Origin of the sequence: Klebsiella sp. M5al (assembly GCF_002090195.1) — a bacterium.
Lineage (GTDB): Bacteria > Pseudomonadota > Gammaproteobacteria > Enterobacterales > Enterobacteriaceae > Klebsiella > Klebsiella grimontii.
The window spans coordinates 2,927,725-3,043,067 of record NZ_CP020657.1 but is presented as its reverse complement, the minus strand read 5'-3'; the positions used below and the strand labels follow the sequence as shown (position 1 = coordinate 3,043,067).

General features: G+C 53.5%; 92 protein-coding genes, 10 pseudogenes and 1 riboswitch (2 of these 103 only partly in view). Of the genes and pseudogenes, 58 read left to right on the top strand and 44 right to left on the bottom strand.

Features of this window, described 5'->3' with window-relative positions; genetic code table 11:
• From irp1 to ybtA, 3 genes are all read right to left on the bottom strand, one after another.
• Positions 1-865, bottom strand: partial view of a yersiniabactin polyketide synthase HMWP1 gene (irp1, locus tag BWI76_RS14535; RefSeq protein ID WP_064371767.1) — the beginning only. Its footprint begins 8,612 nt before the window's first position; the window shows 865 of its 9,477 coding nt (coding positions 1-865); its start codon is at positions 863-865; its stop codon lies beyond the left edge, outside the window.
• Between the two features lie 86 nt (positions 866-951).
• Positions 952-7,050, bottom strand: coding sequence for a non-ribosomal peptide synthetase (locus BWI76_RS14530; protein WP_064371766.1), 6,099 nt, complete (start codon positions 7,048-7,050; stop codon positions 952-954).
• A 182-nt stretch (positions 7,051-7,232) separates the two neighbouring features.
• Entirely contained in the window at positions 7,233-8,192 is a 960-nt protein-coding gene (gene ybtA / locus BWI76_RS14525; RefSeq protein ID WP_004137009.1) for a yersiniabactin transcriptional regulator YbtA, read from the bottom strand.
• Between the two features lie 255 nt (positions 8,193-8,447).
• Between ybtA and ybtP the strand changes: the two genes are divergently transcribed.
• Genes ybtP through BWI76_RS14505 form a run of 4 tightly spaced genes read left to right on the top strand, consistent with a single transcriptional unit; the run spans position 8,448 to position 14,560 of the window.
• Complete coding sequence (gene ybtP, locus BWI76_RS14520) at positions 8,448-10,160, top strand: yersiniabactin ABC transporter ATP-binding/permease protein YbtP (RefSeq protein WP_049250625.1); 1,713 nt, start codon at positions 8,448-8,450, stop codon at positions 10,158-10,160.
• Entirely contained in the window at positions 10,147-11,949 is a 1,803-nt protein-coding gene (ybtQ, locus tag BWI76_RS14515; RefSeq protein WP_004137013.1) for a yersiniabactin ABC transporter ATP-binding/permease protein YbtQ, read from the top strand. The genes ybtP and ybtQ overlap by 14 nt, the downstream gene beginning before the upstream one ends.
• Entirely contained in the window at positions 11,942-13,222 is a 1,281-nt protein-coding gene (gene ybtX, locus BWI76_RS14510) for a yersiniabactin-associated zinc MFS transporter YbtX (RefSeq protein WP_004137014.1), read from the top strand. The genes ybtQ and ybtX overlap by 8 nt, the downstream gene beginning before the upstream one ends.
• Positions 13,223-13,249: 27 nt before the next feature.
• Positions 13,250-14,560 carry a salicylate synthase gene (locus BWI76_RS14505; protein WP_049085603.1) on the top strand — a complete coding sequence of 437 codons (1,311 nt, stop codon included), beginning with the start codon at positions 13,250-13,252 and terminating at the stop codon, positions 14,558-14,560.
• A gap of 69 nt (positions 14,561-14,629) precedes the next feature.
• Here the strand turns inward: BWI76_RS14505 and pgtP are convergent, their stop codons facing one another.
• A complete protein-coding gene (gene pgtP / locus BWI76_RS14500) occupies positions 14,630-16,021 on the bottom strand; it encodes a phosphoglycerate transporter PgtP (protein WP_004137017.1) in 1,392 nt (463 codons plus the stop codon).
• A gap of 394 nt (positions 16,022-16,415) precedes the next feature.
• Between pgtP and pgtC the strand changes: the two genes are divergently transcribed.
• From pgtC to BWI76_RS14470, 5 genes are all read left to right on the top strand, one after another.
• Positions 16,416-17,648: a phosphoglycerate transport regulator PgtC gene (gene pgtC, locus BWI76_RS14490; protein WP_004137020.1), complete on the top strand. Its 1,233-nt coding sequence runs from the start codon at positions 16,416-16,418 to the stop codon at positions 17,646-17,648.
• The gene (pgtB, locus tag BWI76_RS14485) at positions 17,645-19,654 is read left to right on the top strand and encodes a two-component system sensor histidine kinase PgtB (RefSeq protein WP_004137022.1); all 2,010 of its coding nucleotides are present in this window, start codon (positions 17,645-17,647) and stop codon (positions 19,652-19,654) included. The genes pgtC and pgtB overlap by 4 nt, the downstream gene beginning before the upstream one ends.
• Entirely contained in the window at positions 19,644-20,894 is a 1,251-nt protein-coding gene (gene pgtA, locus BWI76_RS14480; protein ID WP_004137024.1) for a two-component system response regulator PgtA, read from the top strand. The genes pgtB and pgtA overlap by 11 nt, the downstream gene beginning before the upstream one ends.
• Before the next feature lie 350 nt (positions 20,895-21,244).
• Positions 21,245-22,528, top strand: a complete 1,284-nt coding sequence (locus BWI76_RS14475) for an HAAAP family serine/threonine permease (protein ID WP_004120369.1) — start codon at positions 21,245-21,247, stop codon at positions 22,526-22,528.
• A gap of 62 nt (positions 22,529-22,590) precedes the next feature.
• Positions 22,591-23,958 (top strand): L-serine ammonia-lyase, encoded by a 1,368-nt coding sequence (locus tag BWI76_RS14470; protein WP_004137026.1) that lies wholly within the window; start codon positions 22,591-22,593, stop codon positions 23,956-23,958.
• Between the two features lie 67 nt (positions 23,959-24,025).
• Here the strand turns inward: BWI76_RS14470 and BWI76_RS14465 are convergent, their stop codons facing one another.
• Complete coding sequence (locus BWI76_RS14465; RefSeq protein WP_004137028.1) at positions 24,026-24,469, bottom strand: helix-turn-helix domain-containing protein; 444 nt, start codon at positions 24,467-24,469, stop codon at positions 24,026-24,028.
• A gap of 329 nt (positions 24,470-24,798) precedes the next feature.
• On the opposite strand from BWI76_RS14465, the gene BWI76_RS14460 reads away from it, so the two are divergent.
• The 8 genes from BWI76_RS14460 to BWI76_RS14420 all read left to right on the top strand — a co-directional run bounded on the left by BWI76_RS14460 (position 24,799) and on the right by BWI76_RS14420 (position 32,368).
• Positions 24,799-25,656, top strand: a complete 858-nt coding sequence (locus BWI76_RS14460) for a MurR/RpiR family transcriptional regulator (RefSeq protein WP_004137030.1) — start codon at positions 24,799-24,801, stop codon at positions 25,654-25,656.
• 132 nt (positions 25,657-25,788) lie between these two features.
• Entirely contained in the window at positions 25,789-27,132 is a 1,344-nt protein-coding gene (locus tag BWI76_RS14455; protein ID WP_004137032.1) for an aspartate aminotransferase family protein, read from the top strand.
• Positions 27,129-27,680 (top strand): carboxymuconolactone decarboxylase family protein, encoded by a 552-nt coding sequence (locus BWI76_RS14450; RefSeq protein ID WP_004137034.1) that lies wholly within the window; start codon positions 27,129-27,131, stop codon positions 27,678-27,680. Before BWI76_RS14455 ends, BWI76_RS14450 begins: the two co-directional genes overlap by 4 nt.
• A 132-nt stretch (positions 27,681-27,812) precedes the next feature.
• Positions 27,813-28,565 carry a glutamine ABC transporter substrate-binding protein GlnH gene (gene glnH / locus BWI76_RS14445; protein ID WP_004137036.1) on the top strand — a complete coding sequence of 251 codons (753 nt, stop codon included), beginning with the start codon at positions 27,813-27,815 and terminating at the stop codon, positions 28,563-28,565.
• 52 nt (positions 28,566-28,617) lie between these two features.
• Positions 28,618-29,274 carry a glutamine ABC transporter permease GlnP gene (gene glnP, locus BWI76_RS14440; RefSeq protein ID WP_004137039.1) on the top strand — a complete coding sequence of 219 codons (657 nt, stop codon included), beginning with the start codon at positions 28,618-28,620 and terminating at the stop codon, positions 29,272-29,274.
• A 2-nt stretch (positions 29,275-29,276) separates the two neighbouring features.
• Positions 29,277-29,999, top strand: coding sequence for a glutamine ABC transporter ATP-binding protein GlnQ (gene glnQ / locus BWI76_RS14435; RefSeq protein ID WP_004137041.1), 723 nt, complete (start codon positions 29,277-29,279; stop codon positions 29,997-29,999).
• A gap of 19 nt (positions 30,000-30,018) precedes the next feature.
• Positions 30,019-31,041 carry a C45 family autoproteolytic acyltransferase/hydolase gene (locus BWI76_RS14430; RefSeq protein WP_004137043.1) on the top strand — a complete coding sequence of 341 codons (1,023 nt, stop codon included), beginning with the start codon at positions 30,019-30,021 and terminating at the stop codon, positions 31,039-31,041.
• A 544-nt stretch (positions 31,042-31,585) separates the two neighbouring features.
• Positions 31,586-32,368, top strand: a complete 783-nt coding sequence (locus BWI76_RS14420; RefSeq protein WP_064371837.1) for a BPL-N domain-containing protein — start codon at positions 31,586-31,588, stop codon at positions 32,366-32,368.
• 17 nt (positions 32,369-32,385) lie between these two features.
• Here BWI76_RS14420 and BWI76_RS14415 read toward each other — a convergent pair whose 3' ends face one another.
• Both BWI76_RS14415 and BWI76_RS28700 read right to left on the bottom strand, forming a co-directional pair.
• Positions 32,386-32,982, bottom strand: coding sequence for a TetR/AcrR family transcriptional regulator (locus BWI76_RS14415; protein ID WP_004137047.1), 597 nt, complete (start codon positions 32,980-32,982; stop codon positions 32,386-32,388).
• 238 nt (positions 32,983-33,220) lie between these two features.
• Positions 33,221-33,319: pseudogene (locus tag BWI76_RS28700) on the bottom strand (amino acid ABC transporter substrate-binding protein); the annotation flags it as partial.
• A gap of 76 nt (positions 33,320-33,395) precedes the next feature.
• Here BWI76_RS28700 and BWI76_RS14405 point away from each other — a divergent pair.
• Complete coding sequence (locus BWI76_RS14405) at positions 33,396-33,749, top strand: nuclear transport factor 2 family protein (RefSeq protein ID WP_004137050.1); 354 nt, start codon at positions 33,396-33,398, stop codon at positions 33,747-33,749.
• A 120-nt stretch (positions 33,750-33,869) separates the two neighbouring features.
• Here BWI76_RS14405 and BWI76_RS14400 read toward each other — a convergent pair.
• Positions 33,870-34,440 (bottom strand): annotated as a pseudogene (locus BWI76_RS14400) (ISNCY family transposase); the annotation flags it as partial.
• Positions 34,441-34,680: 240 nt separating this feature from the next.
• On the opposite strand from BWI76_RS14400, the gene BWI76_RS28330 reads away from it, so the two are divergent.
• From BWI76_RS28330 to BWI76_RS14375, 4 genes are read left to right on the top strand one after another with little or no spacing between them, the layout of a single operon-like run.
• A complete protein-coding gene (locus BWI76_RS28330; protein WP_001409388.1) occupies positions 34,681-36,081 on the top strand; it encodes a site-specific integrase in 1,401 nt (466 codons plus the stop codon).
• Positions 36,065-37,615 carry a site-specific integrase gene (locus BWI76_RS14385; protein WP_000086931.1) on the top strand — a complete coding sequence of 517 codons (1,551 nt, stop codon included), beginning with the start codon at positions 36,065-36,067 and terminating at the stop codon, positions 37,613-37,615. Before BWI76_RS28330 ends, BWI76_RS14385 begins: the two co-directional genes overlap by 17 nt.
• On the top strand, positions 37,612-39,978 hold the full coding sequence (locus BWI76_RS14380; RefSeq protein ID WP_004137056.1) for a hypothetical protein: 2,367 nt from the start codon (positions 37,612-37,614) through the stop codon (positions 39,976-39,978). Before BWI76_RS14385 ends, BWI76_RS14380 begins: the two co-directional genes overlap by 4 nt.
• Positions 39,978-40,412: a hypothetical protein gene (locus tag BWI76_RS14375; protein WP_001214165.1), complete on the top strand. Its 435-nt coding sequence runs from the start codon at positions 39,978-39,980 to the stop codon at positions 40,410-40,412. Before BWI76_RS14380 ends, BWI76_RS14375 begins: the two co-directional genes overlap by 1 nt.
• 116 nt (positions 40,413-40,528) lie before the next feature.
• Here BWI76_RS14375 and BWI76_RS14370 read toward each other — a convergent pair whose 3' ends face one another.
• Positions 40,529-40,723 (bottom strand): MbcA/ParS/Xre antitoxin family protein, encoded by a 195-nt coding sequence (locus tag BWI76_RS14370; RefSeq protein WP_004137057.1) that lies wholly within the window; start codon positions 40,721-40,723, stop codon positions 40,529-40,531.
• On the bottom strand, positions 40,707-41,039 hold the full coding sequence (locus BWI76_RS14365; protein WP_001300511.1) for a helix-turn-helix domain-containing protein: 333 nt from the start codon (positions 41,037-41,039) through the stop codon (positions 40,707-40,709). The genes BWI76_RS14370 and BWI76_RS14365 overlap by 17 nt, the downstream gene beginning before the upstream one ends.
• A gap of 96 nt (positions 41,040-41,135) precedes the next feature.
• Between BWI76_RS14365 and BWI76_RS14360 the strand changes: the two genes are divergently transcribed.
• Positions 41,136-41,696, top strand: coding sequence for a hypothetical protein (locus tag BWI76_RS14360; protein ID WP_001088752.1), 561 nt, complete (start codon positions 41,136-41,138; stop codon positions 41,694-41,696).
• A gap of 1,196 nt (positions 41,697-42,892) precedes the next feature.
• Positions 42,893-45,691, top strand: coding sequence for an ATP-binding protein (locus BWI76_RS14345; RefSeq protein WP_004137060.1), 2,799 nt, complete (start codon positions 42,893-42,895; stop codon positions 45,689-45,691).
• Between the two features lie 285 nt (positions 45,692-45,976).
• Here BWI76_RS14345 and BWI76_RS14340 read toward each other — a convergent pair whose 3' ends face one another.
• The 3 genes from BWI76_RS14340 to BWI76_RS28535 form a co-directional block, all read right to left on the bottom strand.
• Entirely contained in the window at positions 45,977-47,119 is a 1,143-nt protein-coding gene (locus BWI76_RS14340) for a helix-turn-helix domain-containing protein (RefSeq protein WP_004137061.1), read from the bottom strand.
• Positions 47,120-47,254: 135 nt separating this feature from the next.
• On the bottom strand, positions 47,255-48,445 hold the full coding sequence (locus BWI76_RS14335) for a hypothetical protein (RefSeq protein ID WP_227493323.1): 1,191 nt from the start codon (positions 48,443-48,445) through the stop codon (positions 47,255-47,257).
• Positions 48,346-49,209, bottom strand: a complete 864-nt coding sequence (locus tag BWI76_RS28535) for a hypothetical protein (protein ID WP_170984686.1) — start codon at positions 49,207-49,209, stop codon at positions 48,346-48,348. The genes BWI76_RS14335 and BWI76_RS28535 overlap by 100 nt, the downstream gene beginning before the upstream one ends.
• A gap of 67 nt (positions 49,210-49,276) precedes the next feature.
• Here BWI76_RS28535 and BWI76_RS14330 point away from each other — a divergent pair.
• Positions 49,277-50,092 (top strand): annotated as a pseudogene (locus BWI76_RS14330) (IS3 family transposase); the annotation flags it as partial.
• Here the strand turns inward: BWI76_RS14330 and BWI76_RS28530 are convergent.
• The 5 genes and pseudogenes from BWI76_RS28530 to BWI76_RS14305 all read right to left on the bottom strand — a co-directional run.
• Positions 50,087-50,231, bottom strand: a pseudogene (locus BWI76_RS28530) (hypothetical protein); the annotation flags it as partial. The pseudogenes BWI76_RS14330 and BWI76_RS28530 overlap by 6 nt on opposite strands.
• 7 nt (positions 50,232-50,238) lie before the next feature.
• Positions 50,239-51,174, bottom strand: a complete 936-nt coding sequence (locus BWI76_RS14320; RefSeq protein WP_016247208.1) for a thymidylate synthase — start codon at positions 51,172-51,174, stop codon at positions 50,239-50,241.
• Position 51,175: 1 nt separating this feature from the next.
• Positions 51,176-51,514: a MazG nucleotide pyrophosphohydrolase domain-containing protein gene (locus BWI76_RS14315; RefSeq protein ID WP_004137078.1), complete on the bottom strand. Its 339-nt coding sequence runs from the start codon at positions 51,512-51,514 to the stop codon at positions 51,176-51,178.
• Positions 51,514-52,395 (bottom strand): hypothetical protein, encoded by an 882-nt coding sequence (locus BWI76_RS14310; protein WP_004137080.1) that lies wholly within the window; start codon positions 52,393-52,395, stop codon positions 51,514-51,516. Before BWI76_RS14310 ends, BWI76_RS14315 begins: the two co-directional genes overlap by 1 nt.
• Before the next feature lie 4 nt (positions 52,396-52,399).
• Entirely contained in the window at positions 52,400-53,185 is a 786-nt protein-coding gene (locus tag BWI76_RS14305) for a metallophosphoesterase family protein (RefSeq protein ID WP_004137081.1), read from the bottom strand.
• Positions 53,186-53,387: 202 nt separating this feature from the next.
• Here BWI76_RS14305 and BWI76_RS14295 point away from each other — a divergent pair.
• The 3 pseudogenes from BWI76_RS14295 to BWI76_RS14285 all read left to right on the top strand — a co-directional run.
• Positions 53,388-54,408: pseudogene (locus BWI76_RS14295) on the top strand (IS630 family transposase).
• Between the two features lie 282 nt (positions 54,409-54,690).
• Positions 54,691-55,303: pseudogene (gene istB, locus BWI76_RS14290) on the top strand (IS21-like element helper ATPase IstB); the annotation flags it as partial.
• A gap of 42 nt (positions 55,304-55,345) precedes the next feature.
• A pseudogene (locus tag BWI76_RS14285) lies at positions 55,346-55,636 on the top strand (DDE-type integrase/transposase/recombinase); the annotation flags it as partial.
• 310 nt (positions 55,637-55,946) lie between these two features.
• On the opposite strand, the gene BWI76_RS14280 reads toward BWI76_RS14285, so the two are convergent.
• From BWI76_RS14280 to BWI76_RS14215, 14 genes and pseudogenes are all read right to left on the bottom strand, one after another.
• A complete protein-coding gene (locus BWI76_RS14280) occupies positions 55,947-56,204 on the bottom strand; it encodes a hypothetical protein (protein WP_064371764.1) in 258 nt (85 codons plus the stop codon).
• A 74-nt stretch (positions 56,205-56,278) separates the two neighbouring features.
• The gene (locus tag BWI76_RS14275; protein WP_004137090.1) at positions 56,279-57,475 is read right to left on the bottom strand and encodes a hypothetical protein; all 1,197 of its coding nucleotides are present in this window, start codon (positions 57,473-57,475) and stop codon (positions 56,279-56,281) included.
• 303 nt (positions 57,476-57,778) lie between these two features.
• Positions 57,779-58,675 (bottom strand): hypothetical protein, encoded by an 897-nt coding sequence (locus tag BWI76_RS14270; RefSeq protein ID WP_004137092.1) that lies wholly within the window; start codon positions 58,673-58,675, stop codon positions 57,779-57,781.
• A 365-nt stretch (positions 58,676-59,040) separates the two neighbouring features.
• Positions 59,041-59,979 (bottom strand): LysR family transcriptional regulator, encoded by a 939-nt coding sequence (locus tag BWI76_RS14265; protein WP_004137094.1) that lies wholly within the window; start codon positions 59,977-59,979, stop codon positions 59,041-59,043.
• A gap of 158 nt (positions 59,980-60,137) precedes the next feature.
• The gene (locus BWI76_RS14260) at positions 60,138-60,251 is read right to left on the bottom strand and encodes a DUF2474 domain-containing protein (protein ID WP_075262121.1); all 114 of its coding nucleotides are present in this window, start codon (positions 60,249-60,251) and stop codon (positions 60,138-60,140) included.
• A 38-nt stretch (positions 60,252-60,289) separates the two neighbouring features.
• Positions 60,290-61,294: a cytochrome d ubiquinol oxidase subunit II gene (gene cydB, locus BWI76_RS14255; protein WP_004137097.1), complete on the bottom strand. Its 1,005-nt coding sequence runs from the start codon at positions 61,292-61,294 to the stop codon at positions 60,290-60,292.
• Positions 61,287-62,705, bottom strand: a complete 1,419-nt coding sequence (locus tag BWI76_RS14250) for a cytochrome ubiquinol oxidase subunit I (protein ID WP_004137099.1) — start codon at positions 62,703-62,705, stop codon at positions 61,287-61,289. Before BWI76_RS14250 ends, cydB begins: the two co-directional genes overlap by 8 nt.
• Before the next feature lie 111 nt (positions 62,706-62,816).
• Positions 62,817-63,338 carry a carboxymuconolactone decarboxylase family protein gene (locus tag BWI76_RS14245; protein ID WP_004137101.1) on the bottom strand — a complete coding sequence of 174 codons (522 nt, stop codon included), beginning with the start codon at positions 63,336-63,338 and terminating at the stop codon, positions 62,817-62,819.
• A 35-nt stretch (positions 63,339-63,373) separates the two neighbouring features.
• Complete coding sequence (gene trxA / locus BWI76_RS14240) at positions 63,374-63,697, bottom strand: thioredoxin (protein ID WP_004137102.1); 324 nt, start codon at positions 63,695-63,697, stop codon at positions 63,374-63,376.
• A 43-nt stretch (positions 63,698-63,740) separates the two neighbouring features.
• Positions 63,741-64,765, bottom strand: a pseudogene (locus BWI76_RS28695) (alcohol dehydrogenase).
• 84 nt (positions 64,766-64,849) lie between these two features.
• Complete coding sequence (locus BWI76_RS14230; protein WP_319804318.1) at positions 64,850-65,842, bottom strand: flavin monoamine oxidase family protein; 993 nt, start codon at positions 65,840-65,842, stop codon at positions 64,850-64,852.
• Complete coding sequence (locus tag BWI76_RS14225) at positions 65,839-66,510, bottom strand: cupin domain-containing protein (RefSeq protein WP_004137104.1); 672 nt, start codon at positions 66,508-66,510, stop codon at positions 65,839-65,841. Before BWI76_RS14225 ends, BWI76_RS14230 begins: the two co-directional genes overlap by 4 nt.
• Positions 66,511-66,563: 53 nt before the next feature.
• The gene (locus BWI76_RS14220; RefSeq protein ID WP_004137105.1) at positions 66,564-66,905 is read right to left on the bottom strand and encodes a carboxymuconolactone decarboxylase family protein; all 342 of its coding nucleotides are present in this window, start codon (positions 66,903-66,905) and stop codon (positions 66,564-66,566) included.
• A gap of 21 nt (positions 66,906-66,926) precedes the next feature.
• Entirely contained in the window at positions 66,927-67,208 is a 282-nt protein-coding gene (locus BWI76_RS14215; protein ID WP_004137106.1) for a hypothetical protein, read from the bottom strand.
• Between the two features lie 235 nt (positions 67,209-67,443).
• Here BWI76_RS14215 and gcvA point away from each other — a divergent pair, with 235 nt between their 5' ends.
• The 3 genes and pseudogenes from gcvA (at position 67,444) to BWI76_RS14200 (ending at position 71,233) form a co-directional block, all read left to right on the top strand.
• On the top strand, positions 67,444-68,406 hold the full coding sequence (gcvA, locus tag BWI76_RS14210; RefSeq protein ID WP_064371835.1) for a transcriptional regulator GcvA: 963 nt from the start codon (positions 67,444-67,446) through the stop codon (positions 68,404-68,406).
• Between the two features lie 181 nt (positions 68,407-68,587).
• Positions 68,588-69,957 (top strand): annotated as a pseudogene (locus BWI76_RS14205) (MFS transporter).
• Positions 69,958-69,970: 13 nt separating this feature from the next.
• Positions 69,971-71,233, top strand: a complete 1,263-nt coding sequence (locus BWI76_RS14200; RefSeq protein ID WP_004137111.1) for a gallate dioxygenase — start codon at positions 69,971-69,973, stop codon at positions 71,231-71,233.
• Here BWI76_RS14200 and BWI76_RS14195 read toward each other — a convergent pair.
• Entirely contained in the window at positions 71,230-72,453 is a 1,224-nt protein-coding gene (locus BWI76_RS14195) for a LysR substrate-binding domain-containing protein (RefSeq protein WP_064371763.1), read from the bottom strand. The two genes, BWI76_RS14200 and BWI76_RS14195, sit on opposite strands and share 4 nt — an antisense overlap.
• A gap of 128 nt (positions 72,454-72,581) precedes the next feature.
• Here BWI76_RS14195 and galB point away from each other — a divergent pair, with 128 nt between their 5' ends.
• The 5 genes from galB (at position 72,582) to BWI76_RS14170 (ending at position 76,510) form a co-directional block, all read left to right on the top strand.
• Positions 72,582-73,322: a 4-oxalmesaconate hydratase gene (galB, locus tag BWI76_RS14190; RefSeq protein ID WP_004137116.1), complete on the top strand. Its 741-nt coding sequence runs from the start codon at positions 72,582-72,584 to the stop codon at positions 73,320-73,322.
• Positions 73,319-74,032 (top strand): 4-carboxy-4-hydroxy-2-oxoadipate aldolase/oxaloacetate decarboxylase, encoded by a 714-nt coding sequence (locus BWI76_RS14185; RefSeq protein ID WP_004137119.1) that lies wholly within the window; start codon positions 73,319-73,321, stop codon positions 74,030-74,032. The genes galB and BWI76_RS14185 overlap by 4 nt, the downstream gene beginning before the upstream one ends.
• Before the next feature lies 1 nt (position 74,033).
• A complete protein-coding gene (locus BWI76_RS14180) occupies positions 74,034-75,119 on the top strand; it encodes a 4-oxalomesaconate tautomerase (protein ID WP_004137121.1) in 1,086 nt (361 codons plus the stop codon).
• On the top strand, positions 75,116-75,991 hold the full coding sequence (locus BWI76_RS14175; RefSeq protein WP_004137124.1) for an NAD(P)-dependent oxidoreductase: 876 nt from the start codon (positions 75,116-75,118) through the stop codon (positions 75,989-75,991). The genes BWI76_RS14180 and BWI76_RS14175 overlap by 4 nt, the downstream gene beginning before the upstream one ends.
• 135 nt (positions 75,992-76,126) lie before the next feature.
• Positions 76,127-76,510, top strand: coding sequence for a hypothetical protein (locus tag BWI76_RS14170; RefSeq protein ID WP_004137126.1), 384 nt, complete (start codon positions 76,127-76,129; stop codon positions 76,508-76,510).
• Between the two features lie 48 nt (positions 76,511-76,558).
• On the opposite strand, the gene BWI76_RS14165 is transcribed toward BWI76_RS14170, so the two are convergent.
• Positions 76,559-79,312, bottom strand: coding sequence for a LuxR C-terminal-related transcriptional regulator (locus tag BWI76_RS14165; RefSeq protein ID WP_004137128.1), 2,754 nt, complete (start codon positions 79,310-79,312; stop codon positions 76,559-76,561).
• A gap of 246 nt (positions 79,313-79,558) precedes the next feature.
• On the opposite strand from BWI76_RS14165, the gene BWI76_RS14160 reads away from it, so the two are divergent.
• The 4 genes from BWI76_RS14160 to lpdA are packed head-to-tail and all read left to right on the top strand — an operon-like array spanning position 79,559 to position 84,463.
• On the top strand, positions 79,559-80,518 hold the full coding sequence (locus BWI76_RS14160) for a thiamine pyrophosphate-dependent dehydrogenase E1 component subunit alpha (protein WP_004137130.1): 960 nt from the start codon (positions 79,559-79,561) through the stop codon (positions 80,516-80,518).
• 11 nt (positions 80,519-80,529) lie between these two features.
• Positions 80,530-81,549: an alpha-ketoacid dehydrogenase subunit beta gene (locus tag BWI76_RS14155; protein WP_004137131.1), complete on the top strand. Its 1,020-nt coding sequence runs from the start codon at positions 80,530-80,532 to the stop codon at positions 81,547-81,549.
• Between the two features lie 3 nt (positions 81,550-81,552).
• Complete coding sequence (locus BWI76_RS14150) at positions 81,553-83,082, top strand: 2-oxo acid dehydrogenase subunit E2 (RefSeq protein WP_004137133.1); 1,530 nt, start codon at positions 81,553-81,555, stop codon at positions 83,080-83,082.
• Complete coding sequence (lpdA, locus tag BWI76_RS14145) at positions 83,066-84,463, top strand: dihydrolipoyl dehydrogenase (protein WP_004137135.1); 1,398 nt, start codon at positions 83,066-83,068, stop codon at positions 84,461-84,463. Before BWI76_RS14150 ends, lpdA begins: the two co-directional genes overlap by 17 nt.
• A gap of 43 nt (positions 84,464-84,506) precedes the next feature.
• Here the strand turns inward: lpdA and glgX are convergent, their stop codons facing one another.
• Genes glgX through treZ form a run of 3 tightly spaced genes read right to left on the bottom strand, consistent with a single transcriptional unit; the run spans position 84,507 to position 90,909 of the window.
• A complete protein-coding gene (gene glgX / locus BWI76_RS14140) occupies positions 84,507-86,582 on the bottom strand; it encodes a glycogen debranching protein GlgX (RefSeq protein WP_049085290.1) in 2,076 nt (691 codons plus the stop codon).
• 2 nt (positions 86,583-86,584) lie between these two features.
• A complete protein-coding gene (gene treY, locus BWI76_RS14135; protein ID WP_049085289.1) occupies positions 86,585-89,125 on the bottom strand; it encodes a malto-oligosyltrehalose synthase in 2,541 nt (846 codons plus the stop codon).
• Positions 89,122-90,909 (bottom strand): malto-oligosyltrehalose trehalohydrolase, encoded by a 1,788-nt coding sequence (gene treZ / locus BWI76_RS14130; RefSeq protein ID WP_049103081.1) that lies wholly within the window; start codon positions 90,907-90,909, stop codon positions 89,122-89,124. Before treZ ends, treY begins: the two co-directional genes overlap by 4 nt.
• A gap of 247 nt (positions 90,910-91,156) precedes the next feature.
• On the opposite strand from treZ, the gene BWI76_RS14125 reads away from it, so the two are divergent.
• Positions 91,157-92,041 carry an SDR family oxidoreductase gene (locus tag BWI76_RS14125; RefSeq protein ID WP_004137139.1) on the top strand — a complete coding sequence of 295 codons (885 nt, stop codon included), beginning with the start codon at positions 91,157-91,159 and terminating at the stop codon, positions 92,039-92,041.
• A gap of 50 nt (positions 92,042-92,091) precedes the next feature.
• Here BWI76_RS14125 and BWI76_RS14120 read toward each other — a convergent pair whose 3' ends face one another.
• Positions 92,092-92,322, bottom strand: a complete 231-nt coding sequence (locus BWI76_RS14120) for a hypothetical protein (RefSeq protein WP_004137141.1) — start codon at positions 92,320-92,322, stop codon at positions 92,092-92,094.
• Positions 92,323-92,639: 317 nt separating this feature from the next.
• Here BWI76_RS14120 and BWI76_RS14115 point away from each other — a divergent pair, with 317 nt between their 5' ends.
• Together BWI76_RS14115 and ivy are read left to right on the top strand one after the other, a co-directional pair.
• Positions 92,640-92,801 (top strand): YqaE/Pmp3 family membrane protein, encoded by a 162-nt coding sequence (locus BWI76_RS14115; RefSeq protein ID WP_004120471.1) that lies wholly within the window; start codon positions 92,640-92,642, stop codon positions 92,799-92,801.
• A 79-nt stretch (positions 92,802-92,880) separates the two neighbouring features.
• Positions 92,881-93,324 carry an Ivy family C-type lysozyme inhibitor gene (gene ivy / locus BWI76_RS14110; RefSeq protein WP_049085756.1) on the top strand — a complete coding sequence of 148 codons (444 nt, stop codon included), beginning with the start codon at positions 92,881-92,883 and terminating at the stop codon, positions 93,322-93,324.
• 104 nt (positions 93,325-93,428) lie between these two features.
• Here ivy and nqrE read toward each other — a convergent pair whose 3' ends face one another.
• Both nqrE and BWI76_RS14100 read right to left on the bottom strand, forming a co-directional pair.
• Positions 93,429-94,040, bottom strand: coding sequence for an NADH:ubiquinone reductase (Na(+)-transporting) subunit E (gene nqrE, locus BWI76_RS14105; RefSeq protein ID WP_032711060.1), 612 nt, complete (start codon positions 94,038-94,040; stop codon positions 93,429-93,431).
• 120 nt (positions 94,041-94,160) lie between these two features.
• Positions 94,161-95,699, bottom strand: coding sequence for a cyclic diguanylate phosphodiesterase (locus tag BWI76_RS14100; RefSeq protein ID WP_004137148.1), 1,539 nt, complete (start codon positions 95,697-95,699; stop codon positions 94,161-94,163).
• 272 nt (positions 95,700-95,971) lie between these two features.
• Between BWI76_RS14100 and BWI76_RS14095 the strand changes: the two genes are divergently transcribed.
• The 5 genes and pseudogenes from BWI76_RS14095 (at position 95,972) to BWI76_RS14075 (ending at position 102,098) form a co-directional block, all read left to right on the top strand.
• Positions 95,972-97,297, top strand: a complete 1,326-nt coding sequence (locus BWI76_RS14095; protein ID WP_004137150.1) for a glycoside hydrolase family 10 protein — start codon at positions 95,972-95,974, stop codon at positions 97,295-97,297.
• A 30-nt stretch (positions 97,298-97,327) separates the two neighbouring features.
• A pseudogene (locus BWI76_RS14090) lies at positions 97,328-97,781 on the top strand (nuclear transport factor 2 family protein).
• 123 nt (positions 97,782-97,904) lie between these two features.
• Positions 97,905-98,327, top strand: coding sequence for a hypothetical protein (locus tag BWI76_RS14085; RefSeq protein ID WP_004137156.1), 423 nt, complete (start codon positions 97,905-97,907; stop codon positions 98,325-98,327).
• A gap of 16 nt (positions 98,328-98,343) precedes the next feature.
• Positions 98,344-101,451, top strand: a complete 3,108-nt coding sequence (locus BWI76_RS14080) for a multidrug efflux RND transporter permease subunit (RefSeq protein ID WP_064371762.1) — start codon at positions 98,344-98,346, stop codon at positions 101,449-101,451.
• Positions 101,452-101,462: 11 nt separating this feature from the next.
• A complete protein-coding gene (locus tag BWI76_RS14075; protein ID WP_004137157.1) occupies positions 101,463-102,098 on the top strand; it encodes a TetR/AcrR family transcriptional regulator in 636 nt (211 codons plus the stop codon).
• 17 nt (positions 102,099-102,115) lie between these two features.
• Here the strand turns inward: BWI76_RS14075 and BWI76_RS14070 are convergent, their stop codons facing one another.
• Both BWI76_RS14070 and BWI76_RS14065 read right to left on the bottom strand, forming a co-directional pair.
• Entirely contained in the window at positions 102,116-102,676 is a 561-nt protein-coding gene (locus BWI76_RS14070; RefSeq protein WP_004137158.1) for an RNA polymerase sigma factor, read from the bottom strand.
• A 5-nt stretch (positions 102,677-102,681) separates the two neighbouring features.
• Positions 102,682-103,107: a hypothetical protein gene (locus BWI76_RS14065; RefSeq protein WP_004120488.1), complete on the bottom strand. Its 426-nt coding sequence runs from the start codon at positions 103,105-103,107 to the stop codon at positions 102,682-102,684.
• Between the two features lie 198 nt (positions 103,108-103,305).
• Between BWI76_RS14065 and ykgR the strand changes: the two genes are divergently transcribed.
• A complete protein-coding gene (gene ykgR, locus BWI76_RS28690; protein WP_004137159.1) occupies positions 103,306-103,407 on the top strand; it encodes a small membrane protein YkgR in 102 nt (33 codons plus the stop codon).
• Between the two features lie 38 nt (positions 103,408-103,445).
• Here the strand turns inward: ykgR and BWI76_RS14060 are convergent, their stop codons facing one another.
• Positions 103,446-104,588 (bottom strand): alpha/beta hydrolase, encoded by a 1,143-nt coding sequence (locus tag BWI76_RS14060; protein ID WP_004137160.1) that lies wholly within the window; start codon positions 104,586-104,588, stop codon positions 103,446-103,448.
• A 168-nt stretch (positions 104,589-104,756) separates the two neighbouring features.
• Between BWI76_RS14060 and BWI76_RS14055 the strand changes: the two genes are divergently transcribed.
• The 9 genes from BWI76_RS14055 (at position 104,757) to BWI76_RS14015 (ending at position 114,712) form a co-directional block, all read left to right on the top strand.
• A complete protein-coding gene (locus BWI76_RS14055; RefSeq protein ID WP_024358184.1) occupies positions 104,757-105,791 on the top strand; it encodes a LacI family DNA-binding transcriptional regulator in 1,035 nt (344 codons plus the stop codon).
• A gap of 184 nt (positions 105,792-105,975) precedes the next feature.
• Positions 105,976-106,899, top strand: a complete 924-nt coding sequence (locus tag BWI76_RS14050) for a sugar phosphate isomerase/epimerase family protein (RefSeq protein ID WP_004137162.1) — start codon at positions 105,976-105,978, stop codon at positions 106,897-106,899.
• A gap of 14 nt (positions 106,900-106,913) precedes the next feature.
• Positions 106,914-108,086 (top strand): Gfo/Idh/MocA family protein, encoded by a 1,173-nt coding sequence (locus tag BWI76_RS14045; RefSeq protein ID WP_004137164.1) that lies wholly within the window; start codon positions 106,914-106,916, stop codon positions 108,084-108,086.
• A 153-nt stretch (positions 108,087-108,239) separates the two neighbouring features.
• Positions 108,240-108,341: riboswitch (TPP riboswitch) on the top strand.
• A gap of 69 nt (positions 108,342-108,410) precedes the next feature.
• Positions 108,411-109,106 (top strand): TenA family protein, encoded by a 696-nt coding sequence (locus tag BWI76_RS14040; protein ID WP_024358187.1) that lies wholly within the window; start codon positions 108,411-108,413, stop codon positions 109,104-109,106.
• Positions 109,103-109,831, top strand: a complete 729-nt coding sequence (locus tag BWI76_RS14035) for an ABC transporter ATP-binding protein (protein WP_024358188.1) — start codon at positions 109,103-109,105, stop codon at positions 109,829-109,831. The genes BWI76_RS14040 and BWI76_RS14035 overlap by 4 nt, the downstream gene beginning before the upstream one ends.
• Positions 109,828-110,568 (top strand): ABC transporter permease, encoded by a 741-nt coding sequence (locus BWI76_RS14030; RefSeq protein ID WP_004137174.1) that lies wholly within the window; start codon positions 109,828-109,830, stop codon positions 110,566-110,568. The genes BWI76_RS14035 and BWI76_RS14030 overlap by 4 nt, the downstream gene beginning before the upstream one ends.
• A gap of 24 nt (positions 110,569-110,592) precedes the next feature.
• Positions 110,593-111,528 carry an ABC transporter substrate-binding protein gene (locus BWI76_RS14025; RefSeq protein ID WP_004137175.1) on the top strand — a complete coding sequence of 312 codons (936 nt, stop codon included), beginning with the start codon at positions 110,593-110,595 and terminating at the stop codon, positions 111,526-111,528.
• 307 nt (positions 111,529-111,835) lie between these two features.
• Positions 111,836-113,221 carry a diaminobutyrate--2-oxoglutarate transaminase gene (locus BWI76_RS14020; protein WP_024358191.1) on the top strand — a complete coding sequence of 462 codons (1,386 nt, stop codon included), beginning with the start codon at positions 111,836-111,838 and terminating at the stop codon, positions 113,219-113,221.
• A 9-nt stretch (positions 113,222-113,230) separates the two neighbouring features.
• Entirely contained in the window at positions 113,231-114,712 is a 1,482-nt protein-coding gene (locus tag BWI76_RS14015) for a pyridoxal phosphate-dependent decarboxylase family protein (protein ID WP_162626001.1), read from the top strand.
• Between the two features lie 265 nt (positions 114,713-114,977).
• On the opposite strand, the gene BWI76_RS14010 is transcribed toward BWI76_RS14015, so the two are convergent.
• Positions 114,978-115,343, bottom strand: the 3' end of a protein-coding gene (locus BWI76_RS14010; RefSeq protein WP_004137997.1) for an SDR family NAD(P)-dependent oxidoreductase. 417 nt of this gene lie beyond the right edge of the window; 366 of the gene's 783 nt are visible here — the last part of the coding sequence; its start codon lies beyond the right edge, outside the window; the stop codon is at positions 114,978-114,980.

The following is a 115,343-nucleotide window of genomic DNA, read 5'->3' as shown; positions in this document are numbered from 1 at the left end:
AGAGGATCACCGCGATAATCGGATCGCCTGACAGCAGCGCGTCCTTCAGGCGACGCAGCACCACGCAGCCGAGACCGTTGCCGGCCCAGGTGCCCTCTGCCGAGGCGTCAAAAGGGCGACAGTGGCCATCGGGAGAGAAAATCATCCCGGGCTGGTAGCGGTAACCCGCCTGCTGGGGGAAGGAGAGCGCCACGCCGCCGGCTACCGCCATATCGGATTCGCCTGCGCGCAGGCTTTCGCAGGCCAGATGGACCGCAACCAGCGAACTGGAGCAGGCGGTCTGTACCGATAACGCCGGGCCGTGCAGATTGAGTTTGTAGGCAGCTCGGGTGGCTATATAGTCCTTGTCATTGCCCATCAGAGACTGCAGGCCCTTGACCTGAGCGACCTCTGTCACGTTCAGGGCTTCGCGGCCGGGATAGGTGCTCATCCGCGAAGAGGCGAAAACCCCGGTCTTATGGGGGACGGCGCCCGGGGCGTAACCTGCATGCTCCAGCGCATGCCAGACCGCCTGTAAAAACAGGCGCTGCTGGGGATCTATCGACTCCGCTTCCTGCCGCGAATAGCCAAACAGGGTGGCATCGAAGCAGTCAGCGTTGTCTAAAACCGTTCCAATATTGACGTAACAAGGATCGTCAATAATGGCGGTATCCAGCCCGGCGGCCAGAAGCGCTTCGCGCGTAAAGCGTCGGCTGCATTCGCGGCCTTCCAGCAGATTTCGCCAGTAGGTTTCGCCATCCGGCGCTTCAGGAAAATGGCAGGCGTAGCCGATGACTGCGACAGGTTCGCAGTCCGGGTAGCGTTGAGCGATCGATGCATCAATGGAATCTGCTGTTGGCGCAGAAGAGAAGCGCAAGTTATCCATAATCGGTCCCGTTTCCTAAAATTGACAAAGTCAGTGGCGCGCCATGCGTTGGCGATGGCGTCCGGGAAAAGTCAGTTTGTTTCGCGTCAAATGCGCCGCTGACGACGGCGAACCGGACGCACGCGTTTGGTTTGCTCCTCCAGGGCTACGCCGGCCAGATAATTGGCCAGCGCGACAGGAGAAGGGTGAGTGAACAGGTCAAGCAGCGTCAGGGCGGCAAATTCGTGACGTTGTAACAAAACGTGCAGCTGCACCAGATTCAGCGACGTGGCGCCCGCCTCAAAAAAGTTCTCAGTGGGTGCGACAGGTTCGCCAACCACCTCGCGAAAGGCGTCGCAAATCAGGCTGACGCTGCTCTCGTCCGCCGCGATCCGCGGCTGAGCGCGCTCAGGGCGCAGCCGGTGGGCGCATTGCTCCGTGACCTTAAGCGGGGGAACCAGCTCGGCGAGCGGCAGCTGCCAGCTGCTGTCATCCTCCGCCATTCGGTTAAGCAACGCGCAATACTGTGCAAACTGGCGCTCCACCTGCCCGTCAGGAAACAGGGCGGCGACAAAATCCCAGTTAAAGCGCAGTTCGCCTTCGGATTCATAAACCTGGTGATCGAGCCAGACCTGCGGCGTCTGGGATATACCCCACACCGGTTTGAGCAGATTGCGCCGGGCAAGGAAGTTATCCTGCTCAAAGCCCAGCGCGCTGGTAAAGACGACGGGCATTGGGACAGCCGGTACGTTTTGCCGCCGCGCCAGTTGCCGCATCACGCGTATTGCCGACACATCGCGGTGGTTGAGGCTCTCGCTTAGTCGCTGCTGTAATAACCGCGCACTTTGCAGCCAGCTCTCGTCGGGATGCCAGCTCAGCAGCATCAGCGAAGTAAAGTCGCCCAGGATCTGGTTGATTTGCGGGTGCAGCGGGCGTCTGTCGAAAAGCGTAAGGTTAAGCGTGAAATCGGGCTGTGCGCTCCATGCAGCAAGAACCGTTGACCACACGGATAACAGTACGGCCGACGGGGTGAGATGAGCGTCAGCCGCCCGCTGTTTCAGGCGACGCCAGCGCGCGCTGTCCATTGCCCCACTGAGCCGGGCGAAGCGCGGCGTCTCAACGTCCTGAGGCAAGCAGCGTAGCGGTAACGCAGGCGCCGGAGGAATATCATCAAGCTGCGTTTGCCACCATGTCAGAGAGTCGGGATTGGGCGTCCGCAGCGCGGGTTGCTGCAGGTAATCCCTGAAGGTAACGGGAAGCGGCGGCGGCAGCTGCTGCGGATAGCGATAGCCGTGTTCCAGCTCCGACAACAAGATCTGCATGCTCAACCCGTCAAGCAACAGGTTATCCAGACACAGCCACAGTCGGGCGGGCATCCCGTCGATGAACCCGACCTGGAGATCGAATACCGGCCAGACTCCAGGGTTGAGAACCTGATGCGCCAGTCTGTCGCGTACCTGTAGCGCCTCTTCGGGGTTGTGCAGAATGTGCGCGGGTATCACCCATGGGGGAGTCTGTTCGAGAACCCGCTGTTGTCCATCCCGCACCACGGCGCGCAGCATATCGTGGCGGGCGATTAACCGGTTCCAGACCTTCTCCAGCCGGTGAATATCCAGATCGGCAATTTCAAATTCAACAAAGAAGTGTGAGCCTACGCCGCCAAGGGCAAAGCCCGGCTGACGCCCGACCAGGTAAGCCTGCTGCACGTCAGTCAGCGCGAAAGGCCGGTAGCGTTCTTCAGGGGAGTGGACAAAGGGTTGTTCAACAGGGAGGTCGGTTTTACGCAGCGTGGCGGCAAAATCAGCCAGCCGGGGGTGATTAAACAGGTCGCTTAATCGTGCTGCATAACCCGCCTGGTGGAGCTGTCCGATCAGCCTGGTGGCTAGCAGGCTATCACCGCCATGCTGGAAGAAGTCGGTTTCTCTGCTGACGGCGCCCATCGACAAGAGCGGCTGCCAGATGACGGCAACCTGCATCTCTATATCGCCCAGGGGTAAATCCGCTTCAGTCCGGTTTTCAGCTTCCGGGGTATGACAGCGCTTTAGCGTCTGATAGTCAATTTTGCCGTTCGCCGTCAGCGGTAAGGCGTCAAGTAAGACGATCCGTTTCGGTACCATCCACCCCGGCAGACGTTCGGCGAGAGCGGACTGCAGCTGACGAGGATCGCGGCGCACCTGGCTAACCGGGCATTGTACGAGGAAGCGCTGCAATCCCTCGACTTCATCGCCGTGCTGGCAGTTGAAAGCGGCGGCGGTAAATATCGCCCCCCAGTCAGCGCTATTGTGAAGCAAGGCTTCGGGCTGACCATCGGTTAACAGAAGCGTGCTGAGCAGGGCGGAGGGCGTTAACTGACGAAACTCCAACACGTAGAGCAGCGCGCCTGGAACGGCCAGCTGCTGTAATGCCGCGAGGAGCCCGGGCTCTTCCGGCAGCAGACGATGCAGGGCGTTATTCAGCCAGATAATGTCCGCCGAATGAGCATGCGCCGCCAGCGTGTCTGCACTCCAGAGGGCCAGACGGGCGTCAGACCACGGTGTAAGCCGCTGTCGGGCGCTCAGCAGCAGCTCCTGGCTGTGCTCGAGCCCGACATACTCAATCTCGTCAGCGCTAAGCCGGGTTAGCAGGCACTCTGCGGCGCGGGCGGTGCGGACACCCACCTCTAGCAGGCGTACCGGGCGCTGTAAACGCCGGGAAAGCTGTTGACAGATTTTCGCCAGTTCCTCGATATACAGGGCGCTGGCCGGATGGTCGAATGCCAGACTTTCCGGCGACCACCGCGCATCGTTCAGTAATGACAGTTCGTGGCGAGCGCCGCGAAGGATCTGCGTTAAGGTGAGGTCATGCCCGCTGAAAGAAGGAGGGTTATTCTCCGGCGCTTCCCCCGCACAAACCTGATAACCCTCAGCGGCGGGCCGCAGCCGCTGTTGGGTCACGAGAAAAGCTAACCAGCTTTCCACCACGGCCCGCCAGCGAGGCTGGATAGCGAGAGCATTCATCAGGGGAAGCGGATCGGCGCCAGGAGTTTGACCCGGTTTCAGTTTTAACAGGCGATGCTGAAGAAAATCAGCGACCTGGCCGGCGGAGATTTCTGGGGGGCAGACACAGCAGGACAGCGTTCCGGCAAGCCCGCGCCACTCCTGGGGCAGCGCCGGGTCCCGATGATGGGTAACACAGAAAGCCGAACCCTGAGGCACAACCCAGGCCGCCAGGTTCTTTTCTTTTTCGCCGATCGCCACAACGGTTGACTGTTTCACTCCCGCCAGCTGGCTGAGCGCACTTTCGATTTCACCCAGCTCGATGCGATATCCCCCGACTTTGACCTGCTTATCGCGACGACCGAGGAACTCTAACGTACCGTCCGGCCAGTAGCACCCGAGATCGCCGGTGCGATACCAGCGCGCGTTCGATTGCGTCACAAACTGCTGCTCGCTGCGTACAGGATCGTTAAAGTAGCCTTCCGCGACTCCGATACCGCCAATCCACAATTCGCCCGGAACCCAGTCCGGGCAGTCCCGGCCCAGTTCATCCACCACCCGGTAACGTTGGTTGGCCAGCGGAAAACCATAAGGGATGGCGCGCCAGTGGTCAGGGACCCGGTTAATTTCACAGGCGTTAGACCAGATAGACGCCTCGGTGGCGCCGCCCATGGCGATAAACTGTCCCTGAGGGCGGAAGGCGTGATAGCGGGCAGGGAGATCGAGGCCGATCCAGTCGCCGGAAAGCATGACCGCCCGCAGTTTCTCCGGCGCGGCATCGGCGAAACCTTCACACCAGGTCAGCAGCATATCGAACAGCGCCGGGACGCTGTTCCAGAGCGTAACCTGATGACGCTGGATCAATTCGCACCATGCGTGAGGATCGCGCCGTTGATTTTCCATAACGATAACCAGCGCGCCGCCGGCGCTCAGAACGCCAAAAATGTCGTAAACCGATAAATCAAAATGCAGGGCGGAGAGGGCCAGCACTCTGTCTCCGGGACCCACCTGGTAACGAGTATTGATATCGCAGCAGGTATTCAGCGCTGCACGGTGAGAAATAACCACGCCTTTCGGCGTGCCGGTCGAGCCGGAGGTATAGATAATGTAGGCCGGCTGCGTCGGCGCGCGCGCCGCCTGGTCGGCTAGCGGCTCCGCCTCAATGGCCTGCTGCCAGGTCAGTTGGGGAATATCGTCTGACCAGGCGCTGGCGTCGTGCTGGCAGGTGAGCACCAGCCGAACGTTGGCGTCGGCGTAGATTTTCCTGCGCCGCGCGGCGGGCTGGTCGAGCGAAACCGGAACGTACACCGCCCCGGACAGCAGAACGGCGAGGACCGCAACCAGCTGTCCCGCGCCTTTCGACATTGTAATAGCGACATTGTCGCCGGGCTGAACCCCGCACGCGATTAACCTGCCAGCGCAGCGGCGCGCATTCTCGGTCAGCTCACGATAATTCCACTGATAATGCGCGTCCGTTACCGCCAGCGCCTGCGGCTGCCGGAGGGCGATGCGGAAAATGCCTTCATGCAGCAAGCCCTGAGGAACGGGAGCGTCGGTTGCGTTAACCCGTTGACGTATCTCCCGCTGGCTTTGGGGCATCCTGTCCGCGAACGGCTTCTTCCATGCGCTTTCATCATCGCAGAGTTGGTTAATCAGCTGGCAGTAGGCGTTGAACAACGTCTCGACCAGCGCCGGAGGGAACAACGCGTCATTGCTATCCCATTGTAGCCAGATCTCGCCCCGATGCTCGAACGCCAGATGATCTATCCAGACCTGCGGCGTCTGCGAGATGCCCCATTCCGGTTCGCCCAGCGGCGACTCGGCGCGGCTGCTGTACAGGGAGCGCCCCAGATTGCTGGTAAATACCACCGGGGCGCCGTGGGGATGGCTTTGCTGGCGTTTGAGTTCACGAAGGAGCTCGACGCCGGACCAGTGGCGATGCTCCCAGTCCTCAGTAAACGTGAGCTGGTTTTTACGCGCCAGGTTGCTGACGGTATCGCCATCACAGGCGGTATCCAGCAGAAGAATATTGGTGAAGTCGGCAAGCATTTCGTCAACCGCCGGGTGCAGCGGCTGGCGGTCAAATAACGTGATATTGAGCAGCAGCCGCGTCAGGCCGCCCCAGCGCCCCAGAACGGCAGCAAAACAGGTCGCCAGCGCCATTGTCGGCGTCACGCCATTCTCACCGGCCCGTTGGCTAAAGGCGTTCCAGCGTGTTGTCGGGACAATCATGCGGCGTCGGGTATTACGGACTTCACGCAGCGTGGCGGGTTCGCAGGCTAGCGGTAAAACCGGCGCGGGCGGCAGCATCGATGCTTTCGCCAGCCAGTAAACGCGCGCTTTGTCGAGCAGCGGCTGATTGATCTTCTGCTGGTGCAGCAAATAAGCGCGGAAATCATAGCGGGGGTCGCCGGGCGGCAGCGACTCTCCGGCCAGCAGGGCGTTAAGTTCATCGAAAAACAGCGTAAAGCTGGAAGCATCCATAATCAGCAGGTCGATATTGACATGGAGGCGGTGGCGATTGTCCGGCAAGAGTGTCAACTGGAAATCGAAGGTTTCGCCCATTTCCACGCGTAAAAGACGGTGGCTCAGGCGCTGGCGCAATGTTTCCAGATAGGCCTGGCGGCTTGCCTCGTCGGTCTGGCGTAAATCATGAACGGTGACGCCGTTCCAGTATGGCTGCGGTAGCCAGACCTGCTGCCCGTCGGCGCGAAAGGCGATATGCAGCATCGGGTGGCGTTGCAGTAAGATCGTGATGGCCTGCTCCAGCTGTGGCGCCGTGAGATAATGGCCGGCAAACTCCTGATACAGATGACAACCGACGCCGCCCAGCGTCTGTCCGGGCATTCGGCCCGTCAGATAGGCATGCTGTACCGGCGTCAGCGGGAAGGGGGTACCCTCGCTCATGACTGGCCACGCCGCGTCCGCCGGGGAGCTTGCATCATCCGGTTTTTCACCCGAACGGCTGCGCATCAGCTGGCGCCATGCTGCCAACGTGGGGGCGGCATACAGCTCGCGAAGGGTGAGGCGGTAGCCCTTTTTACGAAACCAGTGTAACCATCTCATTAATCTTATGGAGTCCAGGCCCGCCTGGATCAGATTGCTTTCTTCTTGTAACTGCTGCGGCGCTAAATTCAGTTCCTGTATTAACAGTTCGCGTAATTGTTGATAATCAGCCGCTTCGCCGTTGTCCGATAACAGCGGATCCTGAGAGGGTGCGCCAGAAATCATTCTTCCTCCTGATGGCACGTCATACCAAAAGCATTGCGTATATGAGAATAATTATTATTAACAATTGAGCGCTACCCGAATCGGGTTTATTTGTGCCCGTTTCGGTTTCACGGTCGGCAAAAAAAGGCCCGGATGGCGAATCCGGGCCTTGTTAACGGAGGGGTTTCTGGGGTAAGTCCAGGTTAGATCACACGTTTGAAGGTCGACGGGGTGACGCCAAACTGCTTCTGAAATGCGGCGGAGAAATGGCTGGCGTTGGCATAGCCTAGATCCGCCGCCACCGTCATAACGGAAGTATTGCCATTAGCCAGCCGTCTTCTTGCCTCCTGCATGCGTTCGGCCTGAAAAAGTCCATAGACGCTGTTGTTGAACAGAACGCGAAATCCCCGCTTAATTTTAAGCACGCTTAAACCGGACTCTCTGGCGAGTTCGGTGACCCCCGGCGCCTGCGTCAAATCGGCCAGCAGCAGATCCTTTGCCCGCAGCAGTTTCTGGCGTTCCATCGGATTGAAGTGGCAGGAGGAACAGCTGGCGTCCTCGCGATGTTCATCCAGCACCAGGCTGAGCATCACCAGACTTTGTCCCTGTAGCCATAACGTCGACGGTTTTTGTTCATGAGTGAAGCCGCCGTGCATCCGCATCAGCGCGTGACGCAGGGCCTGAGCCGTTAGGTGGGTTTCGGCGTTACAACGCTGCTGCTGGCAACAGCAGTGGGAGTCGATCTTATTTTTAATGACCGAGCTAATATCCGGCACCCACAGCGCGAGTGCTTCAGGGCTGAAAGAGAGCGTAATGCTCTCGAACCGGCCGCAGTAGGAGGCGCTGCCGCGGCAGTCTGGCGTATGAGTAATGTAATGACGATCGCGCGCGAGTTCCCAGTCGGTGTGGCGGCTGAGTCCCTGGATCGCAAAGCGCGATGTGCCTTCCAGAATGCAAGAGAAGTTAATCCTGCCCAGATCGTCGTGCAGCTGCAACGTCTCGGGCTGAGCAAAGTGGCCCCGCCAGAGCAAAATATCCATACCTTCCTGCAACGAGCAGCGCAGCAGCTCACACTGGGCAGGAATAGCGCCGTCGTTGGCGGGTTTTCCAACCACTAGCTGGTGAATAGAGATGGCAGATTGCGTTTGTGGTGACTCCGTCATGACCGGGTTATCTCCCTGTGGCTTAGACCAATGCGGGTATAAATAGAACCGAATGGGGTAGATGAGTAATTGATAATGGTTATTATTCACATTAATTCCCGGAACGCCACCTTGAAATAGTGTTTTTGGCGTCCATAAAAATTCATCAGGAAAATCAGCCACTCCATGTCATCTCACTCATCCAACACTGAATCGCTGTCCCGATTTCCTCTTTGGCAGGTGATTACCCCGGTTCGCGGGAAGGTGCTCCTGGCTATGGCGCTGGCGGGGCTGGCGGCCTTCACCAGCCTGGGGGCGCTGCTTTTTCTGGCATGGTGCCTGCGCGATCTGCGCGGGGCACCTGACTTCATCCCCGTCTGGCCGCTGAGCGGCGTAGTTGGCTGCGTGATAGCGACCTTTATCCTGCGCCTGCAGGCGTTCAATACCTCTCATTATGCGGCTTTCCATCTGGAGAATATTCTGCGCAGCAGATTAGCCCACAAGACCCTACAGCTTGCGCCGGGCGCGTTACAGCAGATGGGCAGCGGATCGGTGGCGAAAGTGATGCTGGATGATGTGAAGTCGTTACATATTTTTGTTGCTGACAGTACGCCGCTTTATGCCCGCGCCATAATCATGCCGCTGGCGACTGTTGTTCTCGTATTCTGGCTGGACTGGCGACTGGCCATCGCGACGCTGGGGGTACTGGCGTTTGGTTCGGTGGTGCTGTTACTCGCCCGTCAGCGCTCGGAAAACATGGCTCAGCGTTATCATCAGGCGCGTGAACGGGTCAGCGCCGCGGTGATTGAGTTCGTACAGGCCATGCCGGTGGTGAGGACCTTTGATAGCGGCAGTACCAGCTTTTTGCGCTATCAACATGCCCTCGAAGAGTGGGTCGATGTGCTCAAAAGCTGGTATCGACAGGCCGGATTTTCAGCGCGTTTTTCATTCTCGATTCTGAACCCGCTGCCGACCTTATTCGTTCTTATCTGGTGCGGATACGGCCTGCTGCACGCTGGCAGTCTCGATTTTATCGCCTGGGTAGCCGTATTACTGATAGCCAGCGGAATGGCCGAAGCGGTAATGCCGATGATGATGCTTAATAACCTGGTCGCGCAAACGCGTTTAAGCGTGCAGCGTATCTATCAGGTTCTCGCGATGCCGGAACTTTCGCGCCCGCGAGCCGATCGACAGCCGAAAGAGGCGAGTATCACCTTTGAGCAGGTAAGCTTTCATTATCCGCAAGCGCGGACTGGCGCCGCGTTGCAGGAGGTGAGCTTTCACGTGCCTGTCGGGCAAATTGTGGCGCTGGTAGGGCCAAGCGGCGCCGGGAAAAGCACCGTGGCGCGGCTGCTGCTACGTTACGCCGATCCCGACAAAGGCCATATTCGTATTGGCGGCGTGGATCTGCGCGATATGCGGATAGAGACCCTGATGAAGCAAATCTCGTTTGTGTTTCAGGACAACTTTCTTTTTGCCGACACGATCGCCAATAACATCCGTTTGGGCGCGCCGGATACGCCGCTGGAATCCGTGATAGCGGCGGCCAGAGTGGCGCAGGCGCATGAGTTTATTAGCGCGTTGCCGGAGGGTTACAGCACGCGAGTCGGGGAACGAGGGGTATTCCTCTCCGGCGGGCAGCGGCAGCGCATCACCATCGCCCGGGCGCTTTTGCAGGATCGTCCCATTCTGGTGCTTGATGAAGCGACGGCGTTTGCCGATCCGGAAGGTGAAGCGGCGCTTATCAACGCCCTCGCGGCGGCCATGCGCGGCCGGACGGTCATCATGGTCGCGCATCGTCTCTCCATGGTGACTCAGGCCGATGTGATATTGCTGTTTTCCGACGGTCAGCTCCGGGAAATCGGGAGCCACGGGCAGCTGTTGGCGCAGGGTGGCCTGTATCAACGGCTATGGCAACGCTATCAGCAGGCGCAGCAGTGGGTGCCGGGTGGAACGCAGGAAGAGGCGGTGCAAAATGAAAGACACTAACCCGGCGGATAATCTGGCCTGGCGCGCGATCTGGCGCCAGCTTATCTCCAGCGTGGGCAGTCAGGCGGGAACGCTGCGGCGCAGTCTGGTTGCTCTGCTGCTGGCGGCATTGATGCAGGGGATCGCCTTCGCCTGCCTCTATCCGATCGTTGATGCGCTGCTACGGAATGAGGCATCGCGGCTTCTTCACTGGGCTTTGGCCTTCAGCATTGCGGCGTTGGTGACGCTGGCTCTCCGCTGGTATGGGCTGGGCTTTGAATACCGCGGTCATCTGGCGCAGGCCACCCATGAGCTGCGCCTGCGCCTGGGCGAACAATTACGCCGCGTGCCGCTGGAGAGGCTCCAGCGCGGCAGAGCGGGCGAAACGAACGCCTTGTTGCTGGGCTCCGTGGATGAAAACCTCAATTATGTGATTGCGATAGCCAATATTTTACTGCTGACCATCGTCACGCCGCTGACGGCATCGTTGGCGACATTGTGGATCGACTGGCGGCTGGGGCTGGTGATGCTGCTGATCTTCCCCTTGCTGGCGCCGTTTTATTACTGGCGCCGCCCGGCGATGCGGCGACAAATGCAGACCCTGGGCGAAGCGCACCAGCGGCTGAGCGGGGATATTGTTGAATTTGCGCAGGGGATGATGGTATTGCGTACCTGCGGTAGCGATACCGATAAAAGCCGGGCGCTGCGGGATCATTTTAACGCTCTGGAAAACTTACAGACCCGCACTCACCGCCAGAGCGCGGGCGCGACGATGCTGATCGCCGGCGTTGTGGAGCTGGGACTACAGGTGGTGGTGTTGTGCGGAATTATCTGGGTGGTCACGGGCACATTGAACCTCGCCTTTCTGATTGCCGCCGCCGCGATGATTATGCGTTTCGCTGAACCGATGGCCATGTTTATCAGCTACACCTCGGTGGTGGAACTGATTGCCAGCGCCTTACAGCGTATTGAGCAGTTTATGGCGATCGCGCCGCTTCCCGTTGCCGAACGCGGGGAGATGCCGGAACGTTACGATATCCGCTTTGACAATATTCATTACCGCTATGACGACAGCGGCGATCCCGCGCTCAATGACCTCTCTTTGACCTTTCCTGCGGCCAGTATGAGCGCGCTGGTGGGCGCTTCCGGCGCAGGTAAAACCACGGTCAGCAAACTGTTAATGCGCTATGCCGATCCGCAGCAAGGGCGGATTTCTATCGGCGGCGTCGATATTCGTCGCCTGACGGCGGAGCAGCTCAACAGCCTGATTTCCGTCGTATTCCAGGATGTCTGGCTGTTTGATGACACATTGCTGGCGAATATCCTGATTGCGCGCCCGCAGGCGACCCAGCAGGAAGTAGAAGAGGCCGCCCGCGCGGCGCAGTGTCTTGAATTCATTACCCGCCTTCCTCAAGGCTGGCTGACGCCAATGGGCGAGATGGGCGGACAGCTATCGGGCGGCGAGCGCCAGCGGATTTCCATTGCCAGGGCCTTATTGAAAGATGCGCCGATCGTCATTCTTGATGAGCCGACCGCCGCGCTGGATATTGATAGCGAGCTGGCGGTACAGAAAGCTATCGATAACCTGGTTCACAACCGGACGGTGATTATTATCGCCCATCGCCTGTCTACCATCGTCGGGGCCGGAAATATCCTGGTGATGGAGGAGGGCAAAGTGGTTGAACAGGGCACCCATGCGCAGTTGCTCTCTCTTCATGGGCGTTACCAGGCGCTGTGGCACGCGCAAATGGCCGCCCGCGTCTGGCGCGCCGAAGGGGTTTCCACGTCAGAGGAGGTGGCGCATGAGTGACGTTCCGTCGAATGTGAAACCGCTGACGTTAACCACCGGGCGGGTGATTTTCGCCATTGCCGGCATCTATGTGACACAGAGTCTGGTATCGGCGCTCTCGATGCAGTCCTTGCCAGCGCTGGTGCGCGCTGCCGGCGGATCGCTTGCGCTTGCCGGGGCCACAACCCTGTTCATGCTGCCCTGGGCGCTGAAGTTTATTTGGGCGCCGTGGGTCGAGCGCTGGCGGCTACCTCCTGGCAGCCCGCAGCGCCGTTCCCGCATGCTGATCCTGCGCGGGCAGGCTGCGCTCGCGGCGATCCTGGCGATTGCCGCCGCGATTGGCGGGACAGGGCGAGAAGGCGGATTGCCCGAAACGCTAGTCGCCGCGCTATTTGCGCTGTTTATGGTGGCGGGTACGGTCGCCTCCACTATTGATATCGCCAGCGACGGTTTTTGCGTCGATCAGCTGACCCGCGCAGGGTACGGTTGGGGAAACAGCGTGCAGGTCGGCGGCAGCTATCTGGGAATGATGTGCGGCGGTGGGGTGTTTCTGATGCTGTCGGCGACCGTCGGCTGGCCTGCGGCCATGCTGATGATGGCGGCTCTGATCCTGGTCTTATCCGTACCCCTGTGGCGCATTGCCGAACCAACGCGCACGGCATCTGTTCCGCATGTTCCGGCATTGGGTTATGCGCTTAGAAGGCGACAGGCTCGTCTGGGCTTAATGTTGGTATTGATGCTGAATTCCGGCATGCGGTTTGTGCTGCCTCTACTGGCGCCGCTGCTGTTGGATCATGGTCTGAGCATGTCAGCGCTCGGCGCGCTGTTCAGCGGCGGTAATATTGCGGCGGGCATAGCCGGAACGCTGGCGGGTGGATTGCTGATGAAATACCTCTCACCCGGCAGAGCGCTGTTTGCGGCTTATGGCGCGCAGGGCATCGCGCTGCTGGCGGTAGTGATGACGCTGAAGATAGCGCCGGGTCCTCTACTGCTGCCGATTCTCCAGGTATTGATCGTTGTTCAATCTGTTTCGCTGGCCTGCGCGTTGGTCTGTCTTTACGCCACGCTGATGGCGCTTTCTTCGCCTTTGCAGGCCGGTGTCGATTTTACGCTCTTTCAATGTACTGACGCCGCCATCGCCATTCTGGCCGGCGTAGTCGGCGGCGTTGTCGCGCAGCGCTTTGGCTATGCGGCCTGCTTCCTGTTTGCCGGCGTATTCACGTTACTGGCGGCGTGGATTGTTTCTATCCGACTGCGTTCGGCAAAAGAACTGATGACAAGCTCAATTGATTGATCCGGGAATAACATAGAGAGGTAAGGGATGAAAATCAGTGAATTTTTACACCTGGCGTTACCAGAGGAGCAATGGCTGCCGATGATTTCTGGCGTCTTACGTCAGTTCGGAGATGAAGAGTGCTATGTCTATGAGCGCCAACCTTGCTGGTACATAGGTAAAGGATGCCAGGCGCAACTGCAGATTAATGCCGACGGCACCCAGGCGATATTCATTGATGATGCCGGGGAACAAAAGTGGGCGGTAGATTCAATTACCGACTGCGCGCGTCGTTTTATGACGCATCCGCGGGTGAGAGGATGCCGGGTATATGGTCAGGTTGGGTTCAACTTTGCGGCCCATGCGCGGGGAATGGCCTTTGATGCCGGCGAGTGGCCGCTGCTAACGTTAACCGCTCCCCGTGAAGAACTTATTTTTGAGAAGGGAAATGTCACCGTTTACGCGGACTCCGCCGACGGATGCCGCCGTCTGTGCGAGTGGGTAAAAGAGGTCGATACGGCGACACCATGCGGGCCAATGGTTGTGGATACCGCCCTGGACGGTGAAGCCTATAAACAGCAGGTTGCGCGCGCCGTTTCGGCGATCCACCGCGGCGATTACGTTAAAGTCATCGTCTCACGCGCGATTCCTCTGCCTGCGCGAATTGATATGCCCGCTACGCTGCTATATGGACGGCAGGCCAACACGCCCACCCGTTCGTTTATGTTTCGCCAGCAAGGACGAGAAGCGCTGGGTTTTAGTCCGGAACTGGTGATGTCGGTGACGGGAAATAAAGTGGTCACTGAACCGCTGGCGGGCACCCGCGATCGCATGGGCGATACGGCGCATAATCAGGCAAATGAGAGGGAGCTGCTGCACGACGGTAAAGAGGTGCTTGAGCATATCCTCTCGGTCAAAGAGGCCATTGCCGAACTGGAGGCGGTTTGCCAGCCCGGCAGCGTAGTGGTCGAGGATTTGATGTCGGTTCGCCAGCGCGGCAGCGTCCAGCATCTGGGGTCTGGCGTCAGCGGCCAGCTCGCGGAAGATAAGGATGCCTGGGATGCATTTACCGTGCTGTTTCCGTCAATTACCGCGTCAGGTATCCCTAAAAAAGCGGCCCTCAACGCGATCATGCAAATTGAAAAAACGCCGCGGGAGCTCTATTCAGGCGCAATCCTGCTGCTGGAAGATACGCGCTTCGATGCGGCGTTAGTGCTGCGTTCCGTGTTTCAGGATAGCCAGCGCTGCTGGATACAGGCGGGGGCGGGTATCATCGCGCAATCTACGCCGGAACGAGAACTGACGGAAACCCGGGAGAAATTAGCGAGCATTGCGCCCTATCTAAAGGTGCCCGCGTGACGGTTATCGACTCTGTTTAAGGTTAAAAGTGCCAGCAAGCTGGCACTTTGTTTTCCCGGTTTCAGGCGCTTATCGTGCGTCGGCCAGCGCCAGCTCAGCCTCTTGCTGCAGGGTGTTCTTCCGCTGTTGCTCCAGCTCCAGCGCGCCGCGATGAGAAAGGTAGCAGAACAGAATGCAGCAGACGATCCCGCCCATCAGCAGATAGAACCCGCCGTGCCAGCCCATTTTATCCACCATCACGCCAAACAGGCTGGTGCCTAAGGATGCGCCAAAGATGTAGCTCATAAATCCGCGCAGGCCAACGGCTGAACCGACGGCAAAGCTGGGCACAATTTCCATAGTCTGGACGGAGGCCAGAAACTGCGGCACGTAAATCAGGCAGCCCACTATCGCCGCGAACACCGTCACCATCAGCAGAGATTCGCTTTTCCAGTAGCCGATCAGGCAGATGAAAATCAGCGCCATACAGATCATGGCTAACGGCATCCGACGTCCTTTGAACAGTTTGTCGGAGAGCCAACCGGCCAGCAGGGTGGACGGAATCGCCGCCCATTCAAAAAACAGAAACGCGACGCTCATCTGTTCTTTGGAAAAATGTTTCACCGTCAGCAGATAGATGGGCAGCCAGCTGATCATGCCGAAACGCACCATATAGACGAACACATCCACAAAGGAGACATACCAGGCGTTTTTATTGCGCAGAACGTAGGTGCAGAAGATCTGCAATGCGCTCATGTTTTCCGGCGCTTTTACCGCGTGTTTAGCGTTAAGCACCACCTTTTCTTCCGGCATCATCTCTTCCAGCGCAGGCAGGCCTTCTTCACGCGGCGAGCCTTTACCCAGCGCCAGTACGCTCAGAGCGAACACCACCGCCACGCAGGCCGGGACGATGTAGCTGGCGCTCTGCCAGTGCTCACTGCCGAGGATAGCGAACGCGGCGCCGACGATCGGGGCGACAATCCCGCCGCCGACATTGTGGGAAATGTTCCAGAACGCCCCCACGCGACCGCGCTCCCGACGCGGGAACCAGTTAGCGATAGTGATAAAAGAGGGGCCGACGCCCATCCCCTGAAACAGGCCGTTGAGGACCACCAACGCAGCGAAGATCCAGAATGCGGTGCTGAACCCCAGGCCAACGTTGACGATAGCGCACAACACCAGGCCGCAGGTCATAAAGACTTTCGGACTGGCTTTATCCGCCAGGCTGCTCATGATGCCTTTGCTTATCCCATACGCAATGAGCATACAGCTGCTGAGCAAACCGATTTGCGTGGCGCTAAGATCTAACTGTTCTTTCAGATAAGGCGTGGATAACGTGAAGTTGTTGCGCACAATATAGTACGCCAGATAGCCCAGAAATACGCTTAGCAGCGCCTGAATACGGTATCGGCCATAAGTTGCCTGCACTTTTTCAGCAGGCACTTTATTCGCCGACGGCCCTTTTTTTAATATTGATAACATGTCGTCACCTGTATTTTATATTGCTATGAAGATCAGGAGTGGTCGGCATGCAGAGTGAAATAAGCGGGTATAAAATTCAAATCATCAAAATGGGTCAAAACTGACTCAAATTGATGAATTAAGGCGTTATTTTTGACACGTTGAGCATTAATGAAATTGCGGGTAATTAATTTTACGCGGATTTTATGTCAGGCTTGTGCGGATATTAACAAATTCCACATTCATTATCTGGTAATCTTTCCTGAGGTTTCCGGTTGCCAAAACAACTATTTTTCCGCTGGCGATGATTAATCCGCCAGGCGTCATAAACGGGTAAGTTTTGTCTCAACGCTATTTTTTCGGTATTTCAATATTTATGAACGGGATCACAAACAGGTTTTTTCGTCGGGGCGGGATGCTCAGCAAAACGTGGGCGCTGTGGCTGCTGGCCGCCGGGTTTAGTCCCTGTACGGCGCAAAGCGAAGAACTGGTGATGGCGACAACGTTTTCTCCCGGCGCCACCGCGTGGATTATCGCGCGCTGGCAAACGGAGCCGGGGTCGGTGATGATTCGTACGCTCAACCGCACCAGCGCCTCGCTGGAACAGCTGCTTGATACGGCAAATGCGGAAAACGTTGATCTGGTTCTGACTTCATCACCGATGCTGCTGCAGCATCTTCAGGAACATCAAAAGCTGGCGCCGTTCAACGGCGCGCCGGCAGGTAGCCAACATCTGGTGCCGGAATCCATCCGTTCAACGTCCGTTGCCGTGGCGATGTCGGGGTTCGGTTTACTGATTAACCGCTCGGCGTTGACGACGCGGCATCTGCCCGCGCCAGCGGACTGGGACGATCTCACCGACCCTCGCTATCAGGGGGCGCTGCTGATGAGCAGCCCGTCGCGCTCGGACACCAATCATCTGATGGTAGAGTCGCTGTTGCAGCAACAAGGCTGGGTTAAAGGATGGCAGACGTTGTTGGCAAGCGCGGGAAATCTGGTCACGATTTCATCGCGCAGCTTTGGCGTGGCGGATAAAATTAAAAGCGGGCTGGGCGTAGCCGGTCCGGTAATTGATAACTATGCCAATCTGCTGTTGAACGATCCGCATTTGACCTTTACCTACTTTCCGCAGTCCGCCGTTTCGCCAACCTATGTCGCGGTGCTCAAAAACAGCCAGCACGCCAGCGAAGCGCGGCGCTTTATTCGCTATCTGCTCAGCCCGGAAGGGCAGCGGATCCTCGCCGATGCCAATACCGGAAAATACCCGGTGACGCCGCTGGCGGCGGGCAATCCGCGGTCGGCGCAGCAGGCGCGGCTGATGAATCAACCGCCGTTGGACTATCGCCTGATCCTCAAGCGTCAACGTCTGGTTCAGCGGATGTTTGATACGGCCATTAGCTTTCGTCTCGCCCAACTGAAAGATGCCTGGCGGGCGCTGCACAGCGCGGAAGCCCGTCTTAAGCGTCCGCTGCCCGAGATACGCGCGCTGTTAACCGGTGTCCCTGTCGACCCGGCGAGCAGTGAGGATGAAGCCTGGCTGGCGCAGTTCGACAATAAGAGCTTTGCCGAGCAGCAAATGATGGAGTGGCAGCTCTGGTTTCTCAATAACCAGCGTCAGGCGATCGCAAAACTGGAAGAACTCAAATGATGGGCCGGTCCATGCTGCAACGTTTGCGACAAATCAGCATCAGCACCAGCCTGCGCGGGGCTTTTCTGATGGGCGCGCTGCTGACGCTGATTGTCAGCGGCGTCAGCCTCTATTCATGGCATGAGCAAAGCTCGCAGATACGCTATTCGCTGGACGAGTATTTTCCCCGCATCCATTCTGCTTTTCTGATTGAAGGCAATCTCAATCTGGTGGTCGATCAGCTCAATGAATTTTTGCTGGCGCCGAATACCACGGTGCGCCTGCAGCTGCGTAACCAGATTATTCAGCATCTGGATAAAATAGAGCGGCTGAGCCAGGGCTTGTCACCCGCGGAACGCCAGCAGCTGGCGGTGATTTTACAGGACAGCCGCGCGCTGCTGTCGGAGCTGGATCGCGTGCTCTACAACATGTTTCTGGTACGCGAAAAGGTGGGGGAACTCTCGGCGCGTATCGACTGGCTGCACGATGATTTTACCACTGAGCTGAATTCACTGGTGCAGGACTTTACCTGGCAGCAGGGAACGCTGCTCGATCAGATAGAAGCCCGCCAGGGCGACGCGGCGCAGTACCTGAAGCGTTCCAGAGAAGTCCAGAACGAACAGCAGCAGGTCTATACGCTGGCCCGCATTGAGAATCAAATCGTTGACGACCTGCGCGACAGGCTTAATGAACTGAAATCCGGAAATGATGACGGCATGCTGGTGGAGACGCATATCCGCTATCTCGAAAACCTGAAGAAAACGTCGGATGAAAATATTCGCGCGCTGGACGACTGGCCGAGCACGATCACGCTGCGACAAACGATTGATGAGCTGCTGGAAATCGGCATGGTGAAAAATAAGATGCCGGATACCATGCGCGACTACGTTACAGCGCAAAAAGCGTTAGTGGACGCCAGTCGCGCCAGAGAAGCCACGCTGGGGCGCTTCAGGACGCTGCTTGAAGCCCAGCTTGGCAGCAGTCATCAGCAAATGCAGATGTTTAATCAGCGTATGGGACAGATTGTCCGCGTGAGCGGCGGGTTGATTCTGGTGGCGACGCTGCTGGCGCTGCTGCTGGCGTGGGTGCTGAATCATTATTTCATCCGATCGCGGCTGGTGAAACGCTTTACCGCGCTGAACCAGGCGGTGGTGCAGATTGGTTTAGGCCGGACGGATGCCACCATTCCGGTTTATGGCCGGGATGAGCTGGGGCGTATTGCCGGTTTGCTTCGCCATACGCTGGGTCAGCTTAACGCGCAAAAACAGCAGCTTGAACAGGAGATTGGCGAGCGAAAAACGATTGAGGCCGATCTTCGCGCCACCCAGGACGAGCTGATCCAGACCGCTAAACTGGCGGTGGTGGGGCAGACGATGACCACCCTGGCGCATGAGATCAACCAGCCGCTGAACGCGCTGTCGATGTATCTGTTTACGGCAGGACGGGCGATTGAGCAGGGACAGACGGCGCAGGCGCGGGCGACGTTAAGTAAAGCGGAAGGGTTGATTAACCGCATTGACGCGATTATCCGCTCGCTGCGCCAGTTCACCCGCCGCGCTGAACTGGAAACGCCGCTGCATCCGGTCGATCTGCGGCAGACGTTTATGGTGGCGTGGGAACTGCTGGCGATGCGCCATAGGCCGCAGCAGGGAACGCTGGTGGTACCGGATGAAACCGTCTGGATCCGCGGCGATGAAGTGCGGGTCCATCAGGTACTGGTGAACGTGCTGTCGAATGCGCTCGACGCCTGCCCGAACGCGGCGAAAATTACGGTGAGCTGGCAAATGAACGGCGACACGCTGAGCGTGTTGATTGCCGACAACGGCCCCGGCTGGCCTGCGGCCTTGCTGCCGTCACTGCTGAAGCCGTTCACTACCAGTAAAGATGTGGGGCTGGGGATTGGGCTGTCGATTTGTGTTTCTCTGATGACGCAAATGGAAGGGACGCTGCGCCTGGCGTCGACGTTAACGCGCAACGCCTGCGTGGTGCTGCAATTCAATTTAACGGATGCAAAAGATGTTGAGTAATGAGTGTTCGATTCTGCTGATTGATGATGATGCCGATGTGCTGGATGCCTATACACAGCTGCTTGAGCAGGCGGGTTATCACGTCCATGCCTGCGATAATCCCTTTGCGGCGCGGGAGTGGGTGCAGAAGGACTGGCCCGGTATTGTGCTGAGCGATGTCTGCATGCCCGGCTGTTCCGGCATCGACTTGATGACGCTGTTTCATCAGGATGATGAGCAGCTGCCGATTGTGCTTATCACCGGGCATGGCGACGTGCCGATGGCGGTGGACGCGGTGAAAAAAGGGGCCTGGGATTTTTTGCAAAAGCCGGTCGATCCGGGAAAGCTGCTCTCGCTGGTGGACGCCGCGTTACGTCAGCGGCAATCGGTGATCGCGCGTCGCCAGTATGGCCAGCAGACATTGCGGGTTGAGCTGGTTGGGCGCAGTCAGTGGCTGGAACAGTATCGCCAACGCTTACAGCAGCTGGCGGAGACGGATATTGCGGTCTGGCTTTACGGCGAACCGGGAACCGGCCGTATGACCGGCGCGCGCTATCTGCACCAGTTGGGGCACAACGCCGATGGTCCGTTTATCTACTGCGAACTGACCCCGGCCAATGCCCATAAGCTTAATGAACCGATCGCGCAAGCGCAGGGCGGGACCCTGGTATTAAGTCACCCGGAGCACCTGACCCACGAGCAGCAGCATCAACTGGTGCAGTCGCAGAGTCTTGAACGGCGGCCTTTTCGCCTGATTGGCATCGGCAACGCTTCGCTGGTGGAGCTGGCGGCCAGCGGCCGGATTGTGGCGGAGCTCTATTACTGCTTCGCGATGACGCAAATTGCCTGCCTGCCGCTGTCTAAGCGGCCTGATGATATCGAGCCGCTGTTCCATCACTATTTGCAGAAAACCTGCCAGCGGCTGAATCATCCTGTCCCGGAGGTGGATAGCCATCTGTTGAAAGGAATGATGCGCCGGGTGTGGCTAAACAATGTCCGTGAGTTGGCGAACGCAGCCGAACTGTTTGCAGTGGGGGTGTTACCGCTTGCGGACACGGTGAATCCGCAGATGCACGTTGGAGAGCCCACGCCGCTCGATCGCCGGGTCGAGGACGTTGAACGGCAAATCATTACCGAAGCGCTGAATATCCATCAGGGGCGGATTAATGAAGTGGCGGAGTATCTGCTCATCCCGCGTAAAAAACTGTATCTCAGAATGAAGAAATATGGCCTGAGTAAAGAACACTACAAGGGGTTTTAGGGGCCACAGAGGAGGAGGGGAGTCATATTCGGTTACTTCCCCAACTTTGATTTTATTAATCGTATGACAAATAATGTTTGTTATCTCCGGGTTCGCCAGATATAAATATTCAGGAGATTAACCACCCGCATTAAAATAATAACGTATTAAAAATGATACTTTAAAAAATAATGAAATTTCAGTATTAATTTTGATGCGTTAAAAGTCACTGCTATCAATCAGGTTATGTGATCGCTGTTAGCGAATTAGCATAGTCGCATTTAATAAAATAGCCAAATAAACACAGCGTTTTTATTACCTGCATCAGAGTCAATAAATTCTGACCCTATTTTTATTACTGAGGCCATATTATGGAAACCGTTCAAAATACCCTCGTCGCTCGCGAGAGCAGCGGCTGGAGAAAGAGTGATACCGTCTGGATGCTGGGCCTGTACGGTACCGCGATTGGCGCAGGGGTGCTTTTCCTGCCGATTAACGCCGGTGTTGGCGGCTTAATTCCATTAATCATCATGGCAATTCTTGCCTTTCCAATGACCTTTTTCGCCCACCGTGGTTTGACCCGTTTTGTGTTGTCAGGAAAAAATCCGGGGGAAGATATTACCGAAGTGGTTGAAGAGCATTTCGGTACCGGGGCAGGTAAACTCATTACGCTGCTCTATTTCTTTGCTATTTATCCGATTCTGCTGGTCTATAGCGTCGCCATTACCAACACGGTCGATAGCTTTATTACTCACCAGCTGGGTCTGGTGTCTCCGCCGCGCGCCATTTTATCGCTGATTTTAATTGTCGGTATGATGGGTATTGTCCGCTTTGGCGAAAAAATGATTGTTAAGGCCATGAGCGTGCTGGTATTTCCGTTTGTGTTTGCGTTGATGATACTGGCGCTGTATTTGATACCGCAATGGAATGGCGCGGTACTGGATACCCTGTCGCTGAGCGGCGCTTCGGCTACGGGAAATGGGCTGTGGATGACCCTGTGGCTGGCTATCCCGGTAATGGTTTTCTCCTTCAACCACTCGCCGATTATCTCCTCTTTTGCGGTGGCGAAGCGTGAAGAATACGGCGAGGACGCCGAGCGCAAATGCTCCCGTATCCTGGGCTTTGCCCACATCATGATGGTCCTTACCGTGATGTTCTTCGTCTTCAGCTGCGTGCTGAGCCTCTCCCCGGAAAACCTGGCGGAAGCGAAAGCGCAGAACATCTCCATTCTCTCTTATCTGGCGAACCACTTTAACGCGCCGGTGATTGCCTGGATGGCGCCGATCATCGCGATGATCGCCATCACCAAATCCTTCCTCGGCCACTACCTTGGTGCTCGCGAAGGCTTTAACGGCATGGTGATTAAGTCTCTGCGCGGTAAAGGCAAATCGATCGAAATCAACAAACTGAACAAGATCACCGCGCTGTTCATGCTGGTGACCACCTGGATTGTCGCGACCCTGAACCCGAGCATTCTGGGCATGATTGAAACGCTGGGTGGCCCGGTCATCGCGATGATCCTGTTCCTGATGCCGATGTATGCCATCAACAAAGTACCGGCTATGCGCAAATATAGCGGTCACATCAGCAACGCGTTTGTGGTTGTGATGGGACTGATTGCCATCTCTGCCATTTTCTTCTCGCTGTTCAGCTAAGTTTCAGCGCCGCCGCTCACCGGCGGCGCATCCGTTTTGCTATGTAACCGCATGGGTGCCACATGATTAGCGTTTTCGATATTTTCAAAATCAGCATCGGGCCGTCCAGTTCCCATACCGTTGGGCCGATGAAAGCAGGAAAACATTTTGTTGATACCCTGCAGGAAAAAGGCCTGCTGCATAAAGTGACCCGTCTGGTGGTGGACGTGTATGGTTCTCTTTCATTAACGGGTAAAGGCCACCATACCGATATCGCCATTATTCTTGGGCTGTCCGGGTATTTACCGGATACCGTTGATATCGACGCCATTCCCGACATCATTCGCGATGTCAACGTCATGCATCGTCTGTTTATTGAAGAAGGCCAGCGCGAAATTGAGTTCCCGGTGGCGGAATGCATGCGCTTTCACAATGAGTTTCTTCCCCTGCATGAAAACGGCATGAGCATTACCGCGTTTTGCGACGGCAAAATCGCCCATTTCCAGACTTATTATTCCATCGGCGGCGGTTTTATCGTGACCGAGGAAAACTTTGGCAAGAGTCAGGGCGCGGAGGTCGATATTCCGTTCCCGTTCTATTCCGCCCGCAACCTGTTGGCACACTGCCAGGACAACTGCCTGTCGATTTCCGCGGTGATGATGAAAAACGAGATCGCCCGCCACGGCAGGGAGAGCGTTGAGCAAAATATGGCGAAAATATGGGAGACCATGAGAAACGCCATTAACCGGGGGATGAATACGGAAGGTATTTTACCGGGGCCGCTGAAGGTGCCGCGCCGTGCTTCTGCGCTGCACCGTGTGCTGGCGCCGCAGAGCCAGTCGATTACGCCGCTGAGCGCGATGGATTGGGTCAATATGTTCGCCATGGCGGTCGGAGAAGAGAACGCGGCGGGTGGGCGAGTCGTGACCGCGCCGACCAACGGCGCCTGCGGTATTGTCCCGGCGGTACTGGCCTATTACGATCGGTTTATCAAAGAGGTGACGCCGGAAATCTCTATGCGCTATTTCCTGACGGCAGGCGCGATCGGCATTCTTTATAAGATGAACGCCTCCATTTCCGGGGCTGAGGTCGGTTGCCAGGGCGAAGTGGGTGTGGCCTGCTCGATGGCGTCCGCCGGTCTGGCCGAGCTATTGGGGGGTAGTCCGGAGAAGGTGTGCATCGCCGCGGAGATCGGTATGGAGCATAACCTTGGCCTGACCTGCGATCCGGTGGCCGGCCAGGTGCAGGTGCCGTGCATCGAGCGTAACGCGATTGCGGCGGTGAAGGCGATAAACTCGGCCAGTATGGCGATGTACCGTACCAGCGATCCGAAAGTCTCACTGGATAAAGTTATCGAAACGATGTTTGAGACGGGCAAAGACATGAACGCCAAATACCGTGAAACCGCCCGCGGCGGTCTGGCGATTAAAGTCGCGGTGTGTGAATCCTGAGTCCCATAAAAAACGCCTGTTTAACGACAGGCGTTTTTTCTTTCCCCGGCGGTGCAGGCCCTACAGTTTAGGGCTTTTTTTTCTCTCCGTCAGGCGGCTGGAAAGACCATACCACGCTGTTAGAAGCCGATGAGGTGTACCATTCGTTAATGGTGGCGTTTGACTCGCTGGTCTGCGTCGCGGCGGCCTGCTTCTCTTTTGGCTGATGCGTTTTTTTCCGAATGCGGATACGGGAAGGGGCCCCGGAATTGATCTGCGCTTTAAAGGTGCGCATATGTGAATCGAATAAAATCGACTCCAGTTGATGTAGTCGGTCGAGGCCGCGCAAAATACCAATCAGCGTACTGAGAGTGACGGACTCACCTAGTTCAACGCGTTTAATGGTTGCCGCGCCGACCTGCGCGCGTTCGGCAAGCTCAATCTGTGATAGCCCCAGTTGTATACGCGTTTCTTTAATTCTTCGGCACAGTTCAGAAATAATTTCACTGTCAGGCATAGTACTGAAACGCATCTTAATTCCTCTACTGCGTAATAAATCCTGACTAATTATTTAGCAAGCCAATTTATAAATAAAGCGAATAATTTCTCTTTTGCGATAGCGGCGACAATGTTTTTTGCCAATGCCATCAAAGAGTTGGGTAGACGCTCGTTCCTGAGAATCCCACGGTTTCAGGCGCCAAATAAAGAGACTTCGGATCAATCGCCTGGGGCGATGCTCCGTGGCGCAGGGATGAGTCTCCGTCTCTGCCATAATGCAATTACGGCGAATTATGGTTATATATATCCCTTTCTGCGGCCCGGTTTCGCCGCAGCCACTCTTACGGATGATAACGATACGCCATGAATCTTCGTGAAAATATTGTGAGCCAATTCAGCCTGCTGTCGCCCGAACTCCAGCGCGCGGCGGAATTTTCCCTGCAAAATGCCAACCAACTGGTGGTGCAATCAATGCGCGCCTTCGCCGCGGAAGCCGGCGTTAAGCCTGCCACGCTGCTACGCCTGGCGCAGCGTCTGGGCTATAACGGTTGGCGGGAGCTGAAAAGTGCATTTATCGACGATCTCGGCTTAGGAAATGATACATATGTATCTAAGGCTGAAAAATTGATCGCGAAAGGAACGCAGCCCGCGCTGTACGAAGAGGTGTTCCTCGCGCATCAGGCCAATCTGGCATTCACTCAGGCAGAGAATCAACACGCTATGCAGCAAGCGGTTAGGTTGCTGGATGAAGCGAAGCAGGTCTATATTTGCGGCTTCCGCGCCAGCTTTCCTATCGCCTGGTCGTTGTTTTATGTCTATCGATTGTTCAATCGCCAGGTGTCGCTGATTGACGGGCTGGCAAGCAATATCGAAGTCTTCACCCGTGAGATCAACGCGGAAGACTGCCTGCTATTGACCAGCTTTTCTCCCTATTCCCGCGAATCTCTCGACGTTCTCAATGCTGCCAGGCAGGCCGGGGCACGGATTATCGCCATCACCGACTCACCGGTTTCGCCGCTGGCGCAAACGGCGGACTGCACGCTGCTGTTTTCCCTCAGCAGCCCGTCTTTTTTCCCTTCGATAGTGTCCGGTATGGGCGTCGCCGAGTGTTTGCTGGCGATGCTGGTTGCCCGCCACGGTAGGGAGGCGGTGAATAAAATTGAGAGCGCAGAACGTTATCTGCAACGCTCCGGGGCGTATGTGATGCCCGATAAATCCTGATAAATGATTCATTTGCTTTTATCATAAGAAAATTAAATACATTTGAATCATTATTGAATTGACGAGATTCAAATGGATCCTGCATGATGCTTTCAACTTACGCGAAAGCGATTTCTAAAGCAGGATAAAAGCATGAGTCAAATCATTCACCGCAGCCTACGTACCACCCCGGCAGTGGCAGTCAGTGCCCAGGGCGCTTACATCACCGATGCCAGTGGTCAACGCTATCTGGACGCCTGCGGCGGGGCGGCGGTTTCTTGTCTGGGTCACGCCCATCCGGATGTGCTGGCGGCGATGCACCGGCAGATCGATCGGTTGGCCTATGCCCACACCAGTTTTTTCACCAGCGATACGGTGGAACAACTGGCAGAGCAGCTTGTCCGCACCGCGCCCGGTTCCCTGAACTATGCCTATTTCGTCTCCGGCGGATCGGAAGCGGTTGAAACGGCGCTGAAGCTGGCGCGCCAGTATTTTGTGGAGATCGGGCAGCCGGATCGCACGCTATTTATTGCCCGTAAACAAAGCTACCACGGCAATACGCTGGGTGCGCTGGCAGTTGGCGGTAACGAGTGGCGCCGCCGCCAGTTCGCGCCGCTGCTGATGGATGTGGTGCGCGTGTCGGCCTGTAATGAGTACCGCGACCGTGAGGCGGGTGAAAGCCAGCAGCAATATACCGAGCGCTTACTTGGCGAACTCGAAGCGGCAATTCTGGACGCCGGGCCGGAAAAAATTATCGGCTTTATCGCCGAAACGGTGGTTGGCGCAACCACCGGCGCAATGCCGCCTACACCGGGTTATCTGCAAGGCGTTCGTCGGCTGTGTGATAAATACGGCATTCTGTATATCGCCGATGAGGTGATGTGCGGCATGGGCCGTACCGGCACGTTGCACGCCTTTGAACAGGATGGCGTTGTCCCTGACATCGTGACCATCGCAAAAGGTTTAGGCGGGGGTTATCAGCCTATTGGCGCAGTGCTGGCCAGTGAGCAAATCGTCGCCGCGCTGCAAGCCGGTAGCGGAATGTTCCAGCATGGTCACACCTACATCTGTCACCCGACCGCCGCAGCGGCTGCGCTGGCCGTACAGCAGGTTATCGAGCGAGATCGTTTGCTCGAGCAGGTGCAGCAGCAGGGCGCGTATTTGCAGCAGGCGCTGCATGATGTGCTGGGCGGATTACCGTATGTTGGTGATACGCGCGGCCGCGGTTTATTCGCCGGCGTGGAGCTGGTATGCGATAAAGAGCGCAAAACGGCATTCGATCCGCTGCTGAAGCTACATGCCGCTATTAAAGCGCAGTGCATGGGGCACGGGCTGCTGGTCTATCCGATGGGCGGAACCATTGATGGCCAGCGGGGCGATCATATCCTGATTGCGCCGCCGTTTATTGTCAGCCGGTCCGAACTCGATTTTGTAGTAGATACCCTGCACAAAGTCATCAGCGAAGAGACGCATAAACTGATGAGACATCAGCCATGAATCGTTTACCTGCGCTGACAGAACAGCAGTGGAGCGATGAACAACGCCAGCTTGCGGAGGAGATTATCAACGGGCCGCGCGGCGCGCTGCTGCCGCCGTTTGAACCGTTGTTGCGCAGCCCGGAACTGATGGCTCATGCGCAGCGAATGGGGGAGTATCTGCGCTACCGTAGCGCGCTGGGGCAGCGGTTGTCGGAACTGACCATCCTGCTGACCGCGCGTCACTGGTCGCAGCCGGTTGAATGGGCCATTCATGCGCCAATAGCCAGGGAAAAAGGGATCCCGGCACAGGCGGTGCAGGCAATTAATGAACAGCGTCAACCAGAGTCGCTGGAGGCTGATGAATGGGTGGTTTACCATTTTTGCCAGCAGCTGCATCAGCATAAAAAAGTCAGCGATGATATCTGGCAACAGGCAATCGATCTCTGGGGGGAAAAGGGCGTTGTCGATCTGATAGGCATCAACGGTTATTACAGCTTTCTTTCAATGATTATGAACGGCGCGCAGACGCCAGTACCCGACACCAGGGATTTTATTCTTCCCGCATAAATAATTCGCACGCCTTGATTTTTATATTGCGTGCGAATGTAGGGATACTGTTTTTATTCTCAATGCCAATATCAGTTTTAGGGTATTGCGCGAAAACTTCTGTCTGCTGTCTTAATTACGCTGAGGATTATTATGTCTGCATTATTGAAAAAATTAAAGATTACCCTGGCACTGGTTGCCTGTTCGGCGAGTTTTGCCGTCATGGCACAAGATAAAATATTAGTCGGTGTGGATACCGCCTTCGTACCCTTTGAATTTAAGCAAGGCAATAAATATGTTGGTTTTGATATCGATTTATGGCAAGCCATTGCGAAGAAAATGAATGTCAGTTACGAATTACGCCCTATGGATTTCAGCGGTTTAATTCCTGGGCTGCAGTCGCGTAATTTAGATGTGGCAATGGCCGGGATCACCATTACCGATGCCCGCAAACAGGTCGTTGATTTCAGCGACGGTTACTACGATGCGGATCTCTTAATGGCGGTGAAAAGTGGTGATGATTCCATCACCAAATTCAGCGAGCTGGCCGGTAAAAAAGTGGGGCTGAAGCAGGGCACCGCCGCGGCCATTTTTATGAAATCCAAATATAAAGCCAACTATGTCGAATTCCCTAATATTGATAACGCCTATCTCGACCTGCAGGCCGGCAACCTGGACGCGGTCGTTCACGACTCCCCAAACGTGCTCTACTATGTGAAAACCGCAGGTGGCGGTAAGGTAAAATCGACCGGGGAAACGGACAGCATTCTGCCGCAGAAATACGGTTTTGCCCTGCAGAAAAACAGCAGCCTGACGCCGAAGGTCGATGCCGCGTTAAACGCATTACGCGCGGATGGCACCTACGACAAGATTTATTTCAAATGGTTTAACAAGCAACCTAAATAACCCCCGCCGGGCCGGGTATCCCCGGCCAGAACCGAGAGTAATAGACCGCATTATGAATTTCGAAACGAAATATATATGGGAATCGCTGCCGCTATTATTACAGGGGCTGCAGCTGACAATATTGATCTCTATGGTCGGTTTGGCGGGCGGCTTTATCATCGGTCTGCTGGCGGGAGTTTGTCGTGCACTGGGAGGCGGCATCGCGAAAACGTTATCATTAATTTTTGTCGAACTTATTCGCGGTACGCCAATTATGGTACAGGTGATGTTTATCTATTTTGCCTTGCCAATGATTCTGCCTGTTCGTATCGACCCCATCACGGCCGCGATGGTCACCATTATTATTAACTCCGGCGCGTATATTGCGGAAATTACGCGCGGCGCAATTTTGTCCATCAATAGAGGATTTAAAGAAGCCAGTCTGGCGATGGGATTATCGCAGCGCGCAACGCTATGGCACGTGATTATGCCGCTGGCCCTGCGCCGCATGATCCCGGCGTTGGGCAACCAGTGGATTATCAGCATTAAAGACACCTCGCTGTTCATTGTTATCGGCGTCGCGGAATTAACGCGCCAGGGGCAGGAGATCATCGCCGGGAACTTCCGTGCCCTTGAGGTCTGGACAGCGGTTGCCCTGATTTATCTTGCCGTCACCCTGTGCCTGAGCTTCCTGCTGAAGCAACTGGAGAAAAGGATCCATATTTTATGAGCATGGTTGAATTTAGCGCGGTTGCTAAACATTTCGGCACCACCCAGGTGCTGCACGATATCAATCTGAAAATTGATGCCGGTGAAGTGGTCGTGATTATCGGTCCTTCAGGTTCAGGTAAATCGACGCTGCTGCGTTGTATCAACAAGCTGGAAGCGATCTCCTCCGGCACCTTGCTGGTTGCCGGGATGCACTTGACCGATCCCCACGTCAACGAGTGCGAAATCCGCCGCGAAGCGGGGATGGTATTCCAGCAATTTCATCTGTTTCCGCATCTGACGGCGCTGGAAAATGTGATGTTTGGGCCTATTCGCGTACGCAAAATGAGTCAAGCGGCAGCCCGCGAACAGGCGCTGGCGCTGCTGGAACGTGTCGGCCTACGCGAACGGGCCGAGCACTATCCGTCGGAGCTTTCTGGCGGCCAGCAGCAGCGCGTGGCTATCGCCCGCGCGCTGGCGGTGAAACCGAAAATGATGCTGTTTGATGAGCCAACCTCTGCGCTCGATCCGGAGTTGCGCCATGAAGTATTAAAAGTGATGCGTTCACTGGCGGATGAAGGGATGACCATGATTATAGTGACGCACGAGATTGGCTTTGCACGCGATGTGGCCTCTCGATTGATGTTTATCGATGGTGGAACCATTGCTGAAGATGGCCCACCTGATATCCTGCTGAATGCCAGTAGCAATCCGCGCCTGAAAGAATTTTTACAGCACGTTTCCTGAACATAAGTGAATCCATCACATGAAGAAAATCGACATCAGTGGTTCCCCGTTTGAGATTGGCCTGCGCCTTGGCGAGCTTGGCCGTGAAGCATGGCATCAGAAACTGAGGCTCACGTCATTGTGGCAAACGGTGATGGCCCTGCAGGCATCCCCTGAGACCCGGTTAATGCGCGCCGAGGTGCAGCGGCATTACCCGCACATCTGGCAGGAGTTGGAGGGGTTGGCGCAGGGGCTGGAGGCCACTGTTGATCAGGTCTTTGCCTGGAACTGCCGTGGCGATCTGGTGCGCTCAACGTCGGATGGCTGTACGACGGTGGCCGGGGTAAACGCCGCAGGCGAGCGGATTATTGCGCACAATGAAGACGGTTTTCCTCAGTTACGGGATGAATGCTTGCTGGCTACCATTACTCCGAGTCGCGGACTGAGCTTTACGAGTTTTGCCTATCCGGGGTCGATTTGCGGCCACACCTTTGCGGTGAATGAAAAAGGTATCGTTAACACGGTGAATAACATCCGTGCAGTGCATCGTCCGCAGGGATTACCGCGTCAGATCCTGGCTCGCGCCTCTCTGAATGCGAACACCCTCGACGAGGCAATCACTATACTTACCGGCCAGCCGCGATCCGGGGCGTTTCACCATACGCTCGGGCAACTGGGCGATGCGCGGCTGTTCAGCGTTGAGGCCACCGGTCAAGGCTGTTCCGTTCTACCCCTGACGACGGTAACCGGGCATGCCAACCATCTGGTGCATGCGGCACTGGCTGGCGTTGAGCAGATCGTTACCGACAGCTCAGCGTCGCGGCAGTTACGCCTCGTGCAGTGGCGGGAAACACAACCTCCGTTTGACGCCGCGGCGGCAAAAGCCATTCTCTCAGATACCCATGACGCCAAACTGCCAATTTACCGGCTGGCTGCCGACGATCCGGATGAGGAGAACACCCTCGCCACGGCAGTCTTCACCCTCGATGCCAACCACGTCAGGTGGCAAATTTTCGACATTAACCGCGACGATGTTAAATTTCAGGGAGAAGTGCGTGGGTGAGATAGCCGGTCGTCAGTCATAAAGGGCAGGGTAGTACCGTTGCCCCGGCGTTCAATAGTACCGTCCGGATACTGCCCGCTATCGGCGTCTTGAGCGATGTCCTGAAGCGCGGTGTCCGGAGTATTCAGGTTTGCGTCTCTATACGATTCGGGCCATCGCCGTTTCTCATCTGCCTCGTGCGCGCCGATGCATACTCTCGCGGACATACCACGAAAAACAAAATGTCTTGTTCAGTTAAGTATGGCTTTCAGGACAGCGCCTGTTAATTAGCCCTTATACCTTAGTTGATGATTTCAAGGATACTGCTGTTTCTGCTTTTTTATCCTTTCGTATGTCGCCTGCATCTCACTAAAAAATTTATACAACTTTGTCAGAGTTACACTTTTTTACGTATTAACTTTTTTTTGCTGTGCTTAAAAACGCTTGACAAAATCAACGCCAAAGTTAAATTTGAGCGACCGCTCTAGTTTTATGTCATGCATTTAGAATGGTAAAATGGTTCTGAATGATTTACAAAACACTCTATGACAAGGGGAATAGCGTAATGCCAATTTTTTTCCAGGAAACTCAGTTGAAGAGAGCAAATATAATTACCCTTGCTCTGGCTTTTACTTTCTCTATTCTTTCCACACCAACCTTAGCAAATGCCTCACCATCAAAAACTTATCGTATCGCTGTTTATAGGGGAGACGCCGGGTGCGCGGGGTGTTCAGAAATGGTGGTGAAATCGCTCGTCGGTACTGGCCTGCCGCTGAACATCGCTTATGTGGGTGAAAAAGAAACGCTGAAAGTGAATGAGCAAACGCTTAAAAAATTCGATATCTACATTCAACCCGGCGGCGGTCAGGATATACCCGGTTCTTATGACGTCATTGGTGATGATGGCGCTGAGGCTATCCGTCAATTTGTGAAAAGCGGCAAAGATTTTATTGGCATTTGCATGGGGGCGTATCTTGCCGATAAAGACTGGATTGGGCTCATTGATGCACCCCTTGAGTCAGAAGTGGGAAGACCTGGTTCACGCGCCTATGATGAGGGGGATTACACCTTGCAAGTGAAATGGAATAATAAACAGGAACCTTTTTACTATCAGGATGGCCCCTATCTGAATAACACAACCTCAAACGCTGGGTTCCAGGCGATAGCTTATTACGACAATGGGGATGTCGCTATCGCCAGATATAAATATGGGGAAGGGCATGTCCTATTATCAGGCCCTCACCCTGAAGCCGATGAGACATGGATAGATGCCCGAGTTGCGGGTAACACCACAGCGGAAAGTAAAATGAAACGCATTTTAAGCTATCTGGACATAAACAAGCGCTAATTTCTACTGCGGGTTTTTCATGTGCTTCGGAAGGGTTTGCCAAGGATTTTAAAAGAAATCTCATATATTTCATTAAGAAAAGCGGTTCTTTTTTCTTTTGAATAATCGAGGATCAGCAAACTTGAGTATCCATCTATTAATGCATTTATTTGTCTGGCGGATACCGAAGCGTTTATCGAGGAAAACTCGCCCTCATTAATTCCGGAGCCGATGATTTCTTCGAGTATATTGATCCATTGCAGTGATTGATTATGAACCAAATTAGCATAATCATCGTCGCGCGCGGCCATCGGCCAGAGTTCAAGGTAGAGCAGCCAGTGCGCTGATGGCGCATCAGGTAACAGCGTTTTGATATACAGCCTGACCCTGTCAGTTGGGCTCATACTTTCCGAGGCCTTAAATGTTGCATGACATTCCTCGATGTCATTATCAAACATATATTTTATGGCCGATTTTTTTAATGTTTCCCAGTTACTATAATAATGATAGATGTGGCTCCTGGAAATATTAAGCTTTTGTGTAAGATCGCGGGTGGAGACATTGTTGAATCCTTTTTCTCTAAAAAGCTGCAGAGCGGCTATCTTTATTAATTCCGAAAAATTTGATGCTTTCAAAATTTAACCTTCATAGTGCGTAAAATTATCGTGTCGCAGAAAACGCTCTATCATTGCTCTGCACCTAATCAACAGCCAAATTTACTACACAGTCATGGCCAGATGCAATGACTGGGTTTTACACAGGACGGTGAACGTTACTATCATGGCGTGGCGGTTTCTTACATCTGCGATTGTTCCCTGAACGATTTCCGAGAGGCGTTCGTAGGTAGAGCAGGGAAGCCAGCATGGTCAATAGCGCGTCGAAAGAAGGGATATTCGCCGCCGTGACCAGCCTGAAGCGGGTTGCATAATCTTTGGCCGCTTCGTAGTCGAGGAACATGGCATCGAGCGTGCCAATAAATTTTTAGCTTGATAGGATTTTGATGTTATGCTATGGAAAAGAATTATTTACAGGTCTGGAGGTAATTTATATGACGCCAAAAGAAATACTTTGCCAATGGGTTGACGCATTTAATAATGCAGATGTAGAAATTATTTCAGAATTATATGATGATAATGCAATAAACCATCAGGTAGCCAATGAGCCAGTTATTGGGAAAGAGGCTATAAAGAAAATGTTTGAACAAGATTTTTCTATTCCAGAAATGGTTTGTATCGTTGAAAACATTTTCGAAGATGGACAATGGGCAATTTTAGAGTGGCGTGCCCCATCAGGTTTAAGAGGTTGCGGTTTTTTTCAAATAGTAAATAATAAAATTATATTTCAAAGAGGCTATTGGGATAAGCTATCTTTCTTAAAACTGCACAATTTACCTATTGAATAAAATTCATATATACTTTTTATGAGTAGTTTGCAAATTGCTTAAAGTGTGCATTAAGGGAAGCATAATAACTTCCCTTAACCAATCTGTGGAATCTTTACGCCATCGTATAATGTGATACTGCTTTTCCAGGTAGCCCCGGATGGCCTCAAAATAGGTGAATGTCGATTCCGATTTTACAAATCGAAGCTGCATCAGGTGGCTCGTCGCGTTGTCGACGTAGACCAGTGCGATACAGGCGGGTGCACGGTTCTCGAACCAGTGATGGTCGCAGCCACCAATCTGGATCAACTCGCCACAACAGGCAAGACGATAGCGTGGCTGCTGAATTTTCGGCGCACGTTGTTTGCGAGGGATACAGAGACCGGCTTTGACAATGAGTGAACGGACAGTTTCTTGGGACAGGTGAACATCGTGCAGTTCTGCGAGTTTCACGCATGTAAGCGTCGGCACAAAGTCGGTATGGCGATCTCGGATGTAATGTGCAAGACCATCAGGCAGTTGGTTATTGCTGGGGTTTCCTCGACGGCGGTCAGCCATACCAGGCGGGCCAGATTCGCGGTAACGCGACAGAAGACGTCGGCACTGACGAGCGAAGATACCCAGGCGCTGCGCGGCCATCTGCGTTGTCAGGTGCCGGTCGACAACATGGGTTAATTTCATCCAAAGTAAAAAACTGCGCTGAATGGGCCATGAGCAGAATCCCGGGATGGTTAACTGAGTTCTGATCAAAATCGCGTAATCTTGCTTCCTCTATCTTGGTGCGCATAATGTATATTATGTTAAATTTAGTCCGTCGTTCATTTAGTTCATAACCAGCCACAGACTACGATCAATCATACACTTACCTATCCCTCTATCTTCTTCTTGCATGACGTTATGTTTGTCGGTTACTTTGTTCATACCCACACCATTTACGATGGTTAAATGCCGCATGTTCATACTCACACAACTCAATATCAACCAACGGCAGCGTTTATGGGCACTGATGGATACTCACACGCGCCAGCCGCTTTTATATCCGTTAATATATCTTATAGACCATCTTGCTTTGCGTTCATCAGCCACGCAATCCTCTTCACTTCAAGCGCTCAAGTTTTTCTATGAATTCTGGCACCAGAAACATGGCGTGACTTTTTGCTTCAGTTTCTATTCCTCGAACCACAATCCATTGATTGCCATTGATGAACTTACAGCCTTTTTTCATTATCTGGAAAATACGCATTTATATGTACCAGCGTTAACCATAAGGTCTACGACGCAGACCACGCCTCAACGTCGTACAAATATCAGGCATGTACATTCGGTTATTCGTTTTATCAGATATTTGATTAACACGTATATCTCGCCGAGATATATAGATGGCTCACCTAAAGAGCTCACACGACTTGCCACGCAGTTAACGGGACGGTTATCGATACATAAAGCAGAATTCCGTACTCTTACCCATTCTCGTCAGATGAACAATGGCACGACCCATAAGCGCTTTCGAAGTCTGACTGCTGAGATGGTCATGGCTTTTTACCAAATCATTACACCCGGTTCAATTTCAAAGAAAAACCCACTTAATCCCTTCCCCGCTGGTGAAATCCAGCTACGTAATTTTCTGATTTGCAGATTGCTTTTAAATTACGGATTGCGTGTCAGTGAATTACTGCTTTTGGAGTGTCATTCGATCAAACCAAATCTCCGAGGGGATCAGTTCAGCCTGATTGTGACCACAGTAGATGACGACGTTTCGGATCAGCGAAAAAGATTGCCTTCATTAAAAAATGTCTATGCAAACCGGGTGCTGGCATTAGATAAACTGGACTTTCATTTTCTAAATATATATATCAATAAAATTCGCCCTCAAGCCTCCCATAGTTTTCTGTTCACTTCCACCCAAAAACCACACCCGCCACTGTCATACCATGCAGTTTATGATATCTTTACCCGGATTGATGACATTATGAGTGTGCGGTATCCTGAATATAAAACAGATGAATATTATGATGCCATTGAAAGCATCTCGCCTCATATAACCCGGCATACCTGGGCTTATTTGACACTTCAACGCATTTATCGTGAAAAACTTCAAAAAACTAAGGCCGACTCACTCCAGGCTGTCATGGATTTTTCTATCGTTGGATTGATGGATGAAGCCAAGGATGAATTACGACTGCTTGGCGGCTGGAGTCACAATAGCCATATGCCTGATGTTTATGCCAAAAGATTTCTATCACAGCAGGCTAATACGGCCAATCTTCACCGAATCGCTATGGATAACGAGGCCCTGAGAGCAACCTTTTCTCATGTATGTGACGAATGGAGTGCATATGAGTCGAATCAATAAACAGTTAAATGAGTCGAATAGTACCATTTATACACCTGCATTTGTTGAAAGTATTTCAAAAGTTGATATACCTGCTGGCATTTATCTCAAGTCGGCAGATTATTTCGATGATAAATATATTAATTCAACAAGTGACAGTTGGGTATTCGATTATTCAGGCAGCCGCTGCTATGCCCACTTCCGACGGGATAAAATCAGCAACCAATTAACCAAATATATTTGCTTCCGTTATGCATCTGCCAAGTGTCCAGCCCAGATTCCTGGTGTACTCCATGCCTGGTCTTTGGCAACTGATCATTGCATAACCCAATCTGCTTTCACGTTTACGGTGTTGAAAGATTACCTTGAAACTCAGGAAATTGATCCTCGATATTTCTACTACATCATTTTCGGCCTAAAAATCCTCTGTGCCGAAGCATTCCCCGGTTTCACCCTCGACGATTACGAAGACCTCGAATTTATCCCTCGCCCGCATTCCCACGACTGGGACATCTATCAGGAAATCGACCATGTTCTGGATCCGCTCGAAAAAAGCATGATCAGTAAAGGCTTGTTTGAAATGGCTACGTCGATTCGCTATGGCGAAAACTACAGTTTGAACACCATTCGAGATGCAGCAATTCTGGGGCTGACTTATGTCACCGGAGCCCGCCCGGCACAACTGGCCAAGCTGGCAACAAAAGATTTGCGCATTGATACCCGAAACCCCGAAACCGGGTTAATACGCTATAGCTTACTTCTGCCCTACGCCAAACAGCGGCGCGTAACGACTGAACGTCTGTTTTTGGCGATTCCAGCGGAAATCGGCGCGTTGATTAGGCACTATATCGAGCGAGCGCAACTAAAACCTGATGGCAAGTTATTTGAATTTAGTCACTCTGCACCATTTTATGTGTCCAAAGCGATTAGCAAGGCCATCCTCAGATTCAGTCCTCCAGATTATCAGGCTGCCGTAGCGCGTGGCGAAGCGGCTTTGCCAACCATTACGCCGACCGACTTGCGCCACAACGTGGGCCATTCACTGGCTATGCAAGGGGGCAGCGCCGAAGAAATTGCGCATATTCTGGGACATACCTCACTTACTGTTGCCAAGTATTACATCCTGGCGACGCCTGCGCTGGCACTGATTCGAGCCAAAGCATTGGGTACCAATCCGGTATGGCAAAACATGGTAGCTATGATGTTGACAGGTGAACTGACCTCTTCAACGGAATGGCAAGGCCAGCGCGTGGTCGGCATAGTCGGTGATCAGTTGCATGATGGGATTGGTGGTTGCTCCAGAGATGATGGCGAATGTCCGTTCTGTGAAGTACGCTGCTGCTACGGTTGCCTGTATTACCGCCCCTTTACTGATGGTGACCACCAGGCGGTGCTGGAGAGTGTAGTTAAAGAAGTCGATGAATTGATTTCCATTTCAGACAGTGTTGGCAACGCCCGCAATCCACTTATTTCCATCCATGAAACCACACAATTTGAAATTCAATCCGTGATTGCCCGTTGCCGTTTTCATCAAGAAAAAGGCGGTGTGCGATGAAAAAACATTTTGCGCAGTTTCACGCCTTTATCACCGAGCAGCAAAGCTGGTTTGAACAGCATCTGGCGGCAGACTTCGATCAGTCATGGGATGACCCTGTTTGGGTCTGCGGCAGCAATGGTAGTGGCTGGTTACGTGGTAATGGCAAAAATAAATTACGCTTTGATGAAATCAGCCGTACCAAAGGTATTGAGGGGCGTCATGCCGTGGAAGAAGACTATGCCCGGTTTATGAAAGCCCTGCTGGTACTGGTGTATCGGAGGAGAAATCGAAGTATATCCCCAGCGGTGGCAGTGGCAACACTGATGATTTTGAAGCGCTGGTACCACTCACTATTTGAGTTGACCGGGCAAACCCACCCAGTGTATCTAACCACAGGGGTAATTCAACGGTCGATGGATAACCTCAGCACAGCTTCATCTCTAGGGGATCCCAATACCGCCAATTACAAAGGACGTTGTGTCAGTCTGCAAAAACTGGTTAATCACCAGTCATTCACACTGGTGACATTGCAATATGTGTCCGATGGGCAATATACCAATCAAACCAACCTCACCCGCAAAGCCCGGGAAACCATGGCGCTGAAACAGCAGTACACGCTGGCTGATACCACTACCGATGGTGAAGATGCGTTGATTACCATTCGTGGTTTTCTGAACATAGTTGCATTAATCCAGCGGGTGGAAAGTGATGCTGAGAAAATTGCGTTAAATTGCCTGTTGTTATTGGTTATCACCGGCTTTCGCTCCATTGAAGCGTTTAATCTCAGACAGGATGCGCTGTTTAAACGCCAGATTGATGATCCGGCAATCCGCAAGCGGTTTCAGGACAAGGGATTACCCGATTATTTCCTTGGTATCCGTTATGTTGGTGTCAAAGGTGCAGGGGAGCGAACGCATTGGGTAGAACCGCTGGCAGCACCTCTGGTCGAGAGTATATTCAGTTCCGTTAAAATATTGACCGCACCAATACGCAGTCATCTGACCTATCTACGGGCGAAATCTTTTACTGATTACCTGCCACAGGCCATCAGCGCCCTGCCCGGTGAACGAGTCGAACTGGATGATGTGGTGACGTACATCACACAAACCACCTCAAGCTTTCGTGGCCGGGCAGGACAACGAGACAAAACATCCAAAGCCCTCAGCAAACGAGGTGTGCTGCCCGTTCAAGAAATGCCAGGGCCAAAAAACAGCAAATCTATCTATTATTCCAAGACTGACCTTAATCATTACATCAAGACCGAATTTGGCCTGACGAATGCCAACGAACCCTGTACGCACGCCTGGATGGAAAATGGCAAACGCTACGAAGTTAACTACGAAGACCTGTTATTTCTACATGAGAAGGGTTCGCTGGCATTAAAGCGCACACTGGCTTTGCTGGCTATACCGATACCCTTCACTAACACACTTATGAATAAATTTTTAGGCAATGTTGAGCCTGATGGATCAGTATTCAGCAAATATCAATTACTGGAAGAGAATGGTACCCCCACCCGGATGCGTACCCACATTCCCCGGCACAACATCAATACCTTTCTTGCCATTGCGGATATCGCTGACCACTTACAGGCAATGCTGATGGGGAGAGTGGACATCACGCAGAATCAGCACTATCAGCATCTGGCGCTTGCAGAACGGCGAAAAGCAGCCTCGTTGGTGCCCTTGCAGCCGATATCGACAGCACTAACTGCCGCGCCCTCTTCGTCCTCCGTTGCTACGCCACTGGAAATCGTCAAACGGACCGGCCAACTGGCGGTCACGGAACACATGACTTTGGACAATACCATCAAAGCCAACCTGCATACTTTTGACGATCGGGATGATGTAGCTAGGTTTGTCGAGGCGTCATTTGCTGACGGCCTCTTTGAAGATGTTGCTGCCGCCTTTGAAGAAATCCGCGACGCAGAAGGACCAGAGCAAGCCTCTGCCATGGTGGCAAGACATGCCGTGATGTATCCGCTGAAATTTGGCTCCTGTATGCGGGAAGTTAACCTCTGGGGATGTCCTTATCGACTGAAATGCCAGAGTGCTGCCTTTTGTGAACATTTCACGCTGACAGGCCGGATAGATGAGCTACCCAATCTGATTGCCAAAAAACAGGCGTTACAGCAAGCACATTCGAAGTTGACCCAACTTACACAACATCAGCCTGACTACCAGACCAGACTGGCCGACATCGAACGACGGTTACAGCAACTCGAGGCAATACAAGCACAATGGCAGCGTCGTGCCAAGACTCAACAACTGGTTGCTACGGAGAGTGTGTTGTCTGGTGGAGTAATCACCGAGGGCAAAGTCCGTACACTGGCCCAGCTTTTTGCACTTGAATACCAACAATTGATGCAGGAGAACGACTGATGCGCGGCAAGGAACTGGATACACTGATCGAGCACGAATTACAACTGATGCTGGTTGAAGGCTTTGACAAGTCCCCTATTTCCGCCAAGGCCCTGCATATTCGGCTCAAGGCAAAAGGTATCGTTAACGGTGGTTTAAGTACGCTGAGCAGCCTTGAGCGAAAACGCCTAATTGCTGCCTATGTTGATCAGCAACTTGGCCCATTGAATTTACGCCCAAAAGAAAAACAGCAATACGTCAACCGCAAAACCCGTCAGGCCTTGCTGGCCAGAAACCAGCAGTTGCAGGCGGAAGTCAGTGAGCTGCGAGACCAACTGGCGCAGAATACCCTGTCGTTGATAGAAATTGTCAAAGCGGTAAAAATCAATACGGTTATTCCGGTGGAAAGTCTGTTGGCCAAACATGTAATTCGGGAGTTACACAAGTCGTCATAATGCTGGTTGTAATTTTTCGGCAAAGGGCATGGACGATTTCTTTCCGTCATTCTGTATATTGCTTACCTTCCCAAATTTCTCCAACCGTTAGTTGGAGAAATAAGATGGGTCGTAAATCATGAATAAACGCCTTGCTCTATTCGAAAAATGAGCATGGCAACTTTCAACGCCCCCTCTTCTGAGTCCATTAACTCAGAGGGCGTTTTCCACTGTAATGCTCTGTTTGGTTCATTGCACCAGTCTAATGCTGCACTTTCGTTACCTTCAAAAAGATCAATAGCCTTTTGTATAACATTATTTTTTGTCAGCATATTTTACACCTGAAGACGTTTTTAGTGCTTCGATAAGGTTACTTCGCTCTTCCTCTGTCATTCGGGAGATGAGTAATGCAAGTTCTGCTGTTGTCTGATCATCACAAAAAAAATAGTTCAACGGTACGTTTAACTCTGCCGCCATTCGTCGAAGCGTATCAATATCGGGGACATGGCGTCCTTTCTCATAATGATTCATACGACTGCTAGCCGATGCGGGATCAAAGCCAACAAGGAGACCCAGAGAGCGCTGTGATAAACCCGCCCTGCATCTCGCTTCCTTAAGTCGTTCTGGTATTGGATTTTTTTCAGACACTGATTCATCTTCATTGGCCTCGAATGCTTAGATTGTCTAAGTATCTGTCATTGTTGTATACTTAGCAATCCTAAGTTAACAGCCTTGTTTTGTCATATGAATAGTCGAGTAACCAACCCTGAGTCGTACATATTTTCTGCAATCATCTTAATTGGCAAAGATAACTTCACCAGTAACGAAGTAGCAAAAATTCTTATCGAGCGATTTTCACTTCCGAAAAATTATTTAAAGGCAAAAGCTTTTGCTTATAACCAAATTCAATCCCTGGTTAGAAAAGGATTATTAAACAAAGTAAGAAAAACAGGCGTGTATCAATATTTATACTCAGTCACATCAGAATTTAATATCGCAACAGAATGCGTGGAATTAATTGAGGCAACCCCAAAGTCTTCCTGTCAACTTGTTTCAAGTGCTACCAACCATGAACACAGAAATGTAAATATCCAAATAAAGTCTCTTATTGAAAAATACAGCAGTGAGTTGGCGAAAGTATCAGGAGCAAAGGAGATTTATGAAGAATTGATAGTTGCTGTGCCGAGCAGGGAAAATGAATTCAGGAAGCTTTCTCTTGAACAAGAGAAAAAACACATCAAGATAAATGAAAAAATAAATACATTAATTGGAATTATTAATCAATCCCTTGCAGTAACGCAATGAATTTTAACAAGTATTTGAAGCTAAATGGAGTCATGAAAAAAAGAGGGCAAAGCCGAACTCCGCCCTCTCCCTTCAAGCACTGCTATATCTCATTAAAATGAGATTAACAGCGCGCACTCCTATATGCTAGACGTATATGAATATAATGTCAGCCAGTCCCGGATGCAACTCTTTAATGAAGTTCAGTACTCTCTGTTTTTTAGTTATCGAAATGATAGTTGGTACAAGGGAACACACGAAGAGGAAAATCGCGATGACTTTGACGCAGAGCATGTTGAGTCTGTTATTGCGACCCTCGAAGCTCTGGATGCGTTAGATTTACGCCACGGAAGATAGCACTCAAATTAAGAGGGAAAGAGTAGATTCGAGTGCAAGTGATATCGAGACAATGGCAGTAAATCCGGTGAACACGTTTATGGTTCCAGATATTACCCTGCATGTGCAGCAGTTGGAACATCTTCTTAAAACATCAGGGAGTTCTCACATTACAAATCACAGCAGCGGGCTCCGAGCCCCAGCGCCGAAACCTTTGCGACTCGCTACTGGAAAAACTTAGAAGTGCTGCTACTTCCCTGCATGCCAATAAAGAGCCATTAATGGACTGACCCCATCCCGGTGATAGGCAACGCAGCCAATTTATCGTCACTGCATTACGAACATTGAATTCGTTGTGCAGTTCCATAACCAAGTTGTTCAACCGAGCAATCAACGGGCCTGGTAATTCTGAACGGTAACGCCATAGCAAATTCAAGAATTTATGCTAGTGGGCCGTCAATATCGGAGTCAACGAGCACATAATCAGCCGCGAAGATCCCCGCGTCATAGCGACATAGAGGTGTCGTGCATCCATCTCTTCCGGGGATGTGATGACTGCCACCTCCCCTTCCAGTCCCTTTAGCAACAAATGCGCAGCCAGTGCACCGACACGTATAAAAGTAACGCTCCCGAATTTCTTACTCAATGATATATAGCCTGTTTTACTGACATATCTGACAGCGGGTGGACTTCCTTCAATTTATTGATGTAACACCATACGAACTACATCTGCCTCTCTCAGAATATGAGGTGAAATTGTTGCGCACCGATCAATCAATCCGGGTGTTCTGGTCAAACTTTTGGTAGCCATACTTAAGTTCCATTGCGCACGCTGATAGGTAAATCTTGGATACTTCTGACAAGTAACTTGAGGAACAAAAATGAGGGGAAGCAAAGAAAAATCTATGCCGGATGTTCTGGACTCTGCCCAGTTGGTACGTATTGAAGCCGTACACCGGGGATTCCTTTATCAGCACTTGTATGCCGTTGGCTGCTTGCTGCTGGCACAGAAAGCCAGCGTGGAGACAGTAACCGTTGAGCTGGATGAGGATATTGAACTCAACTCCAGGCAGGAGCGCATTTACGTTCAGGTTAAAACCCGCCTGAAACCCATCATTCTCAGCGATGTGTCTGGCGCGCTCGCGCGGTTTGCGGAGCTGCGTAACGAGCACACTGATGGGCGCCGCCAGGGAAGCGCTTCTTTCGTTATCGTCGCCAACCAGGCGCCAGGTCCACATCTGCAGAAGATGATTGAGGATAAGACGCTTCCTGCGGATGTCCGTTTTATCTGGCCCCAGTCAACCGCTGAGCGCTATCCCGCACTTCCCCCTGCCTGGGACACCGTGGCTGATGCGGCCGCGTGGTGCATCGCGCAAGCAGAGCAACTGAATTTTTCGTTATTGTCGCCAGAATCCCTGATCTGGAAGCTGGCCGGTCTGGTCCAGCTCGCCGCCACCGGAGGTGATGCCGACGGACGGCATGCGTTTTATACCCGGGATCTTCCTACCCTGTTCGAACAGCTCATCGTTCAGTTACAGGACTTCCCTGCACCGCCGACACTCTACCGGCCACAAAGAGAGGAACCCTCTTTTGTGTCGGATGAGCGGATACGCATCATTTGCGGCTTGTCTGGTGCAGGTAAAACAGCATGGGCAGCACAGGCCGCCCAGCACAGTACCCAGGTGTGTGCGTATTACGACGCTGGCGACCTTCCGGGTCCTGCACTTGCCAGTACGCTGGTTCGTGAGCTGGCAGCCCGGTTTGCGACTCAGGAGCAAGGTGGCCTGCGAAGAATACTGCTCCCTGGTGCCAGTGGCGTTGAAGCGCTGAGAACGTTCGACACCTTCTTGCAGCAACGGAACGACAATCTGCTGCTGGTTCTGGATAATGCGCATCGTATCCCTGTGGAGAACTTGCGGGATGTTCTACACGCCACAACCCGTATCCATTTTGTGCTGCTGTGCCAGCCCCATGACAATGTCCGTCAACTGGAGGCGATGACTGGACTTCAGCGTGAATCGTTACAGGGATGGGATATCGACACAGTGGCTGCCGCAGTGGCCGACCTCGGTGGGCACGCCAGTGCGCTGGGATATGAGCAGCTACGAAGCTACACCGGAGGGTTGCCGCTGTATGTCGAAAGCGCGGCGAGAGTTGCCGCAGAGGAATACAAAGGGGATATAGACACGCTGTGTGCTGAACTGCGGCAACAGGAAAACAGCACGGAAACCGCGCAGGAAGTCATTCTCAGCCGTGTCTATCAGGGGTTTGAGCCACTGGTCCAGAACGCTCTGGCGTTGTTCAGTCTGTCCGATGTGGGGCTAAGCCGTGATGAAGTTTCAGGGTATCTTGCCCGCTCATTGAATATCCCTTCAAACGGGGCAGCCACATTAATAAAAAAAATGCGAGCCACCGGAACCATTGAAAACTATGGAAACCAGACGTTAAAGGTACACGATGCTGTCAGGGCACTGGGGCTGCAACACCTGACCATGATGGACGTGGATATCGTAAATAACGCGTTACTGGCGTTAAAAGATCTTTTGATTGAGAGCCTTCAGCAAGAACGCGACACTTCGCGATTTTCTCTTCTAACGCAGATTTACATCAAGCTTAACGATGTCATGACGCTCATCGCTCTATCTGGTGAAGAGCTGTTTTATGAGATGGGCATTACTGTCGACATTATGGAAAGCCTGAAACAGGCGACAGCTTCGGACTCTCTGGCGCCTTTACAAAAGTTCTGGGCACTCGATGGGCTCGTTTTTTCCGAGCTTAAAGACGGTGTTTCTGAGCAAATTGCACAATGGCTGGAAGCGATGGGAGCTTTGCTTACAGAACATGAGTTTGGTTACCGGGAACGCACAGCCTACACCATGAAACGGATGCTTTTCTTATCCGAAAAGGGAAACCTTAGTGAAGTGCAAACGCTGGCTGAAGATGCCCGCCCCAGCCTTCCGGATGAGGAGCATGCGCGTATATTTGACTATAACCATGCTATCGCGCTCTGGAGACTGAAAAGATACAAACAAGCAGAAACACTGTGTCTGAGCGTAGTGTATCGCTACTACGCGTTATTTGGTATTACCCCACAGGATGTCATGGGTAAAAACTCGGATGTGCTGTGGGCAATCATCAACCAGCCTGAAAATGTTCACGAGCACATCAAACATCTGGCCGATGCCCTAGAGTTGCTTGCCAGAATTAGTGACGCGCAGGGAAAGGTGTCAGCGTTTCTGCGCATTCACGCGATGAAATTTTACAACATGACCGCAGCCCCCGAATCTCTGGTCCGGGTAGGACAGGATCTAGCTGATGAGTTTGTCGCAATAAAGGACTATGTCGGTGCCAGAGAGGTGATGGAGCAATACGTCCTGCCAGTCGTCAATGAAGCCGGTCTTGTACAGCGACTGGTTCAGGTCCGAAGCCAGTACGCCGTTATACTGGCACTTGCAGGCGAACATGAGCAGGCAGAAGCGGAGATGTGTCGGCTAGCCCCTTTTTTTGAAGGGTTAACAGGTGAGCAGCGACAGGAGGTTGAAAATCAGTCGAACTACATCGCGCAGCTTGCTTACAAGGCGGCTAAATCCGAAGTAACGCGATTTTTCGGGGCGGTAGGCAGAAATGAACCTTGTCCCTGCGGGTCGGGAGTAAAGTATAAAAAATGTCATGGAGCCTGAGTGCTGGCTTCACTATGTTGGACGCGGCTGGGGGGGGAAGTCCATGGGAGCCATATCAGGATGCTTTCCACATCGTGCAACCGAGCGCTTTTTATTGGTATTGCCGTTGACTCTCTTAAAGCACATCGTCGTGCGTGGGGGCAGTATATGGCCTGCGAAAGCAGGCCAAATTCACCCAAGAGGGAGAAAATACGCGAGTGCGCACTAAAACACGCTATCGTAGCGCTGACCTTTAGTTGCAACGTCAAAAATGAACAACTCCCAGGCAGGGTTACTGGCTTCGGCTCAACGCATATGGTTAAAAACCCACCATGAAAATTGTCTCTCTGCTTCCATTCTTAGTTCTGGGTCAGTTTTCATCGATGCCGTATCAGGCATACCATCCGGACAAAAATCAGCAAGCTGACTTTTAATAAACTTTAGCTTTTCTTCTTTTTCCCCTGCGTTCTCAAACACCATGAATGGCAGCTCGATAATCGGCGGTTTGGTCTGGGTGGTTAACGGCATGGTTATGCCTGAATTATGGCCAGGCAGTGAGTGTAATTCTCTGATATGACTCAACAGATTGTAGGGTAAGGTGTTTTTTACGAAGTAAAAAACGTCTGCATAATAATCAGTTACGAATTCATCCCTTTTTCCTGGATAAGCCAGCGTATCCATCTCTGGAAAGGGAAACTGTAAACCCTCATTTCTGTAATGTACGATTGTCACTCGTTCAAGTACACGCCCACGGTATTTGAGGATGTATTCATAGTGACAAGGTTGCTCAATGCTAATCGTTGACCACCAGTGATGTCCTCCTATATCTTTTTCTGTGTTGCCAATATGAATGGCATAATCCGGATCCAACCGATAATAGGCCTCGCTGATACCGTCATATTCCCAATTGTCGTAATCCAGAAGCAGTCTGACTATGCGGTCAGCGGGTGCCAGGTCCAGGTTAAAGCGCTCTCTCCACATTGCCATGACATCTCCAGGGCTGGCACAGCTAGTTACGGGCGTATTGGCATCTTGTTGACGGGTGTAAACGACACCGGCTCTGACAGTTTTTCCCTCTTTTATATAGTCCTGGGTCAGATAGTAGGGTTTCATTCTGACGTTACGAATTTGTAGAATAGCCAGCACCTTATGCTGGAGTGTGATGTGGTGCAGCTGAATATCCGGACAATGGTGCTCTGCAAAACTGACTTTTCTTAACAGATCGATTAAGTTTGCCTGGTTAAGTTGCTTACCATCTTCCGGCACGCCAGTAATCAACCCTTCATCATTCACGCCAAAAATCAGATACCGGTCACCGTCATGCAGGACGTTTGCCATGCAGAGGATATCGTGAACAAGGGCTGCATTGTTTTGGTGGTAGGTTTGTTTAAAGTCCCACCATGGCCCTTCCTTTCCACTGGCAATCAGTTTTTCGATGGTTTCGTTCATAGTCCTCTCTATCCGATATGGCGTGCGTTTGCTTGTACCAAGTATTCCTTCAGTCTACTTAAATTGGTAGTGTGAACTGGCTGCCCAGGCATTCGATGCCAGGGCAGCCAGTTGATTACATAATAAGTATCGTTGTCAGCAGTTAAACGGCAGTTCCTCTTCTCGTAAAACTACTGGCGCCTTGTCTGCCCGGTACTGGAGCCAAGTCTTCAGGTCTATTTGCGAGCCGTTACGGCCAGCTAAATCAAAATATCCCCTGTTAGCAAAACGGCGATATATAAGTTCTTCACCTGTTATGGACAGGTAGGCGTTCAACGCCGAACGATGAATGAAAAGTCCGCTTTGTCTTACACCTTTATGATGGAAGGCGATAAGTTTGCCAGAACGATCAACCCAACCGCTTTGACAATCCCATAAAAGTTCGAGTTTTTGAATGATTCCCTGGCATGGCGCAATGAGGTTATCTTGGCGCTCGGGCGTGGTATATGAGTAGTCATATTCCCATTCGCTTCCGCGTAGTAAACTGACTTCTGTAAAATTAAATGCTTCACTATCTTCCTCATTATTAAGAAGTTGTTTGTACACTGGGCTGTCAGGATATTCAGCAAGATAACCGCGATAACAGCAATTTCCCTGGTTATATTGGAAAATATCGCGCGCACTTTTCTGTTTAAAGTTCTGGATGCTTTCATTTATGAGTGCGCTTGAATAATAAGCACGCACTGCCAGGTAAGGTGAATTCCAGCTATTTTCATTCGGCGCTTTATCCTCGTCCCAATAGCTGTGTGAAAGCGCTACCCACTGTTCCCCTTCCTTGTCAGTTCGAATCAGACAAGCTTCATAAGGTGACAAATCATCGGTCCGAACCCAACCTTTGATATCTGAATTGCGGTCAGGGAATGCATAATTTGTTTCTTCCATCAGTACTGGATAGACACTTTCTGCGGTGATGTCGCGTACATCGGTCAGGTCGACTTTACGAACGTCGACTGACCATAGATGATCACTTGTAGGTTCGTAGTCGGAATATGGGTCTTCCAGTGCGGGGACATTGCTGGCCAGAATGCCCAGTAGTCGATGTAAGGCGATCCAGTAATATTTTTTACCGAGTCGGTCAGCATATCCTTTTCTACCCCGTCCCGCGCCATACAGACTTCCGATATGGCGATCATAATTGAGCGCGCAGTGGTTATAACCGGGATATCCTAAATTAAGTGCTTCTCGCATTAACCAACAGGCAATGTTTTCATGGCTGATATTGGCGCTCTCCAAGTCAAAGCCGGAAATCTTCGATTCCACCTGATAACGCCAGAAATCCGGGGCCATGGACTCTCCCCAGAGCACCATGTTTGGCAGTTTTCCGGGTAGTTTGCCAGGATTCTGCTTAGCCCTTTTGAGGATAAATCCCTGATTCGGCGGTCAGCACACGAAGTGAGCCAGGCAAGTGTTAGACTGGCCAGCCTCCGGCTTTCAGCAGGCCAATGGGTTATGTCAGCAAATAGTGCTGCATGGATGAGTGAATAGACAGCAGTCTTGTTATCAAATGATCCCAGCGCAGCTAATGACAAGTAGGTGTCACGTTCAGCTAAGGATGACTGCCGTAAAAATGGCCCCAGCCAGTTAGTTGCGTTTAGACGATGGTCAGGAACCAGACTAAGTGAAAACAGCGGTTCATAAACCGACTCCCATAATCCAGGTGTATGCAGTGCTGCATGGATGTGTTCATCAATTTCTTCCACTACACTTTGTCGGGAGCGCCAAACCAATGACTGGATGAACAGCTTATGGGCTTGTTCGGATGGTAATCCTACTTCTTCAGCAGTAATTTCAAGAGCAGTTTTCTCTGGCAGCACGGCGGCAAGAGCTTCCAGCAATCCAGCATCTTCTTCTGTTAACGCTGCAATTTTCTCCGCTAGTTTTGCTGTATCCGAATCAAGAGCTTCCACAAGGCTGATAGCACAGAGTATGTCACCGTAGCGTTGATAACCCAGACGGATCAGGAAGGTCTCCTCATCTACAACAGAAAGGATAATGAGGCCTTCATGTGCCAATGCATTTAAAAAGGATTCAGGAGTGGTCTCAGTTCCCACTATTTTGCTCAGTGCTTCGCAACAGGTTTCCCAGGTTCGGTTCTGCGGCAACTCATGTGTCAGGGGGGAGCTGGTCAGCTATCTGACCGCGCAGTTTGCCATGAGCTTACGTCAGGCCTGCAGGACGTTGTCGCTGAGCAGGACGGTATTTCGTTATCAGCCGGATACGCGACGTGATGAGCCGGTCATTATGGCACTGACCGTGGCGGCTGAACGCTATCCGCGATACGGATTTAAAAAGCTTTTTCAGGTACTTCGCAGGCAGGGCAATAGCTGGAACCATAAGCGCGTTCACCGTATTTACTGCCTGTTGAAACTGAATTTTCGCCGTAAGGGAAAACAGCGCCTGCCGGTACGTAATCCGGCTCCGCTGGCGACGCCAGAAGCGATGAACCAGAGCTGGTCCATCGATTCGCTGATGTGCGGCAGACGCTTCCGGACCTTCAACGTGGTGGATGATTTTAACCGCGAGGCCCTCGCAATAGAAATCGACCTGAATATCCCAGCTCAGCGTGTCGTCCGGGTTCTGGACAGAATAGTGGCAAACCGCGGATACCCGCTGAAGATGCGGATGGACAATGGACCGGAATTAGTCTCACTGGCTCTGGCGCAATGGGCTGAAGAGCATGGGGTGATGATGGAGTTTATTAAACCGGGTAAACCAACGCAGAATACCTTTATCGAACGTTTTAACCGGACCTACCGGACAGAGATACTGGATTTTTATCTGTTCAGGACTCAGAATGAAGCGCGGGAAATTACAGAGCGCTGGCTGACAGAATATAACAGCGAGCGGCCTCATGAATCCCTGAATAACCTGACGCCGGAAGAGTACCGGCTGATGGCAGAAAAACCGGAACTCTCAAAAAGTGCGTGGAACTAAAACGGGTGCGCTTACATCGAAGCTTCTAGCCTTCTCCTTCGGGATTGTCGAGCTCTCCCTGCATATCGCCGTAACGGCAGTGTTTGCGGATGATCCTGTGGCTCAGAAAGATAAAACCGTCATTGACATGGGTGATTCTGTTATACTCAACAAATAGAATTTCCAATATACTTACGTGACCAATCTGACACCAAAAAATCAAGAGTAGTGTTGTTTGTTGTTTCATTTAAAGCAAAGAGATCACCTTCCGATTTATATTTACTATAATTACTTAGCAATCTATTGATATGCGTATTTGTGACATGTGTAAAATTTCTTTGGTTTATAGCAGTAATGTTATTTAAAATTCCGTCAATGAGTTCAATATTCATGCTTTGAGTTAAAGTCACCCCTGCATTATTGTTATTTATGATAGACTTAATGTTGCTTATGTCTTTTTCATATAGATGCAACGAGTCAGTGAAATGACGTTGGGTCCCAACTTTTATATCTATTCTAGATGCTATGTAATAATGCAAAACTTGAAAAACAAAAAAGTTATATGGAACCCCCCAGTATATGTCATTTGATCTGTTTATTACAGTAAGGTCTAACTCCCCATTTCTTATTTTTAACATTACCGATGTGTTACATGGAATATCTTTTGATTTTGTATTTATCAAATCGCTCGGGGAGTACATACTCAAGACACATCGACGTGACTGAGGGTTGGTTTTTAATTCTTCAATCGCAAAATCGATCTGGTCAAATCCATATTGTTGTCGAAGTCTGTATCCATAAGCCCCATTAAGTGTTTTTCCATCATCTGAAAAATCACCATATGTCTTGATATAGTAATCCAGATATGCAAGATCATTAAAACCGCCGATCACCCAAGCCGCTTCAGCGATAGCAAAAAAAGGATTTAGCGCTCTTCTATTTAGAGTTATCAAATTCAACTTATCAGAAGGAAGTTGAAATACAGCTGGTCCAAGATCGTAAACTATTCCAGAACGTGACGAATTAGGACTGCTAATTTTTAAAGAATCTGACAATGCCTCTAAATACAAACAATTAAGGTCATTTCCATCATATATTTTCATTCTAATCTTTAAACCTTTTTTTATTTTTTTCTAACTTTGCCATAAATCCGCTTTCGAGATCAACATCAAATTGATTAGCTATCTTAATAAGATAGATAAAGGTGTCAACTAATTCTTCGTCAAGTTCAGCTTTTACTTCATTTAATACCTTATCACCTCTAACAATTTTTTTTGTTATATTTGAAAACTCACCTAACTCACCTAGCAAGCATACAATAAGATGTTCTAATTCATGTAAATTACTTCCATTAATTTTTTTGTAAAACCCACGACCTTTTATGGCGGTTTTTTTATCGAAATCCTCTTGTTTCTCACAGATTTCTTTTAATGTTAGATTCATTATTTAAACTCCCTCGCTATATTATTAAGTTTTTTAGAGATAGATGAGTTCAAGGCACTAACCCGTTCATGATGAGAGTGTTGCTTACGAATTGCATGAAGCTCTTCAATTTCTTCAATAGTATTGCCCAGTAAAGATAACAGAAGTTGTTTATTACTTTCGCTCCACTCACCGTTAACTATTTCATAAAGATCGCATAATGACTTACTCTTGATGACGGTCTGCACTCCAGCCATTTGTTCTAATGCACGTGCTAACTCACTTCTGTCATGTTTGAGCATTGTGAGCATTTGGTACTGAGATAGCAAATCTAACTTTGGTTTTTCGAGAGGGTTGAAATTAGGAACATGGTGGGCCCTACATGCAAAGATTACCAATCTAACAGAATCAAAACTCAATGATGAATTGGATATCTTCTCAATGTTGATTCGAATTTCCTCGAGATTTATTCTCAAAAACTTGCTAACTTCCAACGCTCTTAAATAAACATTGCAGTATAATACCCTATGTTCAAGAACACATTGAAATAACATGAATGATGGTATTGGATCATCACCAGAGTTCATTATTGTCTCTTGATTTATTAAAGAATAAAGAGCCCTGTTACTCGAAGGTTTTTCTTTAAGCTCATTAATAATATTATCGACCCCACCCACTTTATATTGGCCATGATTAAAGTACAAGTTTTTCGGACACTCATCCGCACTCCATTGCTCTGCCAGTTGATGAACATCCGATAGAACATTTTCAATAAGAGATGTCGTACTTATTTCGTAGGCAAGAATCAAATTAATTTTATATTCATCAGGTTTGATGCTTGAGCAAGCATCACTAGCAATACTTTCAAGAGAAGAAATTTTCTTATATTCTATGTTAAACATCACGCTACCTTGATAGTTTGATTATATTGATTTCATGATTGTTATTTTCAAAAGCAAAACTATCTATACTTAATGTCTCATTCGAAAAATTATAGTGATTAAATGCATTTAGATAGCCTCTTTGATTAAAGTTACCACTTCTGGCTGATATGACCGGAACCTTGCATTTCCCCAAGTGGTAAAGTTGTTCACTATGTTGATGTCCATGCAAAATCATATCAAAGGGATTTTTCTCAATAAACTGTACAAGATCATATGCATTCCTAATGGCGGACGTATCATCTCTAAACTGATTAAGTATATGGTGATGCAATACGAGGATTTTTTTTGTGTTTTTTCCCTCGGTCATGTCTATGTTAAAAACATCAGTATCAATCAATCCATACTTATGGTCTAAATGATATGAACTATTTAAAAGTAAGAAAGTAATATCCTCAATATTAATCACTCTGAATGAATGTTCAGTGAAGTCCATTTCATGATCGCGCCTGAGTCCATAAATAAAGCCATCGTAATCACTAAATTTATTATCAACTATATCGTGGTTACCAGGGCAAGCAATTATATTGCTCCTATTTAACTTACCATCTGCAATCAATTTTTCAAAAAAAGTAGAGGCTATACCATATCCATTTCTTTGGCCTTTTATTGTAACATCGCCACTAATTAGTAAGATTGGGTTTTCTGTGTTTTCAAGAATGTATTTAGACAGTGAATCGGCAAGTTTGCTTTCCTGAAATGGAGCGTTGGGATCTCCAAAGTGTAAATCAGACAAATGAATAATATCCAAAATCCAAACCCTCTCTTTAGAAAATTAATTCAATAACTGTGTGTGAATTTGATTGTTACTAAATAGCTGCGCGGAATAGTAGATCACTTAAAGGGAACTCAGCCCGGATTGTGCGATCTGATCAATCGCCAAAAATCATAAATCACCAACCGGACTGAGCGATGCCATCATAGCACCAATTCCCCGCGGCGAACGACGCCTGATGCAGAAAGCTATCCATAAAACTCGTGATAAAAATCATGCCCGCAGACTCACCGCCATGCTGATGTTGCACCGGGGCGAACGAGTCAGCGACGTCGCCAGAACGCTCTGTTGCGCCCGTTCATCCGTCGGGCGCTGGATTAACTGGTTTACGCTGTCGGGTGTTGAAGGCCTTAAATCCTTACCCGCAGGGCGCTCCCGGCGATGGCCTTTTGAGCATATCTGCACCCTGCTACGTGAACTGATAAAACACTCTCCTGGTGATTTTGGTTATCAGCGTTCACGCTGGAGCACAGAGTAACTGGCAATAAAAATCAACGAGATAACCGGATGTCAGTTACATGCCGGGACCGTGCGTCGCTGGTTGCCCTCTGCCGGACTGGTATGGCGCAGGGCCGCACCAACACTGCGTATCCGTGACCCGCATAAGGATGAAAGGATGGCCACAATCCATAAAGCGCTGGACGAATGCAGCGCAGTACATCCGGTTTTTTATGAAGACGAAGTGGATATCCATCTCAACCCAAAAATCGGTGCAGACTGGCAGCTTCACGGACAGCAAAAGCGAGTTGTTACGCCGGGACAGAATGAAAAATACTATCTGGCCGGGGCGTCACATAGTGGCACGGGAAAAGTCAGCTACGTTGGCGGCAGCAGTAAAAGCTCCTCTTTATTTATCAGTCTGTTAAAGCATCTCAAAGCGACATACCGGCGAGCCGAAACCATCACGCTAATCGTGGATAACTATATTATCCATAAAAGTCGTGAAACTCTGTGCTGGCTGAAAACGAATCCGAAGTTCAGGGTGATTTATCAACCTGTTTACTCACCGTGGGTGAACCACGTAGAGCGGTTATGGCAGGCGCTTCATGACACGATAACGCGTAACCATCAGTGCCGTTCAATGTGGCAGTTACTGAATAAGGTACGATATTTTATGTAAACCGCCAGCCCATTCCCCGGTGGGAAACATGGTCTGGCAAAAATGTGGCGGTATTAGGCGCAGCTATTTAGATCTATGAGCATAGAAATTGAATGTGTTAATCACTAAGCGACGGCTATCGAACGCACCCACATAACGGACTTGGCAGCATACGTGTATGCTTAGCCCGCGTACACTTTTTCCACAAAAAACTACCCGCTGTGGTCAGCGGATACTTACTTGGAGTGAACTAAGTTTTATTTTTTCAACTCTGATAACGCTACCGCCCTCAGGACAGTCAGTCCTGATAAATGTGAGTTTCGCTAAATGTTATCTAATTTTACATTTTATTCAATAGATCAATCAGATAAGACAAAAATAGCAAGCTCGCCTGCCCGGGGTCAAAACGCTGGAGCAGTTCAACTTCAGCTTCCAGCCTAGTATCGATCGTAAGGTTGTTCGGGAACTGGCCGGGCTGGCGTTCGTGGAGCGCTGCGAGAACGTGATCCTGCGGGGACCACCAGGTGTGGGTAAAACCCATCTGGCTGTTGCTCTCGGAGTGAAAGCAGCAGATGCAGGGCATCGGGTGTTGTTCATGCCGCTGGACTGGCTGGTAGCAACGCTTATGAAAGCGAAGCTGGAAAACAGACTGGAGCGCCAGCTACAGCAACTGAGTTATGCCCGGGTGCTGCTACTGGACGAAATAGGCTATCTGTCGATGACCAGAGAAGAGGCCAGCCTGTTCTTCCGGTTACTGAATCGACGGTATGAAAAAGCGAGTATTATCCTGACATCAAACAAAGGCTTCGCTGACTGGGGGGAGATGTTCGGTGATAACGTGCTGGCAACAGCGATCCTGAACCATCTGCTGCACCACTCAACCACGTTGAATATCAAAGGAGAAAGCTATCGGTTGAAGGAAAAAACGCAGAGCTGGAGTGCTGGCCAAAAGCGCAACGCCAATCAGCGATGATGAAATGGCGGAAAGCGGACAGCAAAATGACCAAATAGGGGATGGGGATGCGGTCATAAATCATGGCGTTGACAGGGTCTGGCGGCTGATGAAGCGTGCCGGAATAAAGGCTCAGGTCGGGTACCGAAGCCCACGAACGCGTAAAGGGGAAGTCAGTATCGTGACACCCAACAGGCTCCAGCGACAGTTCAACCCAAAAGCACCGGATGAACGTTGGGTAACGGACATAACTTACATCCGTACCCACGAAGGCTGGCTGTATCTGGCCGTGGTTGTTGACCTGTTCTCGCGCAAAGTTATCGGCTGGTCAATGCAACCCCGAATGACAAAAGATATTATCCTGAATGCACTTCTTTACCTATATCGCCCCATACAGTCTTCTCAGCAAACTCGTTTTAGATTATGAACTGGCTTCACATTCACATAAGTTAAATAACCTCCATGAGTTTTGTTGGTACAAATGTGAACATGCGGCGGATTCGAGTATCGATCAAGGCCACCCGCTTCCGAGTGGCCTTGTAACTTTATTACCATGATATCTGAACTGGTATTTCAACACGATAGGTTAATGCGCTTATGCACCAGCCTTACGCTTCGTCCAGATACCTTGGTTTCACCCTGAACGCCGTGTTAACGGGTGGATGAGCGAGTTGGAAATGCGGGCGTTAGTCTTCCTCCTCGTCCCTGTCGTCATCCTCTTCCTCTTCCTCTTCGTATTCGTCGTCTTCATCATCGTCTACTTCGCCCACACCACCGCAGCGGGGGCAGGCTGACGTTTCAGTCGTACCATCACCATAGCAGGTGTGGCATTGTGCAAAGGGTTTGTCCTCTTCCGGGCTGTAACCCGATCCGTCGCACTCCGGGCAGGTAACTTCGAACAGGCCGTCTCGGCCATGGCATACTGGGCAAGTTTGAATTGTCATTCTCTCTTCCTCTGTTTTTGGGATGAACAAATGAGCCCGGCCAGTGACTGACCGGGGTGTTGAATCAACGAGATTTAGTAAAATCGCGCCTGAAGGGATTTAATTTGGGGGGTCGCTGCTAGCTCACGGCACCAGGATTCAGTATCCGGGAAGGCAGAAATTTTATGACGTAGCGCGTGCAGGCGCTCGTTTTCGGGATCAACACCGTGCAAAGGCAAAAAATCTGGGGTCAGGATACACAGTACACAGGCATCAAAGGTTGCCATGCACTTTTCAGCGGCCTCTAGCAGTACGGACACCAAATTACGCGTCAGTCGATCCACTTCCGCCAGATCATCACTGTTACGAATGGCCTCTCCCACGATAGTGTTGTAATTGCGATAGAGATCTGTTTCTGAATCACCATGCGCAAATACTGGCCCCTGAACCCGACGTTGTCGATATTGTTCAAAGGTTAGCTCAATCACCTCTAACGCCAGCTGCTTATCAATCCGAGGCGCATCAGCCTTAAAGAAAAGAGATTGTGCAAGCTGATGGCCAGCGTATATCTCGCCAAGCTGGTGCATACCCGACAGCTCCATGATGCCCCGCCAGGTTTTAATGGGCTCTCCGGTATTAATCCAGCGTGTAGCGATTGTGCCAACCTCAAGAATGAGCAACTCCCAAGCAGGTGAAGAACGAACGCTGGCCGTAAGGCTGTTTTCCTTGGCCAGAAAGTGCAAAGCGATAGCACGGTACACATATTTTTGCTCAGGATTCTCGCACCCAACCAGATGAACAAACACATGATGGAATTCCTCAACCAAGCGGCCTTCATCTTTGGCCTGCGCCATTTCGTGGTAGTTTGCAGCATACTTGTCTTCTGCAACCGCCAGGGGCTGCACTAGCTCGATGAGGTGCAGACACTGAGTCAGGAGATTATCCGGCACCCGGAAGTGCGCTTTCGGTGCATGGTGTTTTATAAACTCAGACAAGCTGGCAGCCATAGCCTTACGGCGCTCAACAACCTGCCCAAAAGGCAAACCTTCATCGACAACAAGTGCAAGTGCCGGGATATCATTTAGCTTTTTGACACCCAGCATAGCAGTCAACAAATCCGTTTCACCCGACTGTTGCCCTTGGGCATGGTACGCATCATGGAAGGCTTGCCGGAATGCGTTGATATCGGCAACACAGCTAAATTTTTTAAGGCTTGATTTAATGCGACCGATGGCCGTGCGAGCAAGTTTACGGTCGACGATCTGGGACGCGAGAGAAGATGATGTATTCATGGTGTTTCCTCAAGTAGACAAAGTCCTGACACATAAAAGTGTCATGTAATGGACCCGGAGTCGTCTGACCCCCTTGAGGTTGGGTAGTAGCCTTACCCTTTCACTTTATCGCGCTTGCCCGGTGATGTCAATACACCCTACCCCAGTGACGCTAAAACGCATTTTACAACCTTTTATTACGTTGGGAAATGGTTCATGAACTGAAGCAGAGTAAGTTGTCGGGAAATATTCATAAGAGGCACATTTCCTATTAGTTCATGAAGTTCTCTTGAAGTGAATTCACCTTTCTATTAAAAATATCTTTTAAAGCAGAGAGATATGTACCCTGTGGTTTATGAACTGGATTCTCACACAACATAAGTTAAATAACTTCCATAGGACTATTACTTCATAAATGGAAAGTACGATGGACACTACAAACAGCAGCACGGTAGCCACCAAAACCAGATACGCCACTTTGTGCACGCGCAATATTTTGTACTTCGCCACGTCTTTATCTTCTTCGCGCTTTTTATAAGCGATATTCATGGGGTTCAAAATCCCAACGAACATGATCGAGAAGATAGCGAATGGCAGGGTTGGGAAGGTGCCAACAACGAGATGGCTAACCGTAGGAAATTCGCCAATATTGCTCACGTCCCAGAAAGGTACGACCACAAAGCCAATGGCTACGATGATAACCAGTTTTACCGCAATCATGCTTCCCGAGACTTTGAACAGGACCTTTTCTCCCTTCGAAGCCACAAGAGATAGCCCTGCTATTAACAACAACGACCACCACCAGTGCTCTGAAAGCGTCTGGGTTGTAAGGCCAAACGTTTTCAGGTACGAAGCGCTATCATTGGTGATTGCAAGAGCATACTCCACCATCGATTTCAGCATAGTAATCGAGTAAAGCGCCCCCAGCAGCAGTCCCCAGCGATTGCCAACGTAGCTGGCAATGATACTCAGATAGGAATCCTGCTCATCGCTCCGCGCCATGGTTTCGATAAACAGCTTTTGCATGTAATAAACGGCCGGATAGCCGAGGATAACCGCCAGTGCAAATACCCATACCCCCTTCAGGCCAACCTGTAATGGGAAAAAAACAATGCCTGAACCAATGGCTGCACCGATACAGAGCACCACCCATCCTAAATCGTACATAGTAAAGGGAATATTCTTTTTATTAATTGCTTCGTTATTAATTCCTACAGTCATAGGAGACCCCATTTGACTAAATATAACCACCAGGGTGAGTATGATTTAATACATACTGTGCTAACTTGTTTCATTCTTTAAACAAAATAAACAAGTCCCTGCCGATATTTCAACCCAACAACTCACAGGTATTAATGATTGAATGCAAGAAGCTTTACACAGCAACGAAGCTGTAGCGAATGAAAATTAAAGAAAACAGTTTCTACTTTTATTCACAGGTTGTTTATTTAAGAACGACATGACAGGCACCACAAAATATAAAATTATTCATCTACAAACGTGATCGGGGTAATAGTTTTTCCTTATAAATAAATTCTTATGTCTGATTAGATTTGTGATCTACAGCACATTAGAAAGCCTGCCGGTTAAAGCAGGCTATCGATTGCCTGTTCCCAACGATTCCAGGGTTGATTCTCCTCAACCAGGAAATCGATAAAGGATCTGACTTTTGGATTACGGAACTTGCTCGGAAAATAGAGCGCATAAAGACTATGGGTCGGGTAAGCACATTTACCATCCAGCGTCAGGGGAACCAACTCTCCGTTATCAATGTGTCGACTGATAAGATAGGAAGGAAGCCAGGCAATTCCCTGTCCGGAGAGAGCCGCCTTGAGCAACAACAGGCTGCTATTAGCCTGCACAGGCGTTCTGGATTTGATATTGCACTGTGGATGCTGGGATGCTATCTCGTTGTAGCGAAGCGGTGGCGTTAAGCCCGGATATACGAGGCACTCATGGTTTGCAAGCTCCGTACGTTTGGTCGGGATGCCATTTCGGGCGAGGTAGGTAGGTGAAGCACAATATAGCCAGCTTATTTTGGATAACTTCCTGGCTGCATAATTTTGTGGTGGCGTGGCGGTGATCCGCAACGCGATATCAACGTTATTCTCATTGAGATTCGTCAGATGGTCGTCGAGATCGAGGATTAACTCAACATCATGATTTTTCTTGCGATATTCTTCGAAAATGTCAATTAAATGAGCATAACCGAAAGCCACGGAACAGGTTATCCGCAGGGCACCGTGAGGGTGGTTGAAATACCCACATGTCGTATTGACTATATCGTCAAATTCTTTCAGAAGCGCCGAGGCTCTTGAAACAAAGTATTCCCCGGCTTCTGTTAACTGAAATGAACGGGTCGTTCTCTGAATGAGCGGCACCCCCAGGTTTTCCTCCATCACAGCCAGCCCCTTGCTGACGGCGGAAGGAGAGAGGTTAAGCAGGCGCGCCGCTTCCGACAGCCCTTTTCCCTCGCTGATTTTCACCAGCATCTCAATTTGTTTGATAGTCAATGGAATTGTCATAGATTTGTTCGGTAGGTATGGCTTAGGAAGAAAGTCTATATCCGAATCAGTATGGGGTGGATACCTCGCTCCAGACAAAGCAGATAAACTTGTTTAACGGAGAAGTTTTTCTTTCATGTGAGACGCCTGAATGGAATCGACCAGGCGTTTTTTTTGGATTATGCCTTCATGCCTGCAGCAGACATTAGCGCACGGAAAAGTAGCGAAACGATTCCCAACGCCAGGACGCTGGCGGTCCAGATGACGACCAGCCAGAAAAGCCCTTTCAGCAACGTACGATTTTTCTTGTCGGTGCGCGTAAACTTATTTTTCAATGGTATCCCTCCCCGGTCCTGACTTTCCCGCGAAAAACGTAATAGCTCCAGAAGGTGTAGACCAGAATTATCGGGATGATCGCCAGGCTACCGGCCAGCATAAACGCCTGGCTACTCTCTGGTGATGCTGCCTGATATAGCGTGACCGACGGCGGGATGATGTAAGGCCAGATGCTAATACCGAGCCCGGAAAACCCCAGGAAAATGAGCATTAGCGTCAATAAGAAGGGTAAGTAGTGCGATCCACGGCGAATGGAGCGGATTACTCCCCATGAGCAGATCAATACCAGCACAGGGACAGGTAAAAACCAGAACAGGTTTGGCAGACTGAACCATCGCGTGGCTATGAGTGGATGCGCCAGCGGCGTCCAGAGGCTAACAATCCCCATCACCCCAAGTAACGCCATGACTAAAGGTAGCGTGAGCCAGGCCATTTTCAGCTGTAATTGCCCTTCTGTTTTCATCACCAGCCAGGTACTGCCCAATAGCGCATAGGCTATGACGAGCCCCAGGCCGCAAAACAGCGCAAACGGATCCAGCCAGATGAGCTCAGACCCTGCATAAGCACGATGATTTACAGGCAAACCATTAATCAGGCAGCCAACCACTACGCCCTGTGAGAAAGTGGCAATAACAGAACCAGAGATAAATGCTTTATCCCAGAAAGGACGATGGGCGATCGTAGCCTTAAACCGAAATTCAAATGCTACGCCGCGGAAGATTAAACCGATAAGCATCAGTGTTAAGGGGGCGGCCAGCGCATCGGTGATGACGGCGTAGGCCAGCGGAAACGCGCCATACAGACCGGCACCGCCCATCACCAGCCAGGTTTCGTTGCCATCCCATACCGGCGCTACCGTGTTGACCATTACATCACGCTCTTTGGCATCCTGACTGAACGGGAAGATGATCCCAATGCCAAGATCGAATCCGTCCATAACGATATACATCAGTATGGAGAAGATGATGATGCCAAACCAGATAAGCGAAAGATCAATCATGACAGGCTCCTTCTTGCTGGCTGCTCGCAGATAGGGGTCGCGCCGGGGTGCGTAGCTGGCCTGGCCCTCCTTCCTCCAGATGCTGACCTTCGCCGCTAACGGGACCCTTTTTGATAAGTCGCATCATATAGATATAACCCACGCCAAACACCGCACTGTAAACCACGATAAACGCAAGCAAACTAAAACTCATATGTAAGCTGCCGTGGGCCGATACCGCGTCCCGGGTGCGCTGGACGCCATAAACGGTCCAGGGTTGCCGCCCTATCTCGGTGGTGAACCATCCTGCCAGGATCGCAATCAGCCCTGAAGGCCCCATTAACATCACAAACCAGAGGAAAGGCCGGGACGAGTAGAGGTTTTTGCGATATCGCAGCCAGAGGCTTAATACACCTTGGGCAATCATTAACAGCCCCAGACCCACCATGATGCGAAATGACCAGAACACCACAGTGGCATTTGGCCGGTCAGCAGGCGGGAAGCTTTTTAAGGCGGGAATTTGTTTGTTCAGGCTATGAGTGAGGATCACGCTACCGAGATAAGGTATTTCAAGAGCATATTTGGTGCGCTCCTGCGCCATATCCGGAATGCCAAACAGAATGAGCGGTGTGGCTTCACCGGGGCTATTCTCCCAGTGTCCTTCAATCGCGGCAATTTTCGCAGGCTGGTGTTCCAGCGTATTCAGCCCATGTCCATCGCCCAAAAAAGCCTGGACGGGCGCAACGATGACCGCCATCCACAGCGCCATTGAGAACATCTTTCGGATCGCTAGCGTATCCTGACCTTTGAGAAGATGCCACGCGCCGGATGCCCCAACGAAAAAGGCGCTCGCCAGGAAGGCCGCAGTGGTCATATGTGCTAAACGCCACGGGAATGAGGGGTTGAAAACAATCTTCAGCCAGTCCTGAGGCATTACCACGCCGTTCTCAATAATGTACCCCTGCGGCGTGTGCATCCAGCTGTTGGAAGCAAGGATCCAGAAGGTCGAAATTAATGTGCCCAACGCCACCATGCAGGTGGCAAAAAAATGCAAACCTGGCCCGACTTTATTACGGCCAAACAACATAACGCCCAGGAAACCCGCTTCGAGGAAAAAGGCCGTTAAGACTTCATAGGTGAGTAAAGGCCCGGTAATACTGCCGGCGAACTGAGAGAATCCGCTCCAGTTGGTGCCAAACTGATAGGCCATGACCAGCCCGGAGACCACGCCCATACCGAAGTTAACGGCAAAAACTTTGGACCAGAAATGATAAAGATCCAGATATACCGTCGCGCGTTTCTTCAACCACAGAGCTTCCAGCACCACCAGGTAGCTGGCAAGACCAATGGTTATCGCCGGAAAGATAATATGAAACGAAACCGTGAAGGCAAACTGGATCCTTGCCAGATGAAAAGCATCTAATTCGAACATACGCACTCCTTTTTATGGGCGCGGCGAGCGGTCCGCCAGGTTTCGCCCATAGCATCATCGCAGCGTGCACTGCGGTAATATCCAGATAACAGTAGGGAGAGGATGGCGACGCTAGATATCCAGCGCGACCAGAAAACGCGAAACCATGTTATAAGCGGCAACGGTGGCGACAGCCTCTACCGTTTTGGTTTCACCAAAGAGGGCTTTCAATGACTCGATCACCTGAATATCGACATCCACCTTTTTGGTTGATTGATCGGTTAAGGTAATTAGCGTCCACTCGCGTTCATCAAACAGGCTGCGTTCCGGCTCGGTTTGTTTCAGCGCCTGAGCCTTTGCTTCCGATCCTCCCGCCTTTAGATAAACCGGGTAGTGCACGCCCCACTCAAATTCAGCGCCATTAAGTACCGCAACGCGAAGCATAATCAACTCAAGATAGATCAGCTCGAGACTAAAATCGGCCCGAACTCGTCCCAGTAAGGCATTCCAGCCGGTTGCCAATGGGAAGCTTTTCAATAATACCCTGTCGATGCCAATTAATTCGCCACCGGGGCGGCGGGCCTGCATAGCAGCCAGTAATTCAGCCGGAACGGGATCGTTATCCTGCCACGGTGTAACACGTACTTTGCTCATAATTATTCTCGCAGATGAATGTATTAACCTGAAAATCAATCAATAACGGTAGTTAGCAACGTATCAAAGTCGCTTTTTGGTCTGGCGCCTGAAAACTCCATGACGGATTCACCACGCACAAAAATCTTAAAGAAGGGAATAGAACGAATACCGTGCTTAGCCGCCAGCTCCGGCTGCTCATCAATATTGACTTTAAATACCGCCAGCTTTCCGGCGTTTTCACGAGCCAGAGCATCAATTACAGGTGCAACCGAGCGGCAAGGCTGGCACCATGGCGCCCAAAAATCGACTAATACTGGAACAGAAGCGTCTAAAACTTCAGCAGAAAATTCAGCTGTTGATAGCTCGCGGATGGACATGACCTTCTCCTTTCAACCTGCGTATCTATTGCTTACTGTGGATTTAGCTATGGTCCAGAGTGAGAACCATGCGGAATTTGGCCTGACCGCTGCGCATTTTTTCAAAGGCTTCCTGCGCCTGAGCCAGAGGCCGCGTCTCAATCATGGCTCGTACACCTGTCAGCAGGCTGAACTTCAGAGCCTTTTCTAACTCAATGGCCGTACCGGTAATAGCGCCCCTGACCGTTAATTCTCGCCCAATCATTGCACCCGGCATCAGCGTCAAAGGCTCCTTGCCTACGCCGACGATCATTAACCGCCCCTGCGGCACCAGCGCGGGTAACAACGCCGATACGGCAGAACTATCCGTTATGGTCGACAAGATCACGTCCGCGCCGCCAAGCGCTTTGATTGCTTCCACGGCATCTTGATTATGTGTGTCGACGTAGTGGTGCGCGCCAAGCGCCATAACCTCGTCCGCGATATCGTCACCTCTGCCCACAGCGACAACACGAAATCCCATTCTCCGGGCATACTGTACGGCCAGATGACCTAACCCCCCATTCCCTGGATCACGACAGTATCTCCAGCCTGAGCATGCGATTTTTTAAGGGCGTTAAAGGTCGCTATACCGGCGCAAAGCAGCGGTGCGGCTTCTACGGATGACAGATCGTCCGGGATGGCGACCAGCCCCGTGGTCCGCGCCAGCATATATTCGGCATACCCCCCGTCACGTGTGCTGCCGGTGACCGGCTGGTTTTGGCAGAGGTTAAAGTGCCCAAGACGGCACTGTTCGCAGGCGTTGCAATGTCCGCCTAAACGCCCTACACCGACACGCAGGCCTGGCTTCAGCCATGCGGGCAACGGATCGGATATTTTGCAGAGCGTTCCAACCACTTCATGGCCCGGAACGCGTGGGTATTCAACGCCCTTTTCCAGACCATCGATAGCCCCGGCGTCCGCCCCACAGATACCACAGGCATCGACTTTGATGAGCACTTCCCCCGGCCCTGGCTCGGGGAGATCTTTCTCCACCATTTCAAGTAGACCCGGACGTGTAACCTGGATGGCCTTATAGGTTTCTTTCATACCTTATCTCTCGTTTAAGATTCGTTGAACGCCTTCGGCAGCGGCATCAATCGCGCCAGCAAGATAGCCCGGAAATGCGGTCGATCATTCACTGGCGATTCCCGTTACTGCGTGTCGCCAGAGCCCATCATCCACCAGGGCTGGCGGTACGGAATGGCCCGCCTGCAAAGACAGATCATGCGATGTTGCGGTAAAAGGATCAGCCGCCCAGTCTTTGATGAATTCAGCGCAGGGATATGCTGCGTCGGGGCCATACAGTCGCGTCAGTTGCGCCCTGCACTGCTCGAGTAAGACGGTATCTCCCATAGCTCGGCGCGCGTTATACGGTAGCCCGATGAAACCAAACAGGGCGGACATCCCATCCGGCTCAGAAACATCGTGGATCTCCACCATGGGTCCGACGCTGCTTCGTGCCTCACCGGATAGGCCCTTTTGTTTCCAGAAATCGCGGGAATAGAGCGCGGCATATTTGGCATGCGGCGCTATCCAGGTGCCAGTATTACGCCACGCCTGTAGCAAGGGTTCAGGCAGTGCGGGAGCAAATGCGATCCGGGCTGCCAGCATCGGAGGCAATGCCAGCAGGATGTGTTGGGCGTGCAGGATCACAGCCTGTTCATCTGCATTGTGTCCACGAACAGTCAGCGTTCCGTTATTTTTTTCAATCTGCGTTACTTGCACATCCATGACGACACATTCAGGATTGAGAAGCGCCAACAGCGTATCAGTAAGTTTTGACATTCCCCCACGCACACGAGCCGCCGCGGGTGAAGAGATAAATGCCGGATGACGCGAAGGGGTATCCATTGTCCGCTCAATCAGCATGTCACCCGTTTCCTGATGGAAAAAAATCTCAATGTTCAGTTCAGCAAGTAGCCTGGAGAGCGCGGGCTGGATCCCCGGCCAGAGCCACGTAGCCCCAAGGTCTGTACATGAATTAGCAGCCGCCAGGACTCGGCCACCTGCGCGGCTGCGCGCTTCGAGTAGAACGTAATCAATCCCGGCCCGCTGCAGCAGCCAGGCCGCATAGAGCCCGCTGAGCCCCGCCCCAATAATCGCAACCTGGGTCTTTACCATCATTGAGGTTCCTGCATAGCGGCGAGATGGCCCTTTTTCAGGTACAGAAGGGTGTTATCTTTTTCGGCAATAAACGCCAGCCGCTGCCCGGCAGGAATGCGGATCCAGCTTCCTTCGACATGAATACTGTTGCCTTCAATCAGGCCGCCCTGTAAGAGCAACAGTTCTGCTCCACCCGGCAGAGACGGCTCAACCAGAAGCGAGCCGGATGCCATGCGCATAAGGCAGACGCTCTCACAGGCATCTTCAAACAGTGAGCAGGTCGAAATACCCTCTCCCTTCTGCCAGTTTGCCCCATCGCGGGTATCGATACGCAGCGCACGATTTTCACCTTTGCTCATCTGGCCGAGTTTAACGAACAGCAGCGTACCGTTGACGCTGTGGGGCTGATGGGAAGAGCCCGGTGGATTGCGTAGATACCAGCCTGCGGGATAATCCCGTTCCCCTTCTGAAAACCGCCCGTCCAGCACCAGAATCTCTTCACCACCCGGATGAACGTGATATGGGAAATAGGTCTGAGGCAAATAACGAACAAGGCTGGTTGCACGCGCCTGCTCCTCGCCGATGCGATCCAGCATCACACGATCAACCCCTCCCTGCGGGGAGTGAACCCAGTGGTAATCGTCTGTGGCAACGGTAACGCGCCGGGTAAAATCGTGATTAATCATCATGCGGCGTTCCTGCAAAGATGAAGCGGCTTCGAGGCGAAACCGCTGTATGAGAGTTACTTCGGTAATGAATCAAAAGCATCAAGCGCGCGGCTGGAGTAAACAAGCGCAGCCCCGGTGTTGAGCGTAATAGCAACACCCAGTGCCTCGGCAATCTCTTCGCGTGTGGCGCCGTGTTTGGCGGCAGCTTCAGCATGTACCGACAGGCAACCGTCACAGCGCGTGGTAACGGCAACAGCCAACGCAATAAGCTCGTGGGTTTTGGCATCCAGGTGACCTGTAGCCGCCGCACCGTTTTGCATTTTATCGATGCCCTGCATCACATCGGGTTGCAGACCTGCAAATTTCCCGATAGCAGCACGTATCTCTTTACGCATTTCAGTCCAGTTTAAAAACATGAGAACCCCTTTCTAAAGCATTCAGGCAACGGTATAGATGCGTACTTCTGGGGCACTGTTCAGATAAGACTTCAGGGCTTCAACCACATCCGCAGTGAATAGCTGAGATCCGAGGTATGCTTCGGCCTGTTCGACCGTCTCAAAGCCATGCAATACCTGCACATCTTCTGCACGTACCAGCAGCTCTTTAGAGACTGCGCCATCGATTGTTGAGAGGAAAGGTGCTTTGTATTTTTGGTAAACCGCAGCTGCAGCAGCTCTGTTTTGTTCACTGATATCCAGGGTGATCTGCAAGTAAGCCATTGTTAACTCCTTCTTTCGTTTGCCGTTGAAGCCAAAAAAGTGCTTCAGGTTCCGCTTCGATACGGTGTCATCTGTTTTCTAAACACAAAGAATATCTTTGCGCATAAAATCATCATCAAGTTTGAGGATTTAAAAAATTTGTTTTGTAACCCTCACTGCTTCTGCATTATGTTTAGTGAAGGGCTCATGAACAAATGAGATAATCTTGGCTTTTAAAAAAGGTTTTCTATCAGATATGAAGGTACCCGTTCATCTCAATGCGCTACGTGCTTTTGAAGCCAGCGCACGGCATCAGAGCTTTTCGCTTGCGGCAGAAGAGTTAAATGTCACCCCGGCGGCTGTGGGTCAGCTGGTACGCTCCCTTGAAGAAGTTGTTGGATTTCCACTGTTTCATCGAAGCAATAACCGGCGAGCCGCCCTTCTGTTGACAGAACTCGCGCAACGGGCGTTACCGGATATTCGCGCCGGGTTTCAAAGCCTCAATCTGGGTATGACGCTGCTTCGCGAAGGGGCTACCAACGGTATTCTTAACGTCACTATCAGTCCTGCCTTTGCCGCCAAGTGGTTGCTGCCGCGTATAGAAGATTTTCAGCAACGCTGGCCGGATATCGATGTGCGTCTGGAAACCAGCCTGAAGCTGCTGGATTTTACCGCGCAGGGTATGGACGTCGGTATTCGCTACGGTCTGGGACACTGGGAAGGATTGCAGGCAGAGCTATTGATGTCGGAAGAGGTTTTCCCGGTTTGTGCCCCCTCTTTGATGGCAGTAAACCCGGCGATTAACTGCCTGACGGGCGTCACGGAACAAACGCTTATTCACGATCTGTCGATGGAGCAGCATAAAGACTTCATTACCTGGGATAGATGGTTACGCCGTTTCAACGTTCAGGCTATCGCCCGTAAACCAGGCCTGCGGATCAACAGTTCCGCTGCGGTGCTACAGGCCGCGGTTGAGGGCCATGGTATAGCACTGGCGCGCAGCATTATGGTCGATGAAGATCTCAAAAGCGGACGTCTGGTCCGGTTGTGCCCGGAGGTTTCCCTCGCCAGCCCGCTAGCCTATTACCTTGTGCATCGGCCTGGTTGCGACAGCCTGCCGAAAATCGCCTATTTTCGTGAGTGGATGATTGAGCAAGCTCAGGCATTTAATAATGCGGTAAATCACGGCAATCTCTCCAGGAAAATCGAACCACTGTAAATTCAGAAGGTCCTCACAATTACCTGGTTTTCGCCAGGTCCATCACATTATAAATAAAACTCATACCTGTGTTTGGTTTTTTGAACCAGACACGCCAGGTCGCCTGCCTTAAGTTGTATGCGAACGTTCATCACATAACACAAACAGAACATTCATACCGCCTGCTTAAGGAAGTCACCCTATGAATCGCACAAACATCGTTGATGTAAAGGCGTGGATCGATGCCCGACCCATATCTCGTTTTCAGTGGCATGTCCTGCTCCTTTGCTTTCTTATCATTATGCTTGATGGTTATGACGCCGCTGTCATGGGCTTTATCGCTCCTGCGTTAATTGAAGACTGGGGCATTAGTCGCACTCAGCTTGGCCCGATACTGGGTGCGGCCATGTTCGGCGTCGCTGTCGGCGCTTTGGTCGCAGGACCGTTATCGGATCGTTATGGTCGCAAGCGGATCCTGCTCTGGTCAGTTGCTCTGTTTGCCCTTTTCAGCCTGGCTGCTGCTGCTGCGCAGAGTCCGCTACAAATGGCCATGATGCGCTTTCTCACCGGGTTAGGTTTAGGGGCTGTCATGCCAAACTGCGTAACGCTCGTTGCGGAGTACATGCCTGAACGCCGTAAGGGCCTGATGATTACCCTGATGTACAGCGGATTTAATGTCGGCTCTGGTCTGGGGGGATTTATTGCCGCAGGTCTGCTTTCGCACTACAGCTGGCATTCGGCGCTGATTTTCGGAGGTGTGCTGCCACTGGTTCTGCTGCCCATAATGATCCTCATGCTGCCAGAGTCGGCTATGAGCATGGTAGCCCGCCGAGTGCCAACAGTAAAAATTGCGCACGTGCTGAATCGTCTGGGTGGAAACTTCAATGAAAATAATAGGTTCACATTAAATACACCGCAGATGTCGCGCAGCAGTAAGGTTATCCAACTGTTTCGTCATGGATACGCCAGGGGTACAGTTGCGTTGTGGGTGACCTATTTTATGGGGCTGTTTGTCATTTACCTGCTTAATGGCTGGCTACCCACTATTCTGCGCTCCGGGGGACTCTCACTGCAGCAGGCTGCGATCATCACCGGTCTGTTCCAGCTGGGGGGGCCACTCGGCGGTATTATCGTCGGCTATTGATGGATCGCACTGCCGCGAAAAAAGTCATAGCCCTTACCTACTTCCTTGGTTGCCTGTGTCTTTTAACGCAAGGACTGATGGATTTCGGCTCCGTGGCGCTGGCGGTGCTGATTTTCATTAGCGGGATGTGTATTAATGGGGCACAAAATGGTCTTCAGGCCTATTCCCCTGCCTATTACCAAACGGAAATTCGCGCCACGGGTGTAAGCTGGATGCACGGCATCGGCCGCACGGGAGCGATTCTGAGCTCCACGCTTGGCGGCGTCATCATGCTGGCCGTCCCGGGGCACTCGTCCATTTTTCTGGTACTCGCACTGCCGGCATGTCTGGCTGGTATCGCGATTTTGCTGCACCGTATGAACCGAAAAGAGCCTCGTGCAACAGAGGCAGAACTGAGCGCACTGTCGCAAACCTTGCATAACCGATAACTGGAGTTTACCTATGGCCCGAATACTTGGCGGTATTGCCGTCTCACATACGCCGACGATTGGCTTCGCGGTTGATCACCACAAACAACAGGATCCGGCATGGTCCCCTATTTTCCAAAGCTTTGAGCCGCTTCAGCGCTGGCTTGATGAGAAAAAGCCCGACGCACTGGTTTATATCTTTAACGATCATGTCACCGCATTTTTCTTTGATCACTATTCCGCGTTTACTCTGGGAATCGATAAAGAGTATGGCGTAGCAGACGAAGGCGGCGGCCCGCGCGATCTGCCGCCGGTAAAAGGCGATGCGGCACTCTCGCGGCACATTGGTGCGAGCCTGATGGCCGACGAGTTTGATATGTCGTTCTTTATGAATAAAAAACTGGACCACGGATTGTTTTCCCCCCTGTCGGCACTTCTGCCCTGGCAGCAAGAAGAGGGATGGCCAACCTGCGTGATCCCGCTGCAGATCGGCGTACTGCAATTCCCTGTGCCGAGCGCTAAGCGATGCTATAAGCTGGGCCAGGCATTACGTCGCGCCATCGAAAGCTATCCGGAAGATATTGACGTGGCAATTGTTGCCACCGGCGGACTGTCGCATCAGGTACACGGGGAACGTTGTGGATTCAATAATACCGACTGGGATGCACAATTTGTCGACATGCTTGTTAACGACCCGGAAAAACTGACCGAAATGACCATCAGTGAATATGCGACGCTAGGGGGGATGGAAGGTTCAGAGGTTATTATGTGGCTGGTGATGCGTGGCGCCCTTTCGGCCAATGTCACTGAAACCTGGCGTGATTACTACCTGCCCTCTATGACCGGCATTGCGACGCTTATTCTGGAAAATAACGCCCGCACGCCGCCTGTGGACACCCTAATCCGCCACCGCCAGCATATCGCGCAGCAACTGACGGGTGTTGATAACCTGCCGGGAACGTATCCCTTTACGCATGAGCGAAGCCTGAATGGCCTGCGGCTAAACGGCTTCCTGCATAAACTCACGCAACCTGCCTGGCGCGAGCGCTTCCTGAGCACGCCGCAGGCACTGTATGAGGAGGCCGAACTGAGCCTGGAGGAACAACGTTTGCTGACCGAACGTGACTGGCGCGGTTTGATCCGGTACGGCGCGAGTTTTTTCCTGCTGGAGAAAATGGGCGCGGTGGTTGGCGTATCGAATCTGCATATTTACGCCGCCATGCGCGGTCAAACGCTGGAGGAGTTTCAAAAAACGCGAAACCAGCAGGTCACCTATTCTGTCGCGGGTACCCGTTAGCCTTTCGCCACGTGGTTATGAATAAAAGTGAGCAAGGCTTGCGTAGCGGGTGACGGTAGGCTCCCTTCCCTAAAGGTCAGCCCGATACGGCGTGTCGTATCGGGCAGGCGAACAGGCAAAATGGTGAGCAGCCCGTTCTCAATTTCATAGCGCATTTGGCTTGTTGATACCGCCGCCAGCATGTCGGAGTGAAGCAGCAGGCCACGAACCATCGCCGCATCACCGGTTTCAACACAGGGCTGCGGCAAAGGCAGCCCTGATAAAAGAAAGGCATTGTCAAGCAAATGCCGCGCTGGGGCATTAGAGCGAGGGAGCACCCACTGTGCCTGCGCCAGCTTGCTCCTGGGATCAGGATCGTGCAGCAATGGATGGTTATTACGCGCCAGGATCAGCATATCTTCTTCAAAGAGCGCTTCGCATGTCAGGTCGGGGAGATCCTCATCCTGACGCAGGGCGCCAATAATAAAATCAATATTGCCCGCGCGCATGTCCGACACCAGGGACTCATACGGGCTCTCGTTTGTCATTATTGTGATGTTCGGATGGCGCGCCAGGAAACTGGCGATCGCGCCGGGTAGCAACTGCGTTCGGCTGAGCGGCAGTGCACCTATACGCACGCTTCCCTCCAGCACGCCACGCCGGGCGGCGAGATCGCTCCAGATATTATCCAGTTCGTTCAGTGACCGACTGATGTGGGGATAAAGCATGTCAGCCGCAGTTGTCGGGCGAACCCCTTCCGGCGTTCGGCGAAACAGCGCCGCGTCTGCCCCTTTCTCCAGAATTTTAAGTGCTGCGCTGATTGCCGGTTGCGTAACCCCGAGCTGGGTAGCGACGGTCTGGGTATGATTGACATGGTACAGTTGAATAAAAATTTCTAGCCGACGGGTATGAAATAGCCAGCCAGCATCCGGCAGCGCGGTAGCGTTGGTGCGCACCCTCAACTTTTGCATCAGGGCGGGCACGGCCTGCAAATCCTCTACCGCCCGCCTGGCGCGCGGTAATATACACTTGCCGTACTCTGTAAGCACCATACCGCTATAGTGACGCTCGAAAAGAATAACGTTCAGCGAGGCTTCAAGATCGCGTATTGCACGCGTAATGGCGGACTGCGTACGAAATAAATCATCGGCAGCACGCGAAACACTCCCCCTTAAAGCCACCTGACAGAAAAAGCGCAGCTGCATAATATTTATAGAATTGCTTCGTGTTTTTCTCTGCATTATTTACCCAGTGTCACGTAAAGGAACTAATAACAACATAAATAAAAATCATAGCCTTCACAAGTTAACGAATTACCCTCCCGCAACGGGGCATGACAAGCTGATAAAAAACAACAGAGGAAGTCATCATGTCCCAACCGATTCGTGAAAAAAGTGCCCTTGTCGTCAGTGCCCACTCCGCTGATTTCGTCTGGCGTGCAGGTGGCGCGATAGCCCTGCACGTTGAGCAGGGCTATCAGGTGCATATAGTGTGCCTGTCATTCGGCGAGCGAGGAGAGTCCGCTAAACTGTGGCGCAAAGGCAATATGACTGAGGAAACGGTAAAGCATCATCGCCGGGAAGAAGCCCAGGCTGCCGCCGACATTCTGGGTGCCAGCGTGGAGTTTTTTGATATTGGCGACTATCCGCTGCGTGCCGACAAAGAGACGCTGTTCCGCCTGGCGGATGTTTATCGTCGCGTGCAGCCGCACTTTGTCCTGACCCACTCCATGCAGGATCCCTATAACTACGATCATCCGATGGCGTCGAACCTGGCGCAGGAAGCCCGCATTATTGCCCAGGCAGAAGGATACCGTCCTGGCGAACCTGTTGTGCAGGCGCCGCCAGTCTACTGTTTTGAACCACATCAACCTGAGCAGTGCAGTTGGAAGCCGGACGTTCTGCTGGACATTACACGCGTCTGGGAGAAAAAGTATCAGGCAATCCAGTGCATGCAGGGTCAGGAGCATTTGTGGGAATACTATACCCGCGTGGCGCTTCAGCGGGGCGTGCAGGCTAAACGCAATATTGGCATCACCGCTGCGCGAGATATCGTGCATGCCGAAGGTTTTCAGAGCATCTTCCCTCGCGTGACGGAGAACCTTGCATGAATCTCCTTAATCGTAAAGGCATTGTCGTCCGCTCCCTTCCCCGCCACGACAATATCGCCCTTCGTCAGCTCACCGCAGCGGGGGTAGCCACACTTCATGAAGCTTACGACCGACAGGGGCTTATGGCACCGCACATCAGGCCCATTCAACAAGGCATATGCCGCGCCGGAAACGCGGTCACAGTGTTGGTCACGCCCGGCGATAACTGGATGTTCCACGTTGCCGTCGAGCAGTGCCGTCCGGGCGACATCCTCGTGGTGGCGCCCACCTCCCCCTGCGGGGATGGCTTTTTTGGCGATCTGCTGGCCACGTCGTTACAGTCGCGCGGCGTCGTGGGCCTGGTGGGTGATATCGGTATCCGTGATTCACATACCCTCCGCGATATGGGCTTTGCCGTCTGGTCCCGGCAGGTTTACGCCCAGGGCACGGTGAAAGAGACGTTGGGCTCGGTTAACGTCCCGATTATCTGTGCTGGCCAGTTGGTCACGCCAGGAGATGTGGTTGTGGCCGATGATGACGGCGTTGTGGTTATCCCGCACTCCCTTGTCCCCGAGGTGCTGGCAAAAGCCGAAACCCGAATGGCGACCGAAGAGGCGAAACGAGAGCGTATGGGAAGCGGCGAACTGGGGCTGGATATCTACGCGATGCGCCCGCGTCTCGCTGAGAAAGGGCTGCGTTATTACGACCGCGCGGAAGATGTGGAGAGTTAAGATGGCACAACGCAGAATACCCTGCCTGTTGATGCGCGGCGGCACCTCTAAGGCGGCCTGCTTCCTCGCGGACGATTTACCCGTGGATCCCGCAAGTCGTGACGCGGTGCTGCTGGCGACGATGGGCTCACCGGATACGCGTCAAATCGACGGCATTGGCGGAGCCGATCCGCTCACCAGCAAGGTGGCAATAATTCGCCGCTCGGCTCGGCCAGATGCCGATATCGATTACCTTTTTGCCCAGGTGAACGTCGATCGTGCCGTGGTCGATTACGGTCAGAACTGCGGGAACATTCTTGCGGTCGTCGGGCCTTTTGCCATTGAACGCGGACTGGTTGACTGTGTTGCCCCCCTTACCCGGGTGCGCATCTTTATGGAAAACACCGGCCAGATTGCGGTTGCTGAAGTGCCCTGTAATACAGGAGGCGTGGAGTATGCGGGGGATACCCGCATTGACGGCGTGCCCGGTACGGCCAGCAAAATTGTACTCAATTTCCTCGACGTGGCGGGTTCAAGCTGCGGCGCGCTGCTCCCCACCGGCCAGGCAAGCGATCGCTTCGACGGCATCGAGGTAACCTGTATCGATAACGGCATGCCCGTTGTGCTGATCCGCGCCAGCGACCTGGGGCGCACCGGGTATGAGACCCGCGAGCAACTCGACGCTGACGATGAACTGAAGCAGCGGCTGGAGACGATTCGACTGCAGGCCGGGCCGCGCATGAACCTGGGCGATGTGACACAGCGTACGGTGCCCAAAATGACGCTGATTGCCAGGCCGCGCGCCGGAGGGGCTATCAGTAGTCGGACCTTCATTCCGCACCGATGCCATGCCTCGATTGGCGTGTTTGGCGCGGTGAGCGTCGCCAGCGCCTGTCTTATTCCCGGCTCGGTGGCGCAAGCGCTGGCAAGTCTTGAGCGTACGCCAGAGTTAAGCGTTGAACACCCAACCGGTGAATTCAGCGTGGCGCTCCGGCTTGATGATAATGGGCAGTTGGCAGGCTGCGGTCTGCTGCGTACGGCGCGACTTCTGTTCGCGGGCGACGTTTGCATTCCGGCCGACGTGTGGCCGCGTAAGGAGCTGTTATGACGACAATAACGTTTATAGGTTATGGTGAAGCAGGTGGCATTCTTGCGGATGCACTGGCAAAAGTGAACCCAGTCACCGTCTGGGATTGCAAGCTGCAAGGTCCTGAGCGCGATGCGATGATAACGAAGGCGCATCGGGGAGGCGTGCGGGCGGCAATCTCCCTGGCTGACGCGTTGACAGGTGCCGAACTCATATTTTCCACCGTCACCGCGGGATCCGCCCTGGATGTCGCCTCACAAGCTGCACCGCTGATGACCGACACGCAGTATTTTCTTGACCTTAACTCCGTCGCCCCGCAGACCAAGCGTCAGGCTGCCAAATGCTTTAAGCCCGGCGCTTATGTCGATGTAGCGGTGATGGCGCCGGTCCCCCCAGGGGCACTCCGAACGCCGCTGTTGACGGGGGGACCACAGGCAGAGGCAATTGCTGAATTACTCACCACGCTTGGATGTAACGCCCGCTATGGTGGTAACCACGTTGGCAGCGTGTCGGCTATCAAGATGTGCCGCAGCGTGATGATTAAAGGGCTGGAAGCGCTTACCGCCGAATGCCTGTTCGCCGCCGGCCATTACGGTGTTGAGGAGCAGGTGCTGGCATCGCTCCACGCCAGCTTCCCCTCATTGGGCTGGAACGACGCCCTGCCCGACTATCTGATAAGCCGCGTAGCTGAGCATGGCATCCGGCGCAGCGAAGAGATGGAAGAAGTGGTCAAAACCCTTCGCGATGCAGCGGAAGATAGTGTGATGAGTCAGGCGACGGCGATAGCCCAACGCCACCTGCCCGATCGTATGGCCGCGCGAGGAATTACCTATGCGCAGCTTGAGCCGTTTAACTGGAAAGCGCTGACAGCGTTGCTTAAAGACCACATTTAAACACAGCGAACAATGTGTCAGGAAGATAGCGGGATTTGTTCAGTGCAGAGATAAATTATGGAGATTCGTCTGCAATAAAGCTCAGAGTACGTTAATACTTATTACTGCTTTATTTACAACATGTAGAGGATGTTTATGAAAACTTTACTCCATGCAATAAAGATAAAGACAGATCCAGAACGCGTATGGCATGCACTGACCGATATCGCTGCCTGGCATGAAGGTACTGTGCAAGGTGCAATCGCAGTTGGCAAATCGCTCATTCTCAGTCCAAAGGACGATCTATGTTTTGTTTGGGAAACGGAGCAACTTGTATCCCCTTCACTAATTGCACAGATTTGTACCGAAGGCCCCGGGCATTCAGTAGGAAAACGTCTTCAATTTATTCTTAGCGCGCTTAGCGATGGCAGGACGTTAGTCGAGCTCGCTGATGGCCAATGGGAAGACAGCGATCCGCATTTGCCGCTCTGCAACACTTATTGGGGCGCGGTGTTATACCGCCTGAAGGTCTATACCTGAGTGAAAGTATGCCCGTCTTAGTTCCACGCACTTTTTTGAGAGTCCGGGTTAATCCAGTAACTTCATTTCCAGAGCCCGACTCATGGCTTGCGTACGACTACTGACTTTGAGCTTGGCGTAGATGTTCTTGATGTGCCATTTCACCGTCTCAGTAGAGATAGTCAAGGAGCGAGCGATTTCTTTGTTCATCTGACCGTCAGCAATGAGCTGCAATATCTGCAGCTCTCGCTCACTGAGATCCAGGTTGACATCAAGGTTTTCATGCTGAATCCGCTTGCCTTCAGACTGGCTTCCTTTGCCGGGCCAAAGAGCATCCCCTTCGCTGGCTGCCGAGGTTTCGCGTACACGGACAAGCAGAGGCTGCAATGTCTCGCCAGCATCAAGAAAAATTCGTTTGAGATGCTGTTGTGCCGCTAATTGCTGGGCGGGCTGCAATGCAGCCACGGCAGCCGCGTTTTCGCCACTATTGCACAAGGATAATGACCATAGCGTACGAAGACGCGCTGCGGATAGCCGGTCGCCCCGACGCTCCTGCTCAGTCACGAGTTCACCCAGTAAAAGGCTGGCTTGTGGGGCCTGGCCTGACGCCAGAAGAAGGCGGCTGCGGCTGACGATTGCATACTGAGCTATTGCGCGTTGACAAGGATTTTCGGCATCAATTGTGGCACGGGCCGCCAGTTGTTCAAGTTGCCGTTGCAGCTGCTCTGCGCCTGGATAATTCGCGCGCTGCAGGCGCACCCTCGCCTGCTCTGCTAACAATAAAGCCTGCGGCCGTTGCCATCCGCGAGACACCGCTAGTCGCTGCGCGTGTTCCAGCAGCCGTTCTGCCTCATGCGGCATATCGTCATTCAAGGCCTGACGCGCAAGATAGGTATAGCAGCGACTTAGGGCGTCGGGCGGACCAAACCGATCGATGAATTCGAGTCTATCTGCTAACAGCGTATTTAAGGAGTCCAGGTTCTTACGCTCGTAAGCCATTTCCGCCAGCAGCGGCGCAAGCGTCGCGCCGCTGGTCGACTGGGGGCCGGTATAACGCTCAGCCTGGCGCAAGGCATTCTCTGCATGCCCCCAGGCGTTCTCCAGGTCCCCCTGACCAAGATGGCACTGAGCAATGATAAAAGCGCGATAAACCGAGACAAACAGATTGTCTAATGGACTTTCCGGGCAAGGCATATGCCGCTGAACCTCAAGAGCGTCGGTATAGCGCTGATTAACCACGTGGCAGTAGCTCAGAATATTGCAAATGAGACCATCGACCCATGTGTCTCCGCAGGGCACTTTAGCCAGCAACGGCTCCACAATCGCCAGGCTTTCCGGGATTTTCTCGGCAAAAGCTTCGCAAATTGCGCGCACGACACGTAATTTGAGCCAGGCGTTGGGGGCTATATCATCACGATGATTAACGACCATTTGGTCAAGATTATCCAGCAACTGCCTCGATTCATCGAAGCGGAAATAGTGCGCCAGCGCCCAGGCCAGATTGATTTGCAGGTCAATGCGCGAAGGGTCAGTACTCGCAGGTAAGTGACGCATCCAGGAAACCAGGGTGTCTATATCCCCTTCTTCCGCCAGTGACTGCGCGCCCGCGCCATCCTGCCCGGGGTTATGGATCGGCTTGCCCGCTGCAAGTGCGTGGCGTACCGCCTCGGACCACAATCTCTGTTCAACAAACCAATGACTGGCTAATTCATGTAAATGCTTGAGGTTGATATCGTTGTTCTGCTGCAATATCGTTCGCAGGGTTTCCTGCAAAAGAGGATGGTAGCGAAACCAGCAGCCTTGTTCGTCCAGGGCTGACAAAAAAAGATTGTGCCGCTCAATCCATGCCAGTATCGCTTCACTATCATCACGCCCAGTAACCCTATTACATAACCCGGCATTTAAACGATTAAGAAACGATGTTTTGACAAGAAAATCAAAAAATTCCGCTGGCAATGGGTCAAGTACCACCTCTTTCAGATAACGGGCGATGGCGCGGGTTCCACCACGGATATTGCGCAGCAGATGTTCTGGATCATTGAGCAATTCTGGGGACAACGAAGCGATTTTCATGCCGGCGATCCACCCCTCTGTCGCGGAAAGCAGCCGCTGTACATGCTGATTACTGAGTGGTACGTCAATCGTCTGGCTGAAATAGTTTCTGGTTTCTTCGAGCGTGAATTGCAGGTCTCGATCGTAGATCTCCACCAATTGGTCCTGCGCCTGAAGCAGGCTCAGGGACAAACTGGGGTGGAAACGGCTGCCAATGATCAGATGCAAGGCGGCAGGAGCATGCTTGAGCAAATATCCCAGGGCTTCATATACGCCGGCATCATTAATCATATGGAAGTCATCAACGATCAAATACAGATCGTGCGGACAGTAATGCAGTTGGTTAATCAACCCGGCCAGCAGCTGTTGCGAGCTGGAGGTCGTCTGTTCTTCTATGTTGCGCCAAAAGTCGGCGTCCCAATCGCCATAGAGCGGCCGCAATGCTTGCAGCAGATAAGGAATGAACTGCCATACGCCATCATCATCCTCATCGAGGCTAAGCCAGGCAACGCGTTCGCCCTGGGCAATCATGTGCTGATACCACTGCGCCAACAGCGTGGTTTTGCCAAATCCAGCGCCCGCGCAAACCACGCCCAGACGGCGTTGCTGCATGCGATCGAGGAGTAAAAGAAGCCGTGAGCGCTGTAGCAGCCGAATCGAAGAGCGTGGCGGGACGAATTTGGTCAGGATTAGCGGCAAATCTCTGGTCAGCCGCAGTGGTCCGGAGACCAGTGAAGTTGCCTGACGACTTTTAACATCCGATGGCTTCATCCGTGGTTATCTACCCGTATTCTTTTTTTATCAATTGTACGCCAGAGCCCGGGACGACATGGAACCGCCCCTCTCGATAGATACATAAAATTTATAAAGTTTGACCTCAAGCATGTAAACCCCCTCCTACCCCCCCATGAAGGTGGCTTCGCACCTCCTCGTCGCACTCGTAGATTCATTGCATCGGCGTGGTTAAGGGGCTTCCAGCCTGCCCGCCTGACGACCTTTACTGAGGAGAATTAAGTGATGCTTAACAAACAGGCTTTACTCCAGGCTTACCGTAAGATGCGCGAAATCCGGACGTTTGAGGAGCGTTTGCATCAGGAAAACACCAGCGGTGATATTCCGGGCTTCATTCACCTTTATACCGGTGAGGAAGCCATTGCGGTGGGGGTCTGCGAAAATCTGACTAACGCTGATTTCATTGGGTCCACGCACCGTGGACATGGCCACTGTATTGCCAAAGGCTGCGATATTCACGGCATGATGGCTGAAATATTCGGTAAGGACAGCGGATTATGCCGGGGCAAGGGGGGCTCAATGCATATTGCCGATCTGTCGAAAGGTATGCTGGGTGCGAACGCTATCGTGGGTGGCGCCCCTCCGTTAGCCATCGGCGCTGCGCTGACGGCCAAAACCCTTAAGACCGGTAACGTTGGGGTCTCTTTTACCGGTGACGGCGGTTCTAACCAGGGCCTGGTATTTGAAGCCATCAACATGGCAGTCGTGCTGCAACTCCCTGCCATCTTTATTTTCGAGAACAACGGTTATGGCGAAGGAACGGGCCATGACTACGCCGTCGGTGGTCGTGATATCGCCGGGCGCGCCGCGGGCTTCGGTTTACCGGCAGTGACGGTTGATGGCACCGATTTCTTTGCCGTTTACGATGCCACCGCAGAGGCAGTCAAGCGCGCCCGAGAAGGTGGAGGCCCAAGCGTGATTGAGGCCAAAGCTTTCCGCTGGCACGGTCACTTTGAGGGCGATCCGGCGCTTTACCGTGCTGAGGGCGAAGTTCAACGTCTGCGCGAACAACATGATCCGCTGAAGATTTTCACCGCCAGGGTCAAACAACACATCTCCCTTGAGGAACTGGCGGCGATCGACGCGGAGGTTGAAGCACTTGTCGATGATGCTGTATTCAAAGCCCGCGCTGCTGCCTACCCGGCACCGGAAGACCTGCTTACAGACGTTTACGTCTCATACTGAGGGTGATAACAATGCCTATAAAAACCTATCGAGAAGCGGTCAAGGAAGCCCTGGCCCAGGAAATGGAGCACGACGAACGCGTCGTTCTGATTGGTGAAGACTTGCGTGGCGGTCACGGCGGAAATGCGCCAGAAGAAGCAAGGATAGAGGCTTTTGGCGGTGTGCTCGGAGTCACTAAAGGGCTGTGGACGCAGTTCGGCTCCGACCGGGTGATCGACACCCCCATTACGGAGTCGGCGATCGTCGGCATGGCTGCCGGCGCCGCAGCAACGGGTCTGCGGCCGGTGGCGGAGCTGATGTTTATGGATTTTTTCGGTGTTAGCCATGATGCGCTGTACAACCAGGCAGCAAAGTTCCGCTATATGTTTGGCGGCAAGGCTAAGGCGCCGCTGGTGATGCGGGGCATGATCGGCGCTGGTTTTTCTGCCGCAGCCCAGCATTCGCAGTCACCCTATAATATTTTTGCTACCACACCGGGGCTCAAGGTGGTCGTGCCATCGACACCTTATGATGTCAAAGGGCTGCTGATCCAGTCGATACGCGACGACGATCCGGTGGTGTTCTGCGAGCATAAAATGCTTTATGACCTCAAGGGCGAGGTACCTGACGAGATTTATACCATTCCCCTGGGCGTCGCCAACTATACCCGTGAAGGTGAGGATGTCACCATCATCGCGTTGTCGGCAATGGTACATAAAGCAAACCAGGTCGCCGACAAACTGGCCAGGGAGGGGATCTCGGTGGAGGTGGTCGATCCACGTACAATCTCGCCTCTGGACGAAGAAGGTATTCTGGAATCCGTGGCTTCTACGGGCCGCGTGGTCATTGTCGACGAGTCAGCCGCGCGTTTTGGCTTTGCTCATGATGTCGCCGCGCTGATTGCTTCCCAGGCATTCCATTTCCTCAAAGCGCCTATTGTTCTGGTGACACCACCACACACCCCGGTACCGTTCTCCCCTGCTCTCGAAAAACTCTGGATCCCTGGCGTTGAACGTATCGAAGCTGCCGTCCGTCAAGTGCTGGAGGATTAAGCTATGAGCGATATCAGGACACTTGAAATGCCGAAGTGGGGTCTTTCAATGGAGGAAGGCGTGCTCGCGCGGTGGGCCATCCAGGAGGGTGACCGCTTCGCCAAAGGGCAGGAAATCTGTGAAATTGAGACCAGCAAAATCGTCAATGTTCTGGAGGCCCCCTTCGCCGGTACGCTACGGCGGATAATCGCCCGAGTGGGAGATACCCTCCCGGTCGGCGCTGTTTTGGCGCTGGTCGCTGACTCTGCGGTAAGCGATGATGAACTGGATGCCTTCGCTGCCAGTCTGGCCGCGGCGCAGCCAGCAGCTCCTGTCACGCAGACTACCGAGCCTGCTGTAGCGACCGCGGCGCCCTCCTTTGTATCGGCCCCCGCCAATAAGCCTGCGGCATCCATTGGGCAGACCGAGGTACCCATCAGCCTGCAAGGCAAAACCGATCCGACTCAGGTGAATGCCACTCCCCATGCGTTACGGCTGTCTGCGCGGTTGGGCGTTGACTTGAAAAAGGTCCACGGTAGCGGGCGCGGCGAGCGTATCTCCGTGGCTGACCTGGAGAGCGCGATCGTTGCCGCAGGCGGCCGCGTCGCCTCTCCACCGCCGCCAGTTCGTTCCGGCAAAGCGCCGCGATCGCATACCGATGATAGCCAGGTCTCGGCAACCCCGTTGGCGCGCCGTCTGGCCAACAAACTGGGGATCAACCTGCACGACTGCCGCAAAAGCGGTTCACTTGGACGGGTGAGTCGCGATGATGTGCTGGCGGCCGCTTTGCTGCTTGATGGGCTACACCAGGCCGGAGCTCCACAAGCCACGTCAGCGACAGCCTTTGAGACGTTGCCGATGTCCAGTATGCGGCGAGCGATCGCTGGCCGTTTGCAAATGTCCAAGCAACATGCACCCCATTTCCGTTTGACCGTCGATCTCGACCTGGACCGACTCTTAGCATTGCGTAAGGAAATCAACAGCGAAGTACCCGGCGTCAAGATTTCGGTTAACGATATGCTGGTTAAGGCCTGCGCCATGGCGCTGATAGCCGTGCCGGACGTCAACATACAGTTTGATGAGGCGACCCAGAGCATCCGCCGTTTTGCCGATGCCGACATTTCCGTGGCCGTTGCGCTGCCGGACGGGTTAATTACCCCTATCGTACGTTCGGCCAACAGCAGGTCGATAAGCGACATATCAAACGAAGTTCATTCTCTGATAACCAAAGCCCGGGCGGGCATGCTCAAGCCCGAAGAGTTCCAGGGCGGCACCTTTAGCGTGTCAAACCTGGGCATGCTCGGAGTACGGCAGTTTGACGCCATCATAAACCCACCCCAGGGCGCGATCCTTGCGATTGGCGCAGGCGAGCCCCGAGCGGTAGTTCGCGACGGACAGATCGTCGTCCGCCATCAACTGACCGTATCGCTGTCCTGCGATCACCGGGTCATCGATGGGGCGTCAGGCGCGGCGTTTCTCCAGGCGCTCAAGCGGCTGGTTGAAACACCGACGCTGTTGTTTATCGGGGAGACGAGCTATGCACGACAAATATGATGTACTGATAATAGGTGGCGGGCCTGGGGGGTATGTCGCCGCCATTCGTGCCGGCCAGCTAGGGCTTCGTACCGCATTGGTGGAAAAGCAGCATTTAGGGGGCATCTGCCTGAACTGGGGATGCATTCCAACCAAGGCGCTGCTGCATGGCGCAGAGGTGGCGCACACTATTGCGCATGCCGATCGGCTGGGTTTTAGTCTCAGCGAGGTGAGTTTCGATCTGCAGAAACTGGTGCAGTTTAGCCGCGCCGTGTCGCAACAGCTGACCGGAGGTGTCGAGTACCTGTTGAAGAAAAATGGCGTGACGGTCATAGCCGGCACCGCCCGGCTGCGCGGTAAGGGGCAAGTCACGGTCGCCGATCCCCAGGGGGAAGAGCGAGACTATCGCGCTGATCATGTGATCCTTGCGACTGGCGCCCGGCCGCGAGCGTTGCCAGGAGTCGAGCCAGATGGCGAGCGAATCTGGACCTATTTCGAGGCCCTGCAGCCTGAGCGCTTACCGGAGTCTCTATTAATCATCGGTTCAGGGGCCATCGGAGTGGAGTTCGCCAGCCTTTATAACGATCTTGGCAGCAACGTAACGCTGGTCGAACAAGCCGCGCAGATTCTGCCCGTTGAAGACGCCGAAGTATCCGCTACCGTGCGTAAATCGTTCGAACGACGCGGTATACACGTCCATAGCCAAACGCTGCTGACGCAGGTAAAGCGCACCGATACGGGCGTGCGCTGCGCCTTGAAAACCACCGGCGCCGAACAGACACTGGAAGTCGAACGTGTGCTGTTGGCAGCGGGCGTGCAGCCTAATGTGGAAGGCCTGGGGCTGGAAGCGCTAGGAGTTGAGTTGGACCGCGGGTTTATCAAGACGGATGCAGCTTGCCGAACCAACGTATTTGGCCTCTATGCTATCGGCGATGTGGCTGGCCCGCCGTGTCTGGCGCACAAAGCCAGCCACGAAGGCGTGATCTGCGTCGAGACGCTGGCTGGCGTCGAAGGCGTACGCCCTCTTAACTGCGACTATGTGCCCGGTTGTACCTATGCCCGGCCACAGGTTGCCAGCCTGGGCTTGACAGAGGCGAAGGCTCGCGAGACGGGACGGCCAATCAAGGTCGGTAAGTTCGCATATCAGGGGAATGGTAAGGCGCTGGCCAGCGGTGAGACGGAGGGTTTTGTAAAGACTATTTTCGACGCCGAAACCGGCGAACTGCTGGGCGCGCATATGGTTGGTGAGCAGGTCACTGAACAGATCCAGGGTTTTGGTATCGCGCATCATCTGGAGGCTACAGATGAGAGTCTCTTATCGATGATCTTTGCTCATCCAACGCTTTCTGAAGCCATGCATGAATCCATCCTTGCCGCCAGCGGTCAGCCGCTGCATCAATAATGACAATATAAACCCGGCATTCAACGCCGGGTTTACCTGTACGCTAAGGCCGTCTGAATAGCGCAATGCTGCGCCCGGCCAGAACAAAATCAATCGCTTCCGTAATGGTGACGCCGTCACTTTTCACTTCAGCGGTCGACAGCTCAAGAACCCAGCCGCCTTCGCCGAACTGCGGTATCTGGAACGCAACATCGCCCTCAAACGGATTGAACAGCATCAGAACGTCGTGCCAGATCCCCTCCTCCTCTTCGAGATCGGGTCGACTGATGGCAAGGCCTAACGTTGACCCTTCATCCCACTGCTCAGATTGCTGCAAACCGCCGCCGGCGTTAAACCAGCGTATCTCGAGCCCATCGCGCCAGCTTTCACGGCGTAAAAGCGGTTGTTGCGCGCGCAGCGCGATCAGGCGCTGGGTGAAATGGCGTAATGCGTGGTCATCTTCGGACAGCGCTTCCCAGTTGATCCATGAAATCTCGCTGTCCTGACAGTAGCCATTATTATTTCCCTGCTGCGTACGGCCAAATTCGTCCCCGGCCAGCAGCATCGGGGTGCCGTGGGAGAAAAATAGCGTGGTGAGGAAGTTACGCTTCTGGCGTTCACGGACCGCGACGATAGCCTGATTTTCTGTCGGCCCTTCCTCGCCATAATTGCAGGAACGGTTATCATTGTGCCCGTCGTTATTATCCTCACCGTTGGCTTCATTATGTTTCTCGTTATACGAAACCAGATCGTTTAACGTGAAGCCGTCATGAGCGGTAATAAAATTGACGCTGGCCCACGGACGACGGCCGCGTAAATCGTACAGATCCCCCGATCCCAGCAAACGGGCGGCAAAATCGGTAGACACGTTATCCCCCTTCCAGTATTCCCGCACCGTATCGCGGTATTTGTCGTTCCACTCTCCCCAGCCCGGCGGAAAACCGCCAACCTGATAGCCGCCGGGGCCGATATCCCAGGGCTCGCCGATCAGTTTAAGTTTTGCCAGCACGGGATCCTGGGTTATGGCGTCAAAAAAACCGCCTCGCGGATCGAACCCCTCCGGTTCACGGCCGAGAATGGTTCCAAGATCAAAACGAAAGCCGTCAACGTGCATGGACTGAGCCCAGTAGCGTAGCGAATCCATCACCATCTGCAGCACCCGGGGATGGGACGTATTCACCGTATTTCCCGTCCCGGTATCATTGATGTAATAGCGATGCCGATCCGGCATCGTCCGGTAATAGGAGAAATTATCGATGCCCTTAAATGAGAGCGTCGGGCCCAGCTCATTCCCTTCGGCGGTATGGTTGTAAACCACGTCAAGGATCACCTCAATACCGGCGTCATGAAAAGCACGCACCATATTGCGGAACCCGGCAATACCCGCGGGCCCGTAGTAACGGGACGCGGGGGCGAAGAAGCCCAGCGTATTGTAACCCCAGAAGTTTTTTAGTCCCCGGTCAAGCAGATGCTGGTCGTCGGGAAACCAATGTACGGGCAGCAGCTCAACGGAAGTGATGCCGAGGCTTTTGATATACTCGACGGAGGCCTGATGCCCAAGCCCCTCGAATGTGCCGCGCAGCTCGGGGGGGAGCGCCGGATTAAGTTGGGTAAACCCTTTCACATGCGTTTCGTAAATCACCGTATTCGGCCAGCGAATGTCGGGGCGATTTTCCCCCTGCCAGTCGCACGCATCCGGGTCGACAACCTTGCATTTCGGCGTAAAAGGCGCGCTATCGCGGGTATCAAAGCTGAGGTCTTTCTCCTCATGCCCCAGCTCATAGCCAAAATGGGCGTCGTTCCACGCGATATCGCCTGCCAGCTCCCGCGCGTAGGGGTCGATAAGCAATTTATGCGGATTAAAACGATGCCCGTTTTCCGGATCGTAAGGGCCGTAGACGCGATAACCGTATAACGCCCCAGGCTGAAGATCGGGCACGTAGCCGTGCCAGATTTCGTGCGTATATTCCGGCAGTTCCAGCCGGGCTATTTCCTTTTTCCCCGAAGGATCGAACAGGCACAGCTCAACCCGTTCAGCGTGCGCGGAGAAGAGCGCGAAGTTAACGCCTTTTCCGTCAAAATGAGCCCCCAACTGCTGGCTGTCGCCGGGCCGTATTGCAAAAGCTTTTTCCTTGCGCATCGTTATTCTCCCCGTAGCTCAGCGCTAATAAGCGTCAACAACCACCCGGATGTTGACGCCAGTTCGAGCGACGTTTCCACCAGACGGCTCTCGCCGCTAAACACATCACGAAAACGTTTCCCGGCCAGAACGTCTGGTATGGTTACCACAGTATTGCCCCATAGCCTTGCGGAAGATTCCGACAATCCGTGCGCCGCAACGTCAAACGCCAGGCGAGGCACCACCACGATCAGGGCCTCCTCTCCGCTGATGCGCGCGTAGGCAATAAGATTATCTTCCCTCTCCCCGGAGACTTTTAATGGTACCCAGTCACCATAATGGAAGAGCGCTGAATGCCGCTGTCTTAATCGGAGAAAAGAAGCGGTAACGTACTGTTTCAGGCGCCCGTCTCGCCAGGGGGGTTCGCGGGTGAACAGGTCCGCATTCCCGGTATGAAGGTTTTGCGCAAGGACGGCGAAATCGGGTTCACGTCGGTTATCCGGATCGACAAGACTGAAGTTCAGCGCCTCGCTCCCCTGATAAATGTCCGGCACGCCGGGCGCAGTCAGTTTTATCACCGTCTGGCTGAGGCTGTTTACCAGTCCGGCACGGATAAAGGGCTGCAAGGCAATGTGAAAATCGTTGAGAAAGCGCGAATTATCCGCAGAAAATAGCTGCTGCACATAATTAAGCACCACGCTCTCATAGCTTTCATTGCTGTCGATCCAGTCGGTTCTCTGCTTGGCCTCGCGCAGCGCTTTTTCCATAAAAGCGAGAAAACGCGTTTCGAGCGATTTCAGCCCTTCGGCATCGTCCGGCAGCAGCGTTGCAGGCCACGCGCCCGCCAGCGCCTGATAGATCATCCACGTATCCGCCGCGTTCGGCGCCGTGCCGTCGTTCAAAAAACGCACATGGGTTTGATTCATCTGACGCCAGCGCGCAAGGTTTTCCGCCCACAGCTGCGGGGCTTCCGTTAAGGTGTAAAGCCGGGCCCGCGCATCTTCCCCGCGTTTCGTATCGTGCGTCGACGTCCCCAGCAGCGCATCGGGCTGGCGCGCAAGACGGATGCGCATCTCCTGATGAAAGCGAGACAATGAGAAGGCGCGAGGCGTAGGATCGGCCCCAACTTCATTCAGCGCCAGGTCGAGGTTATGACGAAAGAACAGCGTATCCTCGACCGATTTCGCCATTAACGGCCCGGTGAGCTGCTGAAAACGGGTCCTGAAGAGTGAAGCGATGTCGAGGCTGCTCGCCTGCAGATTGCCGGTCAGGATAGCGATAATGACGTTAAGCGCGTTGGCATCGGGTCGGTTTTCTTCGGCGTTCACTTGGTCAACCACCCGGTTTAACAGCGTAATATCGCCTGCGGTCAGCCCTTCGGCGGTGCCGTAAGTACGATAGACCGGGAAGGCCAGCAGCAGTTCGCGCAGGGCGTGGCGCAGCGCGTCACTCTCGACCGCCATGCCGTTACGCTGCGCCAGTTCGCGGGCCAGCTTCAATAAAGTGGTAAATTCACCCTCAAAATTGCGATCCGCCATCAGGCCTTTCGCCTCGCGCAGCGCTTTGTGGCGATCCACCGTTCCGCCGAGCGCGTCGTCATGCACCTGCTGCAGCTGGTCGAGGTTATTGTCATCCACCAGCACTTCCGCCAGCGAAGCGATAAACTCATACCCTGTGGTGCCGGACACCGGCCAGTCGGCGGGCAGCTGTTCGCCCTTCGCGAGGATTTTTTCCACCGTAATGTAGCACTCTGGCCCGGTGGCCTGGCGCAGGCGCTGCAGATACCCCAGCGGGTCGGCAAGGCCATCGATATGGTCAATACGCAGACCATCGACTATGCCGGAATGCACCAGTTCAAGGATAAGTCGATGGGTGTCGTCAAACACCGCCGGGTCTTCAACCCTGACGCCAATCAGGCCAGTAATTTCAAAAAAACGCCGCCAGGAGAGCTGCCTGGGCGCTTCCCGCCAGGACATAAGGCGCCAGCTTTGCGCCTCGTGCAGCGCCAGAATGGCGTCGCGATCCGGGGATGTTAGTAATTGCTCACCTGTCGCCAGGGTTTGAGGATTCAGGGGCCAGACCTGGTCATAATAGATGAACGCCGGTTTCCCGGTTGCAGGGTCGCGTTTCAGTTCGAGCGCCCCGCTCTCCAGTTCCGCCTCAAAGGTATCCCCCAGAAACGGCAGCGTAACGGGACGCGTCCAGTCAATATCGAAATAATTCGCCCAGCGGCTGTTCTTGCCCTGCTCGATAACGTCCCGCCACCAGCGATTCTCCAGCGAGGTCGCCATATGGTTAGGCACGATATCCAGGATCAGGCCAATTTGCGCGTTTCGCAGCGCCTTCACCATCCGATCAAACCCTTCGCGGTCCCCGATGGCCGGGTCGATCTCGTTAGGATCGGTAATATCATAGCCATGGGTGGAGCCGGTGGTCGCCGTAAATATCGGCGAGGCGTAAAGATGGCTGATACCGAGCCCCTGAAGATAGGGGGCCAGCGCCGCCGCGCGATCGAAGGTCATGCCGTTACGGAACTGAATGCGATAAGTCGCGGAAGGGATCATACTGAGGCTTCTCCATGTGCAAAACGGACAACAATACTGTCTGGCGTTAACGCTTCCTGCTGTTCCGGCCAGCTAAAAATGACCTCGCCAGGTATTTCCGGCAACGCAAGCGGTTCCTCGCCGATATTCAGCGCCACAGAGAGCGTCCCGCCGGCAAATTGCCAGCTCACCGCCAGCGCCTGAGGCTCCGTGTGCAGGATCTTGCCCTCGACGCCGCCCCCTGCCGCCAGCAGCGGGACGATATAGCGATGGCGCAGCAAGATGAGGTTGCGCGTGAAGCGCAGCCAGGATTTCCCCTCCTCGCTTGCCGCCTTCTGCCAGTCGAGCTTAGAACGAATAAAGGTCAGGGGATCGTTCGGGTCCGGGACGGATTTGTCGTGCCCCGCGTGTCCGGCAAACTCTTTTGCCCGCCCTTCCCGCACCGCCTTCGCGAGGGAACCCTGAAAATCGGTAAAGAACAAAAAGGGATTGCTCTCGCCGAACTCCTCTCCCATAAACAGCAAAGGAATATGCGGCGACAGAAGCAAAGCGGCGAGCAAAACGCGCGTTTTCCCGGCGCCGGCAAGGGAGATCAACCTTTCCCCCTGCGCACGGTTTCCGGTCTGATCGTGATTCTGAATAAAGTCGACAAAAAACTGCGGCGGCTGAGCGGCGCAGGCCACGCCGCGGGGCTTCCCGGTTTGCGCAGAAAGCTCACCCTGGTAGACAAATCCCTCGGCCAGCGCCCTTGCTAACTTACTGGCAGGCTGATGCGCAAAATCCTGATAATAGGCGTGCGTCTCGCCGGTGGCGAAAACGTGGGCGGCGTTATGAAAGTCATCATTCCACTCGGCGGTAAACAGCGGGGTTTGTCCGTCCTCATCGCGCGGATGGAGGAAAATGACGTTCCGGCTGTCTTCGGTGGTGAGGTGGATATGGCGGTCGGGGATGGCTTTGCGGATATTTTCGGCGATCTCTATCAGCACATGCCTGGCGGAGCGATCTTCAATCTGATCGATGGCATCAAAGCGCAGCCCATCAAGATGGTACTCGGTAAGCCAGAACAGCGGCGCCTCGGTAATATACTGCCGCACAGCCTCGGTTTCATAGGCGATAGCGTTACCCCAGGGGGTCATTCGGTTTTGATGAAAAAAGCCCGGCGACAGCAAAGAGAGATAGTTGCCTTCCGGGCCAAAATGGTTGAGAACGATATCGAGAACCACCGAAAGCCCTAACCCGTGGGCGGCGTCAATAAAGGCGTGAAAATCCCCCGGCGAGCCGTACGCGGCGTGCGGCGCGTAAAGTAATACGCCGTCATAACCCCAGCCGCGGGAACCGCCAAACTGGGCAACGGGCATAATCTCGACCTGGGTGATCCCCAGCTCTGCCAGATAAGGCAGCTTATCGATGGCGGCCAGAAAGGTGCCTTCTGGCGTAAAGGTGCCCGGATGGAGTTCATAGATGACGGTTTCTTCCCATGGCCGCCCTTTCCAGACGCGGTTAACCGGCTGAAAAAGCCTGGGGTCGATAACTACCGAGGGACCGTTAACATCATCGCGCTGCGCGCGCGTGGCCGGATCGGGAATACGCCTGCCGTCGGCTAAAAGGAGCATATATTCATCGCCATGCTTTACGCCAGAGACGTCAATCTGGAACCAGCCCCCACCCGCGGCTTCCATCGCAATATCCCGCGTCTTCAGGCTCAGCGTCATTGTCTTTTGACCTTCGGCCCAGACGCGAAAACGGACAGTATCAGCGGCAATAAACTCCGCCCCCCAATGCTTGTGAAACGATATGGATTCCATTCAATGTCCTCAGGCGACTTATTCAGATAACGCGGCATGAAATATAAGATTAGACCAGGATGAGCCAAGTGTGCTGGCGGCGTTGGGTCTGTTATTTATAAAGACCTTGGCTGTAATACATATAGGCTGAAAAGTCAGGTAAATAATTCCTGGTTTTAAGCAGTTAATTATTCCTGGTTTACCTTTCTTTTATCCCCCATGCGCAATAATTGACTAATCTTAAATTTCATTTATTAAGGAGGCCGGTATGACAACAGGAAATAATTCAACGCTACACTATCCACTTCCGCCGTTTGTCGAGCAGCCGCAGCAACCCCCGGGGCTGGCATCGGAAATGAAGCCCCTTCCCGACCACGGCGAAACCAGCTACATCGGTTCCGGGAAGCTTGTGGGGAAAAAAGCGCTGATTACCGGCGGTGATTCGGGTATTGGCCGGGCAGTCGCTATCGCCTTCGCGCGCGAAGGCGCGGATGTCGCGATCGGCTACCTGCCGGAGGAGGAATCCGACGCGGCTGCCGTTATCGCGCTGATACAGGCCGAGGGCAGAAAAGCCGTCGCCATTCCCGGCGATATTCGGGTTGAATCATTTTGCGATACCCTGGTCGAAAAGGCGGTCGCAGAGCTTGGCGGGCTGGATATTGTGGTTAACAACGCCGGCAGGCAGCAATATTGCGAATCCGTCGAAGAGTTGAGTACCGCCGCCTTTGACGCGACCTTTAAAACCAACGTTTATGCGCCATTCTGGATAACCAAAGCCGCGCTTCGCCATCTGTCTGAGGGCGCGGCTATCATCAACACCTCTTCCGTCCAGGCGTTTAAACCCAGCGAGATCCTGCTGGATTACGCTCAGACCAAAGCCTGCAATGTTGCGTTTACGAAATCGCTGGCAAAGCAGCTGGGTCCGCGCGGTATCCGCGTTAATGCCGTGGCGCCGGGCCCGTACTGGACGCCTCTGCAGTCAAGCGGCGGCCAGCCGCAGGAGAAGGTTCAGCAGTTTGGCGAGGATACGCCGCTCGGCAGACCGGGACAGCCGGTTGAGATAGCGCCCCTTTACGTACTCCTGGCTTCCGACGCGTGCTCCTACGCTTCTGGTCAGGTCTGGTGCTCTGATGGCGGCACCGGGGTAGCATAAGAGAGATCGTCGCTGTGGCGCGCTCTATTCGCGCGCCGCAGCGACGGACGCTAGTAGCGTAAAAGGAACTGGATGAGGGTTATCAGCAAATAAAAACCACAGACGATTTGCACACCTCTCCAGCTCCACCTGAAATAACGCCACTGATAACGCTCTCTGGCATTCGCCTGCGCAATGGCGGGCTCCAGGCTCTGCTTTTTCTGCTTACTCCTCAGTAGACTCCAGCCCCACCAGACAATGACCATGATGACGATAACTTTATACAGGATGATGTTGCCCATGCCGCCGCCATTTTACGATTGGATAAAACTGCCTGCGAGTGTAGCGCACTTCTCGCCTCGTTACCTGCATACCTTATTGACGTTTAAACATGTTTACGCTGGAACGCTCTTGTTCTGTCAGCGCGGCTGATGTAGCGATATCGTAGAATAATCTTATATATGTCAAAAAGGTGAATTGCGACTTTTCTCTTTATTAAATATGTAGTATCAAGGCGCTGGTAATATTAGCAGTCTTATTATTCAAAAAGTTAAAATTTGCAAAACCAGACGTAACCGCTAAAATAACCATGAGCTAACTCACTAAGCAGGGAGATATTATGGGTTTTTGGCGAATTGTGTTGACGATTATTCTACCGCCACTCGGCGTGCTGCTGGGTAAAGGGTTTGGCTGGGCCTTCATTCTCAATATTATTTTAACCATCCTCGGTTATATTCCAGGGCTTATTCACGCGTTTTGGGTTCAAACCAAAAACACCTAATCAGAAATATCTTACAGTTTGACTCGCCGGCTTATCCCCGGACATTAAACGGAAGCAGAAAGTTCGCAGGAGCAATACCATGCTTAAACAATTAACCGCTATCGTTTTGCTGGCTGCAGCAACCAATGCCGTGGCGCAAGACGATATGACGCTGGACAGTCTGGTCAAAAAGGAACCGGCAGCCTTTAGTCAAATGGTAAAAGGTCACCCTCTGCCCGCCTGGGTAAAGACGGGCGGAACCGCCTCGCCTGCCAGAACGGTGAAGCTTGGCGCAGAGACTTATCAGGTACTCAGCGTCTGTAAACCCCACGATTGCGCGACGGAACGCTTCGCCGTGCTGTGGTCTGAAAAGTCCAGACAGATGACCGGGCTTTTCTCTACCGTTGATGAAAAAACCGCCCAGGAGAAACTGACCTGGCTTAACGTTAGCGACGATCTTTCCATCGATGGTAAAACGGTGCTCTTTGCCGCCCTGAGCGGCAGCCTGGAAAATCATCCCGACGCATTTAACTTTCAGCAGTAGCCCGTAGCCAAAAATTGACGCCTGTGGCCGGAACGGTAATCCGGTCATCCCCATTCTGCCGCTCTGACCCGGGGTCTGGACGGCAGAATAACGTTCCTTTCCGGCTACAACGAGATGCCGGCGAATGACATAAACCCCAGCGACATTAGCCCGGCGGTAATAAATACGCTGCCTAACCCGCGCAACCCCTTCGGCATGTTGGCGTATTTCAACTTTTCGCGTATGCCGGCCAGCGCCACGATCGCCAGCGCCCAGCCAATACCGCACCCGGTACCGTAAGTGAGTGACTCAAAGAAGCTGTATTCACGCTGCACCATAAAAATGGTCGCGCCGAAAATGGCGCAGTGAATGGTTAATAACGGCAGAAACGGGCCTAAAGCGTGGTTTAACGCATGAAAGTATTTATCGATGACCATCTCGAGGATCTGCACCAGCGCCGCGAGAACGCCGATAAAAGTGATAAAATCGAGAAAGCTCAGATCGACCCCTTCGATCAGGGCGTTCTCTTTCAGCAGATGATTGTAAATCAGGTTATTTATCGGCGTCGCTATCGCCAGCAGCGCTGTTACCGTCACGCCGAGACGAAATGCGACATCGATTTTTTTCGAGATAGCGAGAAAAGTACACATGCCGAGGAAAAAATTAAGCGCCATATTCTCGACAAAAACCGCGCGGATAAAAATATTGAGGTGAGATTCGAACAAGACAACCTCCATGTTGTTGAGTTGTTTCTCAATCATGCCAAACTTTCAGGTGAAACAGGCAATAACGACTCGGTTTTGCCGAGTCGATCACCTTTTAATTTCCTGAGTTTTGATAAGGCGGGACAGCCGCCTTTACTCGCCCTCTCTGCGCTGGAGAAACGTGTGCGGAAGCATCTTAATAAATTCATCAACCGGCACCGGTTTTGAAAAGTAGTAGCCCTGGTAGAGGGTAATGCCCATATTTTTGAGCATCTCAAGCTGCTCTTTATCCTCAACGCCCTCGGCAATAATCTGGCAATGAAATTTTTTCGCCAGATTGACCATATTCATCACCACCAGCGCTGAAGCGTTATTGGTCACAATGTTGAAGGTAAAGACTTTATCGATTTTAATAATCTCCGGATTAAACTGCTGGATGTAGCTGTAGTTTGCATACCCGGTACCAAAATCATCCAGCGAAAACTGCACGCCAATACGCCTGAGTTGGTCCGTCACCGCTGACGTCTGCAGGGTATTTGCAATCGACTCCCGCTCGGTTATCTCCAGGACAAGGCGTACTTTTGCCGCTTTCATCTGTTGGGTAAACGTCTGGCACAGGGTCACAATTTCGTCGTCCTGAAAGTTTACCGAGCTGGTGTTAAAGCAGATAAACAGCCCCGCGGGAATGACGGACTGCTGTCGCCGGAGCTGGCGACTCACCTCAGCAAAGCAAATCGCCGTCACTTCTTTGATAAGACCGGTCTGTTCGGCGACGGAGATAAATTTATCCGGCGCAATAAACCCCTGTTTTGGATGCTCCCAGCGCACCAGCACTTCGCCGCCGACGATCTGACCGGTGTCGCTGCCGATAATCGGCTGAATATAGGGTTTGAGCTGTTTGAGTTCGATAGCCTGCCTGAGCTGATACTCAATCGTATTCCGGTAGCGGAGGTAGTTTCTGAACAAAAATGTCAGCAGCAGGGAGGCCAGAATAATGGCGATAAGGGTGTGTTGTTCATAACGGATAAATGCGCCGGGGCCGGACGCGTAGTGGCGGTCGGCAATAACCGAATAGTGAAACTGCTCTGATTCCATGCGTACGGGAACGCGAATACCCGGGGTCGTCGTCACTTCCCCCTTATGGGTCATTACCCGGTCGCCAACCTGAAGATACAGATGAGCGTCGCCGTCGAGAACGTTTAAAATGTTGTATAAATAATAGCCATCCACGCCCACCAGAATCGTATTTCCCCGGTCGTCCTGTTCGCTGTAAACCATCAATGGATGGAGCGGCGTGATTTCACTGCCGCTCAGCAGACGTAAAGCGCCATGCGTATATTGGCGGCGATCGAACTGAAATTTCCGTCCGCCATAAACCGAGGTGCAGTATATTTCATTATCCTTACCTAAATTCACCGTGCGCACATCGGGAATAGTGGCCACCAGCGTGCGTAGCTCCGTCAGGACATTCTCATTACAGCTTTTCCCATAGAACGGTTCAGCCATATTAGCGGCCTGCTCCGCATGAGAAACGGTCACATCAAGGCTGGCTATCGCCTGCTGAAGCCGCGCATGAATATCGTTATCCACTTTTTTTTGCATTTGCCAGTAACAAAGCCCTGTACCGAAGCTCAGCACCGCAATTAAAAATAAGAATATCCACAGACGATGGCGTGATAAGGAGTCGTTCATTGTGCTAATCCAGTTTGACGCGCCGCAGCGGGCCGACGGCCAATAGTTTGACCAAATTTTAATAAATCCTGTTTATACTCGCCCTGAACCGATCAAGTTTTAATGCATATCAATGATATATCATGGCAAACCGTTGCGTGATGCGAGAGTCGTTTTCTTCGCCTGAGGTTTGCGTGCTTTTGCTGCTGCATCCGTAGCTAAACTATTGACTTAAAGTCGAATAATATGAAAATGACTCTTTTGTGCGCTGACCAGAAAAGCTGGCAAATATCATGACGATCCGCTCCTGTAAGTTTCTCCTGAACAAGGTGAAAATATCCGCCGTAGCAATAGCTGCTGCGCTGCTGTTGGCCCACTGCGGCAGCAAACCGCCCGTTTCTCTCGTCACACCCATGCCGCCCGCGACCAGGCAGCCGACGTTACCCAAAAGTCATGAGCCGGTACGCGGCGTGTGGCTGACAACCGTTTCGCGCCTTGACTGGCCGCCGCTGGAATCGGTGAATGGCGGCATTACGGCCGACCGACGTATCGCCCTCCAGCAGCAGGCGCTGACTGCCAAGCTGGATAATTTAAAGAGCCTCGGCATTAACACCGTCTTCTTCCAGGTGAAACCGGATGGCACAGCGCTCTGGCCATCGAAGATCCTGCCGTGGTCCGATATGCTGACCGGAAAAATCGGCGAGGATCCGGGCTACGATCCGCTTAAGTTCATGCTGGACGAGGCCCATAAGCGCGGTATGCGCGTTCATGCCTGGTTTAACCCCTATCGCGTTTCGGTCAACACCCGGCCGAAAACCGTCACCGAGCTTAACGGTACGCTATCGCAGGTTCCCGCCAGCGTATACGTTCTGCACCCCGAGTGGATACGCACCTCCGGCGATCGCTTCGTGCTCGATCCGGGCATCCCGGAAGTGCGCGACTGGATAACCAGTATCGTGGCGGAAGTCGTGGAACATTATCCTGTTGACGGCGTCCAGTTCGACGACTATTTCTACACCGAATCGCCGGGATCGGCGCTGAACGACAGCCGGACGTTCCAGCAGTACGGTCAGGGATTTGCCGCGAAGGCGGACTGGCGGCGGCATAATACCCAACTGCTGATCGAGCAGGTTTCCCGTACCATCAAGCAGCTGAACCCCGAGGTTGAATTCGGCGTCAGTCCGGCAGGCGTCTGGCGCAACCGCTCCCACGATCCGGCCGGTTCCGACACCCGCGGCGCGGCGGCCTACGATGAGTCCTATGCCGATACCCGTCTCTGGGTGCAGCAGGGATGGCTGGACTATATCGCGCCGCAGATTTACTGGCCCTTCGCCCGCGACGCGGCCCGCTACGACGTGCTGGCAAAGTGGTGGGCTGACGTGGTGAAACCCACCCATACCCACCTCTATATCGGCGTGGCGCTGTACAAGGTGGGCGAACCGTCGAAGAACGAACCCGACTGGATGATTAACGGCGGCGTGCCGGAATTGAAAAAGCAGCTTGATCTGAATGAATCCATGCCGCAAATTCAGGGCACGATTTTGTTCAGAGAGAATTACCTCAATCAGCCGCAAACCCAGCAGGCCGTTAACTACCTGAAAAGCCGCTGGGGAGGTTGATTCCCACACCTGCCCCAACCGGAGAATGTTATGTTGAAAAAATCGATTGTCGCCTTTTCCTTGTTCTGCGCTCTGACGCCCGCCGTTTTTGCGGGCAACAGTGAAAATGAACAGCTGAATAAAAAGAATGTCATTGATTTTTATAATAAAGCGTTAAATGACAAAGACTTTGCCGCCGCCAGACCCTATCTCGGAGACCGCTACATACAGCATAACCCGATGGCGAAAGACGGCGTGGAAGGCTTTCAGCAGTTTATCGCCTTCCTGAAGAACAAATATCCCGACTCCCACAGTGAAATTAAGCAGGCGTTTGTTGATGGCGATCATGTGATCCTGCACGTTGAGGTCACCGGTCGCGAGCCGGGCGTGACGCGGGCGATTATTGATATCTTCCGCGTCGACAAGCAGCATAAAATCATTGAGCACTGGGACGTTACCCAGAACGTTCCGCAAAAAAACCGCCAGCGGCAACAGCATGTTCTAAAACCCGGCCAGGAGCCTTCTGCTAACACTCTCGCTTTCCCTTTTTTCATTCGTACAGACTATCGCTTGTTTAAACATTTTATTTACTTTACTGTAAAGTAAATAAACAGACGAGATCAGACTGATGTTCAACGAAAGAAAATGGGGAAAGCTTTTTTATTTCATTGCATTAGCCATTTTTCCCGGCGCGGTGAACGCCGCTTTACCCAGCCTACCCGCGCAGGGCGCCTCGCTCTATGACGCCTGCTCCCACCTACAAGAACCCGCCGAGGCCTGGCGCTGTCGCGCCCTGCTCATTAGCCAGCGCGTGGAACAGCGGCGGCGCTATCTGCACTTTTTACTTCAGCAGAATATTTTCAGCATTCAAACCTACGACTATCTGTGGAGTGAATACCAGCGTGCGACGTCATGTTCTGAGATCGGCGCCTTCTTGATGAGCAAAGTTCACGATGAGGCATTCCATGGGCTGCCCTTTACCCCGCTTCCGCCCGATGATGCGATAAGCGCGCCGCCTGCGGTGTTTACCCTGCAAGACGCCATTAACTGACCTGAGGTGCGTAACAATGCTGGCTCGCTTTTTTGTCTTTCGCCCCGTGTTCGCCGCCGTCATCGCCATCTGCATTATGGCGGCCGGCGCCCTTGCCCTGCTGACGCTGCCGGTAGAACAGTATCCGGATATCGCCCCTCCTGCCGTCAACGTCACGGCGAACTATACCGGCGCTTCAGCGGAAACCGTCGAGGATAGCGTTACCCAGGTGCTGGAGCAGCAGATTAAAGGCATCGATGGGCTGATCTATTTCTCCTCAAGCAGCAGTTCGGCTGGGCAGGCGCGGATTAGCCTTAGCTTCGATCAGGGCGTAAACCCTGATATGGCGCAGGTACAGGTACAAAATGCGGTAAACCAGGCGATTACCCGCTTACCGCAGGAGGTACAGCAGCAAGGCATTACCGTTACCAAATCCCAGGGCGACAGCCTGATGGTGGTTGCCCTGTATGACAAAAGCGAGCAATTAACCAGCCTTGATATCAGCGATTTCCTCGTCAGTTCCCTGCAGGAGCCATTGAGCCGGGTTGAAGGCGTGGGTGAAACCACCGTTTTTGGCGCGCAGTACGCCATGCGCATCTGGCTTAATCCGCTCCAGCTGACCAGCTACGGTTTGATGCCCTCGGACGTGCAGGCCGCCATTGAAGCGCAGAATTCGCAGGTTACCAGCGGTGAAATTGGCTCGCTGCCGACGCTTGAGGGACAGTATCTGAACGCCACGGTGGCGACGCAGTCTCGGCTTGAACGTCCTGAGCAATTTGAGAATATTATTCTGCGCACGAATAGCGACGGCTCGGTGGTGTACCTGCGCGATGTGGCCCGCGTGGAGATCGGCGCGGAAAACTATCAAAACCAAACTACGCTCAATGGTTACTCCTCCGCCGGGATCTCGATTCAACTGGCCTCGGGAGCCAACGCGCTGGAAACGGCGAAAAAAGTTAGGGCCGAAGTCGAACGCCTCTCTTCCCGCTTTCCGCAAGGCGTGGTCGCCGCCTATCCGCGCGACAGCACACCGTTTGTGACGGTATCGATCGAAAGCGTGGTGCATACGCTGATTGAAGCGATCCTCTTTGTCGTGGCCGTCATGTATCTTTTTCTGCAGAGCTGGCGGGCGACGCTGATCCCGACCCTTACGGTTCCGGTAGTTCTGCTGGGTACTTTCGGTATTCTCAGCCTGCTCGGTTACAGCATTAATACGCTCACCCTGTTTGCGATGGTGCTGGCAATCGGCCTGCTGGTTGATGACGCTATCGTGGTAGTGGAAAACGTTGAGCGTTTGATGGCAGAGGAAGACCTCACCCCGCTGGAGGCCACGCTGCGCTCGATGAATGAGATAACCGGGGCACTAATCGGTATTGCGCTGGTTCTCTCCGCCGTTTTTATTCCGATGGCGCTGTTTGGCGGCTCGGTCGGGATTATCTATCGCCAGTTTACCGTGACTATTGTCTCAGCCATGGCGCTGTCCGCGCTGGTCGCTCTGACACTGACGCCAACGCTATGCGCCCACCTGCTCAAGCCAGGACACATGAAAAAAGGGCGTTTTTTCACCCTTTTCAATCGCGGCGTGACGATAAGTCAGAACCGCTACCTGGCCACGCTCCAACGAATAACCGCCCGTCCGTTTCGTTTTGTCTGCCTGGCCCTGATCCTGACCTTTTTGATGCTCTGGCAATATCAGAAGCTCGCTAGCGGATTTCTGCCCGAGGAGGATCAGGGCGCGGTCATGGTTCAGTACACGCTGCCGTCTGGCTCGCCGATGTCAATGACCGAGGAGGTTGGCGCTGATATTGCCCGCTATTTTATGACCGAGGAGGAAGATAACCTCAACGTTATCTTTATGGTCACCGGGAGAAACAATGCCGGCAGTGGGCAGAACGTCGGCATGGCATTCGCTGAGTTAAAACACTGGGACCTGCGTCCTGGTGAGAAAAACAGCGCCCAGGCCATTATTTCCCGCGCGAACCAGTACTTTAATAAAAACGCCCGGCAGGCCAACATCAGCGTGATGTCGCCCCCGACCGTGCGCGGGCTTGGGCAATCCAGCGGCTTTGAGCTATGGCTGCAGGACAGCGCGGAAAATGGCAGCGCTGCGCTTATGCAGGCGCAAACCACCCTGCTCAATGCCGCCAGAGAAAATCCCGCTCTGGACGCGGTACGAATTAATAGTCTGGAAGAAAAAGCGCAGCTGCAGGTCAATGTCGACAGACAAAAAGCGCAGGCTCAGGGCCTGGATCAGGCTGATATCAACAATACGCTCTCAGCGGCCTGGGGGGGCGTATATGTTAACGACTTTATCGACCGTGGGCGGGTTAAACGCGTGTATATGCAAGGAGATGCGGCCTGGCGTTCGACGCCGGAAAATTTATCCGCCTGGTTTGTGCGCGGCGACAGCAACAACATGGCCTCCTTCGACAGCTTCTCATCCCTGCGCTGGACCACCGGACCGCAGATGCTTCAGCGGTTTAACGGTCTGTCGGCCGTGCAGTTTCAGGGAGGCGCGGCGCCGGGCGTCAGTTCCGGCGCCGCGATGGCGGAGATGGCCGACCTGGTCAGCTCGATGAACGGGTTTGATCTGCAATGGAGCGGTTTGTCCTGGCAGGAGCAGTCATCTTCGGTGCAAACGCTGTGGGTCTACCTGGCGTCGCTGGCCTTTATGTTTTTATGCCTGGCCGCCTTATATGAGAGCTGGTCGGTTCCCATTGCCGTAATGCTGATTATCCCGTTGGGCATTATTGGCGCCATCAGCGCTTCGTTGCTCGCCGGTTATGAAAACGATATCTACTTCCAGGTGGGGATGTTGACGACAATGGGCCTCTCGTCCAAAAACGCGATTCTGATCGTTGAATTCGCCCTGGCGCAGTTCCAGCAAGGGAAAAGCCTGTCGGAAGCCACCCTCGAAGGCGCGCGCCTGCGCTTGCGCCCCATCGTGATGACCTCACTCGCATTTGTTGTTGGCGTAATCCCTCTGGTACTCTCTACCGGCGCGGGGGCTTCCAGCCAACGAGAGATAGGCACCGCGGTCATCGGCGGCATGCTCACCGGGACGCTGCTGACCTTGTTTTTCGCGCCATTATTTTTCCTGCTGGTGCAGCAAGGAATGATGCGGCTAAAAAGACGCAAACCGTAAGGACTCAACTGATGGGAAATCAACGCGGGCGACCGATGAAAGCCCGCCCACGCATTTTACAAACCGCCCGGGCGCTGTTTCTGCAGCACGGGCTTGATGTGTCTCTGGATACCATCGCCGCCGAAGCGGGAACCACGCGCCCGACGCTGTACAGCCATTTCCCCGGCGGAAAAGACGCGCTGCTGCTGGAGACGTTCGCCTTTCTCAACGACGCTATGCAGCCGCCCCTGCAACAGCTTCTACAGGACAGCCAGCAGGATCTGCTGGCGCTGCTGCGGGGATTCGCCAGGGTTGTCCAGCACCATTTTTATGCGCCGGAAAACATCCACTTTCAACGCCTGCTCATCCAGGTGCTGGTGCAAAAACCGGAGCTGTACGTCACGCTAGAGCAGCGCCCCTCGGGACGCGTGTTGCAGGCGCTCAGCGATATCCTCGCGAAGAAACGAGATCAGGGCCAGCTGACCCTCAGCGACCCGCAGCTCCAGGCGACGGCGTTTCTCGGCGCGATTATGGGCTATCCGCTGCCGGGAGCCTTAATTGCGCAAAATGCGCTAACGGCAGAAACGCTGGAGCCGCTCGCCGAATGCGCGATTAGCGTGTTCCTCACGGCCTGGGGCTATAAGCCATCATCATCCGGCGCCCTGTGAACGGGGCCGGAATACGCCTAACCGGCGAGGAGCTCATCGTACAGGCTACGCAGGCGGGTGCGAAGGTAGAGAACGGCTTTATGCTTACGCGAGAGCAGCGCCTGCTCGCTGACGCCGGACTCTTCGGCCAGCTCCCGGTAGCTATAGCCCTGCAGTTCGGTTTTCTCAAATGCCTCACGCTGGGCGGGCGGCAGCTCCGAAAGCGCCTGGTTTAGCTCCTCCCAGAGCAGCGCTTTCAGATACTCATCCTCCGGCGTTTGCGGCACGCCAAACAGCGTCTCGGCCAGCTCGTCCTCAGGAAAATCGCCCTCCTCCTCCTCGCTGAAGCCGCCCGCCAGCGGCAGCTCGCGTTTTTTCCTCGCCCTGTCGGTCATTTCGTTACGCGCCGCCCGAAACAGCCAGGCGGCGATATTCTCCACCGGCTGCTCGACGCGAATGAGCTGATACGTCACTTCCTGCAGGATATCGTCCGCCTCATCGCGCAGCGGGGTCCGTCCGCGGATAAAAGCCTTCAGCCGCGACCGGCAGGCGTTGAGGGCGGAAACAAGCCGTGACTCCGCCACGGTGCCGTTTTTCATTGTGTTCACTCGGGATCCGCGTTTTTAGCTGGACTCTCCTGCTGCGGCCCATGCTCGCCTCGGCGGTCACGCCAGCCGCAGGGGCCGTGATGCCCGCGGCGGCCGAAGCGCTGAGCAAACTCCTCGCGCTGCTCGGGGCTCATGTTCATCCAGCGTTCATGCATCCGCCGCCGGGCGTGCCCCATGCCAAACATGCCCGGCCGAAAACCGAGGCCGCCGAACAGGATCCGCGACAGCGCCAGAATCCCTAACGCCTGCCAGAAACCGATGCTCTTCACGCCAAGAATTGCCGGCAGCAGCGCATTCCACAGCGACATCACCACCAGCCCAAGCACGGCGATTAACGCCACGCCGATAATAAGCGGTTTTGCCATTCTGTGACGACCAAAGCGCTGATGGTGATGCTGACCGTGCATATCGAAATCTCTCATCTTCTGTTTACCTCATAATGCTCGTGAATATTAGCCTGTGCTGAGGTAGACGAATGAGCGGACAAAATATTGCTGAGAAAATTTAAAAATCGACACACTTTATTTGTATGACAAATTTTAATGTGTGATCTTCATCACCTTCTATCGCGCGCGGCGGCGGTAAGGTTCCCCGATGATTCATTGAAAAAAGAGGAACTTATGAACGCAGTAAAATCACTAAAAGCGGACTGGGCGATTATTACGTTGATGATTGTTGTCGCGGTCGTGATGTATGGCTATCTGATCCCTAAATACTGGTAATCGAAGTCCGCCCCATCGCTCAGGGCGGCCTGCCGGCACTATCGCTTATCGTTCAGCGTCTTAATCAGAAACGGTACCGAGTCGCGTAAAGACGGGTTAACCGTACCGCTATGATCCAGGCCGGCATAAATATGAACCTCCGCCCGGGTTCCCGCGCTTTTTACCGCATCGGCAAAGCGTTTTTGCATTGCCGTCGGCACGTTGATATCCGCGCCGCCAATACCGATAAACACCGGGTGATCGATTTTCAGGGTCGGATAAAGCATGCTGCCCACGCTGGCGTTTAACAGGGAGTCTATTCCCGGCTTAAGTGAGTTAGCGGCATTAAGACCGGCCTTCATGACCTCATCGTTTAACGGCGTAATGCATAAATTGCTTGCCTCTTTCAGCAGCGGCAGCGCGTTATCCTGGAAATAATCAGCCGGATTAAGCTGCGGGTTGCTGTCGGCGGCAGACAGATAAATATAGAAAATATAGGGTATTTTCGGGTCGCCTCCAGTCGGCGCTTTGCCGGCTGCCGGTGGAAGCACGTCGGCGGCGGTGGTTCCTTTCTCAAAATAAGGCGTACCGGTCAGCACCGTCGCGCGAACGTTCAGCTCCGGCGCATATTCCGGCTGATATCCCGCGCTGGCGAACGCGGCGTGCGCACCCTGCGACTGCCCTACCAGAATAAGCTCATTCTTAAGCGGAAACTGCTTCAGGGCGGCGCGAACGCCATCAAGAACGCTCCACGCTTCGCCGCGGGCGTTAAGATAATGGTGCAGGCCAGCAGAGCCCAGCCCGGCATAATCCGGCGCGACCACCGCGTAGCCCAGCGACAGCCAGGTATTCAGATACTGCTTATCGCGATCGCTGCGCGGGTTTAACGACGGCGCGCAGTGGTTCTCCACGCCCACGGTACCGTGAGCCCAGACCACCACAGGCCACCCCCCTTCCGGCGTCGCGCCAAAGGGAATAAATACCGCGGCGGTATCTTCGCGGGCGGTTTTACCGTCAACGCCGCTGCGGGAGGGATAATGCAGGAGGTACTGCTTTGCCGCTTCGCTTAAGCCATTCGCGGCGTTGAGCGGAGAGACGGCATCGGTGCTGTCGCCAGCGGCGCTAGCCGGTACCGCGCTCATTGAAAGCAGCAGCAGCGCAGAGGTGGCGGCGAGGAATTTTCTCGAGAGTGAATAGGTCATGGCATCCTGTTCCATTATTAGTGATGCACTTAGTGTAGTCCCCGCCGCCTGAATATCAGCTCAATGAAGCAGACGCTTCGCCATTTTTTTATAAACCCTGAGTGGCTTCGCTTTTTGCCCGCGCAAATAATGATAGATTTTTATCAATAACCTCAAAGGAAGAGACCGATGTCAGCGAAAAAAGTGACCATGACCGACATAGCCAGAGACGCCGGAGTGGGTATTGCGACGGTAGACAGAGTGCTCAATAAACGGGCCGCCGTCAAAGAGAGCACCGAACGTAAAGTACTCGAGTCCGCGCGGCGATTAGGCTTCGCGCTTGAGCAATCCCACTATCGGCTGGCTGCCGGCCAGTCGGCGATAGCCCTCAGAATGGGGTTTATCCTGCTGCAGCCGTCACACTCATTTTATCAACAGCTGGCGCAGGCGCTTGAACAGGCGGCACTCGCGTGGCATAGCCCGACGCAGGCCCCCGTTTTTCTGCATTATGATATTAACGCCATCGACGATATGGCCGCCGCGATCGGCCGCCTGAGCGCTGAAGTGGATGTTATCGGCATTGTGGCGCTGGATAATCCGCTTATCCGCCATGCCCTCATTCAGGCGATTGATAAAGGGGTGCACGTCTTCACCCTGCTCTCCGATATGAGCATTCCCCAGCGTACCGGCTATATCGGGCTGGATAACCAGAAAGCGGGCCGCACCGCCGGCTGGGCGGTGGACAGGCTCTGTCACGGCGACGGCGAAATTGGGATTATCGTCGGCGATAATCGGTTTATTTGTCAGGAAAGCTGCGAGATAAGTTTCCGCTCCTACCTGCGCGAACAGGGCAAAGGCGATCGTGTGCTTGAACCGGTGCGCAGCCACGAACGTGCCGATGTCGCGCGCCAGGTGACGGAAGAGATGCTGCAACAGTACCCGGATCTGAAGGCCATTTACGCGCCCTGCGGCGGCGTGGAAGGTATTGTCGACGCCCTGCGCGCGCGTCAACGCCAGCACCAGGTCACCCTGATTTGCCATGGCCCGGTAGACAACGGCGAGCTGGCGTTAATCGACGGCACCGTCGATCTTATGCTTGCGCACCGGCTTAGCGAGTTCGCTGCGGCGACAATTAACGCCTTTATCCAGGCAGTCAGCCAGCCGCGGGCGACGTTTATCAACGCTCTGCAGCCGTTTGACCTCCTCACCAAAGAAAACCTCTGATTGACGCAGGCGCGGATAAAGCCGCCGCGCTCCGCTTTAGCGCTATATTTGATAAAAAACCATCATTTATGCTATCAAAATAAATCTTGAATCCCATCAAAGAATTTAAATTTCATCATTGTTGAATATGAAATTTTCATTCAATACTGGTCATGTTTTCTCCTCATCAGAAAAGGAAGCCATCATGACCATACATATTGCCAACGCGCCGTGCAGCTGGGGCGTCGATGATCCCAAAAACCCTTACCTGCCGCCGTGGCCCAAGGTGCTGGAAGAAGCGGCGACGGCCGGTTATAAAAGCATTGAACTGGGCCCGTGGAGCTATCTGCCGACCCGGGCCGATGAACTTAGCGCCGCGCTGAATAAACAGGGGCTGTCGCTGGTTGCCGGAACGATCTTCGACGATCTGGTCAGCGAAGAGAACTTCGCGAATATTGTCGAACTGACGCATAACCTCTGCCGCAATCTGTCGCAGGTGCCGTCAGCGGAAAAGACGCCGGGTAACCCCTTCCAGCCGCCTTATCTGGTCATTATTGATTTCGGCAATCCGCAGCGGGCGAAATATGCCGGACGCGGCGAGCTGGCCCCCCGTCTGTCACCCGCCGACTGGCAGCGGATGATCGACCACATTATCACTATCAGCAAACTGGCGTGGCAGGAGTACGGCGTGCGTCCGGTTATCCATCCTCACGCCGGCGGCTGCATCGAGTTTGCCGATGAAATCGACCTGCTGGCGACGCAGATTCCCCATGAGGTGGCCGGTTTGTGTCTCGACACTGGCCACCTCTACTATTCGGGCATGGACCCCATCAGCTGGCTGGATCGCCATTTTGACCGCCTTGATTACCTGCATTTTAAAGATGTTGACCCGCAGGTGTTCGAGAGCGTGATTTCCCGCGGCATCGACTTCTTCTCGGCTTGTGCGGAGGGGGTGATGTGCCCGCTTGGCAGCGGCGCCATTGACTATCCGGCGGTGCGCGCCTTTCTCGACAAGCGCGGCTATCAGGGCTGGATCACCATTGAGCAAGAGCGCGATCCGCGCAACGTCGAGGGCAGCCTGCAGGCGGTCACGGAAAGCCTGCGCTACCTGCGATCCGTTGGGTTTTAATCGGGAGAAAACAAATGATTAACGGTATTAAACCTGTAGGCCGCTCCTTACGCTGGGGCATGGTGGGCGGCGGCGGAAGCAGCCAGATTGGCTATATTCACCGCTCCGCGGCGCTGCGCGACGGATCGTTTACCCTGCTGGCCGGGGCTTTTGATATTGATGCAGAGCGCGGGCGCGAGTTTGGCCAGCAGCTGGGCGTGGACGTCGGGCGCTGTTACCCCGACTACGAAACCTTGTTTCGCGAAGAAGCGGCGCGGGAAGACGGCATTGAAGCGGTTTCTATCGCCACGCCGAATAACACCCACTACGCCATTTGTCGCGCGGCGCTTGAGGCCGGACTGCATGTGGTCTGCGAAAAACCGCTCTGTTTTACCGGCGAAGAGGCCGATGCGCTGGTGGCCCTGAGCGAAAAACAGCGCAAAATCATCGGCGTCACCTACGGCTACGCCGGGCATCAGTTGATTCTGCAGGCTCGGCAGATGATTGAACAGGGGCTGCTGGGCGAGATCCGCATCATCAATATGCAGTTCGCCCACGGTTTCCATAACCAGCCGGTAGAGCAGGATAACCCCAGCACCCGCTGGCGGGTGGACCCGAAATTTGTTGGTCCCAGCTACGTGCTAGGCGATCTGGCCACCCACCCGCTGTTCCTGGCGGAGACCATGGCGCCGAAGCTTAATATCACTCGCCTGATGTGCTCCCGCCAGAGTTTTGTCAAAAGCCGTGCACCGCTGGAGGATAACGCGCATGTGCTGATGGAGTACGACAACGGCGCCGTAGGGTCGATGTGGTGCTCGGCGGTCAACAGCGGCTCAATGCACGGACAGAAAGTCCGCATCGTCGGGGAGAAAGCTAGCCTGGAGTGGTGGGATGAACAGCCGAACCAGCTGCGCTACGAAATTCAGGGCGAGCCGGTACGCATCCTCGAACGCGGTATGCCCTATCTTGACCCGCTGGCCCTGCAGGACGACCGGATTGGCGGCGGCCATCCCGAAGGGCTGTTTGAGGCCTGGTCGAATCTGTATCGCCGCTTTGCCATTGCCATGGATGCAACCGACCGTCGCGATTCGGCCTTGCTGGAAAACTTCTGGTATCCGGATGCCAAAGCCGGGGCGCTCGGCGTGCATTGGGTAGAGAGCTGCGTACGTTCAGCAGACAACGGGGCCAGCTGGGTAGAGTTTCACTGATCCTCTGATAATACGCGCCCGGTAAGGCGTCAGCCGCCACCGGGCGCAAACGATGCGCAATAGCCATTTCTTGAGATATTTAAAAGTGACAACGTCACCTATCCCCGGCAAATTCACAGCATTGTAATCAAAAAGGGAATGTCGTATAACAGGGGCCAAACCGAGGGGTGTCCCGTGAGGGCTGAGATGGCGTAAGCCGAACCCTTTGAACCTGATCTGGGTCATGCCAGCGAAGGGACGGGTCGGCATTTCCGCCAGTTTTGCGCCATTGCCTGTTCACACTTCATTCAGCACGCCCGGATCTCCCTTGTTTCAGGAGGTCCTGTGATTCTTCCCGCGTTTACCCAGGGTATTTATGGCCGCCTGCGTCAGCAGGCCGGCGCCGACTGGCAGCACTACGTCGCCCACCCCTTCCTGCGCCAGCTCGCCGATGGCACCCTGCCCGAATCCGCCTTCCGCCGCTATCTGACGCAGGATTACCTGTTTCTGATCCATTTCGCCCGCAGCTACGCGCTGCTGGTCAGCAAGTTGCGTACCCTGGCGGAAATGCGCGTCGCCGCCGCGTCGATGAACGCCATTATTGACGAGCTGCCGCTGCACGTCGGCTACTGCAGGGAATGGGGACTGGATGAAGCGACGATGGCCGCCGAAGCGGAAGCCGTGGAAACCGTTAACTATACCCGCTACGTGCTGGACATCGGCCACTCCGGCGACGCCCTGGATCTGCTGGCGGCGCTGATGCCCTGCGTTGCCGGCTACGCGGAAATCGGCCTCGGCCTGCTGCACGATCCGGCGACCCGGCTGACCGCCAATCCTTATGCCTCCTGGATCCGCAACTACGGCGATGAGGGTTACCTGAACGGCGTCAATAACGCCATCGGTCTGCTGGAAACCCTCTGGCAGCAGCGCGGCGGCGAGGCGCGTTTCGCCGAACTCAGCGCTATTTTCACCACCGCCACGCGTCTGGAGGCTAACTTCTGGCAGATGGGCCTCAACGCCGTCGCGGAGCGCCCGGCGTGACGGCGCCCGGTATCCAGGTGCGCGGTCTGAGCCTGCGCTTTGGCGCGCGGCGGATATTCGACAATCTGACGTTCGCTATCCCCGGCGGCCAGTGGGTTTCGCTGCTGGGTGCCAGCGGCGCTGGAAAGACCAGCCTGTTGCGCATTATCGCCGGGTTGGCAAAAGCTACCGCCGGTGACGTTCGCGCCAGCGACGGGCAGCCAATAGATAAACGGCTGGCGTGGATGGGACAAAAAGATCTGCTTTATCCATGGTTAAGCGTGCGCGACAACGTCTCGCTTGGCGCGCGTCTGCGCGGAGAGCGCGTAGACCATCGGCGGGTTGCCGCGCTGTTACAGCAGGTTGGTCTTGAACACTGCGCCGGCGACCGCCCGGCCGCCCTCTCAGGCGGCATGCGCCAGCGTGCGGCGCTGGCGCGCACGCTCTATGAAGACCGCCCCATTGTGCTGATGGACGAACCTTTTTCCGCGCTCGATACCCTGACCCGCACGCGCATTCAGACCCTGGCCGCGGAACTCCTGGTGAACCGCACCGTCGTGCTGATTACCCACGACCCGATGGAAGCCTGCCGCCTGAGCCATCGTCTGCTGGTCCTTTCCCCCGCTCCCGGCGGGATTGACGACGCGCATCGCCTGTCCGGCATGCCGCCGCGCGCGCCGGACGATCCGGCGCTGTTGGCCAGCCAGGCGGAGCTGCTGCAACAGCTGATAAGGGCTAACGGATGAGCGCAAGACTGTTTCGCGCCGCCGTGGTGTTCTGCGGCCTGCTGCTGCTCTGGTGGCTGGCGAGCCGCAGCGGCATTCCCGCCTTTCTGCTGCCTTCACCCTCGGCGGTGGCAAGCGCTCTGTGGGTCAACCGCTCGTACCTCGGCGAACACACGCTGATCACATTGAGCGAGATCCTCAGCGGCCTCGTGCTTGGCGCCCTACTCGGCGTGACGCTGGCGCTGTGCATGATTGTCTCGCCGCGCCTTCAGCGCTGGCTGATGCCGCTGGTGCTGACCAGCCAGGCGATCCCGGTCTTTGCCCTCGCCCCGCTGCTGGTGCTGTGGTTCGGTTTTGGCATGGGCGCCAAGGTGATGATGGCGGTGCTGGTGATTTTCTTTCCCGTCACCTCGGCGTTTTTTGACGGTCTACGCCGGGTTAACCGCGACTATCTCGATCTGGCGCGCACCATGGGGGCCTCTTTTGGCGCACAGCTGCGCCACGTTCGCATGATGGCCGCCCTTCCGGCCCTTGGTTCCGGCCTGCGGATGGCCGCCGCCGTTGCCCCCATCGGGGCGATTATCGGCGAATGGGTCGGTTCAGCCGAAGGCCTGGGCTACGTGATGCTTAACGCCAACGCCCGCCTGCAAACCGATATCTGCTTCGCGGCCCTGTTTATTTTGGTGGTGCTGACCGTCCTGCTCTGGCTGGCGGTGGATGCTTTTTTACACCGGCTGATCGACTGGACGCCGGAATAACGATTTTAAACAGAAGGAATAACCATGCGTAAACATCTTTATAGCGGAATGGCCCTTGGCGTGCTGTTCAGCGGTCAGGCGCTGGCCAACGAGAAACTCACCCTGGTGCTGGACTGGTATATCAACCCCGATCATGCGCCGATCGTGGTGGCCGAACAGATCGGCGCCTTTAAAGAGGCGGGCCTGGACGTCAAAATCGTGCCGCCGTCAGACCCGGCGCTGCCGCCACGCTTAGTCGCCGCCCGCCAGGCGGACCTGGCGATTACCTACCAGCCGCAGGTCCATTTTTTTGCTGATGAAGGGCTGCCGCTGGTCCGCGTCGGCACCCTGATTAATTCACCGCTGAACACGGTGATCGCGCTGGATAAAAGCATCAAATCCCCCGCCGATCTGCAAGGCAAAAAAGTGGGTTACTCGGTGAGCGGTATCGAACAGGCGACGCTGGCCACCATGGCGCAGCACGCGCACATCGACCCCAAAAGCATCAAGCTCATCAACGTGAACTTCCAGCTGACCAGCGCCCTGCTGGCCGGCCAGGTCGATGCGGTCATCGGCGGCTATCGTAATATCGAAGCGCTGGAGCTGAAGCTACAGGGGAAAGATCCGCAGGTGATGAACGTCGAGGATTACGGCGTACCGGCCTACGACGAGCTGGTGATTGTCGCGAATCGTGATGAAGCAAACGCGCCGAAGATTAAGGCGTTCCTCAAGGCGCTGCAAAAAGGCGTCGCTTACCTGCGCGCCCATCCTCAGGAGACCTGGCAGGCGTTTGCCGCCGCGCATCCCGAGCTCAATACCGAACTGAACAAGCAGGCATGGCTGAAAACCCTTCCTCTGTTTGCCAGCGATCCGGCGGCGCTGGATAAACCTCGCTATGAAGCTTATGAACAGTTTTTATATAACAATAAGTTGGTGAAAAAAGTCACACCTTTAACGAATTATGCGGTTGAGCTGCATTGAGTCATGCCATTGCTGGCGGAAACTTTTCGCCAGCAATATCCGCGTAACGTTAATAAAAATCGAGAAACTTCCTCACTAATAATTACAATTTTAAAGGTCTTTCACCCCTTAAAATATTCATTTTAAATCAATCAATTAGGTTGATTTTCGCCAGTGTAAAAATAACGTAAATATACCTTAATCAATAAAACGTTGAATGCGTATCTAAAAAGCCATATATTGTGCCCGCTTTAATGCATGGCGATTCAATTTCTTACACCAATTTATTCAACCAGCGCTCAACCGTAACGCTGGTTGTGGGAGTGATATGATGACGGATAAAGTCCGTATTGATACTTTAGGCGCAGATTTATTAGATGCAAACAACGATACCTTTTTGGCCCGTCAGGCTGAATTCGAATCGAATGTCAGGAGCTACCCGCGCAAGCTGCCCCTTGCGATTACCAAAGCGGAAGGCGTCTGGCTGACCGATGCGGATAACAAACAGTATCTGGACTGCCTTGCCGGCGCCGGTACTCTGGCACTCGGCCACAACCATCCTGACGTGCTGCAGAGCATCCAAAGTGTCATTACCAGCGGCTTGCCGTTACATACTCTCGATCTGACGACACCGTTAAAAGATCGCTTCTCTGAATACCTGCTTTCCCTGCTGCCGGGCGAAGGCAAAGAATACTGCCTGCAGTTCACCGGTCCGTCCGGCGCTGATGCCGTGGAAGCGGCGCTGAAGCTGGCGAAAAAATACACCGGTCGCTCTTCCGTGATCAGCTTCTCCGGCGGCTATCACGGCATGACCCACGGCGCGCTGTCCGTCACCGGCAACCTGTCGCCAAAAGCGGCGGTTAACGGCATGATGCCGGAAGTGCAGTTTATGCCTTACCCGCACCAGTACCGCTGTCCGCTGGGTATCGGCGGCGAAGCCGGCGTGAAAGCGCTGACCTACTACTTCGAAAACCTGATCAACGACGTCGAAAGCGGCGTGCGTAAACCGGCGGCGGTGATCCTTGAAGCCGTTCAGGGTGAAGGCGGCGTGAACCCGGCTCCGGTCGAATGGCTGCAGCGCATCCGTAAAGTGACGCAGGAGCACGGCATTCTGCTGATCATCGATGAAGTTCAGGCTGGCTTTGCCCGTACCGGTAAATTCTTCGCCTTTGAACACGCTGGCATTGAGCCGGACATTATCGTGATGTCGAAAGCCGTTGGCGGCGGTCTGCCGCTGGCCGTTCTCGGTATCAAAAAGCAGTTCGACGCCTGGGAACCGGGTCACCACACCGGCACCTTCCGCGGCAACCAGCTGGCGATGGCCACCGGCCTGACCACCCTGCGCCACCTGAAAGATAATAAGATTGCGGATAAAACCGCCGCTCAGGGCGAATGGCTGAAAGGCAAGCTGGCCGAGATGCAGAAACGCTATCCGGTTATCGGCCACGTTCGCGGTCTGGGCCTGATGATCGGCATCGAGATCGTTAAACCGAACGAAGCGCCGGACCACATGGGCTGCTACCCGGCGGATGGCGAACTCTCCGCGCTGCTGCAGAAGAAATGCTTCGAAGCGGGTCTGATCCTCGAGCGCGGCGGCCGCCACGGCTGCGTGCTGCGCCTGCTGCCGTCCCTGCTGATCAGCAACGCTGAGCTGGAAATTTTCTTCGACAAATTTGAACAGGCCCTGCTGGCCGCCGGCGTAAAACCGGTCTGAGTGGAGTAAGTGACCGCAATGTCCAAATTGAATCCGATTCTTGCTGGTTCCGCGCAAAGTATTGATGCCTACCAGCAGGCGATCGCCCAGACCAGCCAGGCGGTAGCGCAGTGGTTGCAGCAGCCTGAAATGTATCAGGGGAAAAGCGTTGATGAACTGCGTGAGCGCATCACCCTTGATTTCAACGAACAGGGTCTGGGCAACCAGGCGGCGATTGAACGTGCGATCGAGTACTTCCTGAAAGACAGCCTGTCGGTACATCACCCGCAGTGCGTGGCGCATCTGCACTGCCCGAGCCTGGTGATTAGCCAGGCGGCGGAAGTGCTGATTAACGCCACCAACCAGAGTATGGACTCCTGGGACCAAAGCCCGTCAGCGACCATCATCGAGATCAAGCTGATTGAATGGCTGCGCGCCCAGGTCGGCTACGGCGCTGGCGATGCCGGCGTCTTCACCAGCGGCGGCACCCAGAGCAACATGATGGGCCTGATGCTGGCGCGCGATGCCTTCTTCGCCCGCCGGGGGCACTCCATCCAGCAGGATGGTCTGCCGGGCGATATTCGTCAGTACAAAGTGCTGTGTTCAGAAAACGCCCACTTCTCGGTGCAGAAGAATATGGCGCTGATGGGCCTCGGCTACCGCTCCGTGACGCTGGTGAAAACCGACGAATTCGCGCGGATGGACGTGGCGGATCTGAAAGCGAAAATCGCCGAGGCGCAGGCTAACGGCGAGCAGATTATGGCGATCGTCGCCACCGCCGGCACCACCGATGCGGGGGCGATTGACCCGCTGCGCGAGATTGCGGCCGTCGCGGCAGAGCACCAGATCTGGCTGCACGTCGACGCGGCCTGGGGCGGCGCGCTGCTGATGTCCGAGAAGTATCGCGACCGTCTGGACGGCATTGAGTTAGTGGACTCCATCACCCTGGATTTCCACAAGCAGTTCTTCCAGACCATCAGCTGCGGCGCGTTTCTGTTAAAAGAAGCCCGCCACTATGAGCTGATGCGCTATCAGGCGGCCTATCTGAACTCCGAGTTCGATGAAGAGCACGGCGTACCGAACCTGGTGTCCAAATCGCTGCAGACCACCCGCCGCTTCGACGCGCTGAAGCTATGGATGGGTCTGGAAGCGCTGGGCCAGAAGCAGTACGCGGAAATCATCGATCACGGCGTGACGATGGCGCTGAACGTGGCGGATTACGTCGCAACGCAGCCGACGCTGGAGCTGGTCATGCAGCCGCAGCTGGCGAGCGTGTTGTTCCGTTCGCGTCCGCAGCAGATGGCGGGCAGCGACGATGCCGCGATCGCCCTGCTCAACCAGCGGGTTGGCGATGCGCTGCTGGCTTCCGGCCGCGCTAACGTCGGCGTGACCGAGCACAACGGCGTCACCTGCCTGAAGCTGACGCTGCTGAACCCGATCGTGACGTTAGAGGACGTGAAGGTGCTGCTGAGCCTGGTCGAGCGTACCGCCCAGGAGCTGCTGGCGCAGTAAGTTCGTTCTCGCACTAACCTCGAAAGCCGATAACTCACCTTATCGGCTTTTTTTATTGGGTTTGGTCCTGAATTTGTGACGTTGTCACTCTATTTCCCGGAGGCGGTGCTGCGCACCTGTCGGGCTACAGGTTCACAGCCATCATCGGGCCGGTAGCCCGGACAGGCGCCCCTGGCGCCGCCTCCGGGATGTACTTGTATTCGAAATGCGCGCCATAAGCGTGTATCGACTCTCCTTTCCGATACACGGTGATACAAACAGCCCGTCACCCCAGATAACGCGCCGCCGGTTCAGATTGCGCAAAGCCGGGCAGCATGGCCTGACGCGTCGCGTTAAGCGCCTGCCACTGCGTTTCATCATGCAGCGGCGGAATAGTCACCGATTCGCGGCGGTCGAACCCCACCAGGGCGGCATCGACCAGTTTATCCACCTCCATGACGCCGGGAATGGTATCCACATCTTTGCCGCTGTGCTGCCAAATCTCGGTGCGCGTCGCCGCCGGCAGTACCGCCTGGACGTATACGCCTTTCGCGTTCAGCTCAACATCGAGCCCCTGCGAGAGAAACAGCACAAAGGCTTTCGTGGCGCCGTATACGGTCAACCCCATTTCCGGACCCAGCCCAACGACCGA

Excerpts from the sequence above, each read along its gene's own strand:
- BWI76_RS14530 (WP_064371766.1), bottom strand. The coding sequence starts at position 7,050 with ATGATTTCTGGCGCACCCTCTCAGGATCCGCTGTTATCGGACAACGGC.
- ybtA (WP_004137009.1), bottom strand. The coding sequence starts at position 8,192 with ATGACGGAGTCACCACAAACGCAATCTGCCATCTCTATTCACCAGCTA.
- ybtP (WP_049250625.1), top strand. The coding sequence starts at position 8,448 with ATGGCGCTGGCGGGGCTGGCGGCCTTCACCAGCCTGGGGGCGCTGCTT.
- ybtQ (WP_004137013.1), top strand. The coding sequence starts at position 10,147 with ATGAAAGACACTAACCCGGCGGATAATCTGGCCTGGCGCGCGATCTGG.
- ybtX (WP_004137014.1), top strand. The coding sequence starts at position 11,942 with ATGAGTGACGTTCCGTCGAATGTGAAACCGCTGACGTTAACCACCGGG.
- BWI76_RS14505 (WP_049085603.1), top strand. The coding sequence starts at position 13,250 with ATGAAAATCAGTGAATTTTTACACCTGGCGTTACCAGAGGAGCAATGG.
- pgtP (WP_004137017.1), bottom strand. The coding sequence starts at position 16,021 with ATGTTATCAATATTAAAAAAAGGGCCGTCGGCGAATAAAGTGCCTGCT.
- pgtC (WP_004137020.1), top strand. The coding sequence starts at position 16,416 with ATGCTCAGCAAAACGTGGGCGCTGTGGCTGCTGGCCGCCGGGTTTAGT.
- pgtB (WP_004137022.1), top strand. The coding sequence starts at position 17,645 with ATGATGGGCCGGTCCATGCTGCAACGTTTGCGACAAATCAGCATCAGC.
- pgtA (WP_004137024.1), top strand. The coding sequence starts at position 19,644 with ATGTTGAGTAATGAGTGTTCGATTCTGCTGATTGATGATGATGCCGAT.
- BWI76_RS14475 (WP_004120369.1), top strand. The coding sequence starts at position 21,245 with ATGGAAACCGTTCAAAATACCCTCGTCGCTCGCGAGAGCAGCGGCTGG.
- BWI76_RS14470 (WP_004137026.1), top strand. The coding sequence starts at position 22,591 with ATGATTAGCGTTTTCGATATTTTCAAAATCAGCATCGGGCCGTCCAGT.
- BWI76_RS14465 (WP_004137028.1), bottom strand. The coding sequence starts at position 24,469 with ATGCGTTTCAGTACTATGCCTGACAGTGAAATTATTTCTGAACTGTGC.
- BWI76_RS14460 (WP_004137030.1), top strand. The coding sequence starts at position 24,799 with ATGAATCTTCGTGAAAATATTGTGAGCCAATTCAGCCTGCTGTCGCCC.
- BWI76_RS14455 (WP_004137032.1), top strand. The coding sequence starts at position 25,789 with ATGAGTCAAATCATTCACCGCAGCCTACGTACCACCCCGGCAGTGGCA.
- BWI76_RS14450 (WP_004137034.1), top strand. The coding sequence starts at position 27,129 with ATGAATCGTTTACCTGCGCTGACAGAACAGCAGTGGAGCGATGAACAA.
- glnH (WP_004137036.1), top strand. The coding sequence starts at position 27,813 with ATGTCTGCATTATTGAAAAAATTAAAGATTACCCTGGCACTGGTTGCC.
- glnP (WP_004137039.1), top strand. The coding sequence starts at position 28,618 with ATGAATTTCGAAACGAAATATATATGGGAATCGCTGCCGCTATTATTA.
- glnQ (WP_004137041.1), top strand. The coding sequence starts at position 29,277 with ATGGTTGAATTTAGCGCGGTTGCTAAACATTTCGGCACCACCCAGGTG.
- BWI76_RS14430 (WP_004137043.1), top strand. The coding sequence starts at position 30,019 with ATGAAGAAAATCGACATCAGTGGTTCCCCGTTTGAGATTGGCCTGCGC.
- BWI76_RS14420 (WP_064371837.1), top strand. The coding sequence starts at position 31,586 with ATGCCAATTTTTTTCCAGGAAACTCAGTTGAAGAGAGCAAATATAATT.
- BWI76_RS14405 (WP_004137050.1), top strand. The coding sequence starts at position 33,396 with ATGACGCCAAAAGAAATACTTTGCCAATGGGTTGACGCATTTAATAAT.
- BWI76_RS28330 (WP_001409388.1), top strand. The coding sequence starts at position 34,681 with ATGTTCATACTCACACAACTCAATATCAACCAACGGCAGCGTTTATGG.
- BWI76_RS14385 (WP_000086931.1), top strand. The coding sequence starts at position 36,065 with ATGAGTCGAATCAATAAACAGTTAAATGAGTCGAATAGTACCATTTAT.
- BWI76_RS14380 (WP_004137056.1), top strand. The coding sequence starts at position 37,612 with ATGAAAAAACATTTTGCGCAGTTTCACGCCTTTATCACCGAGCAGCAA.
- BWI76_RS14375 (WP_001214165.1), top strand. The coding sequence starts at position 39,978 with ATGCGCGGCAAGGAACTGGATACACTGATCGAGCACGAATTACAACTG.
- BWI76_RS14370 (WP_004137057.1), bottom strand. The coding sequence starts at position 40,723 with ATGCTGACAAAAAATAATGTTATACAAAAGGCTATTGATCTTTTTGAA.
- BWI76_RS14360 (WP_001088752.1), top strand. The coding sequence starts at position 41,136 with ATGAATAGTCGAGTAACCAACCCTGAGTCGTACATATTTTCTGCAATC.
- BWI76_RS14345 (WP_004137060.1), top strand. The coding sequence starts at position 42,893 with ATGAGGGGAAGCAAAGAAAAATCTATGCCGGATGTTCTGGACTCTGCC.
- BWI76_RS14340 (WP_004137061.1), bottom strand. The coding sequence starts at position 47,119 with ATGAACGAAACCATCGAAAAACTGATTGCCAGTGGAAAGGAAGGGCCA.
- BWI76_RS14335 (WP_227493323.1), bottom strand. The coding sequence starts at position 48,445 with ATGGCCCCGGATTTCTGGCGTTATCAGGTGGAATCGAAGATTTCCGGC.
- BWI76_RS14320 (WP_016247208.1), bottom strand. The coding sequence starts at position 51,174 with ATGAAAATATATGATGGAAATGACCTTAATTGTTTGTATTTAGAGGCA.
- BWI76_RS14315 (WP_004137078.1), bottom strand. The coding sequence starts at position 51,514 with ATGAATCTAACATTAAAAGAAATCTGTGAGAAACAAGAGGATTTCGAT.
- BWI76_RS14310 (WP_004137080.1), bottom strand. The coding sequence starts at position 52,395 with ATGTTTAACATAGAATATAAGAAAATTTCTTCTCTTGAAAGTATTGCT.
- BWI76_RS14280 (WP_064371764.1), bottom strand. The coding sequence starts at position 56,204 with ATGACAATTCAAACTTGCCCAGTATGCCATGGCCGAGACGGCCTGTTC.
- BWI76_RS14275 (WP_004137090.1), bottom strand. The coding sequence starts at position 57,475 with ATGAATACATCATCTTCTCTCGCGTCCCAGATCGTCGACCGTAAACTT.
- BWI76_RS14270 (WP_004137092.1), bottom strand. The coding sequence starts at position 58,675 with ATGACTGTAGGAATTAATAACGAAGCAATTAATAAAAAGAATATTCCC.
- BWI76_RS14265 (WP_004137094.1), bottom strand. The coding sequence starts at position 59,979 with ATGACAATTCCATTGACTATCAAACAAATTGAGATGCTGGTGAAAATC.
- cydB (WP_004137097.1), bottom strand. The coding sequence starts at position 61,294 with ATGATTGATCTTTCGCTTATCTGGTTTGGCATCATCATCTTCTCCATA.
- BWI76_RS14250 (WP_004137099.1), bottom strand. The coding sequence starts at position 62,705 with ATGTTCGAATTAGATGCTTTTCATCTGGCAAGGATCCAGTTTGCCTTC.
- BWI76_RS14245 (WP_004137101.1), bottom strand. The coding sequence starts at position 63,338 with ATGAGCAAAGTACGTGTTACACCGTGGCAGGATAACGATCCCGTTCCG.
- trxA (WP_004137102.1), bottom strand. The coding sequence starts at position 63,697 with ATGTCCATCCGCGAGCTATCAACAGCTGAATTTTCTGCTGAAGTTTTA.
- BWI76_RS14230 (WP_319804318.1), bottom strand. The coding sequence starts at position 65,842 with ATGATGGTAAAGACCCAGGTTGCGATTATTGGGGCGGGGCTCAGCGGG.
- BWI76_RS14225 (WP_004137104.1), bottom strand. The coding sequence starts at position 66,510 with ATGATGATTAATCACGATTTTACCCGGCGCGTTACCGTTGCCACAGAC.
- BWI76_RS14220 (WP_004137105.1), bottom strand. The coding sequence starts at position 66,905 with ATGTTTTTAAACTGGACTGAAATGCGTAAAGAGATACGTGCTGCTATC.
- BWI76_RS14215 (WP_004137106.1), bottom strand. The coding sequence starts at position 67,208 with ATGGCTTACTTGCAGATCACCCTGGATATCAGTGAACAAAACAGAGCT.
- gcvA (WP_064371835.1), top strand. The coding sequence starts at position 67,444 with ATGAAGGTACCCGTTCATCTCAATGCGCTACGTGCTTTTGAAGCCAGC.
- BWI76_RS14200 (WP_004137111.1), top strand. The coding sequence starts at position 69,971 with ATGGCCCGAATACTTGGCGGTATTGCCGTCTCACATACGCCGACGATT.
- BWI76_RS14195 (WP_064371763.1), bottom strand. The coding sequence starts at position 72,453 with ATGCAGAGAAAAACACGAAGCAATTCTATAAATATTATGCAGCTGCGC.
- galB (WP_004137116.1), top strand. The coding sequence starts at position 72,582 with ATGTCCCAACCGATTCGTGAAAAAAGTGCCCTTGTCGTCAGTGCCCAC.
- BWI76_RS14185 (WP_004137119.1), top strand. The coding sequence starts at position 73,319 with ATGAATCTCCTTAATCGTAAAGGCATTGTCGTCCGCTCCCTTCCCCGC.
- BWI76_RS14180 (WP_004137121.1), top strand. The coding sequence starts at position 74,034 with ATGGCACAACGCAGAATACCCTGCCTGTTGATGCGCGGCGGCACCTCT.
- BWI76_RS14175 (WP_004137124.1), top strand. The coding sequence starts at position 75,116 with ATGACGACAATAACGTTTATAGGTTATGGTGAAGCAGGTGGCATTCTT.
- BWI76_RS14170 (WP_004137126.1), top strand. The coding sequence starts at position 76,127 with ATGAAAACTTTACTCCATGCAATAAAGATAAAGACAGATCCAGAACGC.
- BWI76_RS14165 (WP_004137128.1), bottom strand. The coding sequence starts at position 79,312 with ATGAAGCCATCGGATGTTAAAAGTCGTCAGGCAACTTCACTGGTCTCC.
- BWI76_RS14160 (WP_004137130.1), top strand. The coding sequence starts at position 79,559 with ATGCTTAACAAACAGGCTTTACTCCAGGCTTACCGTAAGATGCGCGAA.
- BWI76_RS14155 (WP_004137131.1), top strand. The coding sequence starts at position 80,530 with ATGCCTATAAAAACCTATCGAGAAGCGGTCAAGGAAGCCCTGGCCCAG.
- BWI76_RS14150 (WP_004137133.1), top strand. The coding sequence starts at position 81,553 with ATGAGCGATATCAGGACACTTGAAATGCCGAAGTGGGGTCTTTCAATG.
- lpdA (WP_004137135.1), top strand. The coding sequence starts at position 83,066 with ATGCACGACAAATATGATGTACTGATAATAGGTGGCGGGCCTGGGGGG.
- glgX (WP_049085290.1), bottom strand. The coding sequence starts at position 86,582 with ATGCGCAAGGAAAAAGCTTTTGCAATACGGCCCGGCGACAGCCAGCAG.
- treY (WP_049085289.1), bottom strand. The coding sequence starts at position 89,125 with ATGATCCCTTCCGCGACTTATCGCATTCAGTTCCGTAACGGCATGACC.
- treZ (WP_049103081.1), bottom strand. The coding sequence starts at position 90,909 with ATGGAATCCATATCGTTTCACAAGCATTGGGGGGCGGAGTTTATTGCC.
- BWI76_RS14125 (WP_004137139.1), top strand. The coding sequence starts at position 91,157 with ATGACAACAGGAAATAATTCAACGCTACACTATCCACTTCCGCCGTTT.
- BWI76_RS14120 (WP_004137141.1), bottom strand. The coding sequence starts at position 92,322 with ATGGGCAACATCATCCTGTATAAAGTTATCGTCATCATGGTCATTGTC.
- BWI76_RS14115 (WP_004120471.1), top strand. The coding sequence starts at position 92,640 with ATGGGTTTTTGGCGAATTGTGTTGACGATTATTCTACCGCCACTCGGC.
- ivy (WP_049085756.1), top strand. The coding sequence starts at position 92,881 with ATGCTTAAACAATTAACCGCTATCGTTTTGCTGGCTGCAGCAACCAAT.
- nqrE (WP_032711060.1), bottom strand. The coding sequence starts at position 94,040 with ATGGAGGTTGTCTTGTTCGAATCTCACCTCAATATTTTTATCCGCGCG.
- BWI76_RS14100 (WP_004137148.1), bottom strand. The coding sequence starts at position 95,699 with ATGAACGACTCCTTATCACGCCATCGTCTGTGGATATTCTTATTTTTA.
- BWI76_RS14095 (WP_004137150.1), top strand. The coding sequence starts at position 95,972 with ATGACGATCCGCTCCTGTAAGTTTCTCCTGAACAAGGTGAAAATATCC.
- BWI76_RS14085 (WP_004137156.1), top strand. The coding sequence starts at position 97,905 with ATGTTCAACGAAAGAAAATGGGGAAAGCTTTTTTATTTCATTGCATTA.
- BWI76_RS14080 (WP_064371762.1), top strand. The coding sequence starts at position 98,344 with ATGCTGGCTCGCTTTTTTGTCTTTCGCCCCGTGTTCGCCGCCGTCATC.
- BWI76_RS14075 (WP_004137157.1), top strand. The coding sequence starts at position 101,463 with ATGGGAAATCAACGCGGGCGACCGATGAAAGCCCGCCCACGCATTTTA.
- BWI76_RS14070 (WP_004137158.1), bottom strand. The coding sequence starts at position 102,676 with ATGAAAAACGGCACCGTGGCGGAGTCACGGCTTGTTTCCGCCCTCAAC.
- BWI76_RS14065 (WP_004120488.1), bottom strand. The coding sequence starts at position 103,107 with ATGAGAGATTTCGATATGCACGGTCAGCATCACCATCAGCGCTTTGGT.
- ykgR (WP_004137159.1), top strand. The coding sequence starts at position 103,306 with ATGAACGCAGTAAAATCACTAAAAGCGGACTGGGCGATTATTACGTTG.
- BWI76_RS14060 (WP_004137160.1), bottom strand. The coding sequence starts at position 104,588 with ATGACCTATTCACTCTCGAGAAAATTCCTCGCCGCCACCTCTGCGCTG.
- BWI76_RS14055 (WP_024358184.1), top strand. The coding sequence starts at position 104,757 with ATGTCAGCGAAAAAAGTGACCATGACCGACATAGCCAGAGACGCCGGA.
- BWI76_RS14050 (WP_004137162.1), top strand. The coding sequence starts at position 105,976 with ATGACCATACATATTGCCAACGCGCCGTGCAGCTGGGGCGTCGATGAT.
- BWI76_RS14045 (WP_004137164.1), top strand. The coding sequence starts at position 106,914 with ATGATTAACGGTATTAAACCTGTAGGCCGCTCCTTACGCTGGGGCATG.
- BWI76_RS14030 (WP_004137174.1), top strand. The coding sequence starts at position 109,828 with ATGAGCGCAAGACTGTTTCGCGCCGCCGTGGTGTTCTGCGGCCTGCTG.
- BWI76_RS14025 (WP_004137175.1), top strand. The coding sequence starts at position 110,593 with ATGCGTAAACATCTTTATAGCGGAATGGCCCTTGGCGTGCTGTTCAGC.
- BWI76_RS14020 (WP_024358191.1), top strand. The coding sequence starts at position 111,836 with ATGATGACGGATAAAGTCCGTATTGATACTTTAGGCGCAGATTTATTA.